This window comes from Marinoscillum sp. 108 (assembly GCF_902506655.1).
Lineage (GTDB): Bacteria > Bacteroidota > Bacteroidia > Cytophagales > Cyclobacteriaceae > Marinoscillum > Marinoscillum luteum.
In genome coordinates this window covers 1,211,101-1,326,443 of the sequence record NZ_LR734808.1, presented here as the reverse complement: position 1 = coordinate 1,326,443, position 115,343 = coordinate 1,211,101, and the positions used below count along the sequence as shown (strand labels likewise).

General features: G+C 44.8%; 100 protein-coding genes and 1 tRNA gene (1 of these 101 running past the window's edge). 49 read left to right on the top strand and 52 right to left on the bottom strand.

Features of this window, described 5'->3' with window-relative positions; genetic code table 11:
• Positions 1 to 35 precede the first annotated feature (35 nt).
• Both GV030_RS05445 and GV030_RS05440 read right to left on the bottom strand, forming a co-directional pair.
• On the bottom strand, positions 36 to 782 hold the full coding sequence (locus GV030_RS05445) for a helix-turn-helix domain-containing protein (RefSeq protein WP_159580559.1): 747 nt from the start codon (positions 780 to 782) through the stop codon (positions 36 to 38).
• A 136-nt stretch (positions 783 to 918) separates the two neighbouring features.
• A complete protein-coding gene (locus GV030_RS05440; protein ID WP_159580557.1) occupies positions 919 to 1,338 on the bottom strand; it encodes an AraC family transcriptional regulator in 420 nt (139 codons plus the stop codon).
• A gap of 474 nt (positions 1,339 to 1,812) precedes the next feature.
• Here GV030_RS05440 and GV030_RS05435 point away from each other — a divergent pair, with 474 nt between their 5' ends.
• From GV030_RS05435 to GV030_RS05380, 12 genes are all read left to right on the top strand, one after another.
• The gene (locus GV030_RS05435) at positions 1,813 to 5,013 is read left to right on the top strand and encodes a SusC/RagA family TonB-linked outer membrane protein (protein WP_159580555.1); all 3,201 of its coding nucleotides are present in this window, start codon (positions 1,813 to 1,815) and stop codon (positions 5,011 to 5,013) included.
• Positions 5,014 to 5,019: 6 nt separating this feature from the next.
• Positions 5,020 to 6,447, top strand: a complete 1,428-nt coding sequence (locus GV030_RS05430) for a SusD/RagB family nutrient-binding outer membrane lipoprotein (RefSeq protein ID WP_159580553.1) — start codon at positions 5,020 to 5,022, stop codon at positions 6,445 to 6,447.
• A 19-nt stretch (positions 6,448 to 6,466) separates the two neighbouring features.
• Positions 6,467 to 7,195, top strand: a complete 729-nt coding sequence (locus GV030_RS05425) for an immunoglobulin-like domain-containing protein (RefSeq protein WP_159580551.1) — start codon at positions 6,467 to 6,469, stop codon at positions 7,193 to 7,195.
• Positions 7,179 to 7,703, top strand: coding sequence for a hypothetical protein (locus tag GV030_RS05420; protein WP_159580549.1), 525 nt, complete (start codon positions 7,179 to 7,181; stop codon positions 7,701 to 7,703). Before GV030_RS05425 ends, GV030_RS05420 begins: the two co-directional genes overlap by 17 nt.
• A gap of 171 nt (positions 7,704 to 7,874) precedes the next feature.
• The gene (locus tag GV030_RS05415) at positions 7,875 to 8,663 is read left to right on the top strand and encodes a type IV toxin-antitoxin system AbiEi family antitoxin (RefSeq protein WP_159580547.1); all 789 of its coding nucleotides are present in this window, start codon (positions 7,875 to 7,877) and stop codon (positions 8,661 to 8,663) included.
• Positions 8,660 to 9,451, top strand: coding sequence for a nucleotidyl transferase AbiEii/AbiGii toxin family protein (locus GV030_RS05410; protein WP_159580545.1), 792 nt, complete (start codon positions 8,660 to 8,662; stop codon positions 9,449 to 9,451). Before GV030_RS05415 ends, GV030_RS05410 begins: the two co-directional genes overlap by 4 nt.
• 51 nt (positions 9,452 to 9,502) lie before the next feature.
• On the top strand, positions 9,503 to 9,667 hold the full coding sequence (locus GV030_RS05405) for a hypothetical protein (RefSeq protein WP_159580543.1): 165 nt from the start codon (positions 9,503 to 9,505) through the stop codon (positions 9,665 to 9,667).
• Positions 9,668 to 9,881: 214 nt separating this feature from the next.
• Positions 9,882 to 11,195 (top strand): AAA family ATPase, encoded by a 1,314-nt coding sequence (locus tag GV030_RS05400; RefSeq protein WP_159580541.1) that lies wholly within the window; start codon positions 9,882 to 9,884, stop codon positions 11,193 to 11,195.
• A gap of 44 nt (positions 11,196 to 11,239) precedes the next feature.
• Entirely contained in the window at positions 11,240 to 12,094 is an 855-nt protein-coding gene (locus tag GV030_RS05395; protein ID WP_159580539.1) for a DUF4435 domain-containing protein, read from the top strand.
• 116 nt (positions 12,095 to 12,210) lie between these two features.
• Entirely contained in the window at positions 12,211 to 12,864 is a 654-nt protein-coding gene (locus GV030_RS05390; protein WP_159580537.1) for a hypothetical protein, read from the top strand.
• A gap of 286 nt (positions 12,865 to 13,150) precedes the next feature.
• Positions 13,151 to 15,130, top strand: coding sequence for a transglutaminase domain-containing protein (locus GV030_RS05385; protein WP_159580535.1), 1,980 nt, complete (start codon positions 13,151 to 13,153; stop codon positions 15,128 to 15,130).
• 178 nt (positions 15,131 to 15,308) lie between these two features.
• Complete coding sequence (locus tag GV030_RS05380) at positions 15,309 to 15,797, top strand: hypothetical protein (protein WP_159580533.1); 489 nt, start codon at positions 15,309 to 15,311, stop codon at positions 15,795 to 15,797.
• A gap of 18 nt (positions 15,798 to 15,815) precedes the next feature.
• Here the strand turns inward: GV030_RS05380 and GV030_RS05375 are convergent, their stop codons facing one another.
• The 3 genes from GV030_RS05375 to GV030_RS05365 are packed head-to-tail and all read right to left on the bottom strand — an operon-like array spanning position 15,816 to position 17,570.
• The gene (locus GV030_RS05375) at positions 15,816 to 16,505 is read right to left on the bottom strand and encodes a DNA alkylation repair protein (protein ID WP_159580531.1); all 690 of its coding nucleotides are present in this window, start codon (positions 16,503 to 16,505) and stop codon (positions 15,816 to 15,818) included.
• Positions 16,462 to 16,986: a hypothetical protein gene (locus GV030_RS05370; protein WP_159580529.1), complete on the bottom strand. Its 525-nt coding sequence runs from the start codon at positions 16,984 to 16,986 to the stop codon at positions 16,462 to 16,464. The genes GV030_RS05375 and GV030_RS05370 overlap by 44 nt, the downstream gene beginning before the upstream one ends.
• 32 nt (positions 16,987 to 17,018) lie before the next feature.
• Entirely contained in the window at positions 17,019 to 17,570 is a 552-nt protein-coding gene (locus GV030_RS05365; RefSeq protein WP_159580527.1) for a YfiT family bacillithiol transferase, read from the bottom strand.
• A gap of 111 nt (positions 17,571 to 17,681) precedes the next feature.
• Between GV030_RS05365 and GV030_RS05360 the strand changes: the two genes are divergently transcribed.
• Together GV030_RS05360 and GV030_RS05355 are read left to right on the top strand one after the other, a co-directional pair.
• A complete protein-coding gene (locus tag GV030_RS05360; protein ID WP_159580525.1) occupies positions 17,682 to 19,067 on the top strand; it encodes a TlpA disulfide reductase family protein in 1,386 nt (461 codons plus the stop codon).
• 315 nt (positions 19,068 to 19,382) lie between these two features.
• Positions 19,383 to 23,243, top strand: coding sequence for a two-component regulator propeller domain-containing protein (locus tag GV030_RS05355; RefSeq protein ID WP_159580523.1), 3,861 nt, complete (start codon positions 19,383 to 19,385; stop codon positions 23,241 to 23,243).
• Here GV030_RS05355 and GV030_RS05350 read toward each other — a convergent pair.
• The 9 genes from GV030_RS05350 to GV030_RS05310 form a co-directional block, all read right to left on the bottom strand.
• A complete protein-coding gene (locus tag GV030_RS05350; protein WP_159580521.1) occupies positions 23,240 to 23,452 on the bottom strand; it encodes an RNA-binding S4 domain-containing protein in 213 nt (70 codons plus the stop codon). The two genes, GV030_RS05355 and GV030_RS05350, sit on opposite strands and share 4 nt — an antisense overlap.
• A gap of 58 nt (positions 23,453 to 23,510) precedes the next feature.
• Positions 23,511 to 24,920: a PAS domain S-box protein gene (locus tag GV030_RS05345; protein WP_159580519.1), complete on the bottom strand. Its 1,410-nt coding sequence runs from the start codon at positions 24,918 to 24,920 to the stop codon at positions 23,511 to 23,513.
• Positions 24,920 to 25,357, bottom strand: a complete 438-nt coding sequence (locus GV030_RS05340; RefSeq protein ID WP_159580517.1) for a response regulator — start codon at positions 25,355 to 25,357, stop codon at positions 24,920 to 24,922. Before GV030_RS05340 ends, GV030_RS05345 begins: the two co-directional genes overlap by 1 nt.
• Positions 25,354 to 26,865 carry an ATP-binding protein gene (locus tag GV030_RS05335; RefSeq protein ID WP_159580515.1) on the bottom strand — a complete coding sequence of 504 codons (1,512 nt, stop codon included), beginning with the start codon at positions 26,863 to 26,865 and terminating at the stop codon, positions 25,354 to 25,356. The genes GV030_RS05340 and GV030_RS05335 overlap by 4 nt, the downstream gene beginning before the upstream one ends.
• 118 nt (positions 26,866 to 26,983) lie before the next feature.
• Positions 26,984 to 30,343 (bottom strand): PAS domain S-box protein, encoded by a 3,360-nt coding sequence (locus GV030_RS05330; RefSeq protein WP_159580513.1) that lies wholly within the window; start codon positions 30,341 to 30,343, stop codon positions 26,984 to 26,986.
• Between the two features lie 372 nt (positions 30,344 to 30,715).
• Positions 30,716 to 33,964, bottom strand: a complete 3,249-nt coding sequence (locus GV030_RS05325) for an amidohydrolase family protein (RefSeq protein ID WP_159580511.1) — start codon at positions 33,962 to 33,964, stop codon at positions 30,716 to 30,718.
• Between the two features lie 116 nt (positions 33,965 to 34,080).
• Positions 34,081 to 34,431 (bottom strand): hypothetical protein, encoded by a 351-nt coding sequence (locus GV030_RS05320; protein WP_159580509.1) that lies wholly within the window; start codon positions 34,429 to 34,431, stop codon positions 34,081 to 34,083.
• A gap of 5 nt (positions 34,432 to 34,436) precedes the next feature.
• Positions 34,437 to 34,994 carry an RNA polymerase sigma factor gene (locus GV030_RS05315; protein WP_159583633.1) on the bottom strand — a complete coding sequence of 186 codons (558 nt, stop codon included), beginning with the start codon at positions 34,992 to 34,994 and terminating at the stop codon, positions 34,437 to 34,439.
• A 25-nt stretch (positions 34,995 to 35,019) separates the two neighbouring features.
• A complete protein-coding gene (locus GV030_RS05310; RefSeq protein WP_159580507.1) occupies positions 35,020 to 35,523 on the bottom strand; it encodes an NADPH-dependent FMN reductase in 504 nt (167 codons plus the stop codon).
• 141 nt (positions 35,524 to 35,664) lie between these two features.
• Here GV030_RS05310 and GV030_RS05305 point away from each other — a divergent pair, with 141 nt between their 5' ends.
• Positions 35,665 to 37,200, top strand: a complete 1,536-nt coding sequence (locus GV030_RS05305; RefSeq protein ID WP_159583631.1) for an alpha-N-arabinofuranosidase — start codon at positions 35,665 to 35,667, stop codon at positions 37,198 to 37,200.
• Between the two features lie 70 nt (positions 37,201 to 37,270).
• Here the strand turns inward: GV030_RS05305 and GV030_RS05300 are convergent, their stop codons facing one another.
• The 8 genes from GV030_RS05300 to GV030_RS05265 all read right to left on the bottom strand — a co-directional run bounded on the left by GV030_RS05300 (position 37,271) and on the right by GV030_RS05265 (position 45,727).
• Positions 37,271 to 38,488, bottom strand: a complete 1,218-nt coding sequence (locus tag GV030_RS05300; RefSeq protein ID WP_159580505.1) for an NAD(P)/FAD-dependent oxidoreductase — start codon at positions 38,486 to 38,488, stop codon at positions 37,271 to 37,273.
• A gap of 19 nt (positions 38,489 to 38,507) precedes the next feature.
• Positions 38,508 to 38,801, bottom strand: a complete 294-nt coding sequence (locus GV030_RS05295; protein WP_159580503.1) for a thiamine-binding protein — start codon at positions 38,799 to 38,801, stop codon at positions 38,508 to 38,510.
• A gap of 5 nt (positions 38,802 to 38,806) precedes the next feature.
• The gene (gene pth, locus GV030_RS05290; protein ID WP_159580501.1) at positions 38,807 to 39,364 is read right to left on the bottom strand and encodes an aminoacyl-tRNA hydrolase; all 558 of its coding nucleotides are present in this window, start codon (positions 39,362 to 39,364) and stop codon (positions 38,807 to 38,809) included.
• Positions 39,365 to 39,436: 72 nt separating this feature from the next.
• Positions 39,437 to 40,069 carry a 50S ribosomal protein L25/general stress protein Ctc gene (locus GV030_RS05285; protein ID WP_159580499.1) on the bottom strand — a complete coding sequence of 211 codons (633 nt, stop codon included), beginning with the start codon at positions 40,067 to 40,069 and terminating at the stop codon, positions 39,437 to 39,439.
• A gap of 27 nt (positions 40,070 to 40,096) precedes the next feature.
• Positions 40,097 to 41,026 carry a ribose-phosphate pyrophosphokinase gene (locus GV030_RS05280; protein WP_159580497.1) on the bottom strand — a complete coding sequence of 310 codons (930 nt, stop codon included), beginning with the start codon at positions 41,024 to 41,026 and terminating at the stop codon, positions 40,097 to 40,099.
• Positions 41,027 to 41,078: 52 nt separating this feature from the next.
• Positions 41,079 to 41,151, bottom strand: a tRNA-Gln gene (locus GV030_RS05275).
• Between the two features lie 57 nt (positions 41,152 to 41,208).
• Positions 41,209 to 44,889, bottom strand: coding sequence for a phosphoribosylformylglycinamidine synthase (gene purL, locus GV030_RS05270; RefSeq protein WP_159580495.1), 3,681 nt, complete (start codon positions 44,887 to 44,889; stop codon positions 41,209 to 41,211).
• Between the two features lie 40 nt (positions 44,890 to 44,929).
• Positions 44,930 to 45,727, bottom strand: coding sequence for an alpha/beta hydrolase (locus GV030_RS05265; protein WP_159580493.1), 798 nt, complete (start codon positions 45,725 to 45,727; stop codon positions 44,930 to 44,932).
• A gap of 144 nt (positions 45,728 to 45,871) precedes the next feature.
• Between GV030_RS05265 and GV030_RS05260 the strand changes: the two genes are divergently transcribed.
• The 6 genes from GV030_RS05260 to GV030_RS05235 all read left to right on the top strand — a co-directional run bounded on the left by GV030_RS05260 (position 45,872) and on the right by GV030_RS05235 (position 55,303).
• Entirely contained in the window at positions 45,872 to 46,492 is a 621-nt protein-coding gene (locus tag GV030_RS05260; RefSeq protein WP_159580491.1) for a TetR/AcrR family transcriptional regulator, read from the top strand.
• Positions 46,489 to 47,910 carry a TolC family protein gene (locus GV030_RS05255; protein WP_159580489.1) on the top strand — a complete coding sequence of 474 codons (1,422 nt, stop codon included), beginning with the start codon at positions 46,489 to 46,491 and terminating at the stop codon, positions 47,908 to 47,910. Before GV030_RS05260 ends, GV030_RS05255 begins: the two co-directional genes overlap by 4 nt.
• Before the next feature lie 9 nt (positions 47,911 to 47,919).
• Positions 47,920 to 49,062, top strand: coding sequence for an efflux RND transporter periplasmic adaptor subunit (locus GV030_RS05250; RefSeq protein ID WP_159580487.1), 1,143 nt, complete (start codon positions 47,920 to 47,922; stop codon positions 49,060 to 49,062).
• A gap of 35 nt (positions 49,063 to 49,097) precedes the next feature.
• Complete coding sequence (locus tag GV030_RS05245) at positions 49,098 to 52,490, top strand: efflux RND transporter permease subunit (RefSeq protein WP_159580485.1); 3,393 nt, start codon at positions 49,098 to 49,100, stop codon at positions 52,488 to 52,490.
• Between the two features lie 41 nt (positions 52,491 to 52,531).
• On the top strand, positions 52,532 to 53,767 hold the full coding sequence (locus tag GV030_RS05240) for a metallophosphoesterase (protein ID WP_159580483.1): 1,236 nt from the start codon (positions 52,532 to 52,534) through the stop codon (positions 53,765 to 53,767).
• Positions 53,768 to 53,974: 207 nt separating this feature from the next.
• Positions 53,975 to 55,303 carry a YihY/virulence factor BrkB family protein gene (locus tag GV030_RS05235; protein WP_159580481.1) on the top strand — a complete coding sequence of 443 codons (1,329 nt, stop codon included), beginning with the start codon at positions 53,975 to 53,977 and terminating at the stop codon, positions 55,301 to 55,303.
• Here GV030_RS05235 and GV030_RS05230 read toward each other — a convergent pair.
• The 5 genes from GV030_RS05230 to GV030_RS05210 all read right to left on the bottom strand — a co-directional run bounded on the left by GV030_RS05230 (position 55,298) and on the right by GV030_RS05210 (position 59,046).
• Positions 55,298 to 55,792, bottom strand: coding sequence for a thioesterase (locus tag GV030_RS05230; protein WP_159580479.1), 495 nt, complete (start codon positions 55,790 to 55,792; stop codon positions 55,298 to 55,300). The two genes, GV030_RS05235 and GV030_RS05230, sit on opposite strands and share 6 nt — an antisense overlap.
• Before the next feature lie 3 nt (positions 55,793 to 55,795).
• Positions 55,796 to 57,409, bottom strand: coding sequence for a sodium/sugar symporter (locus GV030_RS05225; protein WP_159580477.1), 1,614 nt, complete (start codon positions 57,407 to 57,409; stop codon positions 55,796 to 55,798).
• A gap of 137 nt (positions 57,410 to 57,546) precedes the next feature.
• Positions 57,547 to 58,056 carry a hypothetical protein gene (locus GV030_RS05220; RefSeq protein WP_159580475.1) on the bottom strand — a complete coding sequence of 170 codons (510 nt, stop codon included), beginning with the start codon at positions 58,054 to 58,056 and terminating at the stop codon, positions 57,547 to 57,549.
• 12 nt (positions 58,057 to 58,068) lie between these two features.
• Positions 58,069 to 58,452: a DUF1987 domain-containing protein gene (locus GV030_RS05215; RefSeq protein WP_159580473.1), complete on the bottom strand. Its 384-nt coding sequence runs from the start codon at positions 58,450 to 58,452 to the stop codon at positions 58,069 to 58,071.
• A gap of 33 nt (positions 58,453 to 58,485) precedes the next feature.
• On the bottom strand, positions 58,486 to 59,046 hold the full coding sequence (locus GV030_RS05210) for a SiaB family protein kinase (RefSeq protein WP_255465129.1): 561 nt from the start codon (positions 59,044 to 59,046) through the stop codon (positions 58,486 to 58,488).
• Between the two features lie 432 nt (positions 59,047 to 59,478).
• Here GV030_RS05210 and GV030_RS05205 point away from each other — a divergent pair, with 432 nt between their 5' ends.
• Genes GV030_RS05205 through GV030_RS05195 form a run of 3 tightly spaced genes read left to right on the top strand, consistent with a single transcriptional unit; the run spans position 59,479 to position 62,914 of the window.
• A complete protein-coding gene (locus tag GV030_RS05205) occupies positions 59,479 to 61,380 on the top strand; it encodes a sensor histidine kinase (RefSeq protein ID WP_159580469.1) in 1,902 nt (633 codons plus the stop codon).
• 38 nt (positions 61,381 to 61,418) lie between these two features.
• Positions 61,419 to 62,663, top strand: a complete 1,245-nt coding sequence (locus GV030_RS05200; protein WP_159580467.1) for a response regulator — start codon at positions 61,419 to 61,421, stop codon at positions 62,661 to 62,663.
• Between the two features lie 11 nt (positions 62,664 to 62,674).
• Positions 62,675 to 62,914 (top strand): hypothetical protein, encoded by a 240-nt coding sequence (locus GV030_RS05195; RefSeq protein WP_159580465.1) that lies wholly within the window; start codon positions 62,675 to 62,677, stop codon positions 62,912 to 62,914.
• A 23-nt stretch (positions 62,915 to 62,937) separates the two neighbouring features.
• Here the strand turns inward: GV030_RS05195 and GV030_RS05190 are convergent, their stop codons facing one another.
• Positions 62,938 to 64,869, bottom strand: a complete 1,932-nt coding sequence (locus tag GV030_RS05190) for a SpoIIE family protein phosphatase (protein ID WP_159580463.1) — start codon at positions 64,867 to 64,869, stop codon at positions 62,938 to 62,940.
• A 317-nt stretch (positions 64,870 to 65,186) separates the two neighbouring features.
• Here GV030_RS05190 and GV030_RS05185 point away from each other — a divergent pair, with 317 nt between their 5' ends.
• On the top strand, positions 65,187 to 65,525 hold the full coding sequence (locus GV030_RS05185) for a DUF302 domain-containing protein (protein WP_221413288.1): 339 nt from the start codon (positions 65,187 to 65,189) through the stop codon (positions 65,523 to 65,525).
• Positions 65,526 to 65,536: 11 nt separating this feature from the next.
• Here the strand turns inward: GV030_RS05185 and GV030_RS05180 are convergent, their stop codons facing one another.
• Positions 65,537 to 66,061 carry a DUF2911 domain-containing protein gene (locus GV030_RS05180; RefSeq protein ID WP_159580459.1) on the bottom strand — a complete coding sequence of 175 codons (525 nt, stop codon included), beginning with the start codon at positions 66,059 to 66,061 and terminating at the stop codon, positions 65,537 to 65,539.
• A 119-nt stretch (positions 66,062 to 66,180) separates the two neighbouring features.
• Between GV030_RS05180 and GV030_RS05175 the strand changes: the two genes are divergently transcribed.
• The gene (locus GV030_RS05175; RefSeq protein ID WP_159580457.1) at positions 66,181 to 66,450 is read left to right on the top strand and encodes a hypothetical protein; all 270 of its coding nucleotides are present in this window, start codon (positions 66,181 to 66,183) and stop codon (positions 66,448 to 66,450) included.
• Here GV030_RS05175 and GV030_RS05170 read toward each other — a convergent pair.
• Entirely contained in the window at positions 66,439 to 66,804 is a 366-nt protein-coding gene (locus tag GV030_RS05170; protein ID WP_159580455.1) for a DUF3127 domain-containing protein, read from the bottom strand. The genes GV030_RS05175 and GV030_RS05170 overlap by 12 nt on opposite strands.
• Positions 66,805 to 66,851: 47 nt before the next feature.
• Here GV030_RS05170 and GV030_RS21480 point away from each other — a divergent pair, with 47 nt between their 5' ends.
• From GV030_RS21480 to GV030_RS05155, 4 genes are all read left to right on the top strand, one after another.
• Positions 66,852 to 66,989 (top strand): hypothetical protein, encoded by a 138-nt coding sequence (locus GV030_RS21480; protein WP_185155806.1) that lies wholly within the window; start codon positions 66,852 to 66,854, stop codon positions 66,987 to 66,989.
• Between the two features lie 3 nt (positions 66,990 to 66,992).
• On the top strand, positions 66,993 to 67,463 hold the full coding sequence (locus GV030_RS05165) for a DUF2452 domain-containing protein (RefSeq protein ID WP_159580453.1): 471 nt from the start codon (positions 66,993 to 66,995) through the stop codon (positions 67,461 to 67,463).
• A gap of 80 nt (positions 67,464 to 67,543) precedes the next feature.
• Entirely contained in the window at positions 67,544 to 68,338 is a 795-nt protein-coding gene (locus tag GV030_RS05160) for a hypothetical protein (RefSeq protein WP_159580451.1), read from the top strand.
• 26 nt (positions 68,339 to 68,364) lie between these two features.
• Positions 68,365 to 69,342 (top strand): YheT family hydrolase, encoded by a 978-nt coding sequence (locus GV030_RS05155; RefSeq protein WP_159580449.1) that lies wholly within the window; start codon positions 68,365 to 68,367, stop codon positions 69,340 to 69,342.
• Here the strand turns inward: GV030_RS05155 and msrB (GV030_RS05150) are convergent.
• Positions 69,326 to 69,835: a peptide-methionine (R)-S-oxide reductase MsrB gene (msrB, locus tag GV030_RS05150; protein WP_159580447.1), complete on the bottom strand. Its 510-nt coding sequence runs from the start codon at positions 69,833 to 69,835 to the stop codon at positions 69,326 to 69,328. The two genes, GV030_RS05155 and msrB (GV030_RS05150), sit on opposite strands and share 17 nt — an antisense overlap.
• A gap of 78 nt (positions 69,836 to 69,913) precedes the next feature.
• Here msrB (GV030_RS05150) and GV030_RS05145 point away from each other — a divergent pair, with 78 nt between their 5' ends.
• Both GV030_RS05145 and GV030_RS05140 read left to right on the top strand, forming a co-directional pair.
• A complete protein-coding gene (locus tag GV030_RS05145) occupies positions 69,914 to 71,293 on the top strand; it encodes a pitrilysin family protein (protein WP_159580445.1) in 1,380 nt (459 codons plus the stop codon).
• 7 nt (positions 71,294 to 71,300) lie between these two features.
• Positions 71,301 to 72,683 (top strand): pitrilysin family protein, encoded by a 1,383-nt coding sequence (locus GV030_RS05140; RefSeq protein WP_159580443.1) that lies wholly within the window; start codon positions 71,301 to 71,303, stop codon positions 72,681 to 72,683.
• Between the two features lie 66 nt (positions 72,684 to 72,749).
• On the opposite strand, the gene lhgO is transcribed toward GV030_RS05140, so the two are convergent.
• Together lhgO and msrB (GV030_RS05130) are read right to left on the bottom strand one after the other, a co-directional pair.
• Entirely contained in the window at positions 72,750 to 73,967 is a 1,218-nt protein-coding gene (gene lhgO, locus GV030_RS05135; RefSeq protein ID WP_159580441.1) for an L-2-hydroxyglutarate oxidase, read from the bottom strand.
• A gap of 124 nt (positions 73,968 to 74,091) precedes the next feature.
• On the bottom strand, positions 74,092 to 74,496 hold the full coding sequence (msrB, locus tag GV030_RS05130; protein ID WP_159580439.1) for a peptide-methionine (R)-S-oxide reductase MsrB: 405 nt from the start codon (positions 74,494 to 74,496) through the stop codon (positions 74,092 to 74,094).
• Positions 74,497 to 74,642: 146 nt separating this feature from the next.
• On the opposite strand from msrB (GV030_RS05130), the gene GV030_RS05125 reads away from it, so the two are divergent.
• The 3 genes from GV030_RS05125 to GV030_RS05115 are packed head-to-tail and all read left to right on the top strand — an operon-like array spanning position 74,643 to position 80,488.
• Positions 74,643 to 75,839: an efflux RND transporter periplasmic adaptor subunit gene (locus tag GV030_RS05125; RefSeq protein WP_159580437.1), complete on the top strand. Its 1,197-nt coding sequence runs from the start codon at positions 74,643 to 74,645 to the stop codon at positions 75,837 to 75,839.
• An 11-nt stretch (positions 75,840 to 75,850) separates the two neighbouring features.
• Positions 75,851 to 79,060 (top strand): efflux RND transporter permease subunit, encoded by a 3,210-nt coding sequence (locus GV030_RS05120; protein WP_159580435.1) that lies wholly within the window; start codon positions 75,851 to 75,853, stop codon positions 79,058 to 79,060.
• A 36-nt stretch (positions 79,061 to 79,096) separates the two neighbouring features.
• Positions 79,097 to 80,488 (top strand): TolC family protein, encoded by a 1,392-nt coding sequence (locus tag GV030_RS05115; RefSeq protein ID WP_159580433.1) that lies wholly within the window; start codon positions 79,097 to 79,099, stop codon positions 80,486 to 80,488.
• Here GV030_RS05115 and GV030_RS05110 read toward each other — a convergent pair.
• Positions 80,482 to 81,777, bottom strand: coding sequence for a D-alanyl-D-alanine carboxypeptidase/D-alanyl-D-alanine-endopeptidase (locus tag GV030_RS05110; protein WP_159580431.1), 1,296 nt, complete (start codon positions 81,775 to 81,777; stop codon positions 80,482 to 80,484). The two genes, GV030_RS05115 and GV030_RS05110, sit on opposite strands and share 7 nt — an antisense overlap.
• 156 nt (positions 81,778 to 81,933) lie before the next feature.
• Here GV030_RS05110 and GV030_RS05105 point away from each other — a divergent pair, with 156 nt between their 5' ends.
• Together GV030_RS05105 and GV030_RS05100 are read left to right on the top strand one after the other, a co-directional pair.
• Positions 81,934 to 83,223, top strand: a complete 1,290-nt coding sequence (locus GV030_RS05105; protein ID WP_159580429.1) for a sodium:proton antiporter — start codon at positions 81,934 to 81,936, stop codon at positions 83,221 to 83,223.
• A gap of 20 nt (positions 83,224 to 83,243) precedes the next feature.
• Positions 83,244 to 83,873 (top strand): GPP34 family phosphoprotein, encoded by a 630-nt coding sequence (locus tag GV030_RS05100; protein WP_159580427.1) that lies wholly within the window; start codon positions 83,244 to 83,246, stop codon positions 83,871 to 83,873.
• 19 nt (positions 83,874 to 83,892) lie between these two features.
• Here the strand turns inward: GV030_RS05100 and GV030_RS05095 are convergent, their stop codons facing one another.
• Together GV030_RS05095 and GV030_RS05090 are read right to left on the bottom strand one after the other, a co-directional pair.
• Positions 83,893 to 84,342 carry a hypothetical protein gene (locus tag GV030_RS05095; protein WP_159580425.1) on the bottom strand — a complete coding sequence of 150 codons (450 nt, stop codon included), beginning with the start codon at positions 84,340 to 84,342 and terminating at the stop codon, positions 83,893 to 83,895.
• On the bottom strand, positions 84,339 to 85,436 hold the full coding sequence (locus GV030_RS05090) for a TrkA family potassium uptake protein (protein WP_159580423.1): 1,098 nt from the start codon (positions 85,434 to 85,436) through the stop codon (positions 84,339 to 84,341). The genes GV030_RS05095 and GV030_RS05090 overlap by 4 nt, the downstream gene beginning before the upstream one ends.
• Before the next feature lie 443 nt (positions 85,437 to 85,879).
• On the opposite strand from GV030_RS05090, the gene GV030_RS05085 reads away from it, so the two are divergent.
• On the top strand, positions 85,880 to 87,661 hold the full coding sequence (locus GV030_RS05085; RefSeq protein ID WP_159580421.1) for a glycoside hydrolase family 15 protein: 1,782 nt from the start codon (positions 85,880 to 85,882) through the stop codon (positions 87,659 to 87,661).
• Here GV030_RS05085 and GV030_RS05080 read toward each other — a convergent pair.
• From GV030_RS05080 to GV030_RS05070, 3 genes are all read right to left on the bottom strand, one after another.
• Positions 87,656 to 89,827, bottom strand: a complete 2,172-nt coding sequence (locus GV030_RS05080) for a bifunctional alpha,alpha-trehalose-phosphate synthase (UDP-forming)/trehalose-phosphatase (RefSeq protein WP_159580419.1) — start codon at positions 89,825 to 89,827, stop codon at positions 87,656 to 87,658. The genes GV030_RS05085 and GV030_RS05080 overlap by 6 nt on opposite strands.
• Positions 89,828 to 89,917: 90 nt before the next feature.
• The gene (locus tag GV030_RS05075) at positions 89,918 to 90,721 is read right to left on the bottom strand and encodes an exonuclease domain-containing protein (protein WP_159583629.1); all 804 of its coding nucleotides are present in this window, start codon (positions 90,719 to 90,721) and stop codon (positions 89,918 to 89,920) included.
• Positions 90,718 to 91,320, bottom strand: a complete 603-nt coding sequence (locus GV030_RS05070) for a hypothetical protein (RefSeq protein ID WP_159580417.1) — start codon at positions 91,318 to 91,320, stop codon at positions 90,718 to 90,720. Before GV030_RS05070 ends, GV030_RS05075 begins: the two co-directional genes overlap by 4 nt.
• A gap of 190 nt (positions 91,321 to 91,510) precedes the next feature.
• Between GV030_RS05070 and dnaB the strand changes: the two genes are divergently transcribed.
• Both dnaB and GV030_RS05060 read left to right on the top strand, forming a co-directional pair.
• Positions 91,511 to 93,058, top strand: a complete 1,548-nt coding sequence (dnaB, locus tag GV030_RS05065) for a replicative DNA helicase (RefSeq protein WP_159580415.1) — start codon at positions 91,511 to 91,513, stop codon at positions 93,056 to 93,058.
• Positions 93,059 to 94,051, top strand: coding sequence for a zinc-binding dehydrogenase (locus GV030_RS05060; protein WP_159580413.1), 993 nt, complete (start codon positions 93,059 to 93,061; stop codon positions 94,049 to 94,051).
• A 54-nt stretch (positions 94,052 to 94,105) separates the two neighbouring features.
• Here GV030_RS05060 and amt read toward each other — a convergent pair whose 3' ends face one another.
• Both amt and GV030_RS05050 read right to left on the bottom strand, forming a co-directional pair.
• Entirely contained in the window at positions 94,106 to 96,355 is a 2,250-nt protein-coding gene (gene amt, locus GV030_RS05055) for an ammonium transporter (protein WP_159580411.1), read from the bottom strand.
• A 253-nt stretch (positions 96,356 to 96,608) separates the two neighbouring features.
• On the bottom strand, positions 96,609 to 96,929 hold the full coding sequence (locus tag GV030_RS05050) for a tetratricopeptide repeat protein (protein WP_159580409.1): 321 nt from the start codon (positions 96,927 to 96,929) through the stop codon (positions 96,609 to 96,611).
• A 67-nt stretch (positions 96,930 to 96,996) separates the two neighbouring features.
• On the opposite strand from GV030_RS05050, the gene GV030_RS05045 reads away from it, so the two are divergent.
• From GV030_RS05045 to GV030_RS05030, 4 genes are read left to right on the top strand one after another with little or no spacing between them, the layout of a single operon-like run.
• Positions 96,997 to 97,734 carry an electron transfer flavoprotein subunit beta/FixA family protein gene (locus GV030_RS05045; RefSeq protein WP_159580407.1) on the top strand — a complete coding sequence of 246 codons (738 nt, stop codon included), beginning with the start codon at positions 96,997 to 96,999 and terminating at the stop codon, positions 97,732 to 97,734.
• 1 nt (position 97,735) lies between these two features.
• On the top strand, positions 97,736 to 98,692 hold the full coding sequence (locus GV030_RS05040; RefSeq protein ID WP_159580405.1) for an electron transfer flavoprotein subunit alpha/FixB family protein: 957 nt from the start codon (positions 97,736 to 97,738) through the stop codon (positions 98,690 to 98,692).
• Entirely contained in the window at positions 98,692 to 99,288 is a 597-nt protein-coding gene (locus tag GV030_RS05035; RefSeq protein ID WP_159580403.1) for a bifunctional nuclease family protein, read from the top strand. Before GV030_RS05040 ends, GV030_RS05035 begins: the two co-directional genes overlap by 1 nt.
• A gap of 17 nt (positions 99,289 to 99,305) precedes the next feature.
• Positions 99,306 to 100,592 carry a NupC/NupG family nucleoside CNT transporter gene (locus GV030_RS05030; protein ID WP_159580401.1) on the top strand — a complete coding sequence of 429 codons (1,287 nt, stop codon included), beginning with the start codon at positions 99,306 to 99,308 and terminating at the stop codon, positions 100,590 to 100,592.
• On the opposite strand, the gene GV030_RS05025 is transcribed toward GV030_RS05030, so the two are convergent.
• Together GV030_RS05025 and pckA are read right to left on the bottom strand one after the other, a co-directional pair.
• Entirely contained in the window at positions 100,589 to 100,963 is a 375-nt protein-coding gene (locus GV030_RS05025) for a methylglyoxal synthase (protein WP_159580399.1), read from the bottom strand. The genes GV030_RS05030 and GV030_RS05025 overlap by 4 nt on opposite strands.
• Positions 100,964 to 101,027: 64 nt before the next feature.
• Positions 101,028 to 102,662, bottom strand: coding sequence for a phosphoenolpyruvate carboxykinase (ATP) (pckA, locus tag GV030_RS05020; RefSeq protein ID WP_159580397.1), 1,635 nt, complete (start codon positions 102,660 to 102,662; stop codon positions 101,028 to 101,030).
• A 272-nt stretch (positions 102,663 to 102,934) separates the two neighbouring features.
• On the opposite strand from pckA, the gene GV030_RS05015 reads away from it, so the two are divergent.
• Positions 102,935 to 104,419 (top strand): peptide MFS transporter, encoded by a 1,485-nt coding sequence (locus tag GV030_RS05015; protein ID WP_159580395.1) that lies wholly within the window; start codon positions 102,935 to 102,937, stop codon positions 104,417 to 104,419.
• A gap of 59 nt (positions 104,420 to 104,478) precedes the next feature.
• Here the strand turns inward: GV030_RS05015 and GV030_RS05010 are convergent, their stop codons facing one another.
• The 3 genes from GV030_RS05010 to groES all read right to left on the bottom strand — a co-directional run bounded on the left by GV030_RS05010 (position 104,479) and on the right by groES (position 107,228).
• A complete protein-coding gene (locus GV030_RS05010) occupies positions 104,479 to 105,147 on the bottom strand; it encodes a hypothetical protein (RefSeq protein WP_159580393.1) in 669 nt (222 codons plus the stop codon).
• A gap of 110 nt (positions 105,148 to 105,257) precedes the next feature.
• A complete protein-coding gene (groL, locus tag GV030_RS05005; RefSeq protein ID WP_159580391.1) occupies positions 105,258 to 106,904 on the bottom strand; it encodes a chaperonin GroEL in 1,647 nt (548 codons plus the stop codon).
• A 45-nt stretch (positions 106,905 to 106,949) separates the two neighbouring features.
• Positions 106,950 to 107,228 (bottom strand): co-chaperone GroES, encoded by a 279-nt coding sequence (gene groES, locus GV030_RS05000; protein WP_159580389.1) that lies wholly within the window; start codon positions 107,226 to 107,228, stop codon positions 106,950 to 106,952.
• Between the two features lie 219 nt (positions 107,229 to 107,447).
• Between groES and GV030_RS04995 the strand changes: the two genes are divergently transcribed.
• A complete protein-coding gene (locus GV030_RS04995) occupies positions 107,448 to 108,164 on the top strand; it encodes a hypothetical protein (protein ID WP_159580387.1) in 717 nt (238 codons plus the stop codon).
• On the opposite strand, the gene secG is transcribed toward GV030_RS04995, so the two are convergent.
• The 6 genes from secG to GV030_RS04965 form a co-directional block, all read right to left on the bottom strand.
• The gene (secG, locus tag GV030_RS04990) at positions 108,157 to 108,510 is read right to left on the bottom strand and encodes a preprotein translocase subunit SecG (RefSeq protein ID WP_159580385.1); all 354 of its coding nucleotides are present in this window, start codon (positions 108,508 to 108,510) and stop codon (positions 108,157 to 108,159) included. The genes GV030_RS04995 and secG overlap by 8 nt on opposite strands.
• A 7-nt stretch (positions 108,511 to 108,517) precedes the next feature.
• Complete coding sequence (locus tag GV030_RS04985) at positions 108,518 to 109,873, bottom strand: hypothetical protein (RefSeq protein WP_159580383.1); 1,356 nt, start codon at positions 109,871 to 109,873, stop codon at positions 108,518 to 108,520.
• 39 nt (positions 109,874 to 109,912) lie between these two features.
• The gene (gene lptE, locus GV030_RS04980; RefSeq protein ID WP_159580381.1) at positions 109,913 to 110,434 is read right to left on the bottom strand and encodes an LPS assembly lipoprotein LptE; all 522 of its coding nucleotides are present in this window, start codon (positions 110,432 to 110,434) and stop codon (positions 109,913 to 109,915) included.
• Positions 110,415 to 111,713, bottom strand: coding sequence for a sigma-54-dependent Fis family transcriptional regulator (locus GV030_RS04975; RefSeq protein ID WP_159580379.1), 1,299 nt, complete (start codon positions 111,711 to 111,713; stop codon positions 110,415 to 110,417). The genes lptE and GV030_RS04975 overlap by 20 nt, the downstream gene beginning before the upstream one ends.
• Entirely contained in the window at positions 111,713 to 113,176 is a 1,464-nt protein-coding gene (gene miaB / locus GV030_RS04970; RefSeq protein ID WP_159580377.1) for a tRNA (N6-isopentenyl adenosine(37)-C2)-methylthiotransferase MiaB, read from the bottom strand. Before miaB ends, GV030_RS04975 begins: the two co-directional genes overlap by 1 nt.
• An 80-nt stretch (positions 113,177 to 113,256) precedes the next feature.
• On the bottom strand, positions 113,257 to 113,970 hold the full coding sequence (locus tag GV030_RS04965; RefSeq protein WP_221413287.1) for a YceI family protein: 714 nt from the start codon (positions 113,968 to 113,970) through the stop codon (positions 113,257 to 113,259).
• 101 nt (positions 113,971 to 114,071) lie between these two features.
• Here GV030_RS04965 and GV030_RS04960 point away from each other — a divergent pair, with 101 nt between their 5' ends.
• The 3 genes in view from GV030_RS04960 to GV030_RS04950 are tightly spaced (at most 37 nt apart) and all read left to right on the top strand, a layout consistent with a single transcriptional unit that may run on beyond the window.
• Positions 114,072 to 114,587 carry a gamma carbonic anhydrase family protein gene (locus GV030_RS04960; protein WP_159580373.1) on the top strand — a complete coding sequence of 172 codons (516 nt, stop codon included), beginning with the start codon at positions 114,072 to 114,074 and terminating at the stop codon, positions 114,585 to 114,587.
• Entirely contained in the window at positions 114,580 to 115,101 is a 522-nt protein-coding gene (locus tag GV030_RS04955; RefSeq protein WP_159580371.1) for a DinB family protein, read from the top strand. Before GV030_RS04960 ends, GV030_RS04955 begins: the two co-directional genes overlap by 8 nt.
• Positions 115,102 to 115,138: 37 nt before the next feature.
• Positions 115,139 to 115,343: the 5' portion of a phage holin family protein gene (locus tag GV030_RS04950; RefSeq protein WP_159580369.1), read on the top strand. Its footprint extends 146 nt past the window's final position; the window shows 205 of its 351 coding nt (coding positions 1-205); the start codon lies at positions 115,139 to 115,141; the stop codon falls past the right edge of the window.

Sequence of the window (115,343 nt, the reverse complement as noted above, 5' to 3'; positions counted from 1 at the left end):
GAATGCCTGTTTTCTCTGTGAAAATATGTTCCGGCTCACAGCATATGATGGTAGGCTTTGATGAAATCTCGCGGCTTGGAATCCATAAAATACCTAAAGTCCTTGATCAGATGTGACTGATCATAGTACCCCGACTTAAAAGTGAGCTGAGTGAGGGTCATGCTGTCCTGATATTGCCGGTAGTTTTCCAGGAAGTGCTTCATTTTCTCTATTTTCCCAAACTCCTTGGGAGATAGGCCTATTTCCTGCGCAAAACGTTGCTCCAGAAAGGATTTGCTGACGCTCAGCTGCTCATTAATGTCTTTGATTTTCACTTCACCGTTTGTAGACTGGATGATCCTTACGGCCTCTTCCACGATAAAACTAGGTTCAAAATCATTGATGCCCTCTAGCAGATGATCCAGGTGACTCTCGAATTGGGCGAGGTTTTCCAGCCTGGGCATCCCCAGCGTGATCACCGCATCACGCTCTAGCGGGACGTCTTTGGGATACAGGAGCATAGTATATTCGGGCCTCACCTTGGCACATAGAAAGTTCAAGCTTTCGGAGCTCAGAGACATGCCCTTACTGCGACAGGTGGAGAGCACCAGATCGCCGGTGTTGATCACGACGGAGCGTATGGATCCAATCAACTTTCGTGTGATAGGAGCACCTAAATTGTAGAGCACCTCTACATAGTTATCGGGCATAAACATGAGTTCGTCTATGCCATTCTCAAAGGTGTAGCTTTTGGTGCCTACTACTACCTCTTCAAATTCTGGTTGGGACTTTGTACTTAGCATGGCTTTTTTTGCCATTAGACACGTAGTCCCTGGTGTTTCACTTATGTTTTTGAGTCTGGGTATGTAAACAAACCCGATGGTTTAGTAAATATTCGGTAATGTTTACAAATTGGCTTTGGCCGGAGTAAGGGTTTGTTTAATGATACTGGTTTGGGGACCTTCTGTAATCGGTGGGGGATTTTCCAGTCACTTTTTTGAAGGCTTTGTAAAATGACACCTTGTTGGAAAAACCCACCATCTCCGCCACAGCATCTATGGTGAAGTGCCCGTAAGCCTGATCCAACAGCAAGGCCTGGGCTTCCTTAATTCTGAGCTTGTTGATATAGGAGTTGAAGTTTTGGCAGGCAATGGTATTGATGGAGCTGGACACCTGCTTTTCTGAAAGGTGGACTCCTTTGGCTACTGTATCCAACTTGATGTCCGGGTTGAGATATTTCTTCTCAGAAATGATCCATTTGTTTATGCGGTTAAAGGATTCTTCCTTTATCAAAAGGTCCTCTTCGCTCACCTTGATAGCTGGGGGTGTTGGAGCACCGCTCCACCTCCTCCATGCCATATATGCTATGCTTAAAATAATAAAAGACAGAATAAAAAATTCCATATCGATTTTATGGCAAAGTAAATTTTATTTGAATCGCTTACCCAAACGCTTTTTTACAATTTGGGGTTACACGTCTTTTTTACAATTACTTCAGATGGTAAAACCCTTATTTCGCTATACCTCTTTATATTATACTGTTTTGAAAAGGCTGCTTTTGTAGTAGGAAGCGGTCTTTTCAATCAGTACTCTCCCGCACCTATTTTCATATAATCTAAATACTCCCGGTTTCAGCACGGTTCGGATCATCATTGAGCCCGTGGGGTGTCTGCATAATATCATTTCCAGGTGACCATTTTCTTAGCCAGAGCGGCTGAACCAGCCAAAATCATCTTACCCCTATGCGGTTTGAGGTTCTTTTTTACAATTAATAGCAAAAAGACTCCACTAAGATTACGCTGTTAAATAATGTAAACCTAAACACGGTAGTTTATGAGAAAACTTCTACTTATCGCATGTTTGATCATGCTCCAGGGCTTGCTATATGCCCAGGAAAGAACGATCTCCGGACAGGTGGTGGACGACAATGGTGAGTCCCTCCCCGGAGTGAATGTAGTGCTGAAGGGGTCCACCCAGGGAACCATCACAGATCTGGATGGTAACTATAAGGTACCCTTAAATGGTGATGATGATGCGATTCTCGTGTTTTCATTTATTGGGATGCAGACCAAGGAAATGGCCATTGGAGGTCGCTCGGTCTTAGATGTGACCCTTTCTCAGGACGTGACTCAGCTTACTGAAGTGGTGGTCACGGCATTTGGTGTGGAGCGTGAAAAGAAGGCGCTGGGTTACTCTGTGCAGGATGTAAAGAGTGATGAGCTTACCAAGACTGATCAGACCTCAGTGCTTAATTCCTTGCAGGGAAAAGTGGCTGGCGCCCAGATTTCTAATGCTGGTGGGGCCATTGGTAGCTCCACACGCATTGTACTGCGAGGACCTACTTCATTGTTGGGTAATAATCAGGCCCTGATTGTGGTGGATGGTGTGCCTATCAATAATGGTACCTCCAACAACGTACAGGCCTCTGGCAACTTCTATGATAACATCGTGGATGCCGGAAACCGGGCCAATGACATCAATCCTGAAAACATCGAGTCTGTGTCTGTACTGAAGGGGCCTGCCGCTGCGGCGCTGTATGGCTCCAGAGCAGCCAATGGTGTGGTGCTGATCACGACCAAGAAAGGTACGAATACGGCTGGAAAGACCAATATTAACTTCAATTCATCTTATACCTGGTCCAAAGTATACATCATCCCCAAGATGCAGAATAAGTTTGGACAGGGGCAGTTTGGAGACAATCAAAACTATCTCTTTGATCAGGAGAGTTGGGGTGATGCCTTTGATGGCAGCTTGCGCCCCTATGGAGCGGTGGTGAATAACATTCAGCGCTATAAGCCCTATGAAGCCCTGCCATCCAACGTGCAGGATTTCTGGGAGACCGGTAATACCTTTCAGAACTCACTCTCATTGTCGGGAGGAAATGCAGATGCTACGTATTTCCTTTCTTTTAATGACATGCAGCAGAATGGTGTGATGATCAATACTGACATGAGAAGGAACAATCTGACCTTCAATGGTAGCGCCAATCTAGGCGATAAGGTGACTACTTCTGCCTCTATCAACTACGTACGTACCAAGGCTAATTTGCCCATGATCGGTCAGCGAAACCAGGCCCTGGCTCAGGTATACAATATGCCACGAGACATGAGTGTGGTAGATATGAAGGATTTGGATGATCCTTTCAATACTCCTGATGGCTTCTTCACTTCCTTCATTGTCAATCCTTATTATTCACTGAAGCGTGATTTCAGCAAACAGGATATGAACAGAATTTTTGGAAATGTGCAGTTGGCCTATGCTCCTGTGGACTGGATTAGTGGTACCCTGAGGGTAGGTTCGGATGTGATAGCTGATCAGCGAAATACCTATCATGATCTGGTACAGTATCAGCCAGGTAGCCCAAATGCTGGTGCAGCATTTAACTCAGACGGAGAGTATACTGAGCAGCGACTAAATACCCGTGAGATCAATGTGGATGCGATGGTCAATGTGAACCGTGACCTGATGCCGGACTTACAGCTGAATGTGTTGGTGGGTTACAACTTCAATCAGCGTGAAACTGACAATCTTTTCACGACGATCGATGCTCTTACACTGCCTCGTTTCCCAAGTTTGTCAAATGTGAGTGGTTCGTACACCTCAGGAGGTATAGCCACCAAACGAAGACTTTATGGGGTTTACGGCTCAGCAGACCTTTCTTACAAAGGCTATTTGTTTCTGGGCGCTACTTACCGTACCGACTGGTCTTCTACCTTGCCACTGGATAACAACTCCTTTTCATACCCCAGTGTGAATTTGGGATTTGTCTTCACCGATGCATTCGAGATTACCAACAATATTCTCTCTTTCGGAAAAGTAAGGTTGAGCTATGCGGAAGTAGGAAACGACGCAGGGACCTACCTGACCAACTCGGTGTTTCAGCAGACCAACATCGGAGCCAGCTTTGCCACCATCCAGTTTCCATTCAACAATGGAACGGTGATCGTGCCAGGATTTAGCGAAGGCAATACCATAGGTAACCCCAATCTGCAGCCAGAGATTACCAAGGCGTATGAGGCTGGTATTGACATTCGCTTGTTCAATGGAAGAGTGGGCATAGATGCGACGTACTACAACAGTACTTCCGAGTCACAGATTCTGAATACTTCGGTGGCGCCATCTTCAGGCTTTACCACCCAGGTGGTGAATATTGGTAAGATTTCAAACAAAGGAGTGGAGCTACAGCTCAATACTACTCCCTTGAAGATTGGAGCCTTCCGTTGGGATTTGTCTGTGAACTACACCAAAAATGTGAACAGAGTAGAAGAACTGGATCCGGGTAACACGGAACTGGTACTGGTGGCTCAGGGCCTTACCCCGGGTCTGAAACTGGTCGTAGGCAAACCATACGGAGTTTTTGAAGCTACGCAGGCATTGAAAACAGCAGATGGAAAAGTGGTAGTGGGGCCGGATGGAATTCCATTGGACGATCCCAATCCGGTAGAAATTGGGTCCATTCAGCCTGATTGGTACGGAGGTGCTACTTCTACATTCTCTTACAAAGGCCTGTCATTGGGCATTACTGTGGACACCAAACAAGGTGGAAAAGTGGTGAGCTCTACTGCTGCACAGCTCTACTTTGCTGGTTTGGCCGAAGAAACTGCCTTCAATAGCCGCGAGGAGTGGATAGTGCCGAACTCAGTAGTACAGACTGGCACTGACGATGATGGAAACCCCATCTACTCACCCAATACTACGCCACTTACTATGTATGGCGGCGGTAATGTGCGAAACTACTGGGCGCAGATTCAGGGTGGATCCCGAAATGAGGCGGTTCTTCTGGATGCCTCTTACATCAAACTGAGAGAAGTAGCGCTGAGGTATACCATACCCACAGCACTTATCAGCAAGACCCCTTTCAAAGGAATCACTGTGGGAGCGGTGGGTAGAAACCTGTGGCTACGCACTCAGGGCAACAACCACTTCATAGATCCTGAAGCAAGTGCATTTGGTAACGGAAATGCCCAGGGTTATGAATTCCTTGGAATCCCTCCACAGGCTACTTACGGCTTTGACTTAAAAATCAAAATATAATCGATTATGAAAAGCATCTATAAATCAATCATTGCATGGGTCATGATGTTTGGCTTCTTCTCTTGTGGAGATGACATTCTGGATATCAACAAAGACCCCAATAATCCGGGCACCTCTACGCCGCAGCTGACCCTGCCTGCAGGGCAGGTGGCCCTGGCCGTGACCCTGGAAGCAGATTACAACCTGATGGGCGCTCACCTGGCTCAGTATTGGACTCAGGGCCCCACGGCTTCTCAGTTTTCTTTTCTGGAGCAGTATAACATCACGACCAATAGCTACAATGGCGCATGGTCTCGCATGTATGCTTCAGCACTGGAAGACCTGGAGTTTGTCAGAAAGGCTGCCATAGAAGATGGTACCCCTAATTATGCTGCCATCGCGATGTTGCTGCAGGCTTATTCCTTTCAGATTTTGGTCGACCTATACGATCAGATTCCATATACTGAAGCCCTTCAGGGCAAGGATGGCTTGCTGGAGCCGAAATTTGATGACGGAGAAGCAGTGTATGACGATCTCATTGTGAAGATCGATGCGGCGCTGGACCTGATCGATATCTCCAGCACGGCGGTCACTCCGGTAGGGGACGACCTGATCTATGGCGGGAATATGAGAAAGTGGATTTCCTTTGGCAATACGCTGAAACTCAAAATCTACATCCGCCAGTCTGAGGCCAGACCATCGGTAGCACAAGCGGGTATACAGGCGATGTATGATGCTGGAGCCACATTCCTCACTCCGGGCAATGACGCCCTGGTGAGCTTCACTCCAAACACAAACAATCAGAATCCGCTCTGGCAGATATTGAATCAAACCACGTTTCAGAATATCGTGGCCAGTGCCACTTCCATACAGGAGTTTATCAACAATGCCGATGACCGGATCAGTGCTTACTATGATGTGTCGCCCAACACCAATACCTATGTAGGGTTGCCACAAGGCACGGGCACTACCAGTGGTGATCAGTTTGCGGACTTCTCCGCTCCTGATGGCAACACGGTGATCAATGCCGATGCGGATGTGATCCTGATCTCCGGGTATGAGAGTCTTTTCCTTCAGGCAGAGGCCGCTGAGCGTGGTTGGGGTACTGGTGATCCAAAGTCACTCTACGATCAGGCAGTGATGGCTTCCTTTAGCTTCCATGGCCTGGACGGCAGTGCCCTGGTGAGCCCGGGAGGCAATTACGAGTATGATGGCGAGTTGAGTACCATCTACTATCAGAAGTGGCTGGCATTTAATGGAAAACAGGGATTTGAAGGCTGGAATGAGTGGCGAAGAACGGGAGTTCCCGTATTGAGTCCATCCCTTCAGGGACAAGCCTTGCCCAACACTTTCCCGCTCCGGTTAATCTGGCCAGCTAATGAGACGTCTACTAACCCGAATGCTCCGGAGTTGGAAGCTCTCGATGCACCAGTATGGTGGGACAAAACATTTTAATCACTAAAAGGACGATCAAATGAATTATATATTTCAATCAAGAATATGGGTACTCCTGCTGCTGTCAGTGGGGTTCCTGGCTTGTGAACCGGACCTGGACTCTGAGGATGTGACAGCCGGAGTGATTCGATTTCCCTCTATCATTCTGAATGGGGACAATCCAATCGCCTATGTGGCGGGAGAAGCGAGTGCTATTACCGACCCTGGTGTGACCGCCCTGTTGGGTACGGATGACATCACCAGTCAGGTGGAAGTGACAGGCGTGGATGGAGTGGATTTTGACACTCCTGGAATCTATCCGATCAACTATTCGGTGAGTACCGTGAATGATCTGGGAGATGAAACTACTGTGACCGAAACACGCTACGTACTGATAGCTTCTGAAGATATATCGGGCATAGACCTGACGGGAGATTACTTCTCCATCAGCCGGTCTTTCAGTGGTGCATCTTATGGTCAGCTCATGTCAGTGCGCAAGCTCGGCACAGGATATTTTGCCTGCACAGATGTATACGCTCATCCCGCAGCGGAGAACGCTGGTCGGTTTTTTGTGACCAGTGCCACCGAGGGGATCCTTCTGCCGCAAAGTGCCAGTGAGACTATTTTTGGTCTGGAAATGTTTGGTACTGTGGACATTCAGATCGGTAATACCAATCCGGATGACTACAACCTGTCATTCAATCTGGACCTTCCTGCAGCTTCTTTTCAAACGACAAAACCCTGGACAAAAAATGAAAACGTTAACTAATTACCTGTCTATGATCGTGCTGGCTGTACTAGGTACAGCCTGTGTATCAGGAGGGTTTGATGAAAATCCTCAGTTGGATGAGTTGGAAAATGCCCTGAAGAAGGCACCAAAAGTGGAATCCATATCGGTCAATGGCGTGGTTGTGGAGAAAAACACCCAGTCCCAACGACAGGTGGATGCCAGGATCGGTGATGTATTGAAGCTGGATGCCGCTTTCAGTAGTGGAAAAGATGCCCAGCTGACCGAGCTGGAGTTTTTCAGACAGTACTATGGAGTGATCTATCCGCAGGAGGCGCCGCATCCGGTGGATTCGCTCACAGATGGCTTCTATGACTTATCTGGTTTGGAGAGCTCGTTTTCTTACGAATATACGGTGCCGGAGGAGGATGATGAGGGATTTCATTTTGAAGCCGGAAACATCATCACCATTCAGTACCGTGTCAAAAACTCCCTCGATAATTACGGCTATCGATCACTGGTGATTCGACTCGTGGATGAGGAAGAATAGCAGGTCAAATTACTCACTATCCATTGATCAGGAAGAGCCTCCCAATGGGAGGCTTTTTTTGTTGGGGGAGGAGGGCGAGGGAATAGTCCATCTTCCCACCCTCTTGAATTTATTTAGTAATAATTTGCGATAAGTAGTTTTTATTGCTACTTTTAGTGAAATTTTACTAAAGTGAGAGCGAGAGAATACATCAAACATTTACTGTCAATAGAAAACTACTCATTCTCACTTGAGGAGATCACCGGTCAAACTGATTCGACCGATACCTCTCTGAAATTTGAACTTGCTAGATTGGTTGAAAAAAAAGAAATCACCAACCTAAGAAAAGGTTTCTACCTGATAATACCTCCCCGATATTCAAAACAATGTTACCTCCCCATTCAGCTTTACATTCAAAAGCTTTTTCAAAGCTTAAATCGAAACTACTATTTAGGTTTTTATTCAGCGGCTAAATTCCACGGTGCTAGTCATCAACAAACCCATAGAGAGTATGTGATGATTGAAAAACCCAAACTGAACGAGATTAAAAAAAACGATTTTGACATTAAGTTCATTACAGCCTCTCAATGGCCAGCCAAGAACATTCTTGAAAAGAAATCAGATGCTGGATATTTTAATATTTCCAGCCCTGCATTGACGGCTGCTGATTTGATACATCATCAGTCCAAACTTGGAGGACTCAATAGAATGCTTGCAGTTATCGAGGAACTGGCAGAGGAAATCACTCATGAAGATTTGAAAGACCTATTGACATGGTATCCACATAGAAGTACAATTCAACGATTGGCCTTCATTCTGGATGAACAACAAACAGGCATTGACCTCAAAATAGTATCTAATTATCTTAAATCAGCACAGTATTTCCCTGTACTCCTTTCCCCAAAGAAAAACCAGAAGGCCGGATCGGTTGATAACATTTGGAAAGTAGATGTAAACATTGAACTCGAAAGTGATCTATGATTCCAAAACCTTACATAGCACAGTGGCAAGAGTTTGCGCCATGGAGACAATTTTCTCAGGTAGAACAAGATTTGATTATTAGTCGTGCGCTGGTTGAAATATTTGCTGACGATTTCCTTAGAGAAAACCTTGCTTTCAGAGGTGGAACAGCTCTTCACAAATTGTATTTGACTCCTGCTCCTCGCTATTCAGAGGATATTGATTTGGTTCAGATAAAACCAGGGCCTATCAAGCCAATCATGGAAAGATTAGATGAAGTGATTACTTTTTTTGAAGAAGATCGAAGAACTCAAAATAGAGGTCATGGTATTAAAGCACTTTATCGGTTTACCTCCGAATATGAGGAAATACGATTGAGACTAAAACTAGAAATCAACTGCAAGGAGCATTTTAATATTCTGGATTGGGTTGATTTTCCATTTGAAGTAAAAAGTGATTGGTTTTCCGGACAAGCTCAAATTCGAACCTATAGCCTTAGCGAATTGCTCGGAACAAAACTCAGGGCACTTTATCAGAGAAATAAAGGACGAGATTTATTTGATTTAGATTATGCCAGGCAGCATCATGAGTTAAACTTTGAAGAAATAATCAAATGCTTCAAAGAATACACGCAATTTTCAACAGATAAAAGACCTCCAAGCCAAAAAGAGTTTCTATTAAATCTGGAAGAAAAGAATAACGATCCTGATTTCTCAGGTGATATGGAAGCAGTACTTAGGCCTGGAATTGAATACAATGAAGAAACAGCTTTGGAATGGCTGAAGAAAGATTTGATAGAAAAAATTTAAGATGATAGCAAAGGCGATTCGCTCACAGATGGCTTCTATGACTTATCTGGTTTGGAGAGCACATTTTCTTATGAGTATACGGTGCCTGAGGAGGATGATGAAGGATTTCATTTTGAAGCCGGAAACATCATCACCATTCAGTACCGTGTCAAAAACTCCCTCGATAATTATGGCTATCGATCACTGGTGATTCGCCTCGTGGATGAGGAAGAATAGCAGGTTAAATTACTCACTATCCATTGATCAGGAAGAGCCTCCCATTGGGGAGGCTTTTTTTGTTGGAGGAGGGGGCAAGATAATTGTGTGGCCCTATAGCTAACAATGGTTTGATCAGGATAGAAAAAAACCTACATTTGGTAACGTTACAAGGCGGGTATCAAACATAAAGGTGTTGTTAGCCGGTTGTAAGCTGGAATAACCTACAAGAAGAATGAAACTTAACTCAATAACTGTCGAGAAGCTATTTGGGGTTTTTGACCATCATATTCCACTTCATCAGGAGGAAGGAATAACCATTGTGATTGGAGAGAATGGCTTAGGCAAAACAGTCCTTCTAGAAATTATTGAATCTTTCTTCAAACGGAATTATTTCTATTTCAACACTATCACCTTCGATAAAATAGTTTTTGAATTTGATGACACAATTTCATGGCATCTTCAAAAAACTGATGATATTCTTAACGTTACTCAGGTGAACAAAAATAAATCTGAGTATAATCCACTCCTACTCCTCGACTATGGCAGAAGAGATTGGGAGCAACATGCAAGCAGAATAACTCGATATGTGCCCTATTTGCGGAGAATAGGATCTAGAAGATGGGAAGATAGAAGGACCCGAGAACTTCTTGATTTTGAAGACATTATTTCCAGATATGGTGATCTCGTTCCATATGATCCTTACGTAAAAGAAGTAGAAGATTTCCCCAAATGGTTCATTGAGAGGCACAATAGTATCAATGTAACTCTGATTGAAACACAACGATTGATCACCTTGGTCGAACGGGAGGATAAGCGTCATGAAAAGACTGTTGAAAAGTATTCAAATGAGCTAAGTAGAACCATAAAATCTTATTTGGCGCAATCAACTGAACTTTCTTCAAAATTAGATAGAACCTATCCCAACAGGCTTATCGACAGACTTAAGCAGTCTTCAAATGCCACTGACGAAGCATTAAACGAAGAACTAAAAAAGCTAGAAGAAAAGAGAGCACTTCTTGATGCCGTTGGATTGATTGAAATTGAAAAGGACTCAGGAATTCTAAAAATTGAAAAGCCCGAGGATGTGGTTATTGATGTTCTTATGCTATACGTCGAAGACAGCTTCAAGAAACTCGAAATTTTTGATAAAATATCAAGTAGAATCGAAGTGTTCCTTGAAATACTTAACAAGCGTTTTAAACACAAAAAACTTCATATAGATAAGGAAAGTGGCTTTTTGCTAAAGTCAACAATAATTAAAAATAAGGATGGAGAATTTCAGGACATACCAGTAACAAAGCTTTCTTCGGGTGAACAAAATGAATTGGTATTATTCTATGAGCTTCTATTTAAAACGGAGAATAGCTCACTGATCCTTATTGATGAACCAGAAGTCTCGCTTCATATCTCTTGGCAAAATAGTTTCATCAAAGATCTAAGAGAAATCATAAAACTTAACAAGCTTGAAGTAATCATCGCAACTCACTCTCCAGACATTATTGCGAATAATTGGGATTTGAAAGTTGAGTTAAAAGGGTTGGAATAATGGAGGATCATATTACACCCGATAGGATTGCAAATGCAATCTGCATGGACACAACATTTCAAGGATACCATGTAATTGTGGAAGGGAAAAAGGACTATAAGTTCTACTCGAAATTTTTTAACTCATCAGAAATAAGAATTGTTGAAGCATTCGGTAATGAAAGAGTCATTGAAGTTCTTCAGCTACTTGATGATCGTGGGTTTAATCGAGATATTGGCATCATTGATTTAGACTTCAACAGAATTCTAGGTATTGACCACCAAATTGACGGACTCTTTGTTACCGACGATCATGACATTGAAGTTATGGTTATTAAAACTGACGCCTTGGTTGATGTCGTTAATCAATATTGCTCTCCTAAAAGCATCAAAGACTTTGAATCATCTAAATCAACAACTATCAGAGAAGAATTGCTAAAAATTGGACGAGAGATTGGCTACCTAAAATTGGCCGCCAAAGTATATGATCTTGGTCTGGTATTCAAGCCAAAGATGGCAGATGGAAATCAATTGAGGTACAATAAATTAATGGACAACAACTTTGATTTTGCTGGTAAAAACGTCTTGATTGAAACAATAGTCAACTTTTCAAATGGTAAAAGCGATTGCATCAAATCACAAGCCGAAATTAATATGGCCTTTGATGCCATCAAGCAAAAGTCATATCCCGATTATGAACTTGTAAACGGACACGACTTGGCTAATTTGTTATACCTGTTGATGAAAAAGGTTTTGAAAAGCAAAAGCAAGTCGCTCGGTGATTGGGACTGTGTTGAGGATAGTTTGTCACTAGCGTATGATTCTTCTGATTTCAAAAAGACAATTCTATTTAAGGAACTTGAGAAATGGAGGATTTCAGAAAATGTGAATTTGTTTAGCGAACGAATTACATCCAGCTAACAAACGATATAGCACATACCTCTACTGAGTTATCTGATGGTGAAGTGCATGACGGAAACTTTAACGATATTTGAAAGACCAGAGGCACGTGCCATATCTGGTCGTTGGCATCAATTATGAAGAGCTACGAAATTAACATTAACTCTAACTGGAGAGCAATTCCTGTAGCCATATTCTTCTTTGGGCTTTCAATCTATTTGATGACGCTAATTCCAAGAGATTGGCCAGATCTGGTGAACTTCGGAACAATTGCAATTCTCTTCTTCTCACCCATAATTCCTGTAACAATCCTATCGCGAGGTAAGATAAGAATCGAACTAACTGAAGAAACGTTTCGAGCCATTTGGGTCAAGAGATTTTTTCTTAGTAACGAACAGAACATTGAACTCGGTTGGAACAGGATCATAGACTATGTGAACCAAGAAGATCGTGGACTGGATTCATTCAGGCTAACATTGACGAACAACCAACAGTTTAAATTCTACCGATACACCTATTTTCCTCAAAAAGACGATTTCGACAAGTTTCTAAGCCAACTCCCAGGCTTCATTAAGTCAGTGAACTTGGCTGACGAGCGAACAATCGAACAAGGGAAAACTGAATTCCAAACTCGATCTTTCAAATGGGTGTTAATCGGACTAACTGTTCTAGCCATTGGTCTGCTTGTGAATACTGTGATGAACCCCAACTCTGGAACTCGCTGGGCAACTCTCGGAGTAATCTTCTCAGGAATTCTCTTCTATTGGATACAGGCAAATCGAAAGAACTGATGCCAACAGTCGCTAGCACGAATGCACCAATTGGGACTTTACATACTTCAGTGCTAACTCACCATGAATCAGCCGCTGAGAAGTGGTAGTGCTTTCTAATGGCTTCTGCTCGTTGGAGCTTATTGACTTTCGGGACGTAGTGCTATTAGGAACCGTTGTGAGCTTTCCCTTGCCGGACGCGGCAGATTTCACTACTTTAGTTCTATTCACAGCTTGAACATACGCCCGGTAGCCTAGTGTATGCTTCGATTAAAAGCCATCCGGATATATAAAACTAAAATCAGAATTGTCAAGAAGTCTAACCTTGTTTCTAATCATCATATCAACTATCGCTTTTGGTCAAAAAAGAATGGTATCGATAAACCAAGAGTATGAAAAGGCTCCTTCCTCCATTGCAAGGTCACCGATTAAACTTGCACAATATCTGACGGAAAATGATTCATCTGAATTTCAACAAGCACTTAACATTTATACTTGGATTGTCAACAATATAAAATATGATGTTAAGGCTTTAGAAAGCATCAAATCAAAGACCTATTCTCCCAAACAAACTTTAAAAAGGAAAAAAGGAATTTGTTATCAATATTCAGCTCTATTTGCTTCCCTATGTCAAAACGCAGGAATTTCTTCAAGAGAAGTTATTGGCTATAGTCGAGGTTTTATCTATCATGAGGATGATCCTTTTTTTGAAGCGGATCATTCATGGAATGGTGTCAAGCTAGACTCTTCGTGGTACTTGGTAGATGCAACTTGGGGAAGCGGAGTACTGCATCAAAAAAAACGATGGTTCAAAGAATTGCAATTTCGGTGGTTCAAAAAACCGTATATAAATGATAAATACAAATTTAAACTTCAACCCAACTACGATTATTTCTTAGTAAACCCAAAGTCTTTGATTACCGATCACTTACCAGTTGATCCAAACTGGCAACTAGTGGATTTTCCGATTTCTATCATAACGTTTGAATCCTCTGCATGGAAATCATATTTGGATAGAATCGACAGTCTTTATCAAAAACAAATCGACTCTACAGAATATGTCATGAAATTGGATAAGTATGAGTATTTATCAGACCTTCAGTATCTCCAATCAACAGCGGAACAGAGTTACTTATTCAATCCGAAAAATTCAAAACTTACTGGACTATCATCCTACTCAATTGCTAAGTCATATGAGAACGCATCTGGAAGTTTGACCAAACGAACTGAAGCATATGGACATGCCATTAAATTGCATAAACTAGCCATTTCTCACCTAAAACGACATCAGAAAACCGCAACTTCAGAGTCGAAAGAACTAACGAGAATAGTAAAAATCAGGATTTCAAATGAACTCACTCAACCAATAAATAGAAGAGTTAAGGCAAATGATCTTCAGAGTAAAGCAGCTTTATCGTTTTTAAATAAGGAACAGAAAATATTTAACAATCATAAAGGTCAAATTCTCAAACTTCAGAAAGCCATTGCCAGAGGATATCGGCCGTTTGTAAGGCCAACTCCCTCAAGAATTGAAAAACCAGAATTAGTTGAGAAAAATAAGTCTGAAATTGAAAATGCCTTGACCAGTGTAAGTAACTATCAAGATTCAGTTCGTACACTAATCAAAAGCATACATCTGTGCACAGAGGTTAAGAGGCCACTTCAGAAAGAGATTGTGAGTCAATATCGAAAATTGCCTGATTATTTTACCACTAATATGAAGTTCATTACTCAAAACCTGGGCCTGAATGAAGTAAGTAAATCAATGCAAGCTATTGATTCAATAGGTCAAATCATCGACAGTTTGAGTATTGAGATTAAGTTGATTGATCGACGAGTCCGACAAGAAAAGAGTTTAATTAAACAGTTACACTCTTCCATAATCTCTCAATCCGCTAAAATGCAAAAAATGATCATTCAAAACTGTCAGCTATCCAAAAAGGAAACTTGTGAAGGAGTTTTATACGACTCCCTGAGCCAAGGACTTAAATCGATATATGAAGATAAACTGCATCTTGAAAGCGAATATCTTCAGACTGCAGAATATGATGGGGAGATAAATCGGAGACTGAAAGAAATTACTGAAGAAGTTAATGAAGTTCTGATTACAGACTCGAAGTGTATTTCATTATTTCAAGAAAGAAGATTGAGTGGAATATCCTTCAAATTGCAAAAGACCTTATTTGAAACCGACCAATTGATTGATGACAGTCAGAAAAGCGTCAGGAGATTAGGTTCAAAAGTATTCAAGCTTGAAAATGAGATCAGAAGGAGTAAAAGCATGTAACAAAACGATATGGCCCATGCCTATTCTGAGTTACTTGAAACTGATTCGCAAATCTGTTAGATTGTAGGTTATAATAGTTCAGGAGCACAAACCTCAGTGCTTCTAGTAACTGGGGCGCATACTCATTTTAGTTGAATTCCAGGGGTTAAACCAGAGCTCTCACATAAAATTTGAAACTATGAGACAATTGATGATTGTACTAATTATTCTTTCCTGCCTCACTGGATGTAAGGAGGAAAATACCGATGGGATTTTTGTGAGCATGAATGTTTTTCTATCATTAAAAAATGATTCAGGGGCTGATCTTTTAAATCCCACAACCGAAAATAGTATCTCGGCAGATGACATTTCTGTCTACTATTTAATTGATGGGGATGAGGTGCTTTTCAATGAACCACAGCTAGACTATCCTGGAGGATTTGCCATTGAATTTGATCAATCCACTGGGATCTACATATTAGATCTATTTACCAGCGACCACACCAACAATGAATCCATTGCGACGACAATAGTGAAAATGGAGGGAATGGATTCCATAAGACTGGATTGTGAAGTCAAGAAATATTCAAACGGAAGTATGCAAGCAGTTAAGGTGTATTATAAGAACGACTTGGTTTGGGACAACGACCGTGATAAAAGTTCAAGGTATCTGGAAATCGTACTTTGATGAGGTTTCCCTCCGGGATTAGCCCCTTCTCTCAAATATTCTCAGGGCCTCCCGGCGGCTGAGTGGTGCCAGTGGTGTTTCCTCTACAAAGCGGATTACCCATTCGGGGTGGGTCTTGGCGTATTCGCGCAGCACCCAGCCAATGGCCTTATTGATGAAGAATTCCTTCGAGCCAAGGAGTCGATGAATGACAGAGCTGAGCAAGGCGCTATCTGTATCCTCCTTGTACTTCAACTGAAAGAGGATGGCGGAGCGCTGTAGCCAGAGGTGACCAGAGGAAAGCCATTTCTCCACATATTCCCCGCGCGTCTGCGGGTAGCGGAGCAGGTATGACCCCATGAGCTTATTGGCAATATGATCCACGGTATCCCACCAGGAGTGATGCGCCACCATGTACTCATAGAGTGCCATATCGGTGAGTTCTGGCTGGCGGAGGTACTTGCAAGCAAGCTCCTGAGCAAAGTGATGGTATTCCCGCTCCGGTTTTGCCCACAGGGCTTTTACCAGCCCAGGGAGGTCCTGCTTAGGGGGTAGGTAATTTTTATCAAGAAAGGGTTTTTGTACCGCTTTGCGTACCGGGGAGGTCAGCCCATAAAAACGAAATTGATTTTTGAGATAAGCCTCCTGCTGAGCGGCAATTTGAGGGTTGGCATGCCGCACAAATTCACTTTCCAGTGTGAGGAGATATTCCTGAATGGCAGCGTTCATTTAATCCTTCAGGCCTGAGAGTTCCGCGCGTTTCTTTGGGAGAAAGCCCCGCTTCTTCTGAGATGCGGTAGGCAGTAGGCATTTTCATCAGGAAGATGACCAGCACCACCAGCAGCACCGCCATGTTGTAGAGGTTGCCGGTGATAAAACATACCACCACCGCCACGAGTCCGGTGGCTTCATAGAGCCCCATGCGCACAATGTTGGCCGTTTGAAAGGCTGCCACTTTGGTTCTGAGATCAGTGCTTTGTGCCAGGCCTTGTTTGAGGGTTTTCTTAAATAAAACTGACGCCACTATGGCCGCAAAAAGGAGCACCACCGGTGGAAGATAAAGCAGAAATTCCTGATCCTGGGTAGAGCCGGTGGGGGCCTCGGCATTGAGTACCAATACCACCACACCGAAGAGCAGGCAGCCACCCATCAGGGCAGTGTGAATGATTTTGGTCGTTTTGAGGGCGTTGGATGCTGAATAGTTTTCCATGTGTTTTTTGAGTTTGGCTGAAGTTAATGTATTTAGAAATCAAATCTGCCTTGATGATCAAGGGCAAGCTGTATGTGGGCGAGGTGGTGACGGCAGTGCCAGTCATAGGTGCCGATGGTCTCTGCCAGGGTAAAAGACTTGCCGTGTTCCGGGTGTACGTATGTCTTCTGAAGGTCCGCATCAGAAAGTGCAGAAATGAGCTTTACCCACTTGCCATGAAGTCCTTTGAGCAAATTCAACGCATTGCTGATGTCATCATCCAGTGAGTCGGGGAGCTCAGCCCAGCGATCCTCGTGATAGGGCCGTATGGACGGAGATTCTTCAGTGAGGGCCAGTTTGAAGCGCATCATGGAGTTCATATGGCTGTCTGCACAGTGGTGTACCACCTGTTTGATGGTCCAGCCCCCCGGGCGGTAGGTCCAGTTGAGTTCCTGCTGGGAAAGCGAACGGGTCAGGGTGGCCACTGCTTCAGGAAAAGCGCCGATCGTATCTGTCCAGTGCTGAAGGTGGCTGGAGGTGATTGGTGCGGGTTTTGTGAACTTACCCACGGGGTACTTCAATTGTTCAATTGCTTCGGTAGTCATAGAGGTCCGTATTTGAAATCAAGGATATTTAATTATTAGCAATAAATAGCGATTGGTTTGTGGATTTTCTGAGGGGGAAATGATAATTTCAATCAACCAAAGTTCCTGACTATGATCAAACTAAACAACTGGGCCCAACTATCAGTGGTGTTACTGCTCTGGGCTTGTGCACCCCAGCCCGAAAAAGTGACAACTACCATCTCTGGCGAAATCATCAATCCGATAGGAGACGTGATCACTTTCCGTTTGGGAGGTGATCGGATTACCGACACGCTGGATGCGGATAATAAGTTTTCCACGACATTTGACATCACCACTCCTGTGGACATTGTATTTGGCCATGGGGGAGAGATCACCTACCTCTACCTGCGTCCCGGAGACCAGCTCTACCTCACGCTGGACCCGGCAGAGTTTGATGAGTCTTTGACCTATAGCGGCAAAGGCGCCGAAATCAATAACTATAAAGCAGCTATGGTGTTGCTCGGAGATTCACTTTTGAGCACAAGAGATTTGTACAAGATGCCGGAAGACCAGTTTCTGGTAGCGCTGGATTCTGTTTCCGCCATTGAGCTCGGTTATATGGCTGATTTCAACATTGATGATGCAGCGTTCATCGCCTATACCCGTGAAAATAGCAAGTGGTCAGACATAGTGACCAAAATGAGGTATGAGAGTGCTCACCGTTCTTTGCTCGACCTGGATTCTTTTAGTGTTTCTGACACTTATTATGATTTTCAGCTGGCGCTGGATGTCAATGACACCTCCCTGCTGAAATACCCTGCATTTAGATCTTATGTGGATGAAAGTATTGAAAAAGAAGCTTCCAGGGGCTATTATGCCCGGGCAGATGAATCCGAAGATTACTCTGGTTTTTATGTGGAGGCCATCAATGCCCTCATTCAGGTGCCTTCTTTGAAGGAGCAACTGATGTATGAATTTGTTTCGGACTCCTATTCCTATTTTCCTGTTGAGGTAAGGGACGAAATAGTAGCTGCCTGGAAAGGGCTCAATCCGGATCCGGAGCGGGTCGACGAGATTGATCAGATGATCGCTGAGTTTCAGAAGTTGGAACCCGGCAATCCGGCACCGGACTTCCGGTACGTGAGCATAGACGGGGACACCCTCACCATGGCAGATTTCAAGGGGAAGCTTGTGTATATAGACGTATGGGCTACATGGTGTGGCCCTTGTATTGCAGAGCATCCACATATGGAAAAGCTGCAGCAGCGATTTGAAGGGCAGGATGTGGCGTTTGTGGCGGTGAGTACAGATAGCTCGCCGGATCCCTGGAGAAAAATGGTCAATGAACGAAAACTCGGAGGTATCCACCTCTATGCACCAGGGGCATGGCAGTCTACCATTATTACCGATTACCTGATTCAGGGAATCCCAAGGTTTATTCTCATTGATCGGGAAGGAAATATCATAGATGCCAATGCCGCCAGACCATCTGGCGATATTGGTGATCAGCTGGAGGCTCTATTGAAGTCAGCTTAGGTAAAAGAATCAAAACGGGACTATCAGGTGCTATTTCTGGAAAGGGGTAGCACCTTTTTTGTGCCCGTTCGGTGGACGAATCCCATCGTTCAGCCATTGTGTGTCGTAGGTTTTAGAGCCTTTTGATAGCTTGCAGATATCCCCTGATTAAAGGCTAACGGTACAGGAAGATTAAAAGAAATTTTAGGAATTTTTTAATATTGATAAATACATCTTTCATCGATGTTTTGCTTAGGACTGTCTACTTTGCTTTGTAGGCTATAGGAAATTTGGATATATTTCTTTCAGAAGTAACACACTTTAACCCACTACCCCATGATGAGATTCCAATGGTGCAAACAATTGGTTTATATACTATCAATAGCACTTTTCGCGAGTGCTTTTGAAGGGCACACGCAGGATATAGATCTGAAATTTACCCATCTGAATACAGATGAAGGCCTTTCGACAGGCACGGTTAATTGTGTATTCAAAGACAGTAAGGGGTTTATCTGGATTGGTACGGTAGACGGGCTGAATAGGTACAATGCCTATTCCATCAAAATCTTTAAAACCGATCCTGATGATCCCACTTCTATTGGTGGAAACATTGTTTCAACAATCGCCGAAGATCATCTTGGCAGAATATGGGTGGGTACACGAACAGGCGGCATCAGCATTTTCGATTGGGAGACGGAAACTTTCTCCCACTACAGAAATACCGCAGATCCTCACTCGCTTTCAAACAACTACGTGCGGAAAATACTCATCGACGATCAGAAAAATGTGCTGGTGGCCACCACCAGCGGGCTGAACATCTATAACTGGGAAGATGACACATTTGATCGCCTGCTTCATGATCCGGCCGATAAATCTACTGTCAGTCATGATGCAGTATTTTCCATCGTTCAGGATGCGCCTGGATCGTATTGGGTGGGCACTCATTCAGGAGGTGTGGACTATTTTGATTTGAAGACCAGAAGTTTTAAGCACTACAATTATGTAGAAAACTATGACATGGGGTTAACCAATCGGAAGCCACTCATGAAGGACTCGTCCGGCAATATTTGGATTGGCACAGATGGGGAAGGTGCTTACCGATATAATCCTGGAAAGGATTCGTTTACTCATTTTGAATACAGCGCCAATAAAAACGAGTTAAAATCAAACATTGTCACCTGTTTTTATGAAGATGATTTGGGTAGAATATTCATTGGCACAGATGGAGCTGGGATCAATATCTACGATCCTCTCAAGAATACATTCTCCTATGTTCAAAGGAGCCTTTTTGACGAAGAAAGTATTAGCAGTGATGCCATCTATGATTTTTATAAGGATGATATGGGTATCCTGTGGGTGAGTACCTTCAGAGGCGGGGTGAATGTGTACAGTAAGTATCATTCCAAGTTTAAGTTGTATGTAGAAGTGCCGGGAGAGTCCAACAGTCTGAGCTTTAATTCGGTCATAGCCCTCCACGAGGGGCGTGATGGTGCTATCTGGATTGGTACGGATGGGGGTGGTTTGGATCGGCTCGACCAGGAGACTGGTGAATTCAGACACTTCAAACATTCACCTACAAACAGAAACACCATTAGTAGCAATGTCATCAAGTCCATCTATGAAGACCGACTGGGTTACCTATGGGCGGGCACCTATGCTGCCGGTCTCAATAAGTATAACCCAAGGACAGGACGCGTGGTGCGATATATGCCCGATGCAGATAATCCCAGAAGTCTAGGTGACAGGAACGTCTGGGCCATCACAGAAGATTATGAAAACAACCTCTGGATCGGTATGTTAGGTGCCGGGCTCTCGCGTTACAACCGGGAGCGTGACGACTTTGAGCATTTTCGCCATGACCCCAATGATCCTCAGAGCATAGGTGGAAACCTGATTGTGGTCTTTCATGAGGATAAGAATCGTCAATTTTGGATCGGTACAGAAGAGGGTGGCCTGAGCCTCTTTGATAAAGAAAATGGCACCTTCAGAAATTTTGGGCATGACCCGGAAAGTACCGATGGGCTGCTCAATAATAATGTCCGTGCTTTGCATGAGGACAGACTGGGACAGCTATGGATAGGGACAGCCAGTGGCATGAACCTGATGGATATTCGGACAAAAGTCTTAACTGTTGCCCCGGTGAATGCATTGTTGCCTAATCCGGTGGTGAATGGAATTTTGGAGGATGATCAGGGAAACCTATGGATCAGCACCAACAAAGGCCTTTCGGTTTATGATCCTAAAGAGAACACCATTCAGAATTTCTCAAAATCCGATGGCCTTCAGGGCAACGAATTCAACTATAGCTCCTCCGTACGATCCAGGAAAACAGGTAAAATGTATTTTGGAGGACTTCAGGGGCTCAATGCCTTCGATCCTCAGGAGATCAAGCTGAGTCCTTTTGATCCGAAAATAGTGATTACCGATTTGAAAGTATTTGATCAGTCCATTTCTCAGAAAGATACCCTGAATGGTCGCCAGATTATTAACAAATCCCTGGCTGAGATTTCAGAGGTTTCATTTACCCATAGAGAAAACGTAATCACCATTGAGTTTGCGGCATTGGATTACACTTCGCCCTTGCAGAATAAGTACCGCTACATGCTGGAAGGCTTTGATGAGTCCTGGGTGGAGGTGGGTGCCACCAAGCGCTCAGCCACTTACACCAATCTGGATCAGGGAGATTATGTTTTCCATGTGAATGGCACCAACAGTGATGGAGTGTGGTCCAGCAGCCCCCGAACGTTGAAAATCACCATTTTACCGCCTTGGTGGGCTACCTGGTGGTTCAGGTTGTTGGCGGTGGTAGTGGTCATTTCCGGAGGTGTATATGCCTACAAGTGGAGAGTGGGGCAGATCAAAGCCGGTCAGCGCGAGCTCCAGAGAAGAATAGATGAAGCCACGGCTCAGGTGAAGCAGCAAAATGAAGCGCTTCGTGAGCAGCAAGAGAGCCTGCAGGGAGCCATTGAGGATACCAATTTTGTAATAGGCGAGGCGGTGGAGTCTGGTGACTTCTCCGTGCGGATAGACGTGGAGTCCAAATCAGGTGAATGGAAAGCCCTGGGCGCTTCTATCAACCATTTGTTTGAGTCTATACTGGTTCCTTTCAATACCATCAACCGAATAGTGAATGCACTGGCCGATAGCGACCTGAGTATGCGCTATACAGATGATGCCAAGGGAGATGTATTGCAGCTAAAAGACAGTTTCAATAATGCCCTCGATAATCTTTCTGACCTACTCCATGAGATCATCGAGCAGGTAGATACCATAGGCACATCCTCACAGGAGATGTTTGTGGCTAGTGAGCAAATGAACCTGAGTACTGGTGAAATTGCTTCATCCATTGGAGAGATGAGTAGTGGGGCTCAGAATCAGGTGAGCAGGATCGACGAGGCTTCCAAGCTCATTGAGGGAATTTTAGCGTTTTCAAATAATGTAAGTCAGCAGGCAGACACCATTAATCAGGGTGCCTTGAGGGGAGTGGAGAAGAGTGACACGGGAAAGAAGCTCATTGAGAAAGTGGATCATAGTATGAAGGACATCATTGCCACCTCCAAAGACACCAATGAGTCAATCAATATCTTATCTAACAGGTCGGGAGAAATCTCTAGGGTTCTGAACATCATCAAAGATGTGGCACATCAGACCAACCTGCTCGCACTGAATGCGGCCATTGAGGCTGCAAAAGCCGGAGATGCCGGTAAGGGGTTTGCTGTGGTGGCTGAGGAAATAAGAAAACTGGCAGAAGACTCAGGCAAGTCTGCCAAAGAGATAGAAGTGATGGTGGTAGAAATACAAGGTGCCATCGGTGGTACGGCCAAGCTGATTGGGGAAATGAGCGCCAGTATCAAAGGGGGCGAGGAAGCTTCCAGAGATGCGTCTGCCTCATTTGATGAGTTGGCTACTTCATACGCGCAGACGCTCTCTATGTCAGAGGAAATAGTGAAAGCTACCAGTCAACAGAGCGATCACCTCAAAAAGGTAGTAGGCCTGATGGAAAGTGTGGTAGTGATCGCAGAGGAGACGGCTGCAGGCACTGAGGAGGTAGCGAGCTCCTCATCCCAGCTTTCAGCGGGCATGTCTGAGTATACTCAGCGCACACAGGAAGTGTCTGAGATCGTGGAGGTGCTTAAGAGTAAGGTAAAGAGGTTTCACCTGAGCCAGCAGGAGCCAATGGAGGAGTCGGGAGATTAGGCGATTATTGCTGCCTCGCTTCCATACTCTACTTTGTCACCTGATCTGAGCTTTTTTCTTCTTCTGGTTTCTACCTCACCATTGACAGTGACCAGGCCTTCATCTATTTGACTTTTGGCTTCACCACCTGAGGCTACCCAGTTGAGGATTTTCATTAGGTTATTGAGCTCAATATACTCTTCACCCTCTTGAAGTTTGAACGTTTCCATAGTCTGTGCAAGTTAGGGATTCCCTCGATCCTAATCTATACTGAAATCGAGGGTGGAGCTAGTAAATAGGGATTTCGATAGTCAGACTGGTTCCCCGTCCAATTTCGGAGTCCAGTTCAAATAGCCCACCCAGTGAGTGAATACGTGACCCGATAGCCTTCAGTCCAAAGATGGAATGGTCTTTTGCCAGGTTATCGATGCTGAATCCCACGCCATTGTCTACCACAGAAAGTCTGACAATGCTTCCTTCTAGTTCCAACGCCATGGTGGCCATGGTGGCCCTGGAGTGCTTGATGATGTTGTTGATGGCTTCCTGACTGATTCTAAACAAGATCAGGGAGATATTAGACGGTAGCCGCTTTCCGCCCAGATTCTGCACAAATTTGAACTGGATGGAGCCCTCAATCTGGTCCAGCAGCTGAGTAATGGCTGCTACATAGCCTTCTTTTTCTATCTTGGCGGGCATCAACTCGTGAGCAATAGTTCTCACTTGCTCTATCCCCTCATTGAGCACTTCCATACCTTTGACGAACCTTTCTGAAGCCTCCGTGTCAAGTTGATCAAGGGCAGTTTTTATGGACTCAAAATGCATGTAGGAAGTGACCAGGGTTTGCTGGAGCCCGTCGTGCAGATCTATGGAAATGCGGGTACGCTCCCGATCTTCCACCTGATGAGCGATGGTGAGCAGTTCCTCCTGAGCTTTCTTTTTATCAGAAATATCATTGACCAGTACCAGGCGTACGTTATTTCCATTGTGCGTCAGGATGTCACTTTTTATTTCCACTGTTATGACTTCACCGTTTTTCTTGGTATGCCTGAATACCCCTTTGTAGGGAAGGAGTACATCTCGTCTGAGTACAGTTCTCTCCAACATAGGAACTTCTTCAGGAGGTCGGATGTCCTTGATGGTCATGGCAAGGAACTCATCAGTGGTGTATCCATAGTGATCACAGGCGGCCTTGTTTACCTGGATGAATTTAAGTGTGTGAATGTCATAGACCCACATGGGCTGAGGGCTTAGATGAAACAACTCCGCATATCGAAGCTCAGACTCTTTTAAAGAGATCTGGTTTTTAGCCCGTTCAATGGAATAGACAATGCTTTTGTAGAGAATGGTAGCGTTGAGATCATCTTTGAGTAGGTAGTCAGATGCACCGAGAGCAAGTGATTTGATGGCAAAACCTTCACCTGAGAACCCGGTAAGAATGATGAGCGGAATTCCTTTTGAGATAACAAGTATCTCCCGTAAGAGCTGTTCTCCTGTCTTATCAGGTAGCGAAAGGTCGAGGAGAATGGCGTGAACCTCGTGATGATCTTCAGACAAAAATGATTTGGCTTCTTTGAAGTTGACCGCCCTATGAATCTCAGGAGCGAGAATCATGTCCTGCAGGAAATCCTCTACTAAAAAGTAGTCACCGTCATTATCCTCTACCACAAGAACTATGAGTTTCTTCTTATCCTTAGCCATTAGATCTTACTTTTTGGGAGTGTAACAACCTTGATCCAAAAGCGACAAAGGGTGGAAATAGCGTTGAGGAAGTCGCTTACTTCTACTGGTTTGGTGATGTAGCAGTTGGCCGCATATTGATAGGACAAGTGTACGTCTTTTTCAGACGATGATGTGGTCAGCATGATCACAGGAATATGTTTGACATTATCATCACTTTTAATGGCTTGGAGTACCTCATGACCGTTTTTCAGCGGAAGATTGACATCCAAAAGAATAAGGTCTGGTGCTTCTGAATTTTCGTGTTGATGGCGCTTAAATACCCAGTCGAGCGCCTCCTTTCCGTTTCGTACTACACTTATTTTATTTGCAATTTCGCTTTCTTCCAGTGCCTCAGTGGTTAGTAATATATCCCCTTCGTTGTCTTCTACTAACAATATGTGCACTGGTTTCCTCATAGGTTTTTATTGGTTGGAGTTCTCATCTTCGGAATGGTGAAATAAAAGGTGCTGCCTACACCCAATTCCGCTTCTACCCAAATTTCACCACCCAGGTTTTCAACTAATTTTTTGGTAATGGCTAATCCCATACCCGAACCCCCATGACCCGGGTCTACCTGGTGGAAAAGTACAAATATTTTATCAAAGTGTTCTTCTGAAATACCTAAACCGTTATCAGAAACCGAAAACTCCCAGTAATCATCATGAGTGGTAGAGGAGATGGTGATGATCGGGGATGTGTCGGGCTTGTTGTATCTAAGCGCATTTCCTACAAGATTCCTGAGGATTCGTAAAAAGGGAACCTGATAGAATTCAATGACAGGTAAATTATGGATGTTTATTTTGGCATTCTTGCCTTCAATATTTCGTTTTTCCAGCATGCACACCTCATTGACCATTTGGCGGGTATCTACCTGCTCAAGCGCGTCCTCAAGTATTCCCACACGAGAGAATTCCAGCAGATCCAGAATGATATGTTTCATGCGTATGGCTCCATCTTTGGCGAAGTGAATGTATTTCAGGGCCTTTTCATCCAGCTGATTAAGGTACTTTTTCTCAAGTTGATTGAGAAAACCAGTAATCATTCGCAAGGGCTCCTGCAGGTCATGTGACGCTACATATGCAAACTGCTCTAGCTCGCTGTTGGAGAATTCCAGCTCCTTGGCTTTTTTCTGGAGAGTTCTGTTGGCGGTTTTGAGATCTTTGGTTTTCATGGCCACAAGTGCTCTTAGTCGCATGGGCTGAACGGCCAAAAACCAACTGAATACCCCCAGTAGAGCAGAAAGGAGTATCCCCAACAAGGAAAAAGTCACAGCATTTACCCAGTATTGCGGCTGTTTCATTTTCACCAATATGATCCAGTTTCCAATGGGGACTGTTACTTCACTGTAGATACCACTATCAATGGTTTGATCATGCTGAAAATATGGATTGGATTCCTTACCATCTGTATTGATTTTTATCAGTTGATAGACGAATTGATCATTCATTCCTGTGGGGTCTATATTGAGGGCTCTTATGAGTGTCTCATGTCGGATAATCACGGCAGAAAACCCCCAGAACACTCCGTCTCTGGAGATAGGTACCCTGCCTACGATTCCCTTACCTCCCTGGATGAGATTGATGGGTCCTTCAAAATATAATTCACCCCTCAGCTTTGCCTGTTCGACCTCTTCCCTATGGGCAGAATTGTTGCCAACATTATAGCCGATAGTGGCTTCATTGCCAGCCAGGGGATAGGTATTGATGATGGTGTCCCCTTTCACCAGCTGTAGGGCATCAATGAAGGGGTTTTGACTGAGCAGATTTTTACAAATCGAATCAAAATTATCGCTCAGCAGATCTTTTTCCACCAGATAGGCCAATACCTTGGTAGCGGTGATACTGTGGTTGAGTGATCCTTCGAGCTGGCCCTTGAGAAAAATAGCTTCTCGCTCTGTAATGTGTAGTTCGGCAGCTTTCTCCATGTTATAGATCCTGAAAGCTATAATCTGAGTAAGGCAAAGAAGTAGAATAAAGAATGCCCACCCCATTTGTTTGGGAACTGTGACTAGCCGACCGAGGATTTTCTCATAGCTCAACATATCATTTAGGCAGGTTAAAATGAAAACTACTTCCTTCTCCGGGGATAGATTCAACCCATATTTTTCCACCCATATTATCGATGAGTTTTTTGACTACTGCCAGACCAATACCTGTGCCTCCATACTCTTCCTTTTGATGGAGCCGCTGAAAAATAATAAATATTTTGTCATAATATTCCGGCTCTATACCAATGCCATTGTCTTCAACTGAAAACTGCCAATAGGCCTTGGTGGAGTAGCAGGTGATACTAATAAAAGCGGGCCGTCCTTCCTGGGTGTACTTGAGTGCATTGCTGATCAGGTTGTGAAATATCTGAAGAAGTGGAGATCGAAAAGTACGTAGTGTTGGGAGATCGCCTATGGAAATATTGGCTTGCTTCTCTTCGATAATCTTCTTTTGCAGCGTGACCACTTCTGCGACAATTTCTTGTACTTCAATCAGTTCCAGATCGTCTTCGTGGCGCCCCACCCTGGAAAACTGGAGCAAGTCCAAAATAATCTGGCGCATTCTTTTGGCGCCATCCACGGCGAAATGAATATACTGATGGGCTTTTTCATCCAATGCAGTAGCATACTTGCTTTCTAGCCTGGTCAGGAAGCTGGTGACCATTCGTAAGGGTTCCTGTAGGTCATGTGAGGCCACATAGGCAAATTGCTCCAGCTCCGCATTGGAAGTGGCCAGATCTTTGGCCTGCTTTTCCAGGTTTTCGTTGAGAATTTTGAGGGACTGCTCGTATTCCTTACGATGCGTGATGTCGCTCATTGCACCCACCATCCTGATGGCTTTTCCTTCACCATCTCTTATCACTATGCCTCTGTCTACTACAAAAGCATAGCTTCCGTCTGATCGCAGGTATCGATATTCTTTTTCCCATTTTTTGGTGGTGTTGTTTTCCAACACATCGAAGAGGCTGGCCAGTACATCATCCAGGTCGTCGGGGTGAATGTACTTGCTCCAGAGAAACGTGCTGGACTGATTTTCTCTCATTTCGTGACCGAAAAGTGTTTTGAAACCCTCCCCCCAGAAAAGCGTGTCATTGATCACGTCCCAATCCCAAATGGCATCATTAGTGGCTTCAGACACTTTTTTGAAGCGGTCATTCGATTGATGGATGGCTTCCCGTGCTTTGTTTCTTTCCGTTACGTCTTTGAAATAAACAGTAAGTCCCTGCTCAGAGGGGTAGGCACTGGCCTCAATCCATTTACCCAAGGATTCATAGTAATCTTCAAAATTCACAGTGACCATTTCACTCAGGGCGTAATGGTATTTTTCAAAAGATTGCATGGACAAGCCCTCGGGAAAGACTTCCCAGAGATTCTTTCCCACAATTTTTTCACGTGGGGTTTGTGAGAGGGCTTCTGCTATGCCGTTCCAGTAGGTCACAGTGAAATTTCTGTCCGTGGTGAAAAAAGCATCACCGATACTCTCGAGGATCTGGTTTTTTTCATCAAACGCCTTTTTGAGGTTTTGCTCAGCTCTAATCCGATCGGTGATATCAGTATGGATGCCATAAATGGCTATGAGCTGACCGGTGTGATCAAATATAGGCCCGCCGCTTAAGTAAAAACTGACGGGCTCCTTGTGTTTATTGAGGAGTTCAACATCTCCTTTCCAATACCCTCCCGAGAGTAGTGTGGAAAAAACCTCTTCGAGTTTTTGGGGGTCGGAATAGACCGCAACAGAACCTTTGGCTTTTTGCAGGCTTTCAATTGTATAGCCCAAAGTTTCCTCCATAGCGGGGTTTAAATAAATACTCTTCCCCTGTGGGTTGGCTAGAGCAATCCCATCTCGTGAATTTTCGATTACCTGCTTAAACTTCAGTAGGTCTAGTTGGGCAATCTTCGTATCATGGATGTCCTGAAAACTGCCATATATTCTGATACATTTTCCCTGAGAAAACTCTGCTCTCCCTATGGTTCTGACCCATTTGGAATTTCCTTTGAATGTGGTGATCTGTAATTCTTCGTCCCACGGAGTCCCATTTTCGATGCACTCTTTTACACGGCTTGCTATGATCTCTCTATCGCCTTCCTTGAAATAGCTGATCCCGGTATCAAGATCCGGCTCGAAATCGGGCTCCACTTCCCTGATTTTCTTGGTAATATCAGACCAGTACACAGAGTTTTTAACCAAATCAACCTCCCAGCTTCCAATTTTGGCTAGTTCACTGGCGTTTTTGAGCAAATCCTGAAGTTCCTTTTGTTCGGTGACATCCCTGAAGTTGTCTACAATCCCATTAATGATCGGATCATGCAACATATTGGTAATGGTCGCTTCCATCCAGCGCCAGGATCCGTCCTTATGTCGGGTGCGGGAGGTATGACCTGGTATGGTCACCCCTGGGTTGGCCATTACTTCAGCCATTTTTTCCGCCACTCCTCCCACGTCATCGGGATGAACCATTTCAAACAGATTCAGGGATAATGCTTCGGCTTCCGTATATCCCAGTACTTTGGTGATAGAAGGCGAGGCGTAGGTAGGTATGCCATCAGGGCCTATGATGATCACAGCATCAGCGCCATTTTCCACAAGAGATCGGAAGAGGCTGTTGTTCAGGGCTAATTGTTCTTCAGCGCGCTTTCGATCGGTAATGTCTGCGGTTGTGACAAACACGCCCGTAATCCTCCCATTTTCATCAGAGACAGGTTTATACTTGATTTGGAAATGTAATAACTCTTGATCAACGGAAATGGAGAATTCTTTGGATTCCTCCTGGCCTTGAAGTACTCTTGAGTACAATTCTTCCAGAGGTTTTCTTTGCTCTGATGTTACATGATCGAGAATCAAGTCGCCTTTTCTGATGACTTTCCCCAGGTAGGCACCAAATTTTTTTAAGAATTGCTCATTGTAGTTTATTACGCGCAGGTCCTTGTTGAGCAGCACAAAGCTTTCTTCGGTGTTATTGTTCAATAACGATAATAGGCGCTCCGAGTCTTCACGCAGGGCATGATCCGCCGCCAAGGGCTTACTGGTTTCCGAAAGAACCTTTCTTGACGTAATATCAGAGATCATGCAGTCCCAAACCGTACTTCCATCTTTTTGCCTTGATGGGTTGCCAGTACCCCATAACCAAATAATTGAGCCAGTGTTGGTCTTTACCCGCCATTCGAACTCCCATTGAGTGAGTTTTTCAGCGGAACAAAAAAAAGATTGGTGCATGGGTTCCGAATCCTCCGGATGAACCTTTTCCCAAAAGGTAGTGGCATCTACCAGTCCCGATTTTGAGCCAAATAGGAGGGATGCCGCCTCATTGGCGAATACAATTTCATCAGTATGATCTGAGTGGAGCTGATAGCGCACAACTAACCCGGGAAGGTTATTGAGGATATCGAGTGTGATATGGTTTGTGCTATCTTTCATTCAGTATTCATCCACATAAGGAGGTCAATGCATTAATACTAGCAATTAATTCCTTTCGTCACCTTGTATTTCAGATACAAGGCACTATAAACCCGTTGAAGGGCATAACAGTTTCGTCGAGTTGTTGGATGTGTAAATATTGGTCGGAACTGCAAAAATATATCCGATTTGTGAAATCAGGACGTTATTCTCTAATTATTACAGTCCTAAGGAAATTATTTGAAATGGTTCGCCTGATGGGGGAACCGGGACATAAAGGAGGTTCAAATCACAGGTAGTAGGCAATAAAACAACAGGCCCTTTCAAAAGTATTTTGAAAGGGCCTGCTCTGAGTTGAACTATCTCTGGCGACTAGCTTCGGTTACTACATGTCTAGTGCTGGCAGCTGCAGTGCAAGCCCTGGAAGCTATGACTTTCCTCATGCCAGGGGAAGTTGTCGTTGTAGCTGTCCATTTCCCAGTAGAATTGGCTTCTTTTATTTGGTTGATGGCCTATCTCGTTCATGGTATTGGTGTCATACAGTCTGCCATTGATCATGGTGTGTCTGACCGATTCTGAGTTGCGAATGTCGGCAAGCGGATCTTCATCCAATATGATGATATCCGCAAGTTTCCCCACTTCAATGGATCCTAAGTCTTCACCCATTCCAATGTATTCCGCCCCATGCAGGGTAGCGGCCCTGAGTACTTCGTAGTTAGTCATGCCACCCTGAGCCAGGTTCCACATCTCCCAGTGTACACCAAGTCCCTGCAGCTGACCATGTCCACCTACACATACTTTCACTCCGGCATCCACCAGTGCTTTGCAGGATTGTGAGACCAGTATGTGGCCATTTTCATACTCCTCATCCGGTGCCATGGTCCTGTGTCTGGATCTGCTGTCTATGATCGCTCTTGGAGTATATTTCATCAGTTTCTCATTCTCCCACACATTGGTCTTCTGATACCAGTAATACTCCCCGTTCAGGCCGCCGTAGTTCACTATGAGCGTCGGAGTGTTGCTGGTTTTACTTGCCGACCAAAGCTCAATAACGTCCTGATAAAGCGGAGCAACTGGAATATTGTGCTCTACACTGGTGTGGCCATCCAGGATCATGGTCATATTATGAAAGAAGGTAGAACCACCCTCGGGGTAAACCATGATCTCATTTTCATGTGCGGCTTTGATGATCATTTGGCGCTGCTCTCTGCGGGGCTGATTATAGCTCTTCACACTGAAAGTACCGTAGGCTTTGGTTCGTGCAATAGCACTTTGAGCGTCTTCATATTTATTGATCACGGCCTTGAAGTCACCATCAGCTCCATAAAGAATGGTGCCCGTGGAGAAGATCCTTGGGCCAACCATTAATCCGGCCCGAACCATCTCGGACTGAGACATGGAGGTCTCGGAGTTGGAAGAGGGGTCATGCGTGGCGGTGATCCCAAAAGCGAGATTGGCATAATAGGACCATTCCTTTTGTGGGCTGATTCCGTACCTGAATGCTCGCAGATGAGCGTGTGTGTCTATGAGACCAGGCATAATCACCTTACCAGAAACATCTATGATTTTGGCGTCTGCGGGGATTTCCAATTCTCCTTGAGTGCCCACTGCCACAATCCTGTTGCCCTGTACCAGCACGACTCCATTCTCGAGGATTTCTTCACCATTCATAGTGATCACTTTACCTCCGGAGAGTGCAATGCTACCTGTTGGGACATCGGTTTTGAGTGTGAGTTCTATCTCGACTGTGGTTTTGGGAATGTCCCCAATACTATCAGGGGAGCCTTCCAGAAATGTGAAGCAATCTTTGACGTTTACAGCATGGTATTTATTCCCAAGTGTCCACTGTAGGGACTTACCATCTGCTGACCATTGCAGGTTGATTCCTGCGTCCTCGGCCACCTTTGTTACGGGTAAGGCCTTGGTGCTACCTGTCAACTCAAAAGTTTGACCATGGTCTGAAAAGGGCATCACAAATACATCATAGAGTTCCCCAAAGGCCAGCCATTTTCCATCAGGACTGATGGTGTATTGGTTGGCATACTTGGAATGAAAATGAATTTTTTCATCTTCTCCTTTGAGGTTCACACTCTTGTAAGACTTATCCAGGCTCCCAAAGAGATAACCTCCGGTTTGCAGATACACACGGTCTCCTTTAGGATTGAAAACGGGGTTTTCACCATCTTCGCAGATAAATGTAGGCGTGCCACCCGCCACTGGCATGGTGTAGATGCCAGGTTTTACGGTATAGGCATGCCCAAGTGTACCATCGCCTTCATCTTTTCGAAATACCAGGGTTTTTCCATCCTTGGAAAATGAAGGGGTACGATAGATGCCTTTTTCTGATGTCAGGCGGGTAGGGGTACCTCCGGTCGCAGGTATTTTATGGATGGCACCTTTGCGCTCATCCGCCCAACTGACGTACACAATGCTCTTGGAGTCCGGAGAAAAAGCAGGCTCATACTCAAAATCTGTACTTGTGGTCAAGCGTTTAGGCTTTCCATTCGGGAGTTTCATGGTATAGAGGTGTCCGGCGGCATTGAAAGCCAGAAGTTTGCCATCAGGAGAAGTGGTGGCATTTCGGATCACGTGGGAGCGGAATGACTCAGGTGCCGGGTTTTGCTTGAAAATAGGCGCATCGGTAATGCGATGTGTGGCGGAAGCTTTAAATGGGATGATCGTGGATTCACCTGTCAGTGTGTTCACCTTTCTGATTTTCCCTTTTGCATAAAGAACAATGGTTCGGTTGTCCGGCAGCCAGTTAAAGTTGGGGTACACCCCGAAAATGGCCCAGGCTTCCTGCTGATCCTTAGTCAGCTCATCGTACACGGGCTTTTGAATGCCTGTGGCCAGATCATGAATGTACAGGACGGACTTCGTGCGCACCCTGCGCACAAAGGCCAGTTTGGAGCCATCAGGAGAGATCTGTGGGCGTACAGCTCCACCTGGTCCGCCAATCACTGTTTCTGTTTTGCCGGTAGTCCGGTCATATCGCTTGATCACATAGATTTGACTGTTGGGGTCTTTGTTGTATTGAAAATACCCGCCAGGATAGACATCTTCACTATAGTAGAGGTAATTACCGGATACCCATGGTTCGCCTGCATCCTGTTGATCGTTTTTGCGGGTAGTGAGCTGAATACCCGACCCACCGGTGATGTGATACAGCCACATTTCTCCCGCTCCCAAAGATCGCTGTGAGGTGAAGTGTTTCCTGGCGATCAGGTATTGCCCGTCGGGTGTCCATACGGCATTATTGAGGAGCCTGAAATCTTCCCTGGTGATTTGCGTGGCGTTCTGGCCGTCTGCATCCATCACCCAGATGTTGTCGCCCCCGCCAGCATCACTGGTGAAGGAGATTTTCTTACCATCAGGGCTGTACCTGGGTTGTACCTCATAGGCATGGCCTGTCCGAAGCGGGGTGGCATTGCCACCGGAGATGGGCATGGAGTAGATATCTCCCAGGAGGTCGAACACGATGGTTTTTCCGTCCGGGCTCACATCCAGGTTCATCCATGTGCCTTCTTCCACGGTGATGGTTGTTTCCTGGAAGGGTGCCACGGGACTGGTGACATCCCAGTCGTCCTGTGCCTGGCAAATGAAAAATGAGAAAATGAGGAGGGGAATTAGGATTCTGGTCATATTCGGATTTGTTTATGACTCCTAAATTAGTGAAAGTTTTGACCGGGCAAGCTTACCTTTTTGTGAGTGGAGATATGGAGGACTGGGTGGTATGCTGTAGTGGTACAAAAAAAGGCCTATTCGGCCTCTTTCTTAAATTTGGGTGTTTCTGTTTCATGTCTTCCGGTGCACCACTTATCTGCAAACTTTTGTTTCCATTTTTCGCGCTGATCTTCGGGCATGTTGTGCCATTTGTGCTGCCAATGCTTCCATGGCGTACCATGCTGATGTCCGTGTTTACCTCCTTTACCGAACCCAAATATTATTTTGGAGAGCAGTAGTATGCCTGCTGCCTGCCAGAAAGTGATGGCTACCAACCCAAAGATTGCCGGCATTAGCCAGTTCCAGAGCACCATTACCAGGGCGCTTGCCGCCGTGAAAAACACCAGAATCATTCCTGCTATTTTTAAAAACCAAAATCGTCTCATATCCATTAGTCGTTTATCAAATCATTATATAAATCCGCCAGGCCTTCCCTGAGGGCGAGAATGGCGTACCGTTTTCTGGAGATCATAGTATTGATGGTCTCTCCGGTTTCTTCCGCCATTTCTTTAAAGCTTTTTTGTTCAAATTCATGCCACACAAACACTTCTCGCTGCTTCCGGGGCATTTGTGCCAGTAACTCTTCTATTTTGGCCCAGATCATTTCTCCCAATAGTTCCCGGTCAGGCAGATTGCTGGTATCGGGTAATATATCCTCGAGCATCAATGGGGTTTCATCACTATCTTGTGCGAGATTCATTTGAGAAAAGGCCATAGGCCTCATTTTTCGGTGATTGTCTGTGGCCTTGTTTCGTGCCACCCTAAAAAGCCATCCAGAGATCTGATCGAGTGATTCTATGCGGTCATACCCCACCACCAACTGGTAGAACACATCCTGCAGCACGTCCTCTGCATCATCACTTCCAGAGACAAACTTCCTGATGAAATTCAGGAGCTTTCCACGGTAAGTGTTTACCGTTCTTTCGATATGTTCATTTTTTTGACTCATGGAAATGGCGGCGGGCTTCATCGTATCAGGCACTCATTCGGTTATCACCATTTTTAGCTTCTGTGCCGTAGACGAGAAGAAAAAGAAACCGATACATGGCTAAATTTAGGACGCTATCAATCAAATTGAATGACTCATCAAATTTCTTTTCCGGCTCCATCACCATAAGGCCCTCAGGAAGCAAATTGGCACTAAGACTTTTGAGTACAGTTCGAAGCTGCTCATCGGCTGATTCGGCCAAAATTCGTTCACTGGTGACCATTACGGTAGCCATTTTCTTGTTTCTCCAGAGCGCCCGGTGGTTGGTGAGCAGCCTGTGGGTTTCGTGATTATAGAGAGGGCCAGCGTGGTTTCCAACCAAAAGATAATAGTCATAGCTGGCCAGTTCGTTGAGCTCATAAGAAGGATCAGCTAAATCCAGAATGGATGTGTTCAGGCCCAGCCCCGCAAGGCGTTCATCCAGCTCCAAAGCGACCAAATGGGAGAATCTGACAACCTGAGTATCGGTAATGATGATGGCTACTTTCATGTTAGTTGGTTTTGACCTGGGCTTATAGACGGATAAGAGATCATTATATTTTAAATGGTTTGAAGAAAAGCGAAATTGGAAGGGAGATAATTTTGATTAACTTTAAAGTGTATAATCAACACTTAATATACTTTTATGAAAATGCAGAGAATTGCCACACTACTTCTGGCGCTAGGTTTATCACATCTGGTGATGGCTCAGAACGCGTCTGTCATCATCAATGCCGATCAGGGTGAGCATCAGATCAGCAGACATATTTACGGACATTTTGCAGAGCACCTCGGCAGATGTATATACGGGGGATTTTACGTAGGGGCCGACAATCAGGCGATTCCTCATACAGATGGTGTGAGAAATGATATCATCCAGGCGCTTAAGGATTTGAAAGTACCTAACCTGCGCTGGCCAGGTGGTTGCTTTGCCGATACCTACCACTGGAAGGATGGGGTAGGACCACAGAGCGAGCGGCCTACCATCGTGAACAGGTGGTGGGGCGGTGCAACAGAAGACAATAGTTTTGGTACCCATAACTTTTTGAATTTGTGTGAGGTGCTTGGTGCCGAGCCTTATTTATCAGCCAATGTAGGTAGCGGCACGGTGCAGGAGGTGATCGATTGGGTACAGTATACCAACCATGACGGAGTGAGTCCGATGGCGGATTGGCGTAGGGCCAACGGACGGGAGAAACCCTGGGCGGTTAAATATTGGGGCGTGGGCAACGAGACCTGGGGTTGTGGGGGCAATATGACCGCAGAGTATTATGCCAATATCTACCGGCAATACGCCACCTTTATGCCAGGTTGGTCTGGATCCACCAAGATAGAGCGAATAGCCTCAGGTGCCTCTGGTAATGATTACCACTGGACAGAAACCCTGATGAAGAACGTGCCTCATCAGTTGATGGAAGCTGTGGCGCTTCACCATTACTCTGTATTGGACTGGAGTGATAAAGGGTCTGATGTGGCTTTTTCAGAGGCTCAGTACTTCAAAACCATGGAAGAATCACTGAAAATGGAGGAGTTTGTGACTCGCCATTCAACGATTATGGATAAGTATGATCCTGAAAGGAAAGTAGCTCTTTTTGTGGATGAGTGGGGAGGCTGGTATGATGGTGATACGGCGAAAGGAGTGCTTTACCAGCAAAATACCATGCGGGATGCCATGATCGCAGGAGCTGTGCTTAATATTTTTAACAATCATGCGGAGCGGGTGAAAATGGCCAACATTGCTCAGGCGGTGAACGTGCTACAGGCAGTAATCCTCACGGATGAAGAGAAGATGATTCTGACACCTACTTACCATGTGATGAAACTTTACAATGTGCATCAGGATGCCACATTACTGCCCTTGAGTATAGATACCCCGGATTACGAATTGGACGGGAAGAAGCTTCCCGCCTTGTCTGTGTCAGCTTCCAGGGATGATCAGGGGGTTATGCATATTTCACTCGTGAATATTGATGCTAAAAAGGCCCACAGCACCGAGGTGAAAATTCATGGGGATGAAGTGAAGACTGTCAGAGGGTCAATTCTGTCCTCAGCTTCACTGCAGGACCACAATACTTTTGATAACCCGGATAAAATTACCCCAAAGGACTTCAAGGACTTTAAAGTGAAGAACGGAATCCTTACGGTCAGTCTGCCACCATTTTCAGTAGTGGTGCTGGAGGTAAAATAATTGATTCACAACCAATCGGGGGTGTGTGCCTTCGGTTGGTTGGTAGTTTTTCAAAAGATAGTCTTGGAAGCTATATATGCTCAGAGATTACCCACCCGGCACTCCAGCAGGCCTGGAAATTGAAGCCGCCTGTGAGGGCATCTATGTCCAATACTTCACCAGCAAGGTAGAGGTTTGGAAAGTTTCGAGCTTCGAAGGTTTTGAGGTCTACCTCTGATAATGCCACCCCGCCACTGGTGACAAACTCTTCCTTGAAAGTGCTTTTTCCTTTGACCTCATAGAGACCTTGGGTAAGTTCTTCCGTGAGTTTATTGACCTGCTTCTTGGTGATTTCTCCAAAGTTATCTTCCTCAGCGATTTCGCAGTACTTACAGAGTTGTTCCCAGAATCGTCTGGTCAGCTCGCCGGGAGGGTAGTTGAGCACCTTTCGCTTGGGATGATCTTGTTTTTGTTGATCGAACCACTGTCCCACTTCGGCGTTGGATTCTTTGCCCAGGTAGTTAACAAGAATATGGAAGTGATAATTCTTCTCAGCCAGTTCACGGGCACCCCATGCTGAGAGTTTCAGCACAGCAGGTCCGCTCAGTCCCCAGTGTGTGATGAGCATAGGGCCAGCTTCTTCCAGCTTAGTGCCCGTGATCCGAATGTTTACTTCGGAAAAGGAAGTGCCCATCAGTCCGGAAATGCGTAGATCTTTAATGTTGAAGGTAAAAAGCGAAGGTACGGGGGGTACCAGGTCCAACCCCAGTTGGCTCAAAAATCCCCAGACAGAAGGAGCACTGCCGGTTGCTATGATTAACTTATCAGCAATCATTGGTCCCTGAGAGGTGACAAGGCTCCATTGATGCTCGGTCGCTTCTATGTGCTTTACCCCACAGTTTTGAATAACCTTCACGCCCAATCGGGCAGCTTCACCTGTGAAGCAGTCTATGATCGTTTGCGATGAATTGGAAGTGGGAAACATTCTCAGGTCAGCTTCAGTATGGGTTTTTACGCCCCGATCACCAAGCCACCTGACCATGTCGGCGGTAGAAAACTCCTTAAAGACGGTGTACAGTTTTTTGCCCCCACGTGGGTAAAAAGGTGTGAGTTCGGAGGGTTGTTGCCGGGCGTTGGTCACGTTGCACCGACCCCCTCCCGATACTTTAACTTTGCTCAGGAGTTTGTTGGTTTTTTCGAGAACCAACACTTCATAGTGTGGGTGTTTTTCGGCAATGTTGATGGCAGTGAAAAAGCCAGCAGCTCCCCCTCCAACGATAATGACTTTTTTCTTATGGGAATGGCTCAATGGAGCGTGCTGTTACAGTTCATCGATCGAGCCTTTTTTCTTCAAACGTTACATCAGCATCTTTTCTGTAGTGGATGCGGAAGTATACCAGGCATTCCTCTGCCCCGGCAGCCAGTACTGCTTTCTGAGCCTGGTCGCATACTTTCATTATTTCCTCGTATTTCCCCTCCATTACCGTTTCGAAGGGTGTGATCTGATGCTTGAGGCCACTCGCCTGAATTACAGCTATGGCTTCATCTACCAGGTCATAAGTGTGCAGCGCCTTGCTTTTTGGTATGATTTGAATGCCTATAGAGGTTAGGTGATCAGTCATTGTGTTTAGTTAAATTGATTCATGGTTCGTTCCAGTCCTATGGTACAAAAGGAGAGTAGGGCATCGATGGCCAAATCCATATTGAGGACAATTTCGTCCATTTCCTGCTTATTGAAAGGGCTGAGGACGTAATCAACTTGCTGGCCTTTGCCGAATCCGTCGCCTACACCAAATCTCAGTCGGGGATAATCCTGTCCGCCGATCATCTGCTCTATGTTTTTGAGCCCGTTATGACCTCCGGCAGACCCCTTGGCTTTAAGTCTTAATTTCCCATAGGGGAGGGCAATGTCATCCGTGATCACCATTAGATTCTCCTTGGGAATTTTGAGTTGGGTGAGCCAGTAGTTCACCGCTTTCCCACTCAGGTTCATGTAAGTGGTTGGCTTCATCAGGTGGATGCTACGGCCTTTGTATTTAAGCTCGGTGATGAAGGAATGTCTGTCATGTTCAAATTTCAGACCTTCACGATCGGCGAGTCTGTCCAGGATTAAAAAACCGATGTTATGACGCGTCAGCTCATATTCAGCGCCTATATTTCCCAGCCCGGCAATTAAGTATTTCATAAGTGTGCTAAAATAAAAAATCCTACCCTGATTGCTCGGGGTAGGATTCGTTTATTACAATGAAAATTCGGATTATCCTTCAGCAGGTGCTTCAGCAGCTTCTTCGCTACCTTCTGCTCCTTCTTCACCTTCTTCTTCACCTTCAAGAGACTTTCCTCTAAGTGCTCTAGGGATTTCAATACCCATGATGGTCACAAGCGGATTGTTCAATACTTCGAAGTTTTCAGTAGGAACATCACCAACTTTTACAGACTTACCAAGACCCAATTTGGACACATCGATGTTGATGTGCTCCGGCATGTCCTTAGGCAGTGCTTTTACAGTTAAGAATCTCAATTTCTTGATCAACTTACCACCTTGCTGGATACCAGGAGGTGTTCCAACTGGGTGTACAGGGATGTTCATTTTGATTTTCGTACCTCTGAACAACTGCAGGAAGTCCACATGCACAATCATTTCACTTACTGGGTGGAACTGGATGTCTTGAAGAATGGCTTCAAAAATCTGACCTTCCACATTCAAGTTGATAAAATGTGCTTCGTCGGTATAGACAAGCTCTCTGAATAAAATCATCGGAGCGTAAAAATGGATCTGCTCTTCACCACCGTAAAGTACACCAGGGACCATTCCTTCAGCTCTTAATCTTTTAGCTTCGGTCTTGCCAAGATTTGCTCTTTTATACCCTATAATCTCAACGCTTTTCATAAAATATGTATTTAAATTGTTTGTTTGTTACTTAATGAATAATGCACTTATTGACTCATTGTCGTGAACCTTTTTGATGGCTTTCGCAAATAGGTCAGCTACAGTCAACACTTTTATTTTGTCACTTTTCTGCTTGAGCGGAATGGTGTCTGTGGTAATCAGTTCTTCCAGCTCAGAAGACTCGATGTTCTCATAAGCCTTTCCGGATAGGATTGGATGCGTACATACCGCTCTCACGGTGGTGGCACCTTTCTCTTTCAGTAAGTTTGCAGCCTTGCAAATGGTGCCTGCTGTATCGGCCAGGTCGTCTACCAAAACCACATCCTTGCCTTCTACATCACCAATCACCTGCATAGAGGCGATTTCGTTGGCACGCTTTCTGTGCTTATCACATACCACCATGTCGGCCTCAAAATACTTGGCAAACGTTCTGGATCTGGCAGTTCCGCCCACATCAGGAGAAGCAAAAATCAGGTTATCCAGATTCAGGCTTTTGATATAAGGAATGAAAATCGCAGATCCGTCAAGGTGATCCACCGGAATGTCAAAAAATCCCTGAATTTGTCCGGCGTGAAGATCCATGGTCATCAGCCTGTTGGCACCTGCTGCTGTCAGTAGGTTGGCCATCATTTTGGCTGCAATGGATACACGTGGACGATCCTTTCTGTCCTGTCGTGCATATCCGAAATAAGGAACAACTACAGTTACATATTTGGCACTGGCACGTCTGGCAGCATCTATCATGAGCAAAAGCTCAATGATGTTGTCAGAAGGGGGAGTGGTAGATTGGATCAGGAACAGGTCACTTCCTCTGATGGATTCGTTGAAGCTGAAGTTCAGCTCGCCATCACTGAATTTTTGCGAAGTAGAGTTACCCAAAGGTTTTCCATACTGCTCGGCAATGCTGCTCGCTAGTTCTGTAGTACCTTTTCCTGCAAAAATTTTTACTGAGGACATGACAGTCGTTTAAATAAATAATCCCGATCCATATAAGTTGGACCGGGATCTGTTGGCCTACTAGGGCTCGAACCTAGACTCTTCTGAACCAAAATCAGACGTGTTGCCAGTTACACCATAGGCCAAAACGGATTGCAAAAGTAGTAGTCTTTTTTAAAAATCAAAAGGCCACCATGCAATTATTAAAGGTTTTTTATCCAGTCCCGTGCATTTACAAACGGTTCTATCCAAATAGACACCTCATTGTCTTTGATTTCTTCATTGTGAGCCCAATTCCAGGGGAAAATGGATCGCTCCAGGTGGGGCATGATGGCGACATGTCTGCCGTCATTTGAGGCCACCGCCGCGGTAGCAAAATCACTTCCATTAGGATTGCCAGGGAACGACTCATAAGAATACTTCACCGGGATGTTGTAATCTTCCGGTTGACCAGGCAGCATAAACCTTCCTTCGCCGTGTGCGAGCCAGATGCCCAGCTTACTGTTGCTCAGGGACCCAAACATCACGGTGCTGTTATCCAGTACGTCCACATTGATGAATGCGGATTCAAATTTACCAGAACTGTTGTGATGCATTCTCGGATGCTGCTCACCCAGCTCCGGGTAAATGAGGCCCAGCTCCATCATAAGCTGACAACCATTGCAAACTCCAAGAGAAAGGGTGTCTTCGCGTGCATAGAATGCATCCAGAGCTGCTTTGGCTTTTTCATTAAAAAGGAATGATCCCGCCCATCCTTTGGCAGAGCCTAGGACATCAGAATTGGAGAACCCACCCACAAAAACAATCATGTTCACCTCACTGAGGTCTTCACGCCCACTGATGAGGTCAGTCATATGTACATCCTTCACATCAAAACCTGCGAGGTAAAGCGCATAGGCCATTTCACGGTCTCCGTTTACTCCCTTTTCTCTGATGATGGCTGCTTTAACCCCGGTGGATGTTCGTCGCTTGGGATCTATGCCGTATTTAGCAAAAGTGCCTGTGTAGTTTTCCGGAAACTCGTAAGCAAGTGGTTGCTCTTTGAAATTGTTGAACCTAAGGTCTGCATGACCAGGTTCGGACTGCTCACGATCCAGGAGGTGAGAGGTTTTAAACCAGATGTCTCTGAGGTGGTCAATGGACAAGTCCAGATTCCAGTCGTCTTTCCTGAGACTGATTGTTCGCTTATTGGTGGTGATACCGATGACAGTAGCCTCCACCCCGTGCAGTTTCAGGAGGTTCAGGACATTATCCGGTCTTTGTGTTTGAATGACTACCGCAGGGTTTTCTGAGAAAAGCAGCTTGGTAATGTCAGTTTCAGTGAGCTCGTCCAGATTGATGGCCATACCCCCCGAGGTGTTCGGGAAGTTCATCTCCAGAAGGGTTGTGATCAGTCCTCCGGCAGAGACATCATGCCCGGCGAGAATGAGGTTTTGTTGTATCAGCTCCTGAATGCCATTGAATGCTTTCACTACGGTATCAGGGTCCGTATCGGGTGCTTCATTTCCAATGAAGGCATTGGCTTGTGCAAAGCTGCTACCACCAATGGCCATGGGTTTGTTGCTGAAACGGACATAGATCAGCGAGCTGTCCGAAACATCTTTGAGATTGGGAGTTACAACCTTTCTGAGGTTACTTACCTCAGCCACCGAACTCACAATTACGGTGCCGGGAGCCAGTACCTTTTTTCCATCAGGATACTTCTGTGCCATGGAGAGGGAATCCTTACCCGTAGGGATGTTTACCCCAAGTGCCGTAGCAAATTCACTCATTTCCTTTACTGCCTGGTAGAGTCGTGCATTTTCACCATCGTTTTTGGCAGGCCACATCCAGTTGGCACTCAGAGAGACTCCTGGTAGTCCCAGCGTCAGTGGAGCCCACACGAGGTTGGTAAGCGATTCTGTGATTGACAACCGTGATCCGGAACCCGCATTGATCAGTGCGGGTACTGGAGCGTGCCCAATAGAGGTAGCAATGCCTTTGTTGCTGAGGTAATCCAGTGCCATGACCGCCACATTGTTGAGGGGTACCTGCACGGCACCCACTGTTTGCTGTACGGCTACTTTTCCAGTCACTGAGCGGTCTACTTTATTCGTAAGCCAGTCTTTGCAGGCCACTGCTTCCAGTTGCAATACCTTTTCTATATAATCCTCAATCTTGGAAGCATCATAGTCCTTTTCAGGAAAGGATTTTGCCTGGGTCTTATCTGTAAGGATGGTCTTGGGAGATGCTCCAAACAGGTGACTCATTTTCAGATCGAAAGGGGCCTGAGTGGCTCCGGTACGACTGAATTTTAATTCCATTTTATCGGAAGTAGTTCCTACTTCGTAGTATGGCACCCTTTCGCGCAGGGATACATTGCGTAGGTATTCTGCTTTATCAGGGTCAATGACCAAGCCCATTCGTTCCTGGGATTCATTGCCGATCAGTTCTTTTTCCGAAAGGGTAGGGTCACCCATGGGGAAGTTTTCGAGTTTAAAATCCCCACCGGTATCTTCCACCAGCTCGGATAAACAGTTGAGGTGACCACCGGCACCGTGATCGTGGATGGAGATAATAGGATTGTCATCCAGCTCGGCCATAGCCCGGACAGCATTGGCTACTCTTTTTTGCATTTCCGGATTCGAACGCTGCACAGCGTTGAGTTCCAGTGATGTATCAAAGGCCCCGGTATCTACAGAAGATACCGCACTTCCGCCCATCCCGATTCGGTAGTTGTCTCCACCGAGGATTACCACGGTCTGATCTTTCTCTACTTTCTTCTTGATGCCATCTTTGAGCTTAGCGAATCCAATACCTCCAGCCAGCATGATGACCTTGTCGAATGCGATGGTTTCGTTGTTTTCTTCATGCTCAAAAGTGAGTACACTCCCGCAGATGAGTGGCTGACCGAACTTATTACCATAATCACTGGCCCCGTTGGAGGCCTTGATCAAAATATCTTTTGGGGATTGGTAAAGCCATTTCCTTGGATTGACCTTTTCTTCCCATTTTCTTCCCTCTTCCAGTCTGGAATATGAGGTCATGTATACGGCAGATCCGGCCAGTGGAAAGCTACCAATGCCACCAGCCATACGGTCCCTGATTTCACCACCAGAGCCTGTGGCTGCGCCGTTGAAGGGCTCTACTGTGGTGGGGAAATTGTGTGTTTCGGCTTTTAGGGAAATGATGGAGTCAAAGTCTTTGACTTCAAAAAAGTCCGGCTTATCCTGCGTTCGGGGAGCAAATTGCTCTACTACGGGCCCTTTCACAAAAGCCACGTTGTCCTTGTAGGCGGATACGATCTGTCCCGGGTGATCCTTGGAGGTTTTTTTGATCCACTGAAAAAGTGTCATGGGCTGCTCATCACCATCGATGATGAAGGTGCCATTGAAAATCTTGTGACGGCAGTGCTCTGAGTTGACTTGTGAGAAACCAAATACTTCCGAATCTGTCAGGTTTCTGCCGATTTCCTCAGAAACTTCTTTGAGAAAATCAATTTCTTCCTGACTCAGGGCAAGTCCTTCGCTTTTGTTGTAAGCTTCCAGATCTTCTATGTGCTGAATGGGCGCCGGAGTGATTTTCAGTGTGAAAATTTCCTGATCTATCAGCTTGTATTTCTGCTGGAGCATGGGGTCAAAGAGTTGCCCCTTGTCTGCTCTGAATACTTCTATGCGCTCAAGGCCCTGAATACCCGCATTTTGGGTAATTTCCACCGCATTGGTGCTCCAGGGAGTGATCATCTCTTTTCGTGGTCCCACAAATGAACCCTGAATGCTTTGATCGGGGAGGAGTTTGGCGCCGGATAAGAGCCATTCCAGTTTTTTTTCTGTATCAGGGGTGATTTCGACTTTGCTGCCTACCACGTAAATGAGTTCCGTGGATTTTTGAAAGATGTAAATCATGCGAGAGGACCTTGTATTTGTCACCGCAAAAATAGAAGAATTAATCAAAGAATTCCCCTGAAAGCAAAGAAGGAACCAAGGTTTTTGAAGCCTCGATCATGTGATGGTGTTTATAAGGGAGTTTGTGTGTTTCTAATGTACGGATTTTGGTGGTTTTTGAGAGGATTTTGCCCAGAGGGATGATGCTGTCAAGCGTACCAAGAATCAGGTGCGTCTGAATGCCATGTTGGTTGATGACCCGGGCTACCATTGATATAGGCACTTGGATAGGCTTGAAGTAAGTCCAGGTACGATAGACACGTTTGCGATTGTCTTTGCCTTGGAGCTCTTTTTGAGCAAACCGAACCATAGATGATGAGGTGATTCTCAATGTCTTGAATGTATCTAGTAGCGTATTGAAGTGATCTGGATGAAGCATCAGGTACTTAAAGAGCGGATTGCCCAGGCTACTTGTGGCCAGGCGAAACCAAATGCTTCGAAAGATACCATCCGGTGCGATCAGTATAAGGTGCCTGATTCTTTCCGGAAAGAGGTTTGTGGTGACCAGGGCAAATCTTCCTCCAAGACTGAAACCAACGATTGAGAATTTCGTGATGTCCTCCCTGAGGAGAAAATCCTCAAACTGCTGTTTCCATTGTGCGATGGTAAGCGGGGAATCTTCCCGAGTGCTCTGTCCATGATAGTAGTGATCAAAGGCGTACACCGTGTGATTGTTTTCCAATGCTTTCAGCCAGGTATCAAACGCTGAATGCTCTTGTCCAAATCCATGAAGAAGGATTAGGGGATGGGGCCCTTTGCCAGATTTGCGATAAAAGAGATTGGATTTGGTTGTTTTCATCAGGTCTGCCGCAAGAAACAGAAATATTTTTAAAAAAAAATCAATTTCATTGAACCTTCCTGATCGTTGCCCGTAGAAACTGAGGAAACTTTAAGTATAATTAAAGTTTCCATATTTAAATTTGCGGAAAACATCCAAATCTCTGTGGCGAAGGAAAGAATTTTAGAAGGAGCACATTCACTGTTTATGCAATATGGAGTCAGGTCGGTATCGATGGACGATGTAGCCAGAGAGTTGGCCATGTCTAAAAAGACCCTGTATTTGCATTTTAGCAACAAAGATGAGTTAGTTACGGAGGTTGTCAGGTTTCATATGGATGGTGAGATGGCGGAGTTTGGAAGGGTCATTGAATCGGCCGTCAATGCAGTGGATGAGATATTTAAGCTAGCCAAATGCATGCGCGAGCATGCTTTCAGGGTAAACCCATCCTTGCTTTATGACCTTCATAAGTATCATGCCGAGGCATGGGCAATTTTTCAGGAGTTCAAATCCGAGTATCTGGTGGGGCAAATCATCGATAACATAGAGCGTGGCAAGCAGGAGGGGTACTACCGGCTGGAACTGAATGCGCGGGTGCTGGCCATACTTAGGATGGAAATCGTCCAGATGGTTTTTAGCGATCAGGTTTTCCCGCGTTCAGAATTTGATTTCATAGAAGTGCAGATGCAGGTGTTTGATCATTTCGTGCATGGGCTTCTGTCAGAAAAAGGCAAACAATTATATCAGGAATATCAATCTCAGGAAGTTAATAATCACTCAAAATGAAAGGAAAACTAACCTTACTTTTTTTAATGCTCAGTACATGGCTGGTGGCTCAGGAGACCTCCGGCTCGTTTACTTTGGACGATTGCGTGGAGTACGCACTGAAAAACAGCGTGGATGCCAAGAACGCACTGTTAGATGAGCAGATTGCTACTGCTCGTGTGAAGGAGACTGTTGGTATTGGCCTGCCCCAGGTGTCGGGTTCAGTGTCTGTACAGCAGAGCCCTACTCAGCCAAGATTCTTCACTCAATATACCGCTGGAGGTGGCTCCTTTTTCATCACCGATGAGCAGGCTAGTCAGATGGGTTTATCAGATGGAGATGTCGTTGCACTCCGCAATATTTTCCAGCTCAAAGGAGCGGGGGATGCCAATCTGAGTATCAATCAAATGATTTTTAATGGATCGTATTTTGTGGGCCTCCAGGCTTCGAAGGCTTACAAGGAATTGTCCGTAAAAAACTCCAATCAGACCAGTGAGGACATTGTGATGAGTGTATCAAAGGCTTATTACAACCTGCTGATCGCCCGCGAACAGCTCTCTTTGGTAAATGCCAACTTAAACAGGCTTGATACCCTCTACCGCAACACCCTGGCCATGTATGAAAATGGTTTTGCAGAGAAGATCGATGCTGATCGGCTGAAGGTGACTTTGAATAATCTGAAAGTGAACAGAGAAAACATTGAAAACCTCAATGACCTCTCCATGAGGCTACTCAAGTTTCAGATGAACTTTCCTTTTGATGAGGAGCTGACCATCGGCGGATCTTTAGAGGATGAGGCTATGCAAAAGGTAGAGCTACCTGAAGCTGAGAACTGGGACTACTCTAACCGCCCGGACTATCAGGTGTTGCAGGCCAATTATGAGCTTCAGAAGTTGAACATTAAGAATAAGTATGCCGAAGCGATCCCTATGATTTCGGCTTTTGCCAATTTGGGATATTCTACACAGTCGCCAAATTTCGGTGGGCTCTTTGCCACGAATACTGATTTTGAAGATCAAAATGGAGTGGGACCCGATAAGTGGTATGGATATTCTACACTTGGTCTGAGCCTCAAGTGGAATATGTTCACCGGTTTGCAGAGAAACTATCAGATTCAGCAGGAAAAATTGAGTCTGTCCAAGATCGAAAATGGTTTTGAGGTATTGGAACGGTCTATCGAGCTGGATATTAAGAGGGCTCAGGACAACCTGGACAATGCTCTGAGCAGACTGGAAGTGCAAAAGGAGAATGCGGAGCTCGCAGAGTATATCTTCAATATTTCCCAAATCAAATACCAGGAGGGCGTGGGATCCAACCTGGAGGTAATCGAGGCTGATACCTCGCTGAAGGAGGCCCAAACGAATTACTTCAGCGCGTTGTACGACGCAATCATTGCGCAATTAGAATTGAAAAAAGCATTAGGAATACTTTATAACTAACAATAGATCATGAGAAAGATCAATCAAATCACCTACATAGTAATTATTTCGGCGCTGGTTTATGCGTGCGGTGGCACAGAAGCGGCCAAGGATAAAGTGACGGAGCTAAATGAATTGAAAGCTCAACAAAAAGAACTGGAAACCAAAATTTCTGATCTTGAGGCCGAGCTGATCCAGTCCGGTCAGCTGGAGAAAAAAGAAGGGAATAAAGTACTGATCACCACATTGAAGATGACTCCAGATAGTTTTGAACATTGGGTAGAAGTACGGGGCACAGTGGCTTCCAGAAAAAATGTGATGCTCTCTGCCGAAACTATGGGTAGAATAGAGTCCATTAAAGTCACTGAAGGACAAAAAGTGGCCAAAGGTCAGCTCTTGGTCCAACTGGATGCGGATATTTTAAGAAACAGCATTTCGGAAGTGAAAACACAACTAGAGCTGGCGGCTACTATTTACGAGCGACAGGCTAAACTGTGGGAGCAAAATATCGGTACGGAGGTGCAGTACCTGCAAGCGAAGAACAATAAGGAAGCCCTGGAAAGCAAGTTAAAAACCCTCAATTCTCAACTGAGTCAATCCAATGTAGTGGCTCCTTTCAACGGGATAATTGACAATATTCCGGTGAGGGAAGGTGAGATGACCTCACCTGGTATGCCGCTGGTAAGAATTGTGAATCAAAATGACACCTACATTTCTGCGGATGTGTCAGAGTCATTCCTGGGCAAATTTCAAGTTGGTCAGCAGGTGAAAGTGTATTTCCCCTCTTTGGACAAGGAAGTGATTTCCAAAATTGCCTCTGTGGGCCAGGTAATTAAAAGTGAAAACAGAACATTCGAGGTAGAAGTAGGATTGCCAGCGGTCGACTTCCCAATCAAACCGAATCAGGTGGTGGTTCTTCACATGATCGACTACAAGACTGATAAAGCCCTTGTGGTACCCACCAAGCTTGTGCAGCGCGACAGCAAAGGGAGCTATGTATACGAGTTGGTAGATAAGGAAGGCAAGCTGGTGGCAAGCAAGGTGTATGTGAAGCCCGGTGTTTCGTACAACCTCGAGACAGAGATCGTAGAGGGGTTGTCTGCCGGTCAGCTGATCGCTTATGAGGGGTATAGAGAACTGGCGCCTGGTGCGGCCGTTACGATCAAAAACTAATCAATAAGTGGTATAACTCTTTAGAAAGCAAATAAATGGCTGACGAATCTACTAACAAGAATACCGAAAAGCAGTTTGGTTTAACGACGCTTTCGCTAAATAATAGGACCACAGTCTATGTATTGACGATGCTTGTGGTCATCATAGGTCTGATGACCTATGTCACCTTACCGAAAGAGAGCTTTCCGGAAGTGAAGCAACCGATCGTGTACATAGGCACTCCGCACCCGGGTAACTCTCCTGTGGATATGGAAAACCTGGTGACCAGGCCTATTGAGAAAGAAGTAAATGCAATTGCCGAAGTGGACAATATCAAGTCTACCTCGGTACAGGATTACTCCACCATTATTGTGGAGTTTACCTCAGACACTGATATAGAAGATGCATTGATCAAAGTGAAGGACGCAGTGGATAGGGCCAAGCCAGATCTTCCTGAGCTCCAAACCGATCCGAATGTGTTTGAAATGAACTTCTCGGAGTTTCCCATTCTGAATATTAACCTGTCTGGAAACTACAGTATGGAGGAACTCAATGAATACGCTGAGTACCTCGAGGAGGAGATCGAGAAGATTTCTGAGATTTCTAAAGTGGAAATACGGGGCATCAATGAGAAGGAGCTGAAGGTGAATGTGGATCCTTATCAGATGGAAGCCCGCGAGGTTAACTTTTCAGACATTGAAAACGCCATCAGGAGTGAAAACATTACCCTTTCTGGTGGTAGTGTGAAGGAAGGAGATATCCGCAGGTCTATCCGTGTGGTGGGTGAGTTTTCTTACCCGGAAGAAGTGCTGGATGTGGTGGTGAAGAGTGAGAAGGGCAATATCGTTTACCTCCGAGATATCGGTGAGGTAGATTTTGACTATAAGGAAACTCAGGATTATGCGAGGTTGCGAGGTAACCCGGTGGTGATGGTGGATGTGGTAAAAAGGAGCGGGGAAAACCTGCTGATTGCCACTGACAAGATTAATGTGATCCTGGAAAAAGCCAAGCAAGAGGTGTTTCCAAAAGACCTCATAGTGACCAAAACTAACGATCAGTCTGAGCAGACCAGAGAGCTTGTGGATAGCCTCGAGAACAACATTATTTCCGGGGTGATTCTTGTGGTACTGGTACTATTGTTCTTCCTCGGTTCCCGAAATGCTCTTTTCGTGGGGATCGCCATACCACTTTCTATGTTCATGGCTTTTATGATTCTTGGCATGTTTGGCATTACCATCAACATGATGGTGCTGTTCTCCTTGATCATGGCACTGGGTATGCTCGTGGATAATGGTATCGTGGTAGTGGAAAATGTCTATCGACTCAGGGAGGAAGGGTTGTCTTCCTTTGAAGCCACCAAGCAGGGGGTGGGAGAAGTGGCATGGCCGATTATTGCCTCTACAGCCACCACTTTGGCGGCATTCCTTCCGTTGGCTTTTTGGCCCGGGATCATGGGAGAGTTTATGAAGTTTCTCCCGATCACGTTGATGGTTACGTTGGGTTCTTCATTGTTTGTGGCCTTGGTCATCAATCCGGTGCTTATTGCGGCTTTTATGAAGCTGGAAACTGGCGAGACCAATAGGAAGCGCATCATGATTTTTGTAGCCGTAGCCATTGTGCTTGGAGCATTGTTGTTACTCGCTAAGGCCACAGTGTTGGGCAACTTGCTGATTATAGCCGGGTTAATTACCATCTTGAATGTATATGTACTGGTGCCATCGTCCAGAAGGTTTCAACGAACTTTCTTACCCTGGTTAGAGGGACTGTATAAGTCCACATTGGATTTTGCACTTTCAGGTTGGAAACCTGCCTTATTCTTTTGGGGCACAGTTTTGATGTTTTTTGGATCTTTTGGACTGATGAACGTATTTCCACCTGATGTGGAGTACTTTCCTAAAACAGACCCCAAGTACATCAACGTCTTCATTGAGTACCCGGTAGGTACCGATATTGAACATACCAATGAGTTTACCCAGAAGATTGAACACATTGTTTTTGACGTGGTGAAGCCGTATGAAAGCATCGTGGAGTCCATCATTGCCAATGTGGGCCAGGGAACATCAGATCCCAATGATCCTTCAGCATTTGGACAGCAGGATACCCCTAATAAGGCAAGGATTACCGTCAATTTCAAAGAGTTCAAATATCGAAATGACATAGATACCAAAGTGATACTGGCTGAGATCAGGGAAGCTATTGGCGGCTACCCTGGTGTGGCTGTGACAGTGGATCAGAATGCGGATGGCCCGCCAGCGGGTAAACCGATTAGTATAGAGGTATCCGGTGAGGACTTTGCAACACTCATAGAAGTGACCGAGAGAATGAAGAAGACCATTAATGAGTCGGGTATCCAGGGTATTGAGAAGCTGAAAACCGATCTGGAGACAGGTAAACCTGAACTGGTGGTAAACATTGACAGGGAAAAAGCCCGAAGGTTTGGGCTGTCTACCAACTCCATAGCCATGGAAGTGCGAACGGCACTGTTTGGTAAGGAAGTTTCCAAATACAAGGAAGGGGAAGATGACTATGAGGTGCAGCTAAGACTCATGGAAAAGTATCGATATGACGTGGATGCACTGATGAACAAGAGTGTTGTCTTCAGAGATCAGACATCTGGTAAAATGGTAAGCGTGCCTATATCATCGGTGGCCACTTCAGAGCTCAGCTCTACTTACGGCTCTATCAAAAGGAAAGATATGGATAGGGTCATTACCATCAGTTCCAATGTGATCACCGGCTACAATGCCACTGAGATCAATGGGGAGATTCAGGAGTTGCTCAGCAATTTCCAGATGCCTGCCGGGTATGAGTTTAAGTTCAGTGGTGAGCAGGAAAAACAAGCCAAGGAGATGGCATTCCTATCAAAGGCCCTTGGTATTGCGGTTTGCCTCATCTTCCTGATCATCGTGGCACAGTTCAATAAAGTGACCACTCCTTTCATTATCATGATGTCGGTAGTCTTGAGTACCATTGGAGTTTTTCTTGGGCTTGTAGTTTTCCAAATGAACTTTGTGGTGATCATGTCTATGGTGGGGATTATTTCACTGGCAGGAATAGTGGTGAATAATGCCATCGTACTGATAGACTTTATCGAGCTGAGTCGTGAGCGCAAGCGGCAGGAACTAGGGGTAGATAAGTTACCTTTTAATGAAATTGTGGAAGCCATAGCTGTGGCCGGAAAAACCAGGTTGCGACCGGTATTGCTCACAGCCATCACCACGGTTTTGGGGCTTGTTCCGCTGGCAGTAGGATTCAATGTGGATTTCATCAAATTCCTTAACTCCTACGATGCGGATTTCTACCTTGGCGGAGACAATGTGGCTTTTTGGGGACCTATGTCTTGGACGATTATTTTCGGATTGTCATTTGCTACATTCCTTACGCTGGTCATTGTGCCTGTGATGTACCTCTTCTTTGCACGGGTCAACCGGTATTTGGGGATTAGTTAACATAAAACCTGCCCCGATCATTTGATCGGGGCATTTTGCTTATGAGTAGAATTTATTTCTTTGGGATAGCGGCCGTACTCTACATGGCTTTCGATCTATATATTTATCAAGCCATTCGTCTGGTAATCTCAGATTATGAAGTGGTCACCAGAAGGCTGATTTCAGTAGCATATTTTGGTATATCGGCTGTGCTGTTTGCTGGTATTATGTTTTATGAGCAATTGGATCCGAAGCAGTTTCAAAACCTGAGGCTTTTTATCACCACGGCATTTTTCATCACCCTTATAGGCAAGTTGATTTCAGCTATCTTTTTATTGACTGATGATTTCAGGAGACTGGTCACTTTTGTGATGAATATGATGCCCTCAAGGGCAGAGGCTCCAAAGGACCTCTCGCGTTCCGAGTTTATTTCAAAGTCGGCCATTATTGCGGGTACGGTTCCGATTGCTGTCTTCAGTTTCGGTATTGTTTCCGGGGCTCACGACTATAGAATCAGAAGGAGAGAAATTGTTTCATCCAATGTACCTAAAGCATTTGATGGTCTCAGAATTGTTCAGGTTTCAGATATACACACCGGCAGCTTTTTCAATAAGACAGCTGTAGCGGGTGGAGTGGATCTGATTAATCAACAGAAAGGTGATATTGTCTTTTTCACTGGGGATTTAGTCAACAATCAGAGTGAAGAGGCCAAGCCCTATCTGGATATTTTCAGGAAAATTGATGCTCCTATGGGGGTTTATTCCACCATGGGCAATCATGACTATGGGGATTATAGGAGCTGGGCTAGCCCACAGGCGAAACAAGCAGATGTTCACCAGCTGCAGGAGATGCACCGATATATGGGCTGGGATATCCTGCTCAATGAAAATAGGTTGATCAAGGAAGGATCAGATCAAATAGCTATTTTGGGATTGGAAAACTGGGGTGCAGGGCGTTTTTCAAAATATGGAGACCTGGCCAAAACCTATGCGGGCACAGAGGAGGCCCCTTTCAAGATTTTACTTTCTCATGACCCCAGCCACTGGGATGCACAGGTAAGACCGGAGTACCCGGATATCGACCTGATGCTGGCAGGGCATACGCATGGTATGCAGTTTGGGATTGAAATAGGCGATTTTCGCTGGAGCCCATCCCAGTATATTTATAAGCAATGGGCGGATTTATATAAGAGTGGAAACCAATACTTATACGTCAATAGGGGGTTCGGATTTTTGGGTTATCCGGGTCGTGTAGGGATCTTGCCTGAGATCACAGTACTCGAATTGAAGCATGGATAGGGGTATGCCTAACTTTAGTGGTTATATATCCGGTTAAAATTCCTCATTAGTTGATTTTAGGTGAATCAATTTTTTTAGAACAAACCTCATGAGGTTGTTATGGTGAATATTGCATATTGCAATTACTTTGAAAAAGAGGCTTATGCCTCTTTTTCTCATTTATTGCGCCCTTATTAATTATCTTGGCTCGTATTTCCGATAAATAATATGGTTGCCCGGCACGTCAATAGCATCAAAAATTTCCTGCATGAGGATCTTTGGAAGATAAAACTGGACACACTTCCCAAAAGACGCAGGTTTCTCTATCGCCAGATTAGAATTTGGGTCATTACACTGTCTGAGTTTGATAAAGATAAGTGTGGGGAAAAGGCCTCGGCGCTGACCTATTTTTCTGTATTGTCTGTAGTGCCCGTGGTGGCCATGGCTTTTGGTATTGCCACCATCTTTGGGCTGGAGGATTATCTGAAGAATGAATTGATCAAATATTTTAGCGGTCAGCAGGAAGTTCTGGATTACACCCTGAAGTTTGCCAATAAAATGCTATCCACCTCAAGTGGAGGGATTATATCGGGTATAAGTGCGGTCTTTTTGATCTACGCCGTGGCCAGATTGCTCAACAACATAGAGGTGGCCTTCAATGATATTTGGAATACCCGGAAGGGGCGAACCCTCAAGCGGAAGCTTACTGACTATATGTCGGTGATTTTGTTGGGGCCACTGATTCTGATTATGGCCAGCTCAGCGACGGTTTTTATTACCACGAGTATCGAGAGTCTGACAGATAGTATGGGCATTTTGGGGCTTTTCAGACCGATTATTCTGTTTTTCATCAAGCTGATACCCTACACGCTCATTTGGTTTCTACTCTTTCTCCTCTACATGGTTTTTCCAAATACCTCCGTGAAGATCAAACCAGCTTTGATTGCCGGGGTTTTGGCAGGGACAGCCTATCAGATCACTCAGTTTGCCTGGATAGAAGGGCAGGTTTACCTTTCTCGATATAGTGTGATCTACGGGAGTTTTGCAGCGCTTCCACTTTTTCTTATCTGGCTTCAGTTGAGCTGGATGATTTTATTGTTCGGTGCAGAGTTTGCCTTTGCGGTACAAAATGTAGGAGGCTGGGCGTACGACAATGAAGAGCTGAAGATGAATTTGAAATCCAAAAGGAAGATGACGCTTCTCGTATTGCGGAGGATAGTGAAGGATTTTCAAAGCAACGATGAGCCTGTTTCCTTTGAGCACTTATGCAGCAGCCTGAATATCCCCAGGCGATTTATTCGTGAGATATTGGATGATCTGGAAACGGCCCGGTTGATCGTGAAGGTCGCAGATCCTGAAGTTGAGCAGTTTCAGCCCGGTATGGATATCCACAAAATAGATGTGTTTATGGTCTATGATCGTTTGGAAAAATTGGGGATGGATAACCTGCCTCAGGCGTCTGACAATGAAGGCTTTGAAAACATAGAAATTTTACTTTCTGAGGTAGATAAAGCCATCAAAGAGGCACAATCCAACAAGAAAGTGGTTGATTTATGAACGTTGCTTAAAAGACCAGGTAAACTCAAACTCTGAAACCACAGTGCCATCGGCCATCTTCCCAACGGTTTTGAATGTGGCACTTTGAGCCTCACCAGTTGCAATCGCTTGTTCTACAGCATCAAAAGCCTTTTGACAATCATCACAAGTGAAATAGACCCTGTCCACGGCTTTTTTCATAAAACGTGCTTTCAAGTCCACAATGATAAACGCGATCGATGGTTTGTGACCTGCCACTGCCAGGAGACATGGTGAAGCCGTAGAAAGCTCTGCAGCCATGCTTTGCACCGCGAAATAAGTGCTCTTGAAGGGATTTTTAGTAAGGTACTTGAAGGGTACAGAAGTCACACAGCGGGTGGTGTCTAATTCGCGAAGCCTCATGCCTGCTATCAGCCCCATAGGAAGCTTAGTGAGCAGGAAAAGCCCAAACTGCCACTTGCTAGTGACTTGTCGTTGGAGCTTTTCCTGCTTTTTAGTGAGTTGAATCATCTGTTACCAGAAAAGTGCATAAAGTACCACTAGAATCAAACTGATGGCAAAAGCACCAATATTGAATGCAGGAGTCGTTTTGAAGAGATCTTTAGTCAGCTCAATGCCTTTCTCATTGTCTTTTCCTTTACCTCCCAGATAGCTCACTATGATGATCACCAGCATAGTAAGGAGACAAGTAAGTCCCATCTGGTTCATAAACGGTATGCCCGGTAGGAGTTTGAAAAGCATGGCAATAGGCACAGAAAGGATAGCACCCCAAATGGCAGCTGCATTGGTTGTCTTTTTCCAGAAAAGTCCCAGTAGGAACACCGCAAGAATACCAGGACTCACGATACCTGTATACTCCTGAATGAACTGGAAGGCCTGGTCGATACCTCCAAGAAGTGGTGCCATGATACAGGCTATAACCAGCGCTACAGAAGCAGAAATTCTACCCATTCTAACCGTCTGGCGATCAGTGGCATCCTTCTTAATATACTGCTTGTAGATATCCATCGTGAATATGGTGGATGTAGAATTGAGCATAGAAGCCAATGACGAAACGATGGCTGCAGCCAAAGCTGCGAATGCAACACCTTTCAACCCAACAGGGAGTAGTTGAAGTAACCATGGGTATGCCTTGTCAGATTCTCCCGGGCCCGGGATATTGACCTGCCCTAGTTCACCCAGGCGAGCCATGATCTCCGGGTCATTTACCATTACGTACGCAGCAATACCAGGCACTACCACGATGAATGGGATGAGTAATTTCAAAAAGGCTGCCATTACGATACCTTTCTGCGCTTCCTTCAGTGATTTGGCTGCCAGTGTACGCTGAATGATGTACTGGTTGAATCCCCAATAATAAAGGTTAGCAACCCACATACCACCTACCAATACCCAAATGCCGGGCAGATTGGAAAATTCAGGATTGGACTCATCCAAAATCATGTGAAATCTCTCAGGTACGGCTTCCCATACCTGCTTGAATCCAGCCATCATGCCTGCTCCATTCGAAAGGGTATCCAGTGCCAGATAGGTAGTAAGCAAACCACCCAGTACCAAAAAGACCACCTGCACCACGTCGGTCCAAGCCACAGCAGACAGTCCGCCGTACAATGAATAGGCAGCGGCAAACAATGCCAGCCCCATTACACCGTACATCATAGGCACACCCATGATGGTTTCGAGTGCCAGCGCACCGAGGTAGAGTACTGAGCTCAGGTTGACAAATACATAAAGAGCAATCCAGAAGACTGCAAGAATTGTTTTCAGCTGGGTGCTGTATCTCTTTTCTACAAACTCCGGAATGGTGTACAGTCCTTTTTCTATAAAAATGGGTAAAAAGTACTTTCCTACTATGATCAGGGTGATAGCTGCCATCCACTCATACGAGGCAATGGCTAACCCACTGGCAAAACCAGAGCCGGACATACCGATGAATTGTTCGGCGGAGATGTTAGCTGCAATGAGCGAGGCTCCGATAGCCCACCAGGGGAGTGATTTGCTTGCCAAAAAGTAATCCTCGGCATTTTTTTCATGGCCTTTTTTGTCGCGGGATACCCAAAGACCTATGCCCACAATGAGGAGACAGTAGCTTATGAAAACTATAATATCTACAAAAGAAAATTCCATAAAATTGAATGATTTGAAATAAAACTACGCATGTTAAAGAGTTTTCCAAACATATGCAATATTGAAGTGTTCAGAAGCATGCTTAAGCACCTTATTTAAAAAAAGCATAAACCTTATAGAGAGCTTGCGCCAGACACTTAGCTGTTGGAAGATTTTTCCTGCTTGATAATTTTTCTTTTCTCCTGGTTGAGGAAGAAAGACTCGAGGCCAGATTCGAAAAACTTAAGAATAATGGCGATAAGGCCCTTGGCCATGAGGTCCACGTAGGGGATGGACACATTCGATTCAATAATGTCTTCTAAGAAAAATTCTTCTGAAAGGAAGAGGATGATAGCCAAAGTAAACATGATGGTAGAGGCTTTTCTACCTACTTTCGCTTCAGCCAGGTCTTTAATTGTTTTTTCCAGCTCCAGATTCTTATCCTTGATCTCGTCATTTTGCTCACGGATCTGGATGTTGGCATTATCGAGTTTTTTCTGGAGTCTGTCGGATACCCGGGTGATTACTTTGGCTTGAGCCACCAGGTCTTCATAATCATCAGAGAAGTCCTCAAGGTCTTTTTTATAAATGGCATGAGTATCCAGCCTTACCCTGAAATCTTTGAGTTTCTTTATTTCTTCATGATAAAGCTCTTTGGGTCCTTCCATAAGACTAGATCCTTAGAATTCTTCGATTTCCAGAAAATTGAATTCAAGATCTAATAGGTCTGCATAATCTTCTCCTGCTTCCATCATGTCCTCGTCATCTTCTTCATAGTACCAGTTAATTGTTAAGCCTTTGCCGGATTCTTCTATTCGGCTCAATCGCTTAAATACATCAAACAAACACTTGGATGAGCTAGTATTAAAGTATTCAAAAGAAAAATTTGCTTTAAAATCAGTCAAATCACTTTGGATATACTCATCCAGGTTATCAATGATCTTTTGATAGAAAAGTATAGAATTCTCCGGGCTTGATCGTCCTTTGATCTCAAGTAATCCTTCATCGGGATCGAAATTCACTAATGGAGTAACCCGTGTTGGCTCAATAAAAATCTTTTCCATAAGGTTATTCAGAGCTTTATCTGCTTGTTCTGCCTATACATCTCTAGGCAATCTTACCTGCAATGTAAAATAAGATACATTGTCAGTAACTGGTTGAAATTTATATCTTAATTTTTGTCCTCCTGTTTTTCTGGCGATATCAATGAACCCGAGTCCTCCTGTTCCTTTGTCGGAAAACTCCTGCTCATTTAACGCCTTCTTGTAGAGAGTTCTCAACTCCTCCGGTTCCACAGCGTTAATATCATCCAGTCTTTGCTGTATCTCTGCTGTCCTTTCAGTAGGGATATAGTTACCTGTCTGTAAACTGTAAAACCTCTTTCGCGCGGCTATCAGAATCAGGGCAGATCTGGAGTCATAGCTACTTATTCTGATCTCATCCGCATTGACCTCATCGAGGTGATAATACAGATTTTGAATGCACTCAGTAGCCACGTTGTAAAATTTCTTTTTCACTTTCCGATTCTCCTCAAGTTCTTCTAGTCTTTCTTCAAGTGTCGCAATCATCGAAGTTACTAAGTCAAAGGTCAATTCCCCTTTGTACATCAAAATTATATTTTGATCATATATATTCTTATAACTTCTAAGATAATCCATACTTGATATTGTGATTATTTTACTTTTGAAAAGTAATTACTATTTGCGGATTAAACCAAATGTTTAATTACTTAAAATATTTATAAAAGGTATTTCCCCAAAGTGCTGCTAATTGCCAAGGAGGGGTATTTCTTATTGACTGCAATATAATGCTGATTGAGTCGATTTTTATACCAAGTAAGAGTGAAATAGATATTTTAAGATTGCGTAGATGATAATTTATGGATAAAATGCATGTAGAAATATCACAAATGATCCAGTAGAGATGACTCATTTAGTGATACTTCTAATGGAATGGATTGGTTATTCGCAATCTCTAATTAGATAGCTTTGGGATGTGAACCTTGATTTTGTTATTTACAATTCTAAAAGTTTAACTAAATTTAGACGTAAGCGAAACTAATCTGAAAATCAACCAACCGATAATACATTATGCTAAAGAAGGACCTATATGCTGTGCTATACGCCATTACAGCCCTGGTAGTTGCAGGTACTGTGGCGTATTACATATTTGTGGTGCAAAAGGATGTTATCACTAACTTTAATGAGGATCCTACAATAGTACGGGTTGCTTCCAAGCAATCGGCTATGGGACAGCAGATCGTAAAAACTGCTGTAGGTATGGGTTACTCCAGTACTGAACGAAACTTCTCTATTTTCCAAAGTGAATTAGGAAGAATACTTCCTGAGTGGCGCAAGGGACATAAGGCACTTGTCTCCGGAGATCCTGAGCTGGGATTTGCTGTTCCTTCTACGTCTTCCGATTATCTGGCGCTTCAGGAGGACTTGAAGTTCTTCTATGAACAGATGGATATCAATGCCAGCAACCTTATGGACATTGTCTATACCACGGACGAGAAGGATATCAACTACCTGGCCCTTAGGAGTTCCATAGAGACTCTTATTAATACAGTTAGAAAATATCAGATAGCAACGGATAAAATTGCGGACTATTTTGTTCAGGAGGCTCAGTCCTACAAGACGGGTTTCAGTCTGGTGGAGAAAATCGTATTCGCTGCTTTCCTTGGTATACTTCTCCTTCAGGGGCTGTTTGTATTTAGACCTTTGGTGAAGTTGGCTGGTGATAATTACCTGTCTGCCAACAAGGCCTACGTGAAGGTGAAAAAATCAGAAGAAGAGCTTAAAATCAACTTTAAGAAGCAGAAACTGATTAACAAGAAACTCTATGAATCAAGAAAGGAAATAGAGCTGAATAACCAGAAACTAAAAGAGTCTGAGAGCAAGTTGCTGAAGTCATCTGAGGAGCAGATCAGGATCAATGAGAAGTTGATCAAAGCCCAGGATGAATTGAATCAGGCCTATAAGAGATTACAGGATTCTGAAGTAGAAATTAGGGAGTTGGCTGATAAGCAACTGCAGGATAACGAGAAACTCTTCCTTGCGGAGAAGAAACTTAAGGAGACTCTGAAAAAGGAACAGAAGTCCAAGGAGGAGCTGAATATGGCTATTCAGTCTCTAAAGGATGCACAGTCGCAGCTTGTTCACTCTGAGAAAATGGCATCTTTGGGGCAGCTTACAGCGGGTATTGCTCACGAGATCAACAACCCTATCAACTTTATCTCCAGTGGTATGGTATCTATCAAGATGTCGATCGAATCTATGCGGGAGATTGCCGAAGAATACTCAAGGCTGGATGAAGGTGCGGATCTGGAGGAAGTCATTGAGAACGTGAAGGAACTCAAAGAAGAGCATGAGTACGAAGAGATCCTCGAAGAGTTGGACGAGCTGATCAAAGACGTAAATTACGGGGTAACCCGAACCATAGAAATCGTAAAAGGTCTGAGGGTATTCTCCAGACTCGATGAAGAGGAGTCTAAAACAGCCAATGTGAATGAGAACATTGATGCCACGCTTACGCTGCTTAGAAATAAAACCAAGAATACCATTAAGGTATCTAAGTACTATGATGAGAAGATGAAGGATATAGAATGTTATCCTGGTCAGCTTAATCAGGTATTTATGAATATCCTGAACAATGGTATTCAGGCCATACCGAAGGAGCGCAAAGACGGAGAGATCACCATTTACACCGAGGAGTTGGATAATGAAGTTGTGGTGAGAATTAAGGATAATGGTGTGGGTATTCCTGAAAAGATTAAGAACAGAATTTGGGAACCTTTCTTTACCACCAAAGCAGTGGGTGTAGGAACAGGGCTGGGAATGTCCATTACCTACGGGATCATCGAAAAGCACAACGGTAAGATTGAGCTTACCAGTGAAGAAGGTAAGGGCACTGAGTTTGTGATCACCTTGCCTAAGAAGATCCAGAAAGTGACAAAAGATCAGAGCACGAAAGTGGCAGAGAGCAAATAATCTTTAATTACAATCAACCTAATTACCTACCCTAGGAAATGGAAGAACTGCAAGATTCACCAGATATAACAACCAGAAGTGAGAAAAAATACTCCCTGCTTTATGTAGACGATGAAGCGACTAACCTGAGGGTATTTAAGTCAAATTTCAGGAAGTTTTTCAAGGTGTTTACCACTACAAACCCTTTTGAGGCGATTGATATACTAAGTGAGAATGAAATCCAGGTGGTGGTCACTGACCAGCGTATGCCTGAGATGACCGGGACGGAGTTCCTCGAGAAGATACTTCCCGACCATCCTGATGTGATCAAGATCATTCTTACCGGGTTTACAGATATTGAGGCCATCAAAGATGGTATCAACAGATGTGGTATATATAAGTACATCACCAAGCCCTGGAATTTTGATGAAATGAAGGGCCTGCTGGACAGGGCCATGGAGACCTACCAGCAGTCTGTGGATAGCGAAGAGCATATCAAGGAGCTAGAGGTGTCCAACGTGGAGTTGGAGCGCAGAGTGAAGGAAAGAACAGAAGAGCTGAACAGCATCAACAAGCGGCTGATAGATAGCATCCGATATGCAGGACTACTTCAGCAGTCGATGCTTCCAAATGAACGCTACCTTAGCCGCATATTTTCTGAGCATTTTGTAATGTATCGTACCAAGTACCTCTTTAGTGAGGAGTTTATCTGGACGACAAGTTTGAATTTCAGATCAGAAGATTACACCGTAATAGCCCTTATTGAGTTTGATGGGAAAGGAATCGTGGGATCACTGAAGACCCTCATCGCGGATTCTATTCTCAACGATTTGATCCAGGACAGGAAGATTTTTCACTCAGGAGATATTATTAAGGAATTGACTCAGGAACTGGATGCCGCGGGCTCTAAAGAACTGGAATGCGACCTTAAGGTTTCCGTAGCACTGTTTGATAACAACGCAAAGACCCTTCAGTTTAGCGGAATCAATCAGGACATGATTATTTTCAATGGAAAGGAAATGGTGGTGTTGGAAGGTGAATCTGAGGAGAATGTGGATGACCTGATGGCTGATAAGATTGAGATTCAGGAGGATGCTACCTACTATATGTTCTCCAATGGGTACTTCAATCAGGAAAATCAGGACGGTGTGAAATTTTCTCAGGAGAAATTTGAAGAGATGATCAAATCCATCCAAAAGAAGACACTCAGTGAGCAGTATAAATTCCTGAATCAGACTATAGACGACTGGATAGGAGAGGGTGGCCTGACAGATGATGTTTCGATTATGGGATTTAAGCTTTAAAGATGGACGGTATGAAAGTAAAGGCAAGCAATTTTAAAAATTGGTGTACTGAAAACATAAGTCCTCAGTCCTGGACCCGAATATGTTTAAAGTGTGTGGATGAGATCCGAGCGAAGGGGTACAACCTGAAACAAATGGAGGATTTGGACCCTGATGTGGATCTGGATGCCGAGCTCCTGACAAGCCTGAGTACTGCACTGGAAACACTCTATGAGATGTCAGTAGATGAAAGTCTGCTGATCAGGTATTGAAAGAAATAGGATTTAAACTTACACTACACCTCAACACCGATGACCACTACATCGTCTGTTTGAGGTGTATTTTTTTTCCATGATCTAAAGGCATTTTCCAGGTCCTTGATTTGATCACTCATAGGTTTTTCAGAGATGTCTTCAATGAGCTTTTTGAAGTTTTTACTTAGGAACTTCTTATCATGCTCTCCGCCGAACTGATCTTGAAAGCCATCTGATGAAAGGTAAATTTTATCACCTTCTTCCAGCTGTACTTCTTCTTTATTCAGCTTTCCTGCCACCTCTTTTTCGTCACCCTCTATGCCACCAATCATAAACTTAGGGCTCTTGTATGTAATGAGCTCATTGGTTCCTTTCTTGATGAGATAAAGTGGTATCCCCGCTCCGGCAAATTCCATTTTCAGATCGTCCAGATTGATGATGCAGATGCCTATTTCCAGGCCATCCTGGTTCTGGTTTTCATCACGCTTCAGTTCAAATTTGATAACCTTGTCCAATCGGGCCAGGATCTTATTTGGATCAATGTAATTTTGATAATACACGATGTTGGTCAGCTGGTTACTCCCCATGATAGACATGATGGCTCCCGGTACACCATGGCCAGTACAGTCGGCACAGGCGATGATGAGGTATTCATTTCTACCTTGTCTGACCCGCTCAAACCAGTAAAAGTCTCCACTTACTACATCTTTTGGTTCGTAAAAAACAAAGGCATCCTTCACTAATTTGGAGAGGACAGTGATCTCTGGTAGAATAGATCGCTGAATTCTTTGGGCATAGATGATACTGTCTGACACCTGCCTGTTGGCTTGCTCCAGCAATTGTTTCTGAGCGACCATCTCATTTTTCTGGTGTTCCAGCTTATCATTTAGTTTCTTTTGCTCATCCAGACGCCTGATCAGCACCTGTGAAGCGTTTGAGAGTTGTGAAGCGAGCTTGCCTACCTCATCATTGGAGGTGATTTTGATTTCGGCAGAGAGATTCCCCTTACCCAGATCCTCGGCGATTTTACTCAGTTTTACGATGGGCCTCACGAAAATATTAGCTACGATCAGTGCGAGTATGATCGAAGCACCCAGGGCCAGTAAGATCACCCACAATAGTTTTTTCTGAATTTCGGCAAGTGGTAGCAAGGCCTCTTCTTTCCCTATGCTCACCACGAGCGTCCAGTCGTTACCGACATTGTTTAGATAGCCTTGCTCTTTTGCCACAAACAGAAACTGATCTTCTGTCTCGATTCGCTCCACACGGGCAGAGGCATTTTTTACCTTTTGGATCAGGTCAAAATCGGCAAATTTGTCCTGTAGGACAGTCTTGCTCTCGTCTTGTGTGTATAGAATGATGCCACCCTCATCCAGGAGGGTTACACTCAGCTGTCTTTCGTTTTCACCAAGAGAGATGTCACCCATAAACTTATAGAGCTCGTCAACCAGAATACTCCCAACCAGCACACCCTTTGGCTCTCTAGTTTCAGGATCCTTCACCACAGTGGCGAAATTCATTACATTCAGCTCTGTGGATTCTGATCTGTCTACATCCACCACCGCATCTATAGTAGGTGATATCTTGGTCCAGTAAGTGCTCAATGAGTGTGTTTTTCCCACAGAAAGTGACTTACTATCCGCGATTCTCAAGCGGTCATTGTTGAAAAAGGAAAAGCTAGCGTACAGGTCATTGAGGCTTTCCAGTTCCTGCAACTTGCGGGTGAGGTCAGCTTGTGAGATGTTGTCTTGTCTGAAGTAAGGGTCGGTCGCAGCTATTTTCAGTTCATTCAGTCTGGAGTAGACGAACCGCTCTATGTTGGAAATGGTTTGCTCGGATTGTTTGGTGACATTGGATAAAAGCTCCTCAGAAAAAGTGCGCTCCAGTTCCCGGTTTACAAAGAAGTAAAGCACCGAAGAGGTGAAAAAGACTAGAGAGACACAGAGAAGGGTGAGCTTGGCATATATGTTCATAGAAATTGCTTTGATCCATTTTAGCAAAAATAAATGTACTTTAAAAAAATCCACTGGAATGAATCTTTTTATTAAATCATTCAAAGATTTTCAAACCCGATAAAAAAAGTCACATTTTGACAATTATTTGGCCAATTACTTTTCCCAGACCCTAAGATTTCCTTTTTTAGCAAATGGTTAATGCTCTTTTGGGCACCTTTTACATGTTAAAGTTCATTTGTTGTGCGTTTTTGATCTTTGGCTTTCAGCTTTCTTACAGTCAAAATTTATCGGTTTTCAGAACCGAGAAAAGTGTTGACGAAACGGTTGCTAAGATTTTGGAGATTATTGATTCTAAGGAAGAATTGATCTTTTTTGAAGTAGTGTCTCACGATGGCATTGCCAAAGAAAGAGGTTTGAAACTACCACCGACCAGAAGTATCCTGTTTGAAGATCCCACTCTAACTACCACTTTAATCAACTGTCAGCAGACTGCTGCGCTTGACCTGCCCCTTGAAATAATCGTATGGGAGGAGTTTGGAGATGTCTATTTGGGATTTATGGATCCCAAGTTTATGAAGAGACGTTTCATGATTAACGAATGCGATGAGACCATTCAGGCGCTGGGAGATCTGATGATCAGAGTGACCATGGATGCCATTCGTGAGTTAAAATAAAGAGCAGGACGCTACGGCGTATCAATTGTTAATTCGTAGGATAGCTCTTCCCAATCAAAGGTGAGTGCATTTTTCGTTAGGGTAAACTTCATTCGTTCGTCGAAATCCGATTTACTTGGAGTAACAATCAGTCTGAAAATATCCTTGTTTTGATTGTAGTTGTAGGAGCCCCATTGATCCCATTCTTCATTAAATATGATGGTCCAGGTACTATCTGTTGGGATTGTGAAAATGGCATATGTGCCTTTGGGTAGCGTCTCTCCATTAATCAGGATATCCCCAGAGGTGTTTAGAAAGGTTGCCTTATTGGCTCCTGTGCGCCAGATTTCATTATATGGAACCAGCTCTCCCCAGATTTTTCGTTTCTTCACCCCCGGACTGCTATATTCTACATTGATCGAAACTCCATTTACCTGCACAGAGTCGCTGGCGGGAGGGGAGGGTCTGTGTTCTGCTTTACTGTTACAGGAGGTGGTAAGTAAGCCCAGGCTGAAAGCAAGTACGGCTAATCCTATTTGTGATCTGATTTTGGACATTTTCATGTTCTTAAACGGGCACTTGCTCAATAGGTTGTTGGTTTAAATGATTGATAATAAGTACGTTAAGCAATTGGGTATATTTTTTGTTATTCCAATAGAAACAAACAGAAACACTCATGGGAATCATAGGCATCGACATTCCTCAACTTAACGAAGAACAGGACATAGAGGTTGAGGTACGGGTAAATGGTATCAAAAAGCAATATAACTATCGCGTTGAGATTTTCTATTGGGATCAATGTCCTTTTCCCACAGAAGATCGGGTGGAGTGTATTCGCCAACTTGTCAACAGTTATGACCGTGACTGGGACCTTGCACACCTTGGATTGCCTACCGACGACTATATTCCCATAACGTTCAGGAAAAAGCGCAATTTAAAAGGGTAGGTCTTCATCAGAAGAGAAGTCTTCCTTCATCCACCCTTCATCGGTTTGTGGCGGAGGAGGCGTATCTCCTGAGCCTGATTTTTTATCGAGTCTCCATGCCTGGAGGCTGTTGAAGTATTTGGTACCTCCTTTTGGGTCATTCCACTTTCTTCCCTTCAGGTTGAATGAAATGGTCATTTCATCTCCTACTTCAAAACCGTCTAATTGCTGACAGTTGGTCTGGATGAGTTCAAATTTTAAAAACTCCGGGTATTGCGGATTTTCCGCATACTCCACTACAAATTCTCTTTTCTTGAAAGAGTCCGTTACATCCTGGGTAGGTGATTTCTCGATTAATTTACCGTCTATCGTCATATCTTATCTTAAAACTATTCCTCAAATTTGCAGTTCACTTGATGGATATGAAAAGATCTAAGAAGGTTTTTTTTATTGTGGCACTTATATTTCTCATGATCATGATGGCTATCGGCTATGATATGAGCAGAAGAACCACCTGGCCGGGAGCAAAAAAGAGCTTACCCGAGCGTATAGCGGAATAAAAGATGCAAGCAAACAAAATTGACGTCTCCAAAATAGATCTGGAGAAGGAGCGTGAAAAAATCACTGATTTTCCAGGGTTAATCGCATTTGCTCACACAGTGGGCAGTGCACTTATCAAGCCTGAGGACAAAGGAAAAATAAAAGGCCAGGCCCTGGCAGCCATGCATGATCAAACAGACCGGCAGTTTAGGCAGGTCATGGACCAGATGCGGGTGCTTATGGAGCAGGCCCATGAACTCAAAATGCGAGTAAAGGTCTCCGAACGAATTTATCAGTCTACTCTGAATTTCACTCCGGTTATACATCAGGTTTACCACCTGTACAGGAGAAAAGACGGAAGCGAATTTCTTTCCATGATAGCGCCTGCTGAGTGGGGACGTAAGCTGCCTTTTGAGAAGCATGAAGCTTCTGTTAGGCTCCTTTCGGATCATACCTGGGAAGTATTGGAGGATCATTTGGAAGATGTAAGTTAAAATTTCCGTATCTATCTTCAGGTTTTTGTACATTCATATTGTTTAATTACTGTTTAGTTGTTCACCTACCTGTCAGTCAGATGAAAAGATCTCATTCCATTTCCTTTATCCTCCTATTGATTGTTGTGTCATGCTCGTCCGAAAAGGAGAGCGATTTAAAGAAAGATTGTTCAGGGTCGGATCTCGTGGTGAGCATTGTCTCCGTGGAGCCTACCACATGCTCAGACAAGGGAGGTCTGGTAGCTAGTTCTACTGGTGGCGAGGGCGCTGTGACCTTTAGTATAAATGGTACGGACTTTCAGCAAGAGGGCACCTTTGATGCCTTGTCTGCTGGCAATTATACCGTTACTGCGATGGATCAGAATGGCTGTACCGCGACTGTTAGTACGAATATTGCTTCTGAGAGTGGTGGGGTGACGCTTGCTGTTGCAAGCCAGTCTTCAGCTGGTTGTGGCTCAGCCAACGGCTCGGTTTCTCTGGGAGCCTCATCCGGTAATGGGGATTACACTTATAGCAAGGATGGCAGTACTTTTCAATCGTCTTCAGAGTTTGATGGACTTGCAGCCGGGGATTACACTTTTTCTGTTAAGGATGAAAGCGGATGCGTAGCTTCTGTTTCTGCCACTATCGACACTGGTGTCAGTCTTGATGCTGATATTATGCCTATCATCAGTGCCAACTGTGCTGTGCAAGGGTGTCATGGAGATGTGCAGTCGCCACAGCTCACGAGTAAGGCTTCGGTTATCGGGCAGGCAGCTCGTATCAAGGTCAGAACCAATGCCGGACAGATGCCGCCAGCCGGAAGACCAGATCTCACTCAGCAGCAAATAGACCTGATTGCGTGCTGGGTAGAAGATGGTGCCCTGGATAACTAGTGCCAGAACTCCGATAAATAATGTGAATGCCTGTTATTAAGAAATCGGAATACAAGAATCCGCCATTTTACCTTTTCAATGCTCACCTTGAGACCATTGTGCCCTCCATGTTCTTTAAGGAGCCCAACGACCTCTATGAGCGCGAACGGCTTGAGCTTGGAGATGGAGATTTTTTGGATTTAGACTGGATCAAAAACAACAAAGACAGGTGTATTGTGATTACTCACGGACTTGAAGGTGGATCGGAAAGGTACTATGTCAAGCGCACTGCCAAATTTTTCAGAGATCGGGGATGGGACGTTATGGCATGGAACTGCCGGAGCTGTAGCGGAGAGATGAATCGTTTGCCTCGATTTTATCATCATGGCGACACAGAAGACCTGTCAGTGGTCATTGATCGGGTGCTGGAGGAAGGTTACGAATCGGTGGCGCTGGTGGGATATTCCATGGGGGGAAGCATGAGCCTGAAATACCTCGGTGAGCAGTCACGAGCTTCCGAGATCAAGGGTGGTGTTTTCTTCTCCGTACCCTGTGACCTACGGGACAGTGCGATCCAACTTCTGAAAAAGGAGAATAGACTCTATGAGCAGCGTTTTTTGAAGAAGCTGGTGGAGAAAATCAGGATCAAGGCTGAGGCGCACCCAGGGGTGGTTTCTTCAGAGGGGCTAGATTCACTGAAAGATTTTGATACTTTTCATGATAGATACACGGCTCCCCTTCATGGCTTTCAGAGTAAGGACGATTTTTTTGCATCTGCTACGTGCGATCAATACTTACCAGGCATAAGCGTACCAGTGTTGATAGTGAATGCTCAAAACGATCCGATGTTGGGGCCTGCCTGTTCGCCTTATGACATTGCTCATCAAAGCGAATTTGTTTACCTGGAAACACCCAAAAAGGGAGGACACGTTGGATTTACCTTGCCGGGAAATGCCTACAGTTATATGGAGAAGCGGGCAGAGGCGTTCATCCACGAGCAGCTCGGAATCAGTCCTTCGGTTTAAAATTCAGAGATACAGAGTTGATGCAGTACCTCAAACCTGTGGGTTTGGGGCCATCAGGGAAAATATGTCCTAGGTGACCACCACATCTGGCACAATGCACTTCGGTGCGAGCCATCCCGTATGAAGAGTCTTTTTCTTCCCCTACATTTGACTTTGCCAGAGGCTCATAGAAACTCGGCCACCCTGTACCGGATTTGAATTTGGTCTCAGAGCTGAATAGAGGTAGGTCACAGGCTTTACACACATAAGTTCCTTCTTTTTTATGATCCCAATAGGCTCCTGTAAAAGCACGCTCTGTGCCTTGCTCTCTCATTACATAATAGGCTTCCGGTGAAAGTCTTTGCTTCCATTCCGAATTTGCTAGTTTAATTGGGATGATATCACTTTCTGTAGTTTTCTCCTGGCCGCTCTCATTAGCTGTTTTTTCCTGGGCGCATGCCTGGCTGAGGATTCCAAGGATAATTACCGTACTTAATAATTTTAATCCGTTCATAAAAAGTCTGACAAGTGAGATTTGTGATTTGTTACCTTTAACAAGAAACACGCTACTAAAAGTTTAAATTTTTTCAATATGAACAAAATATGCAAATGGACAGGTGTGGTGCTGGTGTCTCTGATGTTTGGGTGCAATCCCCAAAAGGCAGAATCCCCTCAGGACTATTCATACCAAGTGCCAGTAGATTATTATAAGCTCAACAACGGGTTGAAAGTGGTTTTTTCTCAGGATAAAACTGCTCCGACTGTGGTTGTGGCGGTGTATTATAACATTGGGTTCAGGATCGAACCCCAGGATCGAACAGGTTTTGCTCATCTTTTTGAACACATGATGTTTCAGGGATCAGAGAACTTAGGCAAAATGGAGTTTGTGAAACTGGTACAACAAAATGGGGGAGTCCTCAATGGATCTACCAGATTCGATTTCACCAATTATTTTGAGATTTTGCCGGCGCACAAACTACAGACTGCCTTGTGGGCAGAGGCAGACAGAATGAGCGGTTTGGCCATCACTGAGGATAACCTGATCAACCAACAGGGAGTAGTGAAGAATGAGGTAAAAGTTAATGTACTGAACCAACCCTATGGAGGATTTCCCTGGTTGGATATGCCACAGTACGCCAATGAAAACTGGTATAATGCACACAACTTTTATGGAGACCTGGAAGATCTGGATGCAGCCACTCTTGAAGATGTGAAAAGCTTTTTTGATACCTTCTATGCTCCTAATAACGCAGTACTGGTGGTAGTAGGGGATTTTGAGAAGGACGAGACCAGACAATGGATTCAGGAGTATTTTGGTGACTTGCCTTCAGCTGAGTTGCCTCCGGTAGCGGATATTTCAGAGCCTAAGCAAACAGCCGAAAAGGTGTTTAGCAAACCAGATAAGCTGGCCACTCGCCCTGCATTGGCCTTTGCCTATCACATGCCAGAGCGCAATACACCAGAGTATTATGCCATGGGATTAATTGATCAACTCTTGCTGCAGGGAGACGATGCGTTGCTAAATCAGCGCTTTGTAAAGGAAAAAGGATATACAGGATCTGTGGATGGAGGGATCAACTTACTCGGAAACATGTTTAACTATAATGGTCCGATGTTGTGGATGGGGTCACTCATTCATGATGCGGAAGTACCCTCCGATAGCATTACTGCAGTGTTAAATCAGGCGATTGATGAGTTCACCTCCAAGGAAGTGACTCAGGCAGATTTGGATCGGGCATTGATCAAAATGAGGTCGGATCTTTACTCCAATTTGGGAGGTTTTTTCGGATTTGGACGCGCTGACCTTTTGGCTTCTTTTGCCCTTTTCGATGATGACCCGGGAAGAATCAACCTTCTGGAAGGCGAGTTCAGGAAAATCACTCCTGACCTATTGAAACGCACGGCAGAGGAATACCTCGTGCCTGAAAATCGAACGATTTTGATTTTGGAACCTACTACTGAAGAAAATTGATAAGGTCATGAAGCGCATTACATTATATTTATTCAACATCGTTATTTGCCTGGCAGTGTTTGCTCAAAAACAAACACCACCCGCCGGAGGAACTCCAAAGGATTTTACCCTACCTGAGAAAACCACTTTCAAACTGGATAATGGTTTGACTGTGGTGATGATACCTTACGGAAACCTTCCGAAGGTGACTGTCAGTGCTGTAGTGAAAACCGGCAATATTCATGAAGGGGAAGGTCAGATATGGTTGGCAGATATTACCGCTGACCTGATGCAGGAGGGCACCACCACCCGCACAGCTCAGGAGGTATCACTGGCTGCCGCTAATATGGGTGGTCAGATCAATATAGGAGTAGGCCCCAACCAGACCACAGCGTCAGGCGAGGTGCTTTCCGAATTTGGTGCTGACCTTGTAGGCCTGATCGCCGATGTGTTGCAGCAGCCGGCTTTTCCAGGAGGAGAACTCAGCAGATTGATCAATGACAGGAAAAGAGACCTGAGTGTTCAGATGTCCAGGCCGCAGCCTCAGGCTACGGAGAAGTTCAATAAGATTATATATGGAAATCATCCTTATGGAGATATCTACCCTACAGAGGAAATACTGGATAGCTACACCATTGATGATGTACGCAAATTTTACAGCGACAATTTTGGAGCTCAGCGTACGGTGGTGTATGTGGCTGGCGTTTTCAATGAGGCTGAGATGAAGGAGGCAATAACCAAAGCCTTCTCGCAGTGGGTCACAGGCCCTGCTGTGAGCTTTGATGTGCCTGAGGCTGTGGCTAAGCCCGGTGTGGAAATTCTGGATAGGGCAGATGCTCCCCAGTCTACTATCATCATGGGGCTGCCTGTGGTAGATCCTTCGCATCCGGATTTCATTCCACTTTCTGTGACCAATTATTTGTTGGGAGGTTCTTTTGCCTCCAGGATCACCTCGAACATTAGGGAAGACAAAGGCTATACGTACTCACCCAGAAGTACAGTAGATACCAGGTATGGAGCTGCCACCTGGTATGAAATGGCAGATGTGACCACTGATGTTACAGGGCCTTCTCTCAAGGAGATTTCGTATGAGATCAATAAGCTGAGGAGTGAGGTCCCGGGAGTTGAAGAATTGGACGGTATTAAGAATTATAGAGCAGGGATATTTGTTTTGCAAAACTCATCTCCTGGTGGAATTATCGGTCAGCTGTCGTTTCTAGACTTATACGGCCTGGATGACTCATACCTCACCGAATATGTAAAGAATGTTTATGCCGTCACACCCGAGCAGGTGACTGAGATGACTCGTAAGTATCTGGATTATGAGAAAATGACCATCGTGGTGGTAGGAGATAAAAAGGTGATTGAAAAGCAGATAGAAGACTATCAAAACGCTTTGGACAATTTCTGAAAAGAGGCTTCATAAGTGTTGCTAAGAAAGGAAAGGCCCTCCATTGTTAATGGAGGGCCTTTCCTTTTAGCTCTTCTCTACTGTCACTTTCTCAAATCGTTTCAAGGCCAGCCCTGCTACATGTTCGCCGATGGCCAGCGACGAGGTGGCTGCCGGAGAGGGTGCATTGCCTACATTGATCACTTTATCGCTTTCCAAGATCAAAAAATCATCGATCAGGCCACCTTCACGGTCACAGGCTTGTGCCCTCACACCAGACCCACCCGGTTCCAGGTCATTTTTTTGTATTTCTGGTAGTAGTTCCTGGAGGGCTTTGGTGAATGCTGACTTGGAATAGGACCTGTAAAATTCACCCAATCCGGTTTTCCAGTACTTCCCGGCTACTTTTCTGAATCCTTTCCACCCCAGTGTGCCAGCCAATTCACCCAGGTTGATGTCAGATTTGGTGTAACCTTCTCTTCTGTAGGCCAGCACTGCATTTGGACCAGCCTCAATGCCGCCACCGATCATTCGGGTAAAGTGGACCCCAAGAAAAGGGAAGTTGGGGTCCGGTACAGGGTAGATGAGGTTTTTCACCAGGTGTTCTTTTTCCTTTTTAAGTTTGAAGTACTCACCCCGGAATGGAATGATCCGATAGTTCACAGGTACGCCTGTTAGCTTAGCTACTTTGTCCGAAAACAGGCCAGAGCAGTTGATGACCAGTCGGGCTGTCAGGGTTTGATGCTGGGTGATCACCTGAATGAAGCCTTTGTTTTCCTGTATGTCCAGTACTTTATTGTCGGGAAAGATGTCGCCACCAAAATGCCGGATTTTTTCTGCATACTTCGCTGCTACGGCTTTGTAGTCTATGATTCCAGTCTGAGGAACATGAATACCCTCTATGCCATTCACATGAGGTTCGTAATCGTTTAATTCCTCTTTATTGAGTTTTTTCATCCCGGTGAGGCCGTTTTGGATGCCTCGCTCATAGAGCATGTTGAGCGTGGTGATTTGCTCTTCGTTGGTGGCCACTACTATCTTGCCACAGAGCTCGTAGGGGATTTCTTCTTCGTCGCAAAACTTGATGAGTTTGTGATAACCATCCACACAGTTTTTGGCCTTCAGACTGCCAGGCTTATAATATAGTCCTGAGTGGATCACACCACTATTATGTCCCGTTTGGTGGGTAGCCAGCCCTTTTTCTTTTTCCACTACGGCTACACGCAGTTTGGGATTGCTTTCTTTGATTTTGAGGGCAGATGCCAGGCCAACGATGCCTCCCCCAATTACGACTACATTATACATGCCTTTTCATACAGTTTGAACAGGCAAATATGTCGATTTTGATTTATTCTGGAACTTGAGTGGGGTGATTTTTATTCTCTGCCGCAAGAAGGGGGCAAGCCCTTCTTACGATGTAGATAAGCCATTATTCCTCCGCTTTGAAGTTGAGGGAGATGCTATTCATACAGTAGCGCTCTCCTGTGGGCTGTGGGCCATCATGAAAGACATGCCCCAGATGTCCACCGCATCGGGCACATTCCACTTCAGTGCGCACCATTCCAAAGGATTTGTCCATTTTGAGTACTACAGAGTCTTTGGAGTAGGGTTCGAAAAAACTTGGCCAGCCCGATCCGGAATCGAACTTGGTGTCTGATTTGAATAATGGATTGCCGCAGGCGGCGCATTCATATATGCCATCGGCTTTGTTATTGAGTAACTGCCCTGTAAATGCCCGTTCTGTACCCTTCTCTCTGAGTACGTGATATTGCTCAGGGGTGAGCTTCTCACTCCAGTCAGCATCGGTTAAATCTATTTTCTCTGGTTTGCTCATAATTCGATTAGTTTTGCCTCTTATTATACTCAATAACAGTTCAAAGTGTTTTTTCTTCCGTTCATCAAGTAACCCTATTTTTTTGCAACAAAAGATGAAGAAATCCTTTTAACACATTTGACTTATCACAATCTATTAAAACTAACATGAAAAAAAGACAATGGATGATCCTTGGGATCACATTGGGGGTCTTGGTATTGGCTTTCGGCATGAGCTTTTTCTTTGCCGGACAAAAGGAAGCCCCGGAGATGAAAAAACCACCCGTAGTAAAGAAGTATGTCAAGACAGTTCCTGTTTCTTATGAGGACATCCAAACGCATGTAATGGCCTTTGGAAGGGTACAAACGGCTCAGTCTCTGGACTTGTTGTCAGAAGTTTCTGGACGGATGTTTGAAGGTCAGGTGAGACTCAAGGAAGGACAGAATTTCCGAAAGGGCACTTTGCTCTTCTACATAGACGATAAAGAAGCTACGCTCACGCTGAAGTCTCAAAAGAGCAATTTTCTCAGGGACATTGCGGCCATACTGCCCGATATGAAGATAGACCACTCTGGCAATTTTGAAGCCTGGGAGGCCTATTTCGCTTCTATAGATATTAACAAGGACTTACCTGAGTTGCCAGAGGCGAAATCTGAAAAGGAGAAAACCTTCATGGCTACCAAAGGGATCTATTCCACTTTTTATACCATCAAAAGTGCAGAAGAGCGATTGAAGAAGTATCGTTATTACGCGCCTTTCGATGGGAGTATCTCCGAAGTGAATATGGAATCAGGTGCGTTCATTAACCCTGGCACCAAGATTGGGACCATCATCAAGACAGGCTCGCATGAGTTGAAGGTCTCTGTAGAGACCAAGGACATTCCATGGGTGCAGCTGGGCACTCCGGTTGAAATTTATTCGGAAGAAACCCAGCAGAGCTGGGCGGGAGAGGTGATACGAATGAGTGATTTTGTAAATCAAAATACCCAATCGGTAGATGTCTTTATTTCTATAGAGCCAGGAAAGCAGAAGATTTATGATGGTCAGTTTATACAGTCCGCCATTCCTGCAAGGAAGGTGGAAAACGGGATGATTATTCCCAGAAGTGCACTTTACAACTCCAATGAGGTTTTTGTGGTGGAAGACACGCTGCTGAAGGTCAAGCAGGTTTTTGTGCATCGTACCATGGATGAAAATGTAATCATCAGCGGGCTCGAGGTAGGTGAGGACCTGGTGGTAGAGCCACTCGTGAGTGCCCACAATAATATGATCGTGTTTAAGCTTGAGCAGAAAGACATAGATCGTGAAACCGGAGCTCCAGATTCTACTAACCCTCCAGTAGGTGGAAACCTTGGATCTAACTAAAAATTCAGACTATGAGTACTATAAAAGGTCTAGTAGCCTATTTTGTTAAGTATCCCATTCTAGCCAATATTCTGATTGCACTGACCCTGTTTGGTGGTGTGGTGAGTTTTCTGAATACGAAGAAATCCTTTTTTCCCACGGCCAAGGACAGGGTAATCAATATCGCTGTGACTTATCCGGGAGCCTCTCCAGAGGAGATGGAAGAAGGGGTGACCACCAAAATAGAAGAGGCACTCAAATCAACAGCTGGGATCGATGAGATCACTTCTACCTCTTCAGAAAATAGCGCAAGCATCTCCATCCTTACTTTTGACAACTACGACATAGACGAGGTATATACGGAGGTTAAAAATGCAGTAGATGGTATTTCTTCATTTCCGGTAGGAGCTGAAAAACCCATCGTTTACAAACAGCGTCAGCGCTCCACCGCGCAGTGGCTGGGTCTGACGGGAGATGTAAGTCTTAAAACACTCAAAGAATATGCTGAGGGGATAGAGGATGATCTTTTGGCTACAGGAGTAATCAGCCAGATCAATGTTTCGGGCTTTCCACCTCTGGAGATATCGATAGAGGTAAGCGAAGAGACCCTGAGGAGGTATAACCTCACTTTTGATCAGGTAGCCAGTGCGGTCAGATTGAACAACAGGGATATTTCTGCAGGATCTATTAAATCTGCCAATGAAGAGATTCTTATCCGATCCAAGGCCAAGGAAACAGAGGCTGATCAGATATCAGAGATTGTGGTGCGAAGTAATACTGATGGAAGCAAGCTGCTTCTAAGAGACATAGCAACGATCAAAGAACAGTTTGCAGATGAGCCTAGCAAGGCTTTGCTTAACGGTAAGCAGGCTGTTTTTTTGGAGGTAAGAAAACTGGAAGCTGAGGACCTGACAGAAATCTCTGAGGCAGTAGATGCCTATGTGAAGGATTTTAATGCCAAAAATGACGCTGTACAGCTGACTACCACCTGGGATTTCAATAACATGCTGACACAGCGTCTGGATTTGTTGACTTCTAATGGTTTGGTAGGGCTTCTGTTGGTTTTGCTTTCGCTTGGATTGTTTTTGAGCATCAGACTGTCATTTTGGGTGGCATGGGGTATCCCCTCATCTTTCCTGGGGATGTTCATTTTGGGGACATTTGTGGGACTCACAGTGAATATGATTTCGCTGTTCGGAATGATTCTGGTGATTGGTATTTTGGTGGATGATGGTATTGTGATCGCTGAAAATATCTATGCACACTTTGAGAAGTCGAAAAATCCCATACAAGCAGCTGTAAGGGGCACTCTGGAAGTACTCCCAGCGGTATTCACGTCGGTGGTTACCACCATTGTAGCATTCCTTCCCTTGTTGTTCCTCACAGGAGGATTCGAATTTCTGAAGGATATGGCTTATGTGGTGATCTTTAGTTTGAGTTTCTCACTGCTGGAGGCATTTTTTATCCTGCCGGCTCACCTTGCCAGCAAGAAGGTGCTGAGTGTGAAGAAAGAAGACACCCGAAGCTATAAGATCAGAAAAGTACTGAACAATGGCATTGACTTCATGCGATATAAAGTGTATGGCAGGATGCTGAGCTACTCGATGAAGTACAGAATGGTATCCATGGCGGTGCTGCTTGGTTTTCTGATAGTAGTGAGCGGGCTTCTTGCAGGGGGGCAGATCAAAGCAACCTTTTTCCCTCAGATCCCATTCAATAGCTTCAATGTGAACATCTCCTTCAAGCCCGGAGAGCGTGAACAGAAGGTGGAGTCTTACCTGACGAGGTTTAATGATGCCATTTGGAAGGTGAATGATGACCTAAAGAAGGAGTTTGAAACAGAGAAGGAAATTATCACTTATACTTTCACCAATGTGGGCTTTTCTGGTGATGGTGAGAGCGGGTCACATGCGGGTAATGTGAATGTGATGTATGAAGAGTTGGATGAGTATGGGATCAATCAGTTTGATCTGATCAATAAAATCAGGAAGGAAATTGGGCCTGTACCCGAAGCTGAAAAGTTTAGCATAGGTGGTGGCAACCGATGGGGCAAGCCTGTTTCTATTATGCTGCTGGGTAAAAATTATACAGAGCTCAAGGAAGCGAAGGACTTTTTGAAAGCAGAATTAGAGAATATCTCTGACCTGAAGGAGATTCAGGATAATGTGCCTGTAGGGAGAAGGGAGATGTTATTTGATTTGCGTCCTGAGGCCTATTTTCTGGGCTTGACGCACGATGACATCACACGTCAAATGCGTCAGGGTTTCTTTGGTGAGGAAGTGCAGCGCTTCATGAAAGGCAATGACGAACTCCGCGTGTGGGTGCGTTATCCGAATAGTGGCCGTGAAAGTATTAGCCAGCTGGAAGATCTTAAAATTAAAACTGCTTCAGGGCAGGAGTTCCCACTGACTCAGGTGGCTGATTATCGCATTGAGCGTGGGGTGTCCGGGATCAAACACTTCAATTCATCCAGGGCGGTGACGGTAGAGGCTGATTTGCAAGATCCTTTTGCAGAAGTGCCACCCATCATCAAAAGAATTGAGGACACGATTGTGCCTCAGCTTAAAGCGAAATTCCCTTCAGTGTCTATTGATTACGGAGGGCAATCTAAGGAAAGTGCCCGTGCTGGTGCAGAGATAGGCTTGTTTTTTGGAGGGGCGTTTTTGTTGATTTTCTTTATTTTGATGATCACCTTCAGGTCCTTTTATCAAGCCTTGCTCGTTGTAATCATGATACCCCTGGGTTGGTTTGGTGCCATGTTCGGGCATGGTGTAGAGTCATGGGTCAGCGGTCGTGAGTTGCCCGTTTCCCTACTGAGTGTATGGGGTATGGTGGCACTCTCCGGGGTAATTATTAATGATGCCGTTGTGTTCTTGTCCAAGTTCAATTCGTTGGTGAAAGACGACGGGCTAACGGTGTATCAGGCAGCATATGAAGCCGGAATCGCCAGATTCAGAGCGATCATGCTGACATCTCTGACCACAGTGCTTGGATTGTACCCATTGATCAAAGAAACCAGCTTCCAGGCTCAGTTTCTGATCCCAATGGCCATATCTGTGGCATATGGGGTGCTGATAGGTACTTTCATCATTCTTTTGTTCTTCCCGGTTCTGATTCTGATATTCAACGATTTCAGGAGGGCTCTGCGATGGTTGTGGACTGGTGAGAAACCTTCCAGAGAAGATGTAGAGCGTGTGCTGTTGGATGAGAAGCGCCTGGAGGAATACAAGGAATCAGCTTAAATCATTACTTTTTTTAACAAGACAATTTTGAAGTAAATGAAGTATTATACTTTACTCATTCTTTTTATAGCCGGTGGTTGGTTGGCGCGGGCACAAGAGCCACTTTCGCTTAGTGATGCCATTGCCATTGGGTTGGATAAGAACTACGACATCCGCATTGAAAAGAGAAACGTGGATGTGGCCACCAATAATAATTCCTGGGGTGAGGCTGGGATTTTACCTTCCATTTCCCTCGATCTTCAAAGTCAGAATAGTATTAGAAATCAGCAGTCGGACAATCAATTTTTTGGGGGACAATTATTTCCCGGATTTGAGCTGAACGACCAGCGGGCTTATGCGCTTACTCCTTCTTTGCAGGTGAGTTGGTTGATTTTTCAGGGCAATAAGGCTATTATCAGTAAGCGCAGACTGGATCAGCTGCAAGCCGAGTCCATGCAAAATGCCGATGTAGTAGTATCGAATACCCTGCAGGCCATCATACTTGCCTATTACATGGCCGCTCTTGAGAAGGAACGCCTGGATGCTTTTGAAAAGCAACTGGCACTCAGTAAGGACAGGTATGATTATACTAATACCAAGTATGAAATGGGGAGTGCTGTTACCACGGATCTACTGCTTGAGGAGAACAACTACCTCACGGACTCTGCCAATTACATCAACCAGATGCTGACGTATCATAATGCCATCAGAGCACTGAATGTGCTACTGGTGAGTGATGACATTAATAAGGATTACACTCTGACTGATGATCTCAAACTGGAGGAGTATGACTATCAATATGAGGACCTGGAAGCGGTGATGCTTTCAGAAAATGTGGATCTAAAGAAAATCTATATTTCCCAGTCTATTTTGGAAACACAGGTGAGACAAAGCAGGGCAGATCTCTTCCCCACGGTAAGACTCAATGGTGGATACAATTGGAACAGAAGTGTGTCTGACCTTACCAGTGCGACGTACATAGGGCCCAATCCCGATTATGAAAACCCTCCAGAGCCATTGGTTTCCAAATCAGGTACCTATTTTGCCAATTTCACTTTGAGTTTCAATCTATTCAATGGTGGCAAAGTCAACCGTGCCATTCGCAATAGCATCGTGCAGGAGGATATTGGAAATCTCAGGATAGATCAGCTAGAGACCAGTCTGAAGCGAAGCCTGAGTGAAGCGTATGAGCGGTATCAGATCAGAAAACAACTATATGGTATCAATGCGCTAAATGAGCGATCTGCAGCCACTAATTTGAGCATCTCGCAAGAAAAGTTCAAAGGAGGCACCATCAACTCATTTGATTATCGGGTGGTTCAGAATAACCACCTGGCGGCCACTAACCAGAAGCTACAGGCCCTGTACAATTTGATCGATTCTAAGGTGGAGCTGATGCGCCTTACCGGAGGGCTGATTTCTGAGAATGGCTCGGTGAGCGATCAGTAAGCATCCCTTACCGCTTCAAGCACCCGCTGCATTTCTCTTTTCACATCGCTGACAGGGGAGAGGTAGTTATTATTCATGAAGGAAAAGATGAGGATCCTGCCCGAGTTGGTCTTGATGTAACCGCTTAGACAATGATTGTTACTAAGTGTTCCTGTTTTAGCAAAAACGTAAGGAGGATTTCCAGGATACCAGTTTTTCAGAGTGCCGGAGACACCACCTGTGGGGAAAATCATTGTGATTTCATTCCACGATAGCTGACCATAGATCAGAGCAAGTATTTCCACAAGGGCTCTGGGGGTAAATAGATTATATCTAGAAAGCCCCGATCCATCCACCCACTGGATAGGAGAAGAAAGGTGCCATTTTGAAAGGAGGTGATTTCTGAAGGCGTCCGGATTGTTATACCCGCTATATCTGGCCGCTGTGATGAGGAGTTGCTCGGCCAGAAAATTATCACTGCGCTGCATCATGAGAGTAAGTGCAGGGACCAGTGCCTCATTGTACAGGGTGGTGTAGTTGCTAAGAGGAGCTTTGCTGAAGGATACCGGCGCATTGGTAGTATCTGACAGGAGCCTTGCCAGGAGCTCATCGCTGTAGTCAAATGGAATTTTTCTTTCAAATGAGGAGGTGTCGTACTCCATCCAGATATTGAAAAGGTTGAATTTTCGTTCCCTATAAACAAGACTCCCGGGTTTTTCTCCTACAAATAGGCTGATGTAGTCTTCGAAAAAAGCGGGCACCACACTCAGTGTGTCCCTGTTAAAAATTCTCACTTCATTACCATAAATAGGCATCCAGGATCGCTCCGTTTGGTAGCTGTATTGATAATCATCCCAAGCCCACCCAGGCCCAAATGGTGTGAGTTTGTTATCGGGCAAATGAATCTCTATTGGCTTGTTTTTGAGTCGGTTAATTACCGGCTGATTGGGAAAGTCTGTGTGTAGAAAGGTAGGGTCTCCCATTGGCTCCAGCCGGATAGTATCAGCCATTTGCTGAACCAGAAATGAAGGAATGGAATCGGGAAGGGAGGTAAGGCATGCGTAAGTGGTTAGGATTTTTGTGTTGGAAGCAGGAGTAAAGTGCAGATCTGCATTTTTTGTTTTCAGATACTTCCCTGATAGCGGATCATAAAGTACAAATCCCGAGAATTCGTTTCTGAAAATTTCCGAGTGTTTCAGATATGCATCAATATCTCTGGACGTGGCCAGTTTTCGCAGGGAGTTACAGCCGAAGAGCATAATTGCTAAAACACAAAATATTGCAATATGCCAGAATGGTTGATTTCTCATGTTGTTAATAAAAATCCGCTTTTATTTAGAATTATGCTGGATTTTAGGCTATTTTAGGAAGGAATAAAAGTTAACCATTATTTTTTTTGTAATATTTTTGTTTTTATTTTGGCATTGCCAATATGGACTAATTTCTAAGCCATTACAATTCACCAAATGAGTATACTCGACCTAATCACGTTATTAATATTTCTAGCCGCTGTATTTACCTTAATTAACATCACGGTTCTCAAACTTCCCAGCACCATAGGACTGATGGCTATTGCCCTCATGATGTCCGTGGCAATTCTACTGGCTGGTTATATATTTCCATCCGTTACAAGGGGTGCGGAACATATCATCACAGAGTTCGATTTCAAAGAAGTTCTGCTTGGTGTCATGCTGAACTTCCTGCTTTTTGCCGGAGCCTTGTCGGTGGATTTGAAGAAACTTCTGGAAGAGAGGGTGGCCGTTTTGGTGCTTGCTACAGTTGGCACTCTCCTTTCTACTTTCATCGTAGGTACGCTGGTTTACTACATTTTCCCTGTACTGGGTGTGGAGATTGATTATATCTTTTGTCTCTTATTCGGAGCATTGATTTCTCCTACAGACCCAATTGCGGTACTGGCCCTGATTAAGAAATTTGGAATGTCCAAGAATTTGGAAATTAAGATTGCAGGGGAATCACTTTTTAACGATGGGGTAGGAGTGGTTATTTTCTTAACCATACTAGGTATAGCACAGTCCACTTATGGCGGAGCTGAGGCTGCTCATGGAGCTCATGGCGCAGGTGAAATCACCGCGTCCTCAGTGGCCATCTTATTTGGTCAGGAGGTTGTAGGTGGTGTCTTGATGGGCGCTATATTTGGTTTCTTGGGCTTTAGGCTTCTAAACTTTATTGACAATGACCATGTGGAGCTGGAAGTGCTTGTTACCCTTACCCTTGTAATGGTTGGAGGAAGACTTGCTGAGCTAATCCACGTTTCTGGACCACTAGCCATGGTGGTGATGGGACTGTTTATAGGCAATGAAGGGAGAGACGAAAAGTTGGCCAACGCCACCGGAGAGTATGTGTTTAAGTTTTGGCACTTGCTGGATGAAGCGCTTAATGCTATTTTGTTTATCCTGGTAGGCCTGGAGATGATTGTGATTGCAAATACCTTCTCACCTACGAGTTTCCTTGTAGGAGGTGCTGGCATCCTGATTGTGCTTACTGCAAGGTTTATTGGAGTATCTCTCCCGATAAAAGCCATGTCTATTTTCCGTACTTTTGAACCGAAAACGATTATTATTCTTACCTGGGGAGGTTTAAGAGGAGGGATATCAGTAGCCTTGGCACTTTCTCTCGCTGAATTCACCTGGATGGAGCCAGTTATTAAAGAGACCATTCTGTTCACCACGTATTGTTGTGTGGTTTTCTCCATTCTGGTTCAAGGCCTTACAATGGGATTTTTATTGAAGGATTAAAATAATAAAAACGATTACTTATGAAGATTAGCATAGCTGAGGGTTTGTATTTGATTGCCCTTGACGATGAAGAAGGACGCCTTTTAGCTGCGGCTGAAAAGACGATTGTGCCAGGACTGATTAGTGCTGCTATTCTTGAGCTTCACCTTCTGAAGAAGGTAGGACTGAAAGACAATAAGATTTCGTCTGTGGAGCAGTCTGGTACCGGCAACGGTATTCTGGACGGTATTTTGAGAAAACTCAAGACCGGCTTGAACTTTCTGGATGCTGTGGAAGATCTATCGCATCATTTTAAAGATATACAGGAAGACCTTAATCAGCTATTGGTGCAGAGAGGAATTCTAAAGAAAGAGGCTACAAAACTCATGTGGATACCACTTTCAGAGAGAATGGATAATGCTAATTATTCCTTTGAACAGGATATCAGAAACAGCCTGAAGACCATTGTATTCAAGAGCGCCAAACCGACCATATCTTTTGTGATTTTAATGTCCCTGATCTACGACTGCCAAATTCTGAGCGAGGTTTTTAGAGATAAGGATGAACTGATCGATGCTGTGAAAGTGGCCAAGGATATGGTGGACTCACCAGTACTTACCCCGGAAGTTTCTACGGCGCTAAAAGAACTGAAGAAGTATTTTGGAAACTAAATGAAGAGTTATGAGAAGACTACTCCTTACCCGGAGTAGTCGCTCTGCTACTTCTAAGATTGCTTTCTTCTAATTGTAATAACTCTGTTTCCTCCTCATTTAAGTAGTAGTTAAATAACCGGTTGAAATCCTCGTTCACTTGCTCAACTGGTCTTTTGCTGATAGCAGCATAGGTAAGCACCTGAAAATCTCTCATCGTCCGTAAATAGGCCATCACGGTGTCTTGCTTTTCCATCAGCTTATTGGCTCTGAAAGCCATAAAACCAAAACCCTCGTGCGGATTGTTGTTGTCTTTCTCCAGGATGAGGTATTCTATGCCATCCACAGTGATTTTATCAAAGTTAAAGACGATATCCTCGTGAATTTCTCTGGGCCTGAATGCCTCACCCTCGTTGATGTCACGATTTTCACAGCCATAAATCGTAAGCACTGTGACTATGGTAATTGCTAAACGTCTGTAGGTTTTCATTTCTTGTTCTTAGATGTCTCTCTGATATATCCTTCGTCCACTCCGAATACTTTTCTCAAAAGCTTAAAGGCTTTGCCATTCATGATAATGATGAGATAGTCACCCGGAGCTATTTTAAGCTCACCCAGCGGGTTTTTGATCAGTCTTTTGTTGCCGTACTTATCCCTTTTGGTAATGCCTATCAATACAGCATTGAAGCGCTTTTTGAGGTCGAAAAACACTTCCTGATAGGCTTTGCCTACGTAGGGGTTGGTAGGAATGACAAGAAGCTGCTTGATATCATAATCACCGTCACCTCTGGCAAATGACATAATGGATTCACTATAGCTGGCTACGTCCGGCTCGAACATGTAGGAGGCTAGTAGTTTAGAGGAGATTTCGTGTTTGGAGATGGTGTTGGTAACTCCGGCACTCACAAAGGTGTTTTTGAGATCACCGTTATCGAGAGTGACTACATAATCGAGGTTTGGGAATATCTTCTTAAGGTTCAGGATATATACCAGCTTTTCTGTGTCATTGTCCAGGTTTACAAAGACAATAGAAGATTGTTCAATGTTGGTTTTCTTGAGGAGTTCCTGGCTGCCAAAATCACCGTACAGTGTAAAAATGTTTTTGGTTCCATACAGATCTTTGATGTGATCGATGTCCTCCCGATTGTTGGTGAATATGGCTACCTGTTTGCCTACCCCTATCAATTGTTCGAGGACCATTTTTCCGAACTCATTCCATCCGATGATCACCGCGTGGCCCTCGAATGTAGTGCCATTGTAGCCTAGTTTTTTATTTTCCTGAATAGTAGCCATAAGGTTAGTGAATTGACCAATTAATAATCCGTAAATACCCAAACTCAAAAAGATGAAAATGTAGCCGATAGCTCGCCCATATACCGTGGCGGGGAACAGGTCTCCGTAGCCCACAGTAGTAAGCGTGACGATGGAATACCAAACGGCATTCTGCATGTCTCTTATTGCTGACTGGTTGCTGTCTTTTTCCACATATACCAGAGCGGCCAATAGTAGAAAATATACAATAAAGCCGGCAACAATTTTAATGGCTATGCTAAACGTCTTATTATTTATGAGGTCTTTGAGCATGTGATGATGTTACAAACGAACCAAATATATATAAAAGGTTTCTCTTATAGTTCAATTCTTTGCCGATTGATAGCTTTGAAGAGATAGTTTGGATATTCGGGCCAATTTGCTGAAATATTAAGATTCAGCAGAGTAAATCTTGCGAACTTTTTGGATTTTGGTTATTAAGTAATCCACGAAATGTTATATTTCTGAGGAAATGTTTCACTTTTCTTGGTATGGGGTAGATGACCACCCGATGTTATCAGTTTTGGGGAGGTAGATGCCAAAGGGGAGAAAAGCATGAATGAGGGGATGTTCTATGGGAGGTCAAATTATTGGTATTTCAAGAAAACTAATTGAAAATTATTTTTATTATAATGTATTATCCTTTTATTTTATGAATTGATAAAAATTACTATTATTCTTTGAATCTCACGTACTCTCAATAAAAAAATTATCCTATGCAAAGACACACTTATGATTATGGTGTAATTGGCAATTGTGCATATACCGCTCACATTCACACAGACACCAGCATAGCCTGGATGTGCTGGCCGAGATTTGATAGCAGTTTTATTTTTGGTAGCCTGCTGGATAAGGAAAAGGGTGGTGAGTTTTCTGTGAAGCCCCTTGAGCCTGATTTTAAGACTAAACAATATTATGTAGAGAACACTAATATTCTTTGCACAGAAGTGGTTTCGGAAACCGGAAAGTACCGGGTGACTGATTTTGCCCCTCGATTTTATCAGAATGACCGTTACTATAGACCACTCATGCTGGTGAGAAAGATAGAGCGCCTGGAAGGTAACCCTAGGTTGGTAGTGAAGTGTGCACCTAAAGGGAATTATGGTGAAATCACCCCACAAGCTACGATGGGGAGTAATCATATCCAGTTTTTGGGACTGGATGCCCACGTGCGTTTGACCACCAACATCTCCCTCAACTATGTGATGAGCGAAGAGAGTTTTGTGTTGAACGAGAATAAGTACCTGGTCTTTACCTACGGGGCGCCGCTTGAGGGGCCACTGCTCGAAACCATTGAAAACTTCCTGTATAAAACAAAAAATTATTGGCGTGATTGGGTGAAGACAGCCAATATTGTCAACTTTTATCAGCGTGCAGCCATCCGGTCAGCTCTTATCCTTAAAATTCACCAGTATGAGGATACCGGAGCGATAATAGCAGCAGCTACTACCAGTTTGCCTGAGTCGCCCGGGAGTACGCGAAATTGGGATTATCGCTATTGCTGGATGCGGGATACCTACTATACCCTCAATGCCTTCAATAACATTGGCCACTTTGAGGAGTCCGAAAAGTATTTTCACTACATCCTCAATACCACGATAGAGGAGACCAATCGCTATCAGCCACTCTACGGCATTAGTGGACAGAAAGCCCTCATAGAGAAGGAACTTGATCTGGCTGGCTACATGGGGAATCAGCCCGTGCGTATTGGAAACGACGCATACACACACATTCAGAATGATGTTTATGGGCAGGTATTGATCTCATTGTTACCTCTTTATGCGGATAAGCGAATTATATTCACCGAGCGATTTGACTCATCTGAGTTGGTGAGCAAAACTCTGGATATGATTGAGAAGACGTTTGACGAAACGGATGCTGGTTTGTGGGAATTCAGAAATTTACGTCAGCATCATTGCTATACTTATCTTTTCCATTGGACAGGCAGTAGTGCCGCGCTGAAGATTGCCGAAGTGATAGGGGATAAGGCCATGGGGGAAAAGGCTGCCCGTTTGCAAAAGCGTTCTCAGGAGATGATTCAGAAATGCTATGTGCCTTCCAAGAAGGGCTATGCTCAGGCTGTAGGGGTGGAGCGCATGGATGCCAGCACCTTACAGCTCATTATGATGAACTATCTGGATGGTAATACACAGGAAGCTAAAGACCACCTGAAGGCACTGGAGAAGGAGCTACATGCGAAGGATGGACTCTTCTACCGCTATAAGCATCAGGATGATTTCGGCGCTCCGGAGACTACTTTTCTTATTTGTGCGTTCTGGTACGTAGAGGCTCTTGCCTGTGTGGGCAGACTGGATGAATCTATCAAGTATTTCGAGAACATCCTCTCTTACTCTAACCACGTGGGGCTACTCAGCGAAGATGTCAACGAAAAAGATGGTGGTATGTGGGGTAACTTCCCCCAGGCGTATAGCCATGTGGGTCTGCTCAATGCAGCCTCCAGAATTGCCAGAAAACTTGATAAGCCTGACTTCTTATAGCAGGCTTTTCAGGAGTTTTCTAATGTCATGGAAGTCAGTGACCCGGTATTTGGCTGCTGATGAGGTGGTGCCTACCTTGATGGTGTAGGCACTATCTGGCATGACCTTGAAAGTGTCCTCATCTGTCCAATCGTCACCGCAGGCCATCACAAAATCTGAGGGGTGCTTATTGAGCCATACAGTGGCGGCACGCCCTTTATCTATTTCAGAGTTTTTGATTTCCACTACCTTATTGCCTTCCAGCACTTTCAGGTTTCTGTCTACTGTAATGTATTTCAGGTGGCTGGTGAGTTCTCTTGTTCGGGCCTCTCCAAGTCCGGTTTCTACCTTTCTGTAGTGCCAGACCAGCGAGTAGTCCTTTTTCTCTACAAAACTTCCGGGTGTACGATCTACATAACCATCCAATACCTTCATGATTGGGCCTTTCCAATTATCATTTAGGCTGGTAAGTGTCCTGAATTTCTTCCCTCTCTCTTTGATCCAAACTCCGTGCTCGGCTATGATTTCCAGGTCAAAGTCTGACAGCCACTCCTCAAGGGTGTCTCTGCCTCTGCCACTGATTACCACCACACGGTTTTTCTTGTCCGCGGTTAGTTTGGCAAGGATCGTCTTCAGTCCTTTATCAGGTTTGGTTTTCAATGGATCACTGTCAAACCCTACAAGGGTGCCATCATAGTCCAGGAAGATCATGCGCTTCTTGGCGGCCTGATAACTCTTGGTGAGTCTGGAAGTAATGGTTTTATCCAGTAGTTGGGTCTCCAGTGCCTTCTGCTCATGTTTGATGTGGTGGAGACGTTCCATGAAAAGGTTGACCCAATGGTGAATGTTGTACCTCTGCAGCGATCGCTGCATGCTGATCATATTGGCCATCTGCTTTTTGACGGGCATTGTCAGAGCTGTTTTGATGGCATTGACCAACTCTCCCATGTCGTTGGGATTGATAAGGATGGCGTCTGAGAGTTCTTTGGAAGCTCCCGCCATTTCGCTGAGGATCAGGACGCCCTTCTTGTCCAGCTTACTCGCGATGAATTCCTTACATACCAGGTTCATCCCGTCTCTCATAGGAGTGACCATGGCCACTTCCGCCATTCGGTAAAATGCAGAAAGCGCGTTGAGCGGGAAGGATCGATAAAAATAGTGAATGGGTGTCCAGTTCAACCGGGAATAATTTCCGTTGATCCGCCCTACCAGGAGGTCTATTTCCTCTTTGAGTTCCTTGTATTTACCCACCTGATCTCTTGAGGGCACCACGACCATGAGCAGAGATACCTTTTCTCTGTAGTCCGGGTTTTGTTCCAGAAACAATTCGAAGGCTTTGAGCCTTTGTGGAATACCCTTGGAGTAGTCGAGCCTGTCGATGGAGAGTATGAGCTTCTGAGCACCGATGGATTCTCGATATCGGGCCTCTCTTTCCAGGGTCTCTTTTGCGGCAGCAGATTCGGCATATTTGTCATAGTCAATACCCATAGGTAGGGCATCCACCATCACTTTTCTGTTGTCCACATTGATCATGCCATTGCTATTGCCCAGTCCCGCCAGTCTGTTGACTGACGAAAGGAAGTGCCTCATGTCATCATAGGTGTGGAACCCGAGGAAGTCAGCTCCCAGCATGCCCTCCAGCAGTTCTCTTCTCCAAGGTAGTAGTCTGAAGGATTCGTAGGAGGGGAAGGGGATGTGCAGGAAGAAGCCAATGCTTGCCTTTGGGGCAGATTCCCTCAACATCTCGGGTAAAAGCAGCAGCTGATAATCGTGTACCCAAATGGTGTCTTCTGGCTCCAGTACCTCAGCGATGGCACGGGCAAATTTGCGATTTACCTTCTGATAGGCACGCCACATGTCATCATCAAATACGATGTATTGATTGAAGTAGTGAAAATTGGGCCAGAGGGTTTCGTTGCTGAAGCCTTCGTAGAACTCTTCGATTTCGGTATTGGTGAGAAATACCGGCTTCATACTCTCTGTTTTCAGCTTTTTGGTGATCTCTTTCTGATGATCTGCTTTAGAGACTGCCAGGCCAGGCCAACCGATCCAGATGTTGTCGCCATCTTTGTAGATAGACCCTAGTCCGGTGGCAAGTCCACCTTCACTGGGCATGTAGTTATATTTACCGTTCTCCTGAGAGATCTTTACAGGTAATCTATTTGATACGATGATCGTTTTGGCCATAATACTTTACTTTCTCTTTTAAAGATACAATCCTTAGTCCTCTTTTGTTAGAAAAGAGTGATGGGTCAATGCAAAGAATGGGCCGGGGCTTTACCCAAAGTTATTTCTTAATCTTATCTTGGTTAGTCTTCGTTTGGTGTCAAGGGGAAAATCACCTTTCATCATCCAGTCATAAAAGCTGGGCTCTTTTTGTAAAACTTCTGACACGAGCTTGCCACGATGCTTTCCAAAATTGAAGGTTTCCTCTCCTTTATCGTTGTAGACCATCCTGCCAGCTAAATCCACCATTTTCTGATTGGTGAGTTCATGAAGGATGTTCATGTCATTTTTGATAGTGCCCAATTCTTTTCCCAGAAGATCCTTAACAGGCTCACCTTCGTACTTGTCTATCTGAGCCATAAGTACCTCGTAGGTTGCCTGAGTATCAGCCAGGGCACTGTGGGCATTTTCCAGGGGTTTGCCACAGTAGAACTGATACGCTGCTGAGAGATTTCGCTTTTCCATCAGATGGAAAATTTTCTGAGCATCCACTAGTTTTCGGTTATCCACCTCAAAATCTACATTCGCTCTTAAGAACTCTTCTACCAACATGGGTACATCAAATTTCAGGATGTTGAACCCGGCAAGATCACAACCTTCCAGCCATGTAGCCAGTGATTTAGCTACCTGCTTAAAGTTGGGTTCGTCCTTGACATCTTCGTCATAAATGCCATGAATCAAACTGGTTTCCAGGGGAATAGGGATGGTGGGGTTGATGCGGCGGCTTTTTTCTTCTACCGTGCCATCTGGCATTACTTTGAGTAGCGCCATCTCCACTATTCTGTCATTGGCAATATTGGTGCCTGTGGTCTCCAGGTCAAATACGACCAATGGGTTTTTTAATTTGAGCATTATGCCTTTGATTTTAGAGCTGAGTAAAACTGATCATCAGAGACGCCAATGCGGTTGAGCAATGCCTTGGCTCCGGCTGCATGATGAGGGAACCGGTCGTTGTCTGTCTTATAGATCACAGCCCCTCCATTTGTTTTCAAAGAAAAACCACCTGGAACCGGCTCTGCATCAAGAGAAGTATACTCTATCTCTTTTACATCCTCACGCTCCTTTTTCCCCATGAGTAAAGCCACATCGTCATCCTCAAAATAGAGGAAACAACCTGCTTTGGGTAGATTGTCAGCCAAGGTCTCAAACTCTGCCAGGTAACTATCGAAGGAGTTGTAAGAAGAAGGGATGTCTTCTTCTATTTTGTGAATCAAAAGAATATGAATGCCTAATTGATGAAAGATGGCTTTTCCGTTATGCAAAGCATCACCACCCTTCATGATCACAATGGGAGCGTCTGTGCTGGTGAATTCGGTGCCTATGGTGTAGAAATCGGCAGGTTTCTTAATGTGCTTTAGTACGATCTCTACTATTTCGAAAATTTCATCTACACCATGGTTGCCTCCAATGTATATGCGCTGTTTATTTTTTAATAGGTCTGTGTTTATCTGCATGGGTTTGTCATCTCTGAATTTCAAAAATAAACCAAAAAGGATCGGAGGCAAACTTTTAGACACATTACACAGGAACTAGATTTATCCACAGGGTGGTTTGTTGGTAAGTGGTGCAAAATCACCCGAGTTGGAAAGGTGTCAAATCGCAGCCTAGTGTCTAAGTTTGCTTAAGGAATTTAAAACGTAAAAAATGGAGGGAGGGAAATCATCTGCACTAAAGACCACAGCTAAAAACAGGAGACTCACTGTAGGGGATCTTTCCAGGCAACTGGGAAAAGTGCCACCACAGGCGGTGGAAATTGAGGAAGCTGTGCTGGGTGCCCTGATGCTAGAAAGAGATGCCCTCACCAATGTAATAGAAATATTAAAACCTGAGAGTTTTTACAAGGACGCTCACAGGATGATCTTCGAAGCGATTGTTCAGCTGTTCAATAACAGTGAGCCTGTGGACATCAAGACGGTTGTTCACCGCCTAAGGAAGAACGGGCATCTGGATATAGTAGGGGGAGCTTATTACGTGTCGGACCTCACGACCAAAGTGAACTCGGCAGCCAATATTGAGTATCACGCACGGATCATCGCTGAGCAATCCATCAAAAGAGAGCTTATTCAGATTTCCTCTGAGATCCAGCAGGATTCATATGAGGATACCACCGACGTTTTTGATCTTTTAGATAAAGCGCAGCAGGCTCTTTTTGATGTGTCTGAGTCCCATATCAGGAAAAACTATGATAAAATGAATGCCCTGATGCATCAGGCCATTCAGGAGATCGAAGACCGAAAAAACCAAAAAGACGGCCTCACAGGTATTGCCAGTGGATTCACCTCTCTGGATCGGATTACCTCAGGTTGGCAGCGGTCAGATTTGGTCATTATTGCGGCCAGGCCGGGTATGGGTAAGACCGCTTTTGTCGTATCTGCTTTGAGGAATGCCGCCATTGACTTCAAAACACCTGTGGCCATCTTCTCACTGGAGATGTCATCCGTACAGCTGGTACACAGGATGGTTTCAGCAGAAGCCGAGCTGGAGAGTGATAAACTGAGACGAGGAAACCTTCAGGCTTATGAGTGGCAGCAGCTGATCAGCAAGACAGGGAAGCTTTCAGAAGCCCCCATTTTCATTGATGATACACCCGCATTGAGCATTCTGGAGCTTCGTGCCAAAAGCCGAAGACTCGTAGCGCAGCATGGAGTGTCCCTCATAGTGATTGACTACTTGCAGCTGATGACCGGTGATACCTCCAAGAGTAGTGGTGGCAATCGTGAACAGGAAATTGCTTCGATATCAAGGGCATTGAAAGGAATAGCCAAGGAATTGAATGTGCCAGTGATTGCTCTGTCACAGTTGAGTAGGGCAGTGGAAACACGAGGTGGTGACAAACGTCCACAGCTTTCCGACCTTAGGGAATCTGGATCTATCGAGCAGGATGCCGATATGGTAATGTTCCTTTACCGACCTGAATACTACGGCATGACTCAGGATGAAAACGGTATGCCATTGCAAGGGATTGGGGAAGTGATCATTGCTAAGAACAGACATGGTAAGTTGGAAAATGTTCAACTGAAATTCATCGGTAAATTCACCAAATTTGAAGACCTGGATGCATCCATCAGTGCTACCAATGACACTTATGGGAGTTCCTTCCCAACTACCGGTCCTTCTAATTCGGATTTCACCATTACCATACCAAGTAAGGCTAACAAGAAGGATGGTGGCGATGATGAAATGCCTTTCTAGATGAAAGCGATTGTAGTCAGAGCGAATGGTCAAAAGTATCAACTGGAGTTTTCAGAAGTTTCTGATCCGGTTTTGAAGCCGGGCCACTGTCTGGTGAGAATAAAAGCTGCCGCTCTTAACAGGCGTGACTACTGGATTTCCGTAGGGAAATATCCAGGCATCAAAGATGGTGTGGTTTTGGGCTCGGACGGATGCGGAGAGGTAATAGCTGGTGAACCGGCCTGGATGGGCAAGACTGTGCTGATCAATCCAAACATCAACTGGGGGGATAACCCCGAGCATCAATCTTCTCAATACTCTATTCTGGGTACCCCTGAAAATGGAACTTTCGCAGAGTATCTAATGGTACCAACAGATCGGTTGATCGAAAAACCCTACTATTTGAGTGATACAGAGGCTGCAGCATTCCCACTGGCTGCCCTCACCGCATACAGGGCGGTATTCAGAAAGGCCAACGTTCAGAGAAATCAAAAAGTCCTGGTCACGGGTGTAGGAGGCGGGGTGTCTCAGTTCGCTTGTGCTTTTGCTCTGGCTGTTGGTGCTGAAGTGTATGTGACCAGCAGCAGTGACGATAAGCTGACAAGAATGATGAGAATGGGTGCCTCCGGCGGGTTCAACTATACTGACGCGGGCTGGGTGAAAGAGGCAGGCGGAAAAGTGAATAAGTTTGACGCCATCATTGACAGTGCAGGGGGAAATGCCATTAATGATTACCTGAGACTTATTCAGCCGGGAGGCCGTATTGTGGTGTATGGCAGCACTACGGGGAAAACAGAAGGACTTGATTTATTTAGATTATTTTGGTCGCAAGCATCCATCGTGGGGTCTACCATGGGCAACGATGAGGAATTTGCGTCTATGGTTGATTTCATTACCAGCCATCAGATCAAACCAATCGTTGATTCCGTACATCCATTTGCAGAGGGTGTTGAGGCTATACGCCAAACGGGAAGCTCCAGTCAATTTGGTAAGGTGGTGCTGGAGATGATATAAAAAAACGTCTGACCTGAGCCAGACGTTTTTTCAGAATAATGATTGCCAGGATGCTCAGGGTTTGATGCCCATGACCAAAATGTCCTCGGTTTGGTCTTCTTTACCTTTCCAGTTTTCCAGTTCGGTGGTAATATTTATTTTCTGATCAGCCATGGATTTTCCGGCACCCTTCTCCAGGAGTACCCTGAATTTGGTGGTGGAATATCGCTTGCCGCTTTCATTCAGTTGGTTCGGAAATCCTTCTGTACAAAGGAAGAAAGCGTCACCTTTTGAGTAATCTATTTTGACTCGTTCAAATTTCTTTTGAGCTTTTCCGGACATACCGAGCGGAACATCCAGTCCTTTAAATTCTGTAAGGATACTATCTAGCTTTTTGGCGTATAGCTTTACACCTGATCCCGATCCTGAATAATAAACCCTCCTTCTGACCGTATCTACCAATAGCATCCCGATTTCTACACCTTTTCTCACTTCCTCGTCGGCTTTGGATTGGCCAAGTGCCATAGTGAGCTTTTGATCCAGAATTTCGAGCACTTTCTCTGGGGCTAATATTTTTTTGATTCCCACTATCTCATTGAGCTGAGAGATGGTAAGTGCCGTAATAAATGCACTCGAAATGTCGGGATCCTGGGAGGTGGCGGCTATGGCGATGTTGTATCCTTTTTCCTTGCCATGCCAGTAAAATCCCGACGATACCTTTCCTTTCGGTTTCAGTAAAAGGAAAGAATCTTCAAATACGCTGGTGATGGAGTGTTCTTCTCCGAGTAGCACATCCTGCATGTTGCCGATGACATCCATTTTATCCTTGTAAAAAGAAAGCTCCACCAGATCAATCGACGTGGTGCTCTTGTCTCTTTGCTCCTCGATGATACCGGAGAGGTACCTTACAGCCTTTAAAGTGGGTACCACATTGCCAGAGTCGTCGAGGTATTGTACACCTTCGTTTTTGATCAGATTGATGCGGGTTTCTCGAGGCAGGTTGAGATATTCATCCACTTTGAAGAGGTTGTATGCCCGCTCGCCCACTCTTACTGATACTTGACTCACCGTTTGCTCAGGTAGTTCATCCAGCTCCATGGACTGAACCTGCGCACCAAATATGGCGCCATCTACCTCTTCATTAGGGGAGAGTCTAAGTCCGATTGTGGATTTAATCAACAGGAAAATGAGGTAGGAGACCCCTACAGTGAATACGAAGCACACGATGATCCCAAAAATTTGCACGACGAGTTGAGTGCCTCTGCCGTGCATGAGGAACTCTTCTTTTCCGAAAAGCGCTACGCAAAGTGTACCGAATACGCCACCAAATCCATGTACTGGAATGGCACCAACGGGATCATCCAACTTCCATTTTTCTGAAATAATGATATAGGAAATATTATGAATAACACCGGCGAGTAGCCCAATAATCAAACTACTGATAGGGGAGACCACGTTGCAGCAAGCCGTGATGGCTACCAACCCTGTGAGAGATCCGCCAATGATCTTTTCTATCAGGTCCTGATTTTTTTGAAATATTTTGGCGTGTAGATAAGCGCTGAAACAAGCGCCAGCCGCTGCCAGGTTGGTGTTGAGAATGATGAGGGGCACGGAGGTATCAAAGGCCAGAGCACTGCCGCCATTGAATCCCCACCAGCCCAGCCAAAGGATCATCACGCCCAAAACACTGTATGCGTAATCAGAAGCTTTCACCGGGATGAGTGTGCCCTTGGAGGTGAATCGTCCCAGGCGGGGCCCTACCATCCAAATGCCGACCAGACCTACCCAAGCGCCTACAGAGTGTACTACAGTGGAGCCGGCAAAGTCCATAAACCCAAGACCAGCAAGCCATGGTTGATTGTCTTCATTCAGTAGGTTTCCCCAGGCCCAGTGGCCAAAAATAGGGTATATCAGAACCGCGGTAAATAACGATGCAATGAAGTACGGCGCCAGGGCGGTCCTTCCAGACATAGCACCGGAGACGATCGTAAGGGCTGTGCCTGCAAAAGCAAGCTGGAAGATGAAGAACACCAACGGATAGCCGGGTTCCAGATCATTGCCAAAGAAGAAACTTGTACCAATGAACCCTCCGGCGGAGGTGCCAAACATTAACCCAAAACCGATGATGAAGAATGCAAGACTTCCCGCTACCCAGTCCATCAGGTTCTTAATGCCGATTCCGGAGCGGTGTTCAGATTTGACCAGGCCTGTCTCCAATACCTTGAAGCCGGCCTGCATGAAAAAAACGAGTGCTGCTGAGATGAGAATCCAGAGCGTGTCAGTGGTGTTGAAACTATCTGTCTGAGAGAGTTCTAATAGATCCATAGAAGTTGGTTGGTTGGTTGGTTGAAAACTACGGAAATTTAGATAATACTTTCTTTTATTAAGAATTACGCAATTAAATGTTAATTTATTTACATTTTATATTGCTAAATGGAATAATTGTTGATTATTTAATAATTGAAGGTGGGCAAAGAATCAGTTTTTTATAAATAATGAAATAATCAATTTTAGATTCAATAAAAGACCGAATAAAATTTTAAACTATTCTTTTTTTCAGACTTATAGTTCTAATAATTCATTCCTCAAATTGGAAATTCATATAAGCGGATCGTAACTCTTTGAGGGCATGCGCTTCATTGAGCTCAGTGGCTATCTCTATACCCGCCAGGTAAATTTGCTCAGCTCTTTTTCGATCGCCTAGTTCAGAGTAGAGTGCCGCGGCATGATAATAGGTGCCTATATATTTCGAATGATTTTTTAGTAATTCTTCAAACAATTGCGCACTTTTTTCCTTATTTTCTTGAAGGTGTTCCAGAGCGAGCGCGTATTTTGGAAAAGGGTCATTTGGATCATCCTCTATGAATTTCTCAAGCTGCCTGATTCGATCTGTGTTCATCCTATGTAGATATTATTTACTAACTTCGAAGCCTTAATATTAACCCTAAATTTTTAAGAAAAAGAGAATGAAAATACTCGTTTGTATTACACACGTACCCGATACAACGTCTAAGATTTCTTTCACAGACAATAACACAAAGTTCGACAAGACCGGTGTGCAGTACATCATCGGCCCCTATGATGATTATGCCCTGGCAAGAGCTGTGGAGCTGAAGGAGTCCTCGGGTGGATCCATCACTGTGTTAAATGTAGGAGAAGCCGAAACCGAGCCTACCTTACGCAAGGCTTTGGCCATTGGTGCGGATGATGCCATCAGGATCAATGCTTTCCCAAGAGATGCTTTTTTCGTAGCAAAAGAGATTGCCAAGGCTGCTCAGCAAGGTGAATATGATCTGATATTGATGGGACGTGAGTCGATCGATTTCAACGGAGGTCAGGTACATAGTATGGTAGGTGAACTGATGGGGTTACCCTCAGTATCTCCCGTGATGGTACTGGACATAGAAGGTAATACAGCAAAAATTCAGCGGGAAATAGAAGGAGGTAAAGAATTTATGGAGCTGGATCTGCCTTTCGTGGCAGGTTGTCAGGAGCCAATAGCCGAATGGAAAATCCCCAACATGCGAGGCATTATGTCGGCTCGTTCCAAGCCTTTGAATGTGGTGGAGCCATCTACCGATGATAAAGCCACAGAAGTAGAGGTGTTTGAGCTACCACCAGCGAAAAGCGGGGTAAAACTCATTGATCCGGATCATCTGGACGAACTGGTTAATCTATTGAAGAACGAAGCAAAAGTATTGTAAGATGTCAGCATTAGTATTTGTAGAAATAGAAGAAGGAGCAGTAAAGAAATCCTCCCTGGAGGCGGTGAGTTATGCTGCGCAGGTAGATGGATCTGCCGTGGCTATCGTATTTGGCGCGTTAAGTGATGATGAAGCCTCAAAAATAGGAGCGGCCGGTGCTTCGAAAATATTGCATGCCAGCGATGAGAAGTTGGCCACACCCAATATCATGGCATATGCTTCGGCCATAGCAGAGGCAATGGAAAAGGAAAGTAGTTCCCTGTTGGTATTGGCTAAGTCATCTCTTGGTGACCCTGTGTCGGCCCGAGTGGCCATCAAAACCGGAGCATCATTGGCCACCAATGTGGTGGATCTTCCGGATACATCTGGCGGGTTCAAGGTGAAGTGTAGTATATACACAGGAAAAGCTTTTGCAATGACCACACTAAGTGGTGATAAGAAAATACTCGGTCTTAAAAAGAACGCTATTGCTATCAAAGAGGATGGAGGATCTGCTAGTGTAGAAACCTTTTCACCTACTTTGAACGATGCGGACTTCAAGGTGAAGGTGACCAGCAGGGAAAAGGCGACGGGTGAGATATTGCTACCAGAAGCAGATCTGGTGGTGTCTGGTGGCCGTGGATTGAAAGGCCCCGAGAATTGGGGAATGATAGAGGAGTTGGCCAAAACGATAGGAGCGGCTACTGGCTGTAGTAAACCTGTTTCAGACATGGATTGGCGACCACACCACGAACATGTGGGCCAGACAGGTGTAAAGGTGAGTCCATCTCTTTATATTGCTGTAGGAATTTCCGGAGCCATTCAGCATTTGGCAGGTGTCAATTCCTCCAAGTACATATTGGTCATCAATAAAGATGCAGAGGCACCTTTCTTCAAAGCCGCTGATTACGGTGTGGTGGGAGATGCATTCGAGGTAATACCAAAACTAACAGAAGCGATCAAGGCACAGCAAGGTTAATGGCAGATAAAATCAAATTAGAAATACTAGGACTCTCATCGAGTCAATCACAATCTGGATCATTTGCATTGGTACTGGGTGAGGTAGGCGGAAACCGTCGCCTCCCCATTATCATAGGGATGTTTGAAGCCCAAGCGATTGCCATCGAGATAGAGGAGATCACTCCCAACAGGCCCATGACGCATGACTTATTTAAGTCGTTCGCATTTAATCTGGGGTATGATATCAAGGAGATTTATATTTCCGATCTGAAAGAGGGGGTCTTTTTCGCCAAAATCATTTGTGAGTCAGGGGGAAATCAATTTGAAATAGACGCCCGACCATCTGATGCTATCGCGATTGGTCTGAGATTTAAAGTAGATATATACACCCATGAGTCCATCCTGACTGAAGCTGGTATTGTACTTACAGACGAAGAGGAAGAAATCACTGAGGTGAAACGTAAGTCTACCGGCTCAGGCAAGCCGGAGCCTGTTTCCAAAAAATTGGAGGACTTACCATCGGATCAACTCAACAGTATGCTGGATGAGGCATTGGCTCAGGAAGACTATGAGCGTGCAGCCAAGATTCGGGATGAAATCAATAAACGAAACTAACTCACCGCAGGATTTTGATGGATGTTCTAAGGGCTGCATTTGGGCTGATATTTTTGGTAGGTGTAGCCTATCTTTTCTCACTTAAGCGAAAATCTGTAGACTGGAGGCTCGTGCTTACCGGTATCGCGCTGCAAGTGATATTTGGTCTGCTGATTACACAGATAGATTTTGTTCGGCAGGCGTTCAATTGGATCAGCCGTCAGTTTGTGGTGTTGCTGAGCTTCTCAGGGGACGGGGCATCCTTTCTGTTTGGCAGCCTGATGGACACGGAGAACATGGGCTTTATTTTTGCCCTCCAGGTACTTCCCACGGTTATTTTCTTCTCTACTGTGACCTCAGGTCTGTATTACCTCGGCGTGCTTCAGTGGATTGTGAAGGGCATTGCCTGGATCATGACCCGAACAATGAAGCTTTCAGGAGCAGAATCCCTTTCAGCAGCGGCTAATATTTTCCTTGGACAAACCGAAGCACCATTGCTGGTGCGGCCGTTTGTTCCTAAAATGACGAATTCAGAACTGATGTGCCTGATGACAGGGGGTATGGCTACCATTGCAGGTGGTGTGCTGGCCGGTTATGTGGCCTTTTTGGGAGGCGGAGACCCTGTGGCCCAGGAACGATTTGCTGCGTATCTGCTCAGCGCTTCTATTATGAACGCTCCAGCAGCAATCGTGATGTCCAAGATCATGTTGCCAGAACTCAATCGAGATCAGATCAATACGGATTTGACAGTATCCTCAGATACTATGGGGGTGAATCTGGTGGATGCTTTGGCCAGAGGTGCAGCCGAGGGCTTGAAGCTGGCCCTAAATATTGGTGCTATGCTGTTGGCCTTTATTGCCCTGATTGCAGCAATCAACTATATACTGATGGCGCTTGGTGATGTCACAGGCCTGAATGCCGTGATCGTTTCCAGCACCAATGGTAGTTTTGATGGTTTTTCATTAGAGTATATCCTTGGTCAGTTCTTCAGGATTTTTGCCTTTGTCATCGGTGTGGACTGGAATGAGTCTCTGCAGGTGGGTAGCCTTTTGGGTCAAAAAGTAGTGGTAAACGAGTTTGTAGCCTACCTGGGACTGTCAGAGTTTGTAGCTGAGGGAGCTCTTAATGAGAAGTCTATCGTAATAGCGACTTACGCCCTTTGTGGATTTGCCAATTTCAGCTCCATTGCCATCCAGATTGGTGGTATTGGTGGGATGGCTCCAACACAGCAGGGTAATATTTCAAAATTGGGACTCAGGGCTTTATTTGCGGCCACCCTTGCTACAATGATGACCGCCTCCATTGCCGGAGCACTAATGGTCTAGCTATCTATCTTCTTAAGTAGCGAGTTCATCATGAGCCCTGCAGCTGCAGGATTGGTAGCCAATGGGATGTCATGTACATCACATATCCTCATAAGCATTTGCACATCGGGTTCGTGTGGGTGTTTGCCCATGGGGTCTCTAAAGAAAATGACCATGTCGAGTTTCTTCTCAGCCGCCTCAGCTGCGATCTGAGCATCACCACCCAGTGGGCCTGATAAATAACGATGTACTTTGAGCCCGGCTTTTTCTACGTGCGACCCTGTGGTTCCTGTGGAGACCAGTTCTACCTTTTCTAACCAGTCCTTGTATTTGAGCAGAAATGCTACCATTTCAGCTTTTTTGCCATCGTGGGCGATAATTGCGATTTTCATGGGGGCAAAATAAAAAATGGCAGCCAATTAATTGACTGCCATTCGTGATTAAATCATTTTCATTTTAAGCCTCCACTTTCATTGGGTACTTTTTATTAGGCTGTGGTTCTCCCTCCAGAATCTCCTTGCTGGCATATTCTCTGAACTTATCAAAGTTCCTGTTGAATTTGAGTGCCAGCTCGTTCGCCTTTTTGTAGAAAGCTTCGTCGTTTTTCCAGGTCTCTCGAGGACTCAGAATCTCATTCGGTACATTCGGACACGTCAGGGGCATCTCCGCACCAAAGATAGAGTGTGTTCGGTACCCCACATTTTCCAACACACCAGAAAGGGCAGCGGAAATCATAGCGCGTGTGTACTTGAGTTTGATTCTGGATCCTACACCGTAAGGGCCACCTGTCCATCCGGTATTAATGAGCCAAACTTTCACTTCGTTTTCCTCCATTTTCTTACCCAGCATTTCTGCATAAGCAGTAGGGTGCAGGGGCATGAACGGCGCTCCAAAACATGCTGAGAACACTGGTACTGGCTCGGTGATGCCCGCTTCAGTGCCTGCTACCTTGGAGGTGTATCCGGAGATGAAGTGATACATCGCCTGACCTTTGGATAACCTCTGAATAGGAGGGATTACCCCATAGGCGTCACAGGTAAGAAAGAATATGTTCTTCGGTAACCCTCCAACGGATGGCTTAGCGATGTTTTTGATGCTTTCGATCGGGTAGGATACACGAGTGTTTTCCGTTACCTCTGTGTTGCTATAGTCTACCGTGCGGGTATTTGGAATGAATCGAGTGTTTTCCAAAATGGCACCATATTGAATGGCGTTGAAAATATCCGGTTCGTTCTCCTCGCTAAGGTTGATCACTTTGGCATAGCATCCACCTTCGAAATTGAATATGTTATTGTTGGTCCATCCGTGCTCATCATCACCGATCAATAGGCGCTCCGGATCTGCTGAAAGGGTGGTTTTCCCTGTTCCGGAAAGTCCGAAATAAATGGCCGTATCGTGTTTTTCAACTCCCATATTAGCAGAACAGTGCATGGGTAGCACGTGATCTTCGGTGGGTAGCAGGAAGTTAAGCACTGAGAAAATGCCTTTTTTGATTTCCCCGGAATAAGCGGTACCTCCTATAAGGATGATCCGCTTGGTCATGTTGATAATGGCGAAATTTCCCTGTCTGACGCCATCTGTTTTTGGATCCGCTTCAAATTCAGGACAGCAGATTACCGTGAAATTGGGATCGAAATCCTGCAGTTTGTAGTCCGGAGGGGTGATGAACATGTTGTAGCAGAAGAGGTTGTGCCACGCAAGCGTGTTCACTACTCTCAACTTCAGCCTGTGCGTTTTGTCCGCTCCGGCATAGGCGTCACGCACATAGACTTTTTTGTCTTCCAGAAACTTCAGCATCTTGGCGTGGATTTTATCGAAGTTCTCCGGACTCACAGGTCTGTTGATGTCACCCCACCATACTTTGTCCTGCGTTTTTGCATCTTCCACGATAAAGCGATCCTGAGGTGATCTTCCAGTATATTTTCCGGTATCGCACATCAGGGCGCCAGTATCTGTAAGGTGTCCCTCACCATTTCTGACTGAATCTTCAATCAGTTCTGCGGCATTGAGGTTCCAGAATGCTTCTTTCACCTTGAGAATCCCGGCGGCCTCCAGTCCTACTTTCTGAGATTTTAATCCTTTTTCGTTCATTGTTTTCGGGGGTTTAGCCTTTGAATAACAAATCAAAGGTCAATATATAGGTTGTTTATAAGTCTGATATTGGTCAGTATGTGAGGTGTTTTTTGTTGTTTGCAATCGTTTGCAATACAAATTTAAGCCGGATGCGTCAAAAAGAGAAACTTTAGGGGTGATATGGTTTAGGAAGTTTTGAAATGCCTTGGTCTAGATATATTTCATTATTATTGTTGGTTGCGTAAAGTGCGTATTTAAATAAACATTAACCTACTTTATTTTTTTGATCAATGAGTTCTGAAAGCACGTTTTTTGGCCACCCCAGGGGACTAGCCACCCTGTTTTTTACGGAAATGTGGGAAAGGTTTAGCTATTATGGTATGCGGGCCATTCTTATCCTTTTTATGACCACAGAAACGGCCCAGCAGGGGCTGGGTTTGGATGTGGAGACTTCTGCGGCAGTTTATGGTTTGTATACTGCGGCAGTTTACCTCCTCTCTCTACCCGGTGGATGGCTGGCTGATAATGTTTTCGGCCAACAAAAATCTATTTGGTACGGTGGTATTCTAATCATGGTTGGTCACTTGATTCTGGCCATACCCGGTTCGCAGGAGATTTTCTTTATCGGCCTGGGCTTTGTGGCGATGGGTACGGGTTTCCTCAAGCCAAACATAAGCTCCATTGTGGGGGATCTCTATGGCGATGACAAAGGAGCGAAGCGTGATGCTGGATTTTCAATTTTCTATATGGGCATCAATCTGGGGTCTCTTTTGGGGCAAACGGTCGTGAGCTTTTTAGGAGAGAAGGTAGACTGGCATATGGGTTTTGGAGCTGCAGCGGTTGGGATGTTTCTCGGACTGATCCAGTATAAACTCACCCTGGGTACCCTCAAGGGCATAGGCATGAAGCCCGAGAAGAAAGTGAAGCTACCGGGAGAGAAAAGTGGAGCCACGTTCACCTATGCGCTGACAGCAGGTGCTATATTGTTAATATTCGTAATGCAATATTTGGGTATTGTGGACGTGACCACCGCGCGTGGGATAGCAGAGAGTGTGGGAGTCCTCATAGTGGTCGTGACCCTGGCTTATTTTGCCAATATATTTATCTCAGGAGGGCTGGATATGGCAGAGCGCAAGCAGGTTTTTGTGATCTTTCTCTTGTTTATTGGTGCTTCGGTATTTTGGGCGGGCTTTGAGCAGGCTGGATCCACCCTCAATCTGTTTGCCAGAGATTACACTGACCGGATGATTTTTGGGTATGAACTACCCGCAGGTATTCTTCAGAATTTTAATCCTTTTTTCATTATTATACTTTCTCCTGTGTTTGGAGCGATCTGGATTCGGCTGGCAGCCAAGCAAATGAATCCAAGTACCCCGATCAAGTTTGGTTTTGGACTGATCATGATGGCAGTGGGCTTCTTGGTTATGTATTTCGCCGCTGTAATCGTGGTGCAAGGTACCAAAGCAGGCATGGGCTGGTTGATCGTGACTTACCTTTTTCATACTACAGGCGAGTTGACCTTGAGTCCTGTTGGTTTGAGTGCCACCACTAAGCTGGCTCCTCGAAAATATTATAGCCAGATGATGGGTATATGGTTTGTAGCCACGGCCCTCGGTAACCTTATTGCGGGACTTTTTGCCGGTGGATTTGACCCTAATGACGCCTCTCAGGTGCCGGGACTGTTCATGTCAGTAGTCCTCCTGGGAGTGGGTAGTGGTATCATGTTCCTGATCTTCTCCGGATTTATGAGAAGGTGGATGGGCAATGTGAGGTAATAGCCAATAGTCCGATACACATGAAAAGCCGCTCGTAGCTACAGCTACGAGCGGCTTTTTTATTTTGAAAACTTGACACCAATTGAAAACTCGATTCCCTCCAGGAGGATGGCCGTGTCTTCAAGATCGATAGCCTTGGTTTGAATGCCTGAAGCAGTGGTGCCGCCCGTGTAAGAGCCCGAGAGGTGAGAAGATGCTGCCCCTTTGAGGTATTGAGATTCTGCAGTGATGGAGAAGTTGTCATTCACTTTGAATTCGAATTCAATACCCGCCATCCAGCCAAGTCCCAGCTGGTCTTCGAGTTTAAAATCTGAGTTGAGCACTTCCCAGCCTTCATAATCTCTAAATGCCCGATCCATATTTCCTTCATTGATTCGGGTGTTGATATTCCACCAACCAAAACCACCACCGAGCAGTTTGATTTGCATAGGTCCCAATGGAATTTTAAAGAAGAGTTCCATAGGGACCAGCAGGGCATAATGCGGCCCTGTGAGAGGTTTTTCGTATTCGAATGGGAGTTTTTCCATGGCTAGGCCGGGGATGCTATAGAGGGTGGCTCCGGTCTCCACCCCAATCTTGTTGCCAAGGCCGATGCCTCGTACAGAAAAAGGGCTCACCGGGGCTGAGAGATAGCCGTTTTTGGGTATGAGGTAAGAGAAGGAGACGCCTTGCCCAAAAGACATGTAGCCGAAAAAAATGATTATTGCCAGAATGAATAGTCGCTTCATAAGAGATGAGTTATCTGGTGAAGATATGTTTATTGCGACTGGTCTAAAAAGTGAGGAGCAAAAAAAAGCCCGATTGCTCGGGCTCTTTTGTTCTTAATGAGGAAATGGGATTACATCATTCCACCCATTCCGCCCATGCCACCTGGCATTCCGCCTGGCATTCCACCACCAGCAGCTTCTTCTTCTGGATGATCAGCTACCACACACTCTGTAGTCAATAGGAGTGCAGCGATAGACGCAGCGTTCTCCAAAGCCAAACGAGTTACTTTGGTAGGGTCAATGATACCAGCTTTGAACATGTTCACATATTCACCTGTAGCAGCATTGAAGCCGTAATCGTCTTTGCCTTCTTTCACGGCATTCACTACCACAGAAGCTTCTCCGCCAGCGTTGTTCACGATGGTTCTAAGCGGCGCCTGAATGGCATTGTATATGATTTTCACACCAGTAGTCTGGTCGATATTCTCCAATTCAAGACCTTCGATGGCTTTAAGCGCTCTGATGAGGGCCACACCACCTCCAGCTACGATACCTTCCTGTACGGCGGCTCTGGTAGCGTGAAGAGCATCGTCCACACGGTCTTTTTTCTCCTTCATCTCTACTTCAGTAGCAGCTCCTATGTAGAGGATGGCTACACCACCAGAAAGCTTAGCAAGTCTTTCCTGTAGTTTTTCCTTGTCGTAATCAGAAGTAGTGTTTTCGATTTGAGATTTGATCTGGTTGACTCTCGCAGCGATATCTTCTGTTTTACCAGCACCATTTACGATGATGGTGTTGTCCTTATCGATGCTGATTTTCTCTGCGGTACCCAGGTAATCCAAAGTAGCATTTTCCAGCTTGTAACCTCTCTCTTCTGAGATGAGAGTACCACCTGTCAGCACTGCGATATCCTCAAGCATTGCTTTTCTTCTGTCACCGAAACCTGGAGCTTTTACAGCAGCAATTTTCAATGAACCACGGATTTTGTTGACCACCAAAGTAGCAAGGGCTTCGCCTTCCACATCTTCGGCAATGATCAACAAAGGTCTTCCTGTCTGAGCAGTTGCCTCAAGGATAGGAAGGAGTTCTTTCATGCTGGAAACTTTCTTATCATAGATAAGGATGTATGGGTTTTCCAACTCAGCTTCCATCTTCTCTGTGTTGGTCACAAAGTAAGGAGAAAGGTAACCTCTGTCAAACTGCATACCTTCTACAGTTTTTACTTCAGTCTCTGTTCCTTTGGCTTCCTCTACAGTGATCACACCATCTTTACCCACTTTTTCCATGGCGTCAGCGATCATTTTACCGATCTCAGCGTCGTTATTGGCGGATACTGAAGCCACTTGAGAAATCTCCTCTGAAGTGCTGATGTCCTTAGACTGAGCTCTCAGGTTTTCGATTACTTTAGCCACCGCTTTGTCAATTCCTCTTTTGAGGTCCATTGGGTTAGCACCAGCGGCTACGTTTTTGATACCATGTCCAAATATAGCCTGAGTCAATACCGTAGCAGTAGTAGTACCGTCACCAGCATCATCTGCGGTTTTTGAAGCTACTTCCTTTACCAATTGAGCACCCATGTTTTCGATTGGGTTTTTCAGCTCAATTTCTTTGGCAACCGACACACCATCTTTAGTGACTGTAGGGGCGCCAAATTTTTTGTCAAGAATTACATTTCGGCCCTTTGGTCCAAGGGTTACTTTTACTGCATCGGCAAGGATGTCAACACCTCTCTTGATGCTATCTCTCGCTTCTGTGTTGAAGAAAATATCTTTAGCCATAATTGTATATGATTTGATTTTTTAGATTGTGATAAATGAATTTTATTATACGATACCGTAGATATCGCTTTCTTTCATGATCAAATACTCTTTACCGTCAATGGAGATTTCCGTACCAGAGTATTTACCATACAAAACCTGGTCACCTACTTTTACATTGATAGGCTCGTCTTTCTTACCAGTACCAATCGCTACGATTTCACCTCTTTGAGGCTTCTCTTTTGCCGTGTCAGGAATGATGATCCCTGATGCAGTTTTTTCTTCTGCGGCCGCTGGCTCCACAAGAACCCTATCGGCTAGTGGTTTGAAATTAACTTTTGACATGTGTGTGAATTTTATGGTTTAGTCAATTAATGAAAAAATATTGCTGATAGGCCAAGTAGCATTTTACATGCCAATCGTATAAAAAGGTATGATAAGGCAGTAAATGGCAGATAAATACTGACAAAATATCAGAGTAATTTTTTCAATGTCAGGCTGTCTGTCAGTTTGCCATTTAGAATTTTCATGTTTAAATTCTTGGAGATAAAAATTGATAGACATATGGGAAATTTGAATCATGATTGGCTGACAGAAGGTATGATCGATTACGAGTATAAAAAGTATGTTCTGTTGGCTTATTTAAAGGACATCAAGCAGCATTTTGACTCTGCAGAATTGTTTCCGTTTTTATCGGACCTTATTATGCACTATAAGAACCTGTTGAATGTAAAATCAAATAAGGAACTTATCTACGAGCATTTTCCTAAGTCCATCTCTCGTGCCGACTTCAAAAAGCTGAAGTTTACTTATCACCGAATGATACAAGATGATGAGATGATGCAGGAAATTGAGGACATCATTGGATTTGCACTACCCAAGCTGGAGGGGAGTATCAATGAAGGGAAGGAGCTGTATGACCTGGTAGAGGATAATCTGGAGGTAAGTGCAGTGGGGCTTACGCCGATTTATGCCAAAGAGGGCTATGTACTGGTGAATCAGGATGCGAAACGAGATGTGTCTGTATTTCGATACCAGGTATCAGTTTTCGAAAATGCTGACGAAAAGTACCGTGGCATTAGCACTACTTTTCTGACCAATGATTTCAGGGATATTTCCAGGACTTATGAGCAGATCAAGATGGATCTTGTTCGTAGGTTTAGAGAGCTACCTAACCCGGCGACTTTTTTGGTGGTGAGCAAATTAAAATTTCCATTGCCACAGACCATATTGCCTGTGGCTAAGAGGATGCTCGTAAGAAAGATAGAGGAGATTAATTAACAGAATCTTCTTCAAGACCAAGGTCTCCTGAAGGCTGCTCTATTGACTGGATGTTCTGAGTAGGAAGCACTGACTCCTGGGCACTTTCAATGTTAGGAGAAGTGAGTGTCTGGGTGTTATCTTCCACAAAGAAATTGGTGGAAAGTGTGAGCACAAGCATGGCTATAGCCAAACCCCAGGTAAGTTTTTCCAGGATATCACCCGTTTTCTTCACACCCATGATCTGCTGTGTGCCAGCCCCGCCAAATTGGCTAGAAAGTCCACCCCCTTTAGGGTTTTGGGCCAAAACAACAAGAATCAACAAAAATGCTACAAGGATGATAATGCTAATGATAAGGGCGTACATTCTAAATCTATTGGTTTATTTTCTTGATAATGTCCGCAAAGTAAGTTGTTTTTTCAGGAAATCGCACTATGAGGGCCTCATATATTTGAACGGCACGATCCTTTTTGCCTTGCTGCAAATAGATTTCGGCGAGATACTCCGAAGCAATCTCAGGATGCAATTCTGTACTGGCGCCAGAAAGGTCTACCTGAGCGTTGGCAGCTGATTTGCTGGCCGGCGAAATGGACGGGTTGCTTTTAATGAAATTGGTGATGATATCGTCCTGATTTACCCTTTTGGGCTCACCCTTGTCGTCCTTTTTATTGCCCTCTTCTGACTTCTTCTTGTCCTTTTTCTGAGCTTTCTTTTTTGGTGTATCGGCAGACTTCTTCTTACTCTCGGGCTTTTGCTTAGTGGTTGTTGGCTTGGTTTTGCCAGCGGCTTTGGCCGTTTTGGCTGGTTTTTTGGCTACTTTTTTGGACTCAGCTTTAGTCTTTTTAGGTTCCAAAGGTTCATTCTCTTCGGTAATCCTTGATACCCTGGCCGAACGAGATTCGGATGGTTTCCTTACGATATCGCGAGGCTTCTCTTCTTCCGGATCCGTATCTGGTTGGGGTTCGTCAGCTTTTTCGGCAATTGGTTCTTCTTTCTGTTGTGACTCCACCGCTTCTGCCACTTCTGGTTCTGCCTCTGCTTTTGGTTCCTCAGGAGTATCAGCTTCAAGGGACTCTTCTTTGGAAGAAGGAGCAGGTTCAGGTGTTACCTCTTTTGTTTCCTCAGGTTCAGGGGCCGCAGTGGTCTTTTGCGTAGCTTTTTTGACCGCATTGTCCACAGCCTCTTCTTCGGCCAGTTCATTTTCTATTTTGTTGAACCTGGCCCTGTTGATTTTTAACTCCTCCAAATCACGATAAAGCTCATCAATGATGTGATCTAAATCAGAAGATTTGCTCGTTTCTGGCACTGAAGGCTCTGGAGCAGGTGCCTCATCCTGGATAATGGGCTTCGGTTGAGGTTTTGGTTTGGGAGGTTCTTCTTTGGCGATCTGCTTACTTTGGGCAGTGGTGATTCTGTTGGTTTTGATGGTGTCGGTTAGGTCACGCTCTCTGTCTGCTTCGTGAGACTCATGCACCGTCAGTGGACTCAGGAAAATTAATTCATCATTGATATATCGCTTCAGTAATGCACGATCGGTAGCATATACGGCAGCCGAGGAGATGTTCGCGCCGGCATTTTTAGACTTCAGGATTTTACTGCCTTTTGCTAAGAGAGTCCTTGCACCCTGGAAGTAGGGATAATCATTTACAAGTGCTTCTAACTGTCCCAGAGATTCCGTGTCCAGATTGGAAGGCGTCCTCAAATACTCAACGAATTTCTGTTTGTTCACAGGAATTTATGTTTCGGTGAAAATCTAAATTAAGAAAAATTACCAATTTGCCACAGAGGCATTGAATATATCGAGGATTATTTGGTCAAATATCTCCTCTACAAGGATTTGCTCTTCGGATGAAATGTCCTGAGAGTTGTCAAAATCTTTGAAAAAGGAGAATTTTCGCTCAAAATCAAACTCGTCATCCTGCGTATTGATATAGCTGGCAAAGACAGTGATGGTGATTCTTGACATGCTGGCAAAGTCAGCCTGATCGTTGTTTCCAGAAGCGGTGGCCGATACAGGTGTAATGGTATAATCAGCGATATAACCATCTATTTGCAGATCACCATTGTCATCCACCAGAGACAAGCTGGTATTCTGCTGATAGTAATCCTTGATGCTTTCGGTGAAAAGGACACTCATGTTGGAAGGACCAAGAGTGGCGTTATTGAAAAAGGTTTGAATGGAGATGGTTTTCACAGTAGGAGAGATAGAAGCTCCTGTGAAACTATACACCCCACAACCGGAGAGAATAACAAGTGAACCAAGCAGGGCACTAAATGCTATCAATCTCATATTGCTTGATTTTTCTATAAAGCGTTCTTTCAGAAATCCCCAGATCTTTGGCTGCATACTTTCTTTTATTATTGTTCTTTTTCAATGCCATAATGATCATTTCCTTCTCCTTCTTTTCAAGGGAAAGAGAATCACCATCGTCGGTTTCATGTGTGATGTCTTCTATGTCATATTCGTCCTCAACAATCCGGTCACGGGTGTTTTGCTCCCTGGTAGACTCCAGCATGATCGGCTTGATAGGTGGGTGATCATAGTCTTCATTGCGTTCGGGTCTGTTATAGGCCTCCACATCATTGAACAAACGCTCATGTTGGGACAAAATTTCACTTCGGGAGCCGTCCTCAGACAAAATCTCATGGATCAGCGATTTCATCTCGGACATGTCTTTTTTCATATCGAAAAGAACTTTGTAGAGTAGATCACGCTCTGAGAAGTTCTCTGAATTCTCCGTTTTCCCAATAAGGGCAGGGAGGTAGGAGGTGGTTTTAGGAAGGTATTTCAGAAGTGTGTCAGCATCAATTTCACGTTCCATCTCTAGCACGCTCATTTGTTCCACCAGGTTTTTAAGCTGACGTATATTGCCGGGAAATCTGAACTTCAGGAGCATTTCCTGCGCACCTTCAGTGAGGTAGGCAGGTTTGGTTCTGTAGGTCTCGGAAAAATCCGAGGCAAACTTCCTGAAAAGTAAAAGGACATCCTCACCACGTTCTCTGAGAGCTGGTACCTGTATAGGTACCGTATTGAGGCGGTAGTAGAGGTCTTCTCTGAACTTATTTTTCTCAATGGCGGCATTCAGGTCCACATTGGTCGCGGCGATCACCCGCACGTCTGTCTTCAAAACCTTGGATGAACCTACTTTGATAAACTCACCATTTTCCAGGACCCTGAGTAACCTCGCTTGGGTACTTACCGGCAGTTCCCCGATTTCATCCAGGAAGATGGTGCCCCCATTGGTGACTTCAAAATATCCTTTTCTGGATTCGTGCGCCCCTGTAAAAGCTCCTTTTTCATGGCCGAAAAGTTCCGAGTCGATGGTTCCTTCAGGAATGGCTCCGCAGTTGATGGCAATAAACTGTCCATGCTTGCGATGAGAAAGACTGTGAATGATCTTGGAAAAGGACTCTTTGCCCGCACCACTTTCTCCGGAGATCAGCACACTCATGTCAGTAGGCGCTACCTGCATGGCTATTCTGATAGCATTGTTGAGTTTTGGCGAGTTACCAATGATCTCAAAACGCTGCTTGACAGCCTGTACTTCCGAACTTGTTTTGTAATCCATTATGCTATCACCTCCCCGAATAGTGTAGCTGCAGTGCAGTCATACACTTTCACCTGAACGTATTCGCCTTTTTTAGCTCCATTGTTTTTGAAAATGACCACCTTGTTGGCAGTGTTTCTGCCTTGCAGATCGTCATTAGATCTCTTGCTAAACCCTTCAACCAACACCATGAAAGTTTTCCCGATATCTCGCTGGTTTCTGGCCAGCGAGAGCCCGCGCTGGGTGTCTATGACTTCCTGAAGCCTTCTTTTTTTGACTTCCAATGGAATGTCATCTTTGTATTTTTTGGCCGCTAGTGTTCCTGGTCGCTCAGAGTAGAAAAACATGTACGAGAAGTCGTACTGCACATACTCCATGAGAGAAAGTGAGTCCTGGTGCTCGGCCTCTGTTTCGGTACAAAATCCGGTGATCATGTCAGAGCTGATGCCACAATCATCTCCAAGGATCTCACGAATCGCATCCACTCGGTTGATGTACCATTCCCGATCGTAGGTTCTGTTCATAAGTTCCAGTACCCGTGAGTTGCCGCTCTGTGCCGGTAGGTGAATGTACTTGCAGATGTTCTCATAGCGCTTCATTGTATGAAGCACCTCGTCGGTGATGTCTTTGGGGTGCGATGTGGAGAATCTCACCCTCAGCTCAGGGTGTACCTGCGCCACCATTTCCAGCAAATTAGCAAAATTGACGACTTGATTTACCTCTTGCTTTTCCAGTCGGGCTTTGTTGTTTTCTTCCGGTGACCACTTATAAGAGTCCACATTTTGCCCCAGGAGGGTCACTTCGCGGTACCCTTTGCTAAAAAGATCCTGGGCTTCGCTGATGATGGAATGAGGGTCTCTTGAGCGCTCCCGACCCCTGGTGAAGGGCACCACGCAAAAGGAGCACATGTTGTCACAGCCACGCATAATGGAGATGAAAGCAGTCACTCCATTGGAGTTGAGCCTTACCGGAGAGATATCTGCATAGGTCTCTTCACGAGAAAGGAAGGTGTTTACGCCTTTTTGACCTTCCTCGGCCTGTCTTACAAGGTTAGGCAAATCTCTATAGGCATCCGGGCCTACCACCAGGTCAACAATTTTCTCCTCTTCCAGTAGATTGCTTTTGAGGCGCTCGGCCATACAGCCCAGTACACCTATGGTGATTTCTGGCCGCTCAAGCTTGATTTTATTAAACTGGGTAAGCCTTTTTCTGATGGTTTGCTCCGCTTTTTCACGAATAGAGCAGGTATTCAGGAGAATCACATCTGCAGCTTCAAATGAAGCGGTGGTGTCGAATCCCTCTTTTTGGAGTATAGATGTAACGATCTCGCTATCAGAGAAATTCATCTGACAGCCGTAGCTTTCTATGTAAAGTTTTTTGGCTGTTTGATTATTACTTTCTTTCGAAACTTTTACCTCACAGTGCTCTTCCTGCACATCATTGCTTTGGTCCAAAATTTCCAGGTCCTCTATCAACTGAGTCATAGTGGGTCAATTATTTAATGGGCAAAGATAAGTAGCAAACTTAAGACAATGACATCTTGTCAGTATTTCTGAGGCTAAATTTATCTCGTCACTTCCAGGTTTAGTCCCACATTCACCGTGTTATAAATGAACCGATCCTTGGCTTTGTCGATCACACTGGCTTCATCACTGTAGGAGAGGTTCCAATCTGTCCGATCGATGTTGAATTTGGCTTCTGCACGGATAGATTCTGGATTGAAGCTTATATCGGCTGGGAAAGTTATACTTCTGGTAGCGCCTCTCAGGGTCAGGTTGCCGGTGATCAGATGTGTAGGGTTGGCAACCATGAATGAACTCAGTGTGGCCGGTGTGTACTCAGATTCGAATTCCTGGGTGTCTTTTGGCAGCGCTGTTGAATCGAAAGGAGTTACTTCTACAATCTCAAAGGAAGCAGTGGGGAAACTGTCTGCCTCAAAAAAATCCTCTGACATCAAGTGGTCTTTTAGCTTCTTACTCCTTGCAGGATCTTTCATGAGATCCATCACTTGTAGTCTTCGAACAGCCATTTCGAATTTTCCACCAACAATTTCATTGTTGAGTACAGCAAGTTGACCGGTAGTGAAGGGAATGATTCCATTGTGTTGACCTTTAGGCTTGCTTCCGATCCATGTGACCACAGACGAAGTTGTATCAATATCGATCCATGCAGCTTTTTCTGATACAGACATGACCTCTTGCTCTGCCCCGGCTTCCAGGTTTTTTTCGGTAGGAGTAGAGCATGAGGAGATCAAGGTCAGCGTGAATAGACCAATCATAAGTTTCATTGTGGGGGCATTCATATTCCTGATTTCATTTTTTGTTTTAAAACATTACCTTAACAGCCGACAAGTTAGGAAGTTTAAAAAAGAGATGATTTATGGCTTTGATAAAATCTGTACGTGGTTATACTCCTGAAATAGGGAAGGAATGCTGGCTCGCCGAAAATGCAACCATCGTGGGTGAAGTGATCATGGGAGCGCAATGTACAGTATGGTTTAATGCAGTCATCCGTGGGGATGTTAACTACATCAAAATAGGAGATCGTACCAATATTCAGGATAATGTCACGATTCATGGTACTTTTGAAAAAGCGCCTACCAATATTGGGAGTGACGTGTCCATTGGGCACAATGCCATCGTGCATGGGTGTACTGTTCAGGATCAGGTACTTATTGGGATGGGCGCTATGGTAATGGATGGAGCGGTGATTAAGACAGGAGCCATCGTGGCAGCCGGAGCGGTGGTGCTGGAAGGCACTATTGTGGAAGAGAACAGTATCTATGCCGGAGTGCCAGCCAGAAAGGTAAAGGATGTGGAAGGTAAAAATCGGGAAATGCTGCTGAGGATTGCCGGTAATTATATCAAATATGCAAACTGGTTCAAAAATGAATAAGATAGGTAAACCCAAACCTGAAGAGTACGCCAACTTCTACCGAGGATATATTGAATTGGTGGGAGATCAAGATGTAATAGAATATTTGTCAGATCAGTCAGACTCCTTCTCCACGTATCTCGAAAAGATACCCAAGGAGAAAATGAGCTTTGCTTACCATGAAGGGAAATGGACCGTGGCTCAGGTATTGGGTCATATAATAGATACGGAGCGGGTAATGGCTTATCGGATTCTTCGGTTTTCCAGACAGGATAAGACCCCCATTCCTGGGTTTGACCAAAATACTTATGTGGAAAATTCGTTTTTCGAAGCGAGGAGTATCACATCCCTGAGGGCAGAGTTGATGGGACTCAGGGCAGCAAACATCGAATTAATCAAATCACTAACCGAAGAGCAAACAAAGTACACGGGGCAATCCAACGAAGTGATTTTCTCAGTAAGAGCTTTGGTATATATTCTCGGAGGCCACCTGGCGCATCATTGGAATATTCTAAAGGAGCGATACGAGGTATAGTCCTCAACGTTACATTAACCAAACAAATAGAAAAGCTATGAACTTTATTGTCCGATTACTTTTATCAGCATTGGCCGTTATTATCGTGTCGCATTTGCTTCCCGGTGTTTATGTGGAGGGATTTTTGGCCGCTGTAATACTGGCCCTGGTGCTGTCTCTACTGAACCTTACCATCAAGCCAATTCTCATTTTGCTGACCATTCCGCTGACGGTTTTCACCTTGGGATTATTTCTCCTGGTAA

What these genes read in the sequence shown, in the direction of transcription:
- GV030_RS05370 (WP_159580529.1), bottom strand. Translation starts at nt 16,986, where the DNA reads ATGGAAAACTATTCAGCATCCAACGCCCTCAAAACGACCAAAATCATT.
- GV030_RS05125 (WP_159580437.1), top strand. Translation starts at nt 74,643, where the DNA reads ATGAAAAAAAGACAATGGATGATCCTTGGGATCACATTGGGGGTCTTG.
- GV030_RS05345 (WP_159580519.1), bottom strand. Translation starts at nt 24,920, where the DNA reads ATGGCTAAGGATAAGAAGAAACTCATAGTTCTTGTGGTAGAGGATAAT.
- GV030_RS05110 (WP_159580431.1), bottom strand. Translation starts at nt 81,777, where the DNA reads ATGAGAAATCAACCATTCTGGCATATTGCAATATTTTGTGTTTTAGCA.
- GV030_RS05140 (WP_159580443.1), top strand. Translation starts at nt 71,301, where the DNA reads ATGAAGCGCATTACATTATATTTATTCAACATCGTTATTTGCCTGGCA.
- GV030_RS05215 (WP_159580473.1), bottom strand. Translation starts at nt 58,452, where the DNA reads ATGGAAAAGATTTTTATTGAGCCAACACGGGTTACTCCATTAGTGAAT.
- GV030_RS05045 (WP_159580407.1), top strand. Translation starts at nt 96,997, where the DNA reads ATGAAAATACTCGTTTGTATTACACACGTACCCGATACAACGTCTAAG.
- GV030_RS05170 (WP_159580455.1), bottom strand. Translation starts at nt 66,804, where the DNA reads ATGACGATAGACGGTAAATTAATCGAGAAATCACCTACCCAGGATGTA.
- GV030_RS05445 (WP_159580559.1), bottom strand. Translation starts at nt 782, where the DNA reads ATGCTAAGTACAAAGTCCCAACCAGAATTTGAAGAGGTAGTAGTAGGC.
- GV030_RS05035 (WP_159580403.1), top strand. Translation starts at nt 98,692, where the DNA reads ATGGCAGATAAAATCAAATTAGAAATACTAGGACTCTCATCGAGTCAA.
- GV030_RS05120 (WP_159580435.1), top strand. Translation starts at nt 75,851, where the DNA reads ATGAGTACTATAAAAGGTCTAGTAGCCTATTTTGTTAAGTATCCCATT.
- secG (WP_159580385.1), bottom strand. Translation starts at nt 108,510, where the DNA reads ATGTACGCCCTTATCATTAGCATTATCATCCTTGTAGCATTTTTGTTG.
- GV030_RS05430 (WP_159580553.1), top strand. Translation starts at nt 5,020, where the DNA reads ATGAAAAGCATCTATAAATCAATCATTGCATGGGTCATGATGTTTGGC.
- GV030_RS21480 (WP_185155806.1), top strand. Translation starts at nt 66,852, where the DNA reads ATGAAAAGATCTAAGAAGGTTTTTTTTATTGTGGCACTTATATTTCTC.
- GV030_RS05050 (WP_159580409.1), bottom strand. Translation starts at nt 96,929, where the DNA reads ATGAACACAGATCGAATCAGGCAGCTTGAGAAATTCATAGAGGATGAT.
- GV030_RS05340 (WP_159580517.1), bottom strand. Translation starts at nt 25,357, where the DNA reads ATGAGGAAACCAGTGCACATATTGTTAGTAGAAGACAACGAAGGGGAT.
- GV030_RS05250 (WP_159580487.1), top strand. Translation starts at nt 47,920, where the DNA reads ATGAGAAAGATCAATCAAATCACCTACATAGTAATTATTTCGGCGCTG.
- GV030_RS05160 (WP_159580451.1), top strand. Translation starts at nt 67,544, where the DNA reads ATGAAAAGATCTCATTCCATTTCCTTTATCCTCCTATTGATTGTTGTG.
- GV030_RS05410 (WP_159580545.1), top strand. Translation starts at nt 8,660, where the DNA reads ATGATTCCAAAACCTTACATAGCACAGTGGCAAGAGTTTGCGCCATGG.
- GV030_RS05025 (WP_159580399.1), bottom strand. Translation starts at nt 100,963, where the DNA reads ATGAAAATCGCAATTATCGCCCACGATGGCAAAAAAGCTGAAATGGTA.
- pth (WP_159580501.1), bottom strand. Translation starts at nt 39,364, where the DNA reads ATGAAATACTTAATTGCCGGGCTGGGAAATATAGGCGCTGAATATGAG.
- GV030_RS05145 (WP_159580445.1), top strand. Translation starts at nt 69,914, where the DNA reads ATGAACAAAATATGCAAATGGACAGGTGTGGTGCTGGTGTCTCTGATG.
- GV030_RS05395 (WP_159580539.1), top strand. Translation starts at nt 11,240, where the DNA reads ATGGACACAACATTTCAAGGATACCATGTAATTGTGGAAGGGAAAAAG.
- GV030_RS04995 (WP_159580387.1), top strand. Translation starts at nt 107,448, where the DNA reads ATGGGAAATTTGAATCATGATTGGCTGACAGAAGGTATGATCGATTAC.
- GV030_RS05190 (WP_159580463.1), bottom strand. Translation starts at nt 64,869, where the DNA reads ATGAACATATATGCCAAGCTCACCCTTCTCTGTGTCTCTCTAGTCTTT.
- amt (WP_159580411.1), bottom strand. Translation starts at nt 96,355, where the DNA reads ATGGATCTATTAGAACTCTCTCAGACAGATAGTTTCAACACCACTGAC.
- pckA (WP_159580397.1), bottom strand. Translation starts at nt 102,662, where the DNA reads ATGAACGAAAAAGGATTAAAATCTCAGAAAGTAGGACTGGAGGCCGCC.
- GV030_RS05205 (WP_159580469.1), top strand. Translation starts at nt 59,479, where the DNA reads ATGCTAAAGAAGGACCTATATGCTGTGCTATACGCCATTACAGCCCTG.
- GV030_RS05360 (WP_159580525.1), top strand. Translation starts at nt 17,682, where the DNA reads ATGATCAAACTAAACAACTGGGCCCAACTATCAGTGGTGTTACTGCTC.
- GV030_RS05175 (WP_159580457.1), top strand. Translation starts at nt 66,181, where the DNA reads ATGGGAATCATAGGCATCGACATTCCTCAACTTAACGAAGAACAGGAC.
- GV030_RS05420 (WP_159580549.1), top strand. Translation starts at nt 7,179, where the DNA reads ATGAAAACGTTAACTAATTACCTGTCTATGATCGTGCTGGCTGTACTA.
- GV030_RS05015 (WP_159580395.1), top strand. Translation starts at nt 102,935, where the DNA reads ATGAGTTCTGAAAGCACGTTTTTTGGCCACCCCAGGGGACTAGCCACC.
- GV030_RS05350 (WP_159580521.1), bottom strand. Translation starts at nt 23,452, where the DNA reads ATGGAAACGTTCAAACTTCAAGAGGGTGAAGAGTATATTGAGCTCAAT.
- GV030_RS05375 (WP_159580531.1), bottom strand. Translation starts at nt 16,505, where the DNA reads ATGAACGCTGCCATTCAGGAATATCTCCTCACACTGGAAAGTGAATTT.
- lhgO (WP_159580441.1), bottom strand. Translation starts at nt 73,967, where the DNA reads ATGTATAATGTAGTCGTAATTGGGGGAGGCATCGTTGGCCTGGCATCT.
- GV030_RS04960 (WP_159580373.1), top strand. Translation starts at nt 114,072, where the DNA reads ATGGCTTTGATAAAATCTGTACGTGGTTATACTCCTGAAATAGGGAAG.
- GV030_RS05315 (WP_159583633.1), bottom strand. Translation starts at nt 34,994, where the DNA reads ATGAGTCAAAAAAATGAACATATCGAAAGAACGGTAAACACTTACCGT.
- GV030_RS05320 (WP_159580509.1), bottom strand. Translation starts at nt 34,431, where the DNA reads ATGAGACGATTTTGGTTTTTAAAAATAGCAGGAATGATTCTGGTGTTT.
- msrB (WP_159580447.1), bottom strand. Translation starts at nt 69,835, where the DNA reads ATGAACGGATTAAAATTATTAAGTACGGTAATTATCCTTGGAATCCTC.
- GV030_RS05060 (WP_159580413.1), top strand. Translation starts at nt 93,059, where the DNA reads ATGAAAGCGATTGTAGTCAGAGCGAATGGTCAAAAGTATCAACTGGAG.
- GV030_RS05040 (WP_159580405.1), top strand. Translation starts at nt 97,736, where the DNA reads ATGTCAGCATTAGTATTTGTAGAAATAGAAGAAGGAGCAGTAAAGAAA.
- msrB (WP_159580439.1), bottom strand. Translation starts at nt 74,496, where the DNA reads ATGAGCAAACCAGAGAAAATAGATTTAACCGATGCTGACTGGAGTGAG.
- GV030_RS05225 (WP_159580477.1), bottom strand. Translation starts at nt 57,409, where the DNA reads ATGGAATTTTCTTTTGTAGATATTATAGTTTTCATAAGCTACTGTCTC.
- GV030_RS04955 (WP_159580371.1), top strand. Translation starts at nt 114,580, where the DNA reads ATGAATAAGATAGGTAAACCCAAACCTGAAGAGTACGCCAACTTCTAC.
- GV030_RS05400 (WP_159580541.1), top strand. Translation starts at nt 9,882, where the DNA reads ATGAAACTTAACTCAATAACTGTCGAGAAGCTATTTGGGGTTTTTGAC.
- GV030_RS05255 (WP_159580489.1), top strand. Translation starts at nt 46,489, where the DNA reads ATGAAAGGAAAACTAACCTTACTTTTTTTAATGCTCAGTACATGGCTG.
- GV030_RS05195 (WP_159580465.1), top strand. Translation starts at nt 62,675, where the DNA reads ATGAAAGTAAAGGCAAGCAATTTTAAAAATTGGTGTACTGAAAACATA.
- purL (WP_159580495.1), bottom strand. Translation starts at nt 44,889, where the DNA reads ATGATTTACATCTTTCAAAAATCCACGGAACTCATTTACGTGGTAGGC.
- GV030_RS05165 (WP_159580453.1), top strand. Translation starts at nt 66,993, where the DNA reads ATGCAAGCAAACAAAATTGACGTCTCCAAAATAGATCTGGAGAAGGAG.
- groL (WP_159580391.1), bottom strand. Translation starts at nt 106,904, where the DNA reads ATGGCTAAAGATATTTTCTTCAACACAGAAGCGAGAGATAGCATCAAG.
- GV030_RS05365 (WP_159580527.1), bottom strand. Translation starts at nt 17,570, where the DNA reads ATGACTACCGAAGCAATTGAACAATTGAAGTACCCCGTGGGTAAGTTC.
- GV030_RS05090 (WP_159580423.1), bottom strand. Translation starts at nt 85,436, where the DNA reads ATGCTCAAAGACCTCATAAATAATAAGACGTTTAGCATAGCCATTAAA.
- GV030_RS05080 (WP_159580419.1), bottom strand. Translation starts at nt 89,827, where the DNA reads ATGGCCAAAACGATCATCGTATCAAATAGATTACCTGTAAAGATCTCT.
- GV030_RS05335 (WP_159580515.1), bottom strand. Translation starts at nt 26,865, where the DNA reads ATGGAGAAAGCTGCCGAACTACACATTACAGAGCGAGAAGCTATTTTT.
- GV030_RS04965 (WP_221413287.1), bottom strand. Translation starts at nt 113,970, where the DNA reads ATGATTGGTCTATTCACGCTGACCTTGATCTCCTCATGCTCTACTCCT.
- GV030_RS05325 (WP_159580511.1), bottom strand. Translation starts at nt 33,964, where the DNA reads ATGACCAGAATCCTAATTCCCCTCCTCATTTTCTCATTTTTCATTTGC.
- GV030_RS05210 (WP_255465129.1), bottom strand. Translation starts at nt 59,046, where the DNA reads ATGGATTATCTTAGAAGTTATAAGAATATATATGATCAAAATATAATT.
- GV030_RS05355 (WP_159580523.1), top strand. Translation starts at nt 19,383, where the DNA reads ATGATGAGATTCCAATGGTGCAAACAATTGGTTTATATACTATCAATA.
- dnaB (WP_159580415.1), top strand. Translation starts at nt 91,511, where the DNA reads ATGGAGGGAGGGAAATCATCTGCACTAAAGACCACAGCTAAAAACAGG.
- GV030_RS05295 (WP_159580503.1), bottom strand. Translation starts at nt 38,801, where the DNA reads ATGACTGATCACCTAACCTCTATAGGCATTCAAATCATACCAAAAAGC.
- GV030_RS05200 (WP_159580467.1), top strand. Translation starts at nt 61,419, where the DNA reads ATGGAAGAACTGCAAGATTCACCAGATATAACAACCAGAAGTGAGAAA.
- GV030_RS05390 (WP_159580537.1), top strand. Translation starts at nt 12,211, where the DNA reads ATGAAGAGCTACGAAATTAACATTAACTCTAACTGGAGAGCAATTCCT.
- GV030_RS05070 (WP_159580417.1), bottom strand. Translation starts at nt 91,320, where the DNA reads ATGCAGATAAACACAGACCTATTAAAAAATAAACAGCGCATATACATT.
- miaB (WP_159580377.1), bottom strand. Translation starts at nt 113,176, where the DNA reads ATGACTCAGTTGATAGAGGACCTGGAAATTTTGGACCAAAGCAATGAT.
- GV030_RS05435 (WP_159580555.1), top strand. Translation starts at nt 1,813, where the DNA reads ATGAGAAAACTTCTACTTATCGCATGTTTGATCATGCTCCAGGGCTTG.
- GV030_RS05330 (WP_159580513.1), bottom strand. Translation starts at nt 30,343, where the DNA reads ATGAAAGATAGCACAAACCATATCACACTCGATATCCTCAATAACCTT.
- GV030_RS05155 (WP_159580449.1), top strand. Translation starts at nt 68,365, where the DNA reads ATGCCTGTTATTAAGAAATCGGAATACAAGAATCCGCCATTTTACCTT.
- GV030_RS05425 (WP_159580551.1), top strand. Translation starts at nt 6,467, where the DNA reads ATGAATTATATATTTCAATCAAGAATATGGGTACTCCTGCTGCTGTCA.
- groES (WP_159580389.1), bottom strand. Translation starts at nt 107,228, where the DNA reads ATGTCAAAAGTTAATTTCAAACCACTAGCCGATAGGGTTCTTGTGGAG.
- GV030_RS05265 (WP_159580493.1), bottom strand. Translation starts at nt 45,727, where the DNA reads ATGAAAACAACCAAATCCAATCTCTTTTATCGCAAATCTGGCAAAGGG.
- GV030_RS05085 (WP_159580421.1), top strand. Translation starts at nt 85,880, where the DNA reads ATGCAAAGACACACTTATGATTATGGTGTAATTGGCAATTGTGCATAT.
- GV030_RS05240 (WP_159580483.1), top strand. Translation starts at nt 52,532, where the DNA reads ATGAGTAGAATTTATTTCTTTGGGATAGCGGCCGTACTCTACATGGCT.
- GV030_RS05285 (WP_159580499.1), bottom strand. Translation starts at nt 40,069, where the DNA reads ATGAAAAGCGTTGAGATTATAGGGTATAAAAGAGCAAATCTTGGCAAG.
- GV030_RS05220 (WP_159580475.1), bottom strand. Translation starts at nt 58,056, where the DNA reads ATGGAAGGACCCAAAGAGCTTTATCATGAAGAAATAAAGAAACTCAAA.
- GV030_RS04975 (WP_159580379.1), bottom strand. Translation starts at nt 111,713, where the DNA reads ATGGATTACAAAACAAGTTCGGAAGTACAGGCTGTCAAGCAGCGTTTT.
- GV030_RS05440 (WP_159580557.1), bottom strand. Translation starts at nt 1,338, where the DNA reads ATGGCATGGAGGAGGTGGAGCGGTGCTCCAACACCCCCAGCTATCAAG.
- GV030_RS05230 (WP_159580479.1), bottom strand. Translation starts at nt 55,792, where the DNA reads ATGATTCAACTCACTAAAAAGCAGGAAAAGCTCCAACGACAAGTCACT.
- GV030_RS05245 (WP_159580485.1), top strand. Translation starts at nt 49,098, where the DNA reads ATGGCTGACGAATCTACTAACAAGAATACCGAAAAGCAGTTTGGTTTA.
- GV030_RS05010 (WP_159580393.1), bottom strand. Translation starts at nt 105,147, where the DNA reads ATGAAGCGACTATTCATTCTGGCAATAATCATTTTTTTCGGCTACATG.
- GV030_RS05305 (WP_159583631.1), top strand. Translation starts at nt 35,665, where the DNA reads ATGCAGAGAATTGCCACACTACTTCTGGCGCTAGGTTTATCACATCTG.
- GV030_RS05310 (WP_159580507.1), bottom strand. Translation starts at nt 35,523, where the DNA reads ATGAAAGTAGCCATCATCATTACCGATACTCAGGTTGTCAGATTCTCC.
- GV030_RS05115 (WP_159580433.1), top strand. Translation starts at nt 79,097, where the DNA reads ATGAAGTATTATACTTTACTCATTCTTTTTATAGCCGGTGGTTGGTTG.
- GV030_RS05105 (WP_159580429.1), top strand. Translation starts at nt 81,934, where the DNA reads ATGAGTATACTCGACCTAATCACGTTATTAATATTTCTAGCCGCTGTA.
- lptE (WP_159580381.1), bottom strand. Translation starts at nt 110,434, where the DNA reads ATGAGATTGATAGCATTTAGTGCCCTGCTTGGTTCACTTGTTATTCTC.
- GV030_RS05235 (WP_159580481.1), top strand. Translation starts at nt 53,975, where the DNA reads ATGGTTGCCCGGCACGTCAATAGCATCAAAAATTTCCTGCATGAGGAT.
- GV030_RS05100 (WP_159580427.1), top strand. Translation starts at nt 83,244, where the DNA reads ATGAAGATTAGCATAGCTGAGGGTTTGTATTTGATTGCCCTTGACGAT.
- GV030_RS05280 (WP_159580497.1), bottom strand. Translation starts at nt 41,026, where the DNA reads ATGTCCTCAGTAAAAATTTTTGCAGGAAAAGGTACTACAGAACTAGCG.
- GV030_RS05095 (WP_159580425.1), bottom strand. Translation starts at nt 84,342, where the DNA reads ATGAAAACCTACAGACGTTTAGCAATTACCATAGTCACAGTGCTTACG.
- GV030_RS05380 (WP_159580533.1), top strand. Translation starts at nt 15,309, where the DNA reads ATGAGACAATTGATGATTGTACTAATTATTCTTTCCTGCCTCACTGGA.
- GV030_RS05180 (WP_159580459.1), bottom strand. Translation starts at nt 66,061, where the DNA reads ATGTCCAAAATCAGATCACAAATAGGATTAGCCGTACTTGCTTTCAGC.
- GV030_RS05030 (WP_159580401.1), top strand. Translation starts at nt 99,306, where the DNA reads ATGGATGTTCTAAGGGCTGCATTTGGGCTGATATTTTTGGTAGGTGTA.